At 59.1% G+C, this 115343-nt stretch carries 87 protein-coding genes and 7 pseudogenes (2 of these 94 only partly in view); 38 read left to right on the top strand and 56 right to left on the bottom strand.

All coding sequences use genetic code 11. The features are described from left to right. The 5 genes in view from sctN to J6524_RS09130 are tightly spaced (at most 20 nt apart) and all read right to left on the bottom strand, a layout consistent with a single transcriptional unit that may run on beyond the window. Positions 1-187: the 5' end (the start) of a type III secretion system ATPase SctN gene (gene sctN, locus J6524_RS09110; RefSeq protein ID WP_312002364.1), read on the bottom strand. 1163 nt of this gene lie to the left of the window's left edge; only the first 187 of its 1350 coding nucleotides appear in the window; its start codon is at positions 185-187; its stop codon lies beyond the left edge, outside the window. Between the two features lie 2 nt (positions 188-189). Continuing rightward, complete coding sequence (gene sctL, locus J6524_RS09115; protein WP_225670032.1) at positions 190-807, bottom strand: type III secretion system stator protein SctL; 618 nt, start codon at positions 805-807, stop codon at positions 190-192. Continuing rightward, positions 797-1435 carry a nodulation protein NolU gene (locus J6524_RS09120; protein ID WP_083754784.1) on the bottom strand — a complete coding sequence of 213 codons (639 nt, stop codon included), beginning with the start codon at positions 1433-1435 and terminating at the stop codon, positions 797-799. The genes sctL and J6524_RS09120 overlap by 11 nt, the downstream gene beginning before the upstream one ends. 10 nt (positions 1436-1445) lie before the next feature. Further along, positions 1446-2297: a type III secretion system inner membrane ring lipoprotein SctJ gene (sctJ, locus tag J6524_RS09125; protein ID WP_028350687.1), complete on the bottom strand. Its 852-nt coding sequence runs from the start codon at positions 2295-2297 to the stop codon at positions 1446-1448. Positions 2298-2317: 20 nt separating this feature from the next. Beyond that, entirely contained in the window at positions 2318-2842 is a 525-nt protein-coding gene (locus J6524_RS09130; protein WP_312002366.1) for a nodulation protein NolB, read from the bottom strand. A gap of 175 nt (positions 2843-3017) precedes the next feature. On the opposite strand from J6524_RS09130, the pseudogene J6524_RS09135 reads away from it, so the two are divergent. Beyond that, positions 3018-3559, top strand: a pseudogene (locus tag J6524_RS09135) (nodulation protein NolW); the annotation flags it as partial. Positions 3560-4053: 494 nt separating this feature from the next. On the opposite strand, the gene J6524_RS09140 reads toward J6524_RS09135, so the two are convergent. Continuing rightward, positions 4054-6690, bottom strand: a complete 2637-nt coding sequence (locus tag J6524_RS09140; protein ID WP_225670033.1) for a hypothetical protein — start codon at positions 6688-6690, stop codon at positions 4054-4056. A gap of 1 nt (position 6691) precedes the next feature. After that, on the bottom strand, positions 6692-6835 hold the full coding sequence (locus J6524_RS09145) for a hypothetical protein (protein ID WP_225670034.1): 144 nt from the start codon (positions 6833-6835) through the stop codon (positions 6692-6694). A 900-nt stretch (positions 6836-7735) separates the two neighbouring features. Between J6524_RS09145 and J6524_RS09150 the strand changes: the two genes are divergently transcribed. Then, positions 7736-8434: a secretin N-terminal domain-containing protein gene (locus J6524_RS09150; protein ID WP_028350684.1), complete on the top strand. Its 699-nt coding sequence runs from the start codon at positions 7736-7738 to the stop codon at positions 8432-8434. A gap of 2030 nt (positions 8435-10464) precedes the next feature. Here the strand turns inward: J6524_RS09150 and J6524_RS09155 are convergent. Beyond that, the gene (locus tag J6524_RS09155; RefSeq protein WP_225670035.1) at positions 10465-11889 is read right to left on the bottom strand and encodes a M16 family metallopeptidase; all 1425 of its coding nucleotides are present in this window, start codon (positions 11887-11889) and stop codon (positions 10465-10467) included. Beyond that, entirely contained in the window at positions 11886-13361 is a 1476-nt protein-coding gene (locus J6524_RS09160; protein WP_225670036.1) for a M16 family metallopeptidase, read from the bottom strand. Before J6524_RS09160 ends, J6524_RS09155 begins: the two co-directional genes overlap by 4 nt. A 684-nt stretch (positions 13362-14045) precedes the next feature. Here J6524_RS09160 and J6524_RS09165 point away from each other — a divergent pair. After that, complete coding sequence (locus J6524_RS09165) at positions 14046-14255, top strand: hypothetical protein (RefSeq protein ID WP_225670037.1); 210 nt, start codon at positions 14046-14048, stop codon at positions 14253-14255. Positions 14256-14938: 683 nt separating this feature from the next. Here the strand turns inward: J6524_RS09165 and J6524_RS09170 are convergent. After that, the gene (locus J6524_RS09170) at positions 14939-16375 is read right to left on the bottom strand and encodes a DUF1521 domain-containing protein (protein WP_225670038.1); all 1437 of its coding nucleotides are present in this window, start codon (positions 16373-16375) and stop codon (positions 14939-14941) included. Positions 16376-17378: 1003 nt separating this feature from the next. Here J6524_RS09170 and J6524_RS09175 point away from each other — a divergent pair. From J6524_RS09175 to J6524_RS09205, 7 genes are all read left to right on the top strand, one after another. Beyond that, the gene (locus J6524_RS09175) at positions 17379-17666 is read left to right on the top strand and encodes a hypothetical protein (protein WP_225670039.1); all 288 of its coding nucleotides are present in this window, start codon (positions 17379-17381) and stop codon (positions 17664-17666) included. Positions 17667-17719: 53 nt separating this feature from the next. Beyond that, on the top strand, positions 17720-17926 hold the full coding sequence (locus J6524_RS09180) for a hypothetical protein (protein ID WP_225670040.1): 207 nt from the start codon (positions 17720-17722) through the stop codon (positions 17924-17926). Positions 17927-18048: 122 nt separating this feature from the next. Then, complete coding sequence (locus tag J6524_RS09185) at positions 18049-18936, top strand: SctD/MshK family protein (protein ID WP_225670041.1); 888 nt, start codon at positions 18049-18051, stop codon at positions 18934-18936. Positions 18937-18965: 29 nt separating this feature from the next. Next, a complete protein-coding gene (locus J6524_RS09190; RefSeq protein ID WP_225670042.1) occupies positions 18966-19490 on the top strand; it encodes a hypothetical protein in 525 nt (174 codons plus the stop codon). 441 nt (positions 19491-19931) lie between these two features. Beyond that, on the top strand, positions 19932-22049 hold the full coding sequence (gene sctV, locus J6524_RS09195) for a type III secretion system export apparatus subunit SctV (protein ID WP_225670043.1): 2118 nt from the start codon (positions 19932-19934) through the stop codon (positions 22047-22049). Between the two features lie 33 nt (positions 22050-22082). Beyond that, on the top strand, positions 22083-22673 hold the full coding sequence (locus J6524_RS09200; RefSeq protein ID WP_225670044.1) for a tetratricopeptide repeat protein: 591 nt from the start codon (positions 22083-22085) through the stop codon (positions 22671-22673). Between the two features lie 143 nt (positions 22674-22816). Beyond that, positions 22817-23677, top strand: a complete 861-nt coding sequence (locus J6524_RS09205) for an Effector protein NopP (protein ID WP_225670045.1) — start codon at positions 22817-22819, stop codon at positions 23675-23677. 741 nt (positions 23678-24418) lie between these two features. On the opposite strand, the pseudogene J6524_RS09210 reads toward J6524_RS09205, so the two are convergent. After that, positions 24419-24546: pseudogene (locus J6524_RS09210) on the bottom strand (IS630 family transposase); the annotation flags it as partial. A gap of 630 nt (positions 24547-25176) precedes the next feature. On the opposite strand from J6524_RS09210, the gene J6524_RS09215 reads away from it, so the two are divergent. Further along, positions 25177-27450 (top strand): T3SS effector XopP-like protein, encoded by a 2274-nt coding sequence (locus J6524_RS09215; RefSeq protein WP_225670046.1) that lies wholly within the window; start codon positions 25177-25179, stop codon positions 27448-27450. A 517-nt stretch (positions 27451-27967) separates the two neighbouring features. Here J6524_RS09215 and J6524_RS09220 read toward each other — a convergent pair. Both J6524_RS09220 and J6524_RS09225 read right to left on the bottom strand, forming a co-directional pair. Next, entirely contained in the window at positions 27968-28552 is a 585-nt protein-coding gene (locus J6524_RS09220; RefSeq protein WP_225670047.1) for a GNAT family N-acetyltransferase, read from the bottom strand. A 1153-nt stretch (positions 28553-29705) separates the two neighbouring features. Continuing rightward, positions 29706-30890 (bottom strand): PLP-dependent cysteine synthase family protein, encoded by a 1185-nt coding sequence (locus J6524_RS09225; protein ID WP_376711993.1) that lies wholly within the window; start codon positions 30888-30890, stop codon positions 29706-29708. A gap of 1031 nt (positions 30891-31921) precedes the next feature. On the opposite strand from J6524_RS09225, the gene nodS reads away from it, so the two are divergent. Beyond that, positions 31922-32518 carry a nodulation methyltransferase NodS gene (gene nodS / locus J6524_RS09230; protein ID WP_028350667.1) on the top strand — a complete coding sequence of 199 codons (597 nt, stop codon included), beginning with the start codon at positions 31922-31924 and terminating at the stop codon, positions 32516-32518. A gap of 593 nt (positions 32519-33111) precedes the next feature. On the opposite strand, the gene J6524_RS38220 is transcribed toward nodS, so the two are convergent. After that, positions 33112-33585, bottom strand: coding sequence for a Mom family adenine methylcarbamoylation protein (locus tag J6524_RS38220; RefSeq protein ID WP_446479900.1), 474 nt, complete (start codon positions 33583-33585; stop codon positions 33112-33114). Positions 33586-33673: 88 nt separating this feature from the next. Beyond that, positions 33674-33844, bottom strand: coding sequence for a hypothetical protein (locus J6524_RS09240; RefSeq protein WP_225670048.1), 171 nt, complete (start codon positions 33842-33844; stop codon positions 33674-33676). A 372-nt stretch (positions 33845-34216) separates the two neighbouring features. On the opposite strand from J6524_RS09240, the gene J6524_RS09245 reads away from it, so the two are divergent. The 3 genes and pseudogenes from J6524_RS09245 (at position 34217) to nopM (ending at position 38130) form a co-directional block, all read left to right on the top strand. Next, the gene (locus J6524_RS09245; protein ID WP_225670049.1) at positions 34217-34954 is read left to right on the top strand and encodes a carbonic anhydrase; all 738 of its coding nucleotides are present in this window, start codon (positions 34217-34219) and stop codon (positions 34952-34954) included. Between the two features lie 346 nt (positions 34955-35300). Beyond that, a pseudogene (locus tag J6524_RS37880) lies at positions 35301-35873 on the top strand (transposase); the annotation flags it as partial. Between the two features lie 514 nt (positions 35874-36387). Then, positions 36388-38130 (top strand): T3SS effector NEL-type E3 ubiquitin ligase NopM, encoded by a 1743-nt coding sequence (gene nopM / locus J6524_RS09255; RefSeq protein ID WP_225670050.1) that lies wholly within the window; start codon positions 36388-36390, stop codon positions 38128-38130. 409 nt (positions 38131-38539) lie between these two features. On the opposite strand, the pseudogene J6524_RS09260 reads toward nopM, so the two are convergent. The 3 genes and pseudogenes from J6524_RS09260 to J6524_RS09265 form a co-directional block, all read right to left on the bottom strand. Beyond that, positions 38540-38674, bottom strand: a pseudogene (locus J6524_RS09260) (IS5/IS1182 family transposase); the annotation flags it as partial. A gap of 1312 nt (positions 38675-39986) precedes the next feature. Continuing rightward, positions 39987-40406, bottom strand: a complete 420-nt coding sequence (locus J6524_RS38225; RefSeq protein WP_156434996.1) for a DUF7694 domain-containing protein — start codon at positions 40404-40406, stop codon at positions 39987-39989. A 1389-nt stretch (positions 40407-41795) separates the two neighbouring features. Further along, positions 41796-42671: a host specificity protein gene (locus J6524_RS09265; protein WP_225670051.1), complete on the bottom strand. Its 876-nt coding sequence runs from the start codon at positions 42669-42671 to the stop codon at positions 41796-41798. Between the two features lie 783 nt (positions 42672-43454). On the opposite strand from J6524_RS09265, the gene J6524_RS09270 reads away from it, so the two are divergent. Together J6524_RS09270 and J6524_RS09275 are read left to right on the top strand one after the other, a co-directional pair. Further along, positions 43455-44318: an Effector protein NopP gene (locus tag J6524_RS09270; RefSeq protein WP_225670052.1), complete on the top strand. Its 864-nt coding sequence runs from the start codon at positions 43455-43457 to the stop codon at positions 44316-44318. Between the two features lie 576 nt (positions 44319-44894). Continuing rightward, positions 44895-45314 (top strand): hypothetical protein, encoded by a 420-nt coding sequence (locus J6524_RS09275; RefSeq protein WP_225670053.1) that lies wholly within the window; start codon positions 44895-44897, stop codon positions 45312-45314. 196 nt (positions 45315-45510) lie between these two features. Here the strand turns inward: J6524_RS09275 and J6524_RS09280 are convergent. From J6524_RS09280 to J6524_RS09340, 13 genes and pseudogenes are all read right to left on the bottom strand, one after another. Then, positions 45511-45706: pseudogene (locus J6524_RS09280) on the bottom strand (IS5/IS1182 family transposase); the annotation flags it as partial. A 248-nt stretch (positions 45707-45954) separates the two neighbouring features. Next, positions 45955-47151 carry an IS256 family transposase gene (locus J6524_RS09285; RefSeq protein WP_225670054.1) on the bottom strand — a complete coding sequence of 399 codons (1197 nt, stop codon included), beginning with the start codon at positions 47149-47151 and terminating at the stop codon, positions 45955-45957. 1484 nt (positions 47152-48635) lie between these two features. After that, positions 48636-48852: pseudogene (locus tag J6524_RS09290) on the bottom strand (type 2 isopentenyl-diphosphate Delta-isomerase); the annotation flags it as partial. A 28-nt stretch (positions 48853-48880) separates the two neighbouring features. After that, positions 48881-49783, bottom strand: coding sequence for a terpene synthase family protein (locus tag J6524_RS09295; protein ID WP_225670055.1), 903 nt, complete (start codon positions 49781-49783; stop codon positions 48881-48883). Then, on the bottom strand, positions 49780-51330 hold the full coding sequence (locus tag J6524_RS09300) for a hypothetical protein (RefSeq protein ID WP_225670056.1): 1551 nt from the start codon (positions 51328-51330) through the stop codon (positions 49780-49782). Before J6524_RS09300 ends, J6524_RS09295 begins: the two co-directional genes overlap by 4 nt. Then, positions 51327-51566, bottom strand: coding sequence for a hypothetical protein (locus tag J6524_RS09305; protein ID WP_225670057.1), 240 nt, complete (start codon positions 51564-51566; stop codon positions 51327-51329). The genes J6524_RS09300 and J6524_RS09305 overlap by 4 nt, the downstream gene beginning before the upstream one ends. 70 nt (positions 51567-51636) lie before the next feature. Beyond that, positions 51637-52644: a polyprenyl synthetase family protein gene (locus J6524_RS09310; RefSeq protein ID WP_225670058.1), complete on the bottom strand. Its 1008-nt coding sequence runs from the start codon at positions 52642-52644 to the stop codon at positions 51637-51639. 125 nt (positions 52645-52769) lie between these two features. Next, positions 52770-54113, bottom strand: a complete 1344-nt coding sequence (locus tag J6524_RS09315) for a cytochrome P450 (RefSeq protein ID WP_225670059.1) — start codon at positions 54111-54113, stop codon at positions 52770-52772. Beyond that, complete coding sequence (locus J6524_RS09320; protein WP_225670060.1) at positions 54113-54958, bottom strand: SDR family oxidoreductase; 846 nt, start codon at positions 54956-54958, stop codon at positions 54113-54115. Before J6524_RS09320 ends, J6524_RS09315 begins: the two co-directional genes overlap by 1 nt. Next, complete coding sequence (locus J6524_RS09325; RefSeq protein ID WP_225670061.1) at positions 54945-55253, bottom strand: ferredoxin; 309 nt, start codon at positions 55251-55253, stop codon at positions 54945-54947. Before J6524_RS09325 ends, J6524_RS09320 begins: the two co-directional genes overlap by 14 nt. A 1-nt stretch (position 55254) precedes the next feature. After that, positions 55255-56544 (bottom strand): cytochrome P450, encoded by a 1290-nt coding sequence (locus J6524_RS09330; RefSeq protein WP_225670223.1) that lies wholly within the window; start codon positions 56542-56544, stop codon positions 55255-55257. 92 nt (positions 56545-56636) lie between these two features. After that, positions 56637-57839, bottom strand: coding sequence for a cytochrome P450 (locus J6524_RS09335; RefSeq protein WP_225670062.1), 1203 nt, complete (start codon positions 57837-57839; stop codon positions 56637-56639). 333 nt (positions 57840-58172) lie between these two features. After that, on the bottom strand, positions 58173-58337 hold the full coding sequence (locus tag J6524_RS09340) for a hypothetical protein (RefSeq protein WP_225670063.1): 165 nt from the start codon (positions 58335-58337) through the stop codon (positions 58173-58175). A 1202-nt stretch (positions 58338-59539) separates the two neighbouring features. Here J6524_RS09340 and J6524_RS09345 point away from each other — a divergent pair. Beyond that, positions 59540-59932 carry a VirK family protein gene (locus J6524_RS09345; protein ID WP_225670064.1) on the top strand — a complete coding sequence of 131 codons (393 nt, stop codon included), beginning with the start codon at positions 59540-59542 and terminating at the stop codon, positions 59930-59932. A gap of 1480 nt (positions 59933-61412) precedes the next feature. Next, positions 61413-63197 (top strand): DUF885 domain-containing protein, encoded by a 1785-nt coding sequence (locus J6524_RS09355; RefSeq protein ID WP_225670065.1) that lies wholly within the window; start codon positions 61413-61415, stop codon positions 63195-63197. Between the two features lie 313 nt (positions 63198-63510). Here the strand turns inward: J6524_RS09355 and J6524_RS09360 are convergent, their stop codons facing one another. Further along, on the bottom strand, positions 63511-64398 hold the full coding sequence (locus tag J6524_RS09360; RefSeq protein WP_225670066.1) for a DMT family transporter: 888 nt from the start codon (positions 64396-64398) through the stop codon (positions 63511-63513). A gap of 2293 nt (positions 64399-66691) precedes the next feature. On the opposite strand from J6524_RS09360, the gene J6524_RS09370 reads away from it, so the two are divergent. The 16 genes and pseudogenes from J6524_RS09370 to J6524_RS09440 form a co-directional block, all read left to right on the top strand. Then, complete coding sequence (locus J6524_RS09370) at positions 66692-68167, top strand: acetyl-CoA carboxylase biotin carboxylase subunit (RefSeq protein ID WP_225670068.1); 1476 nt, start codon at positions 66692-66694, stop codon at positions 68165-68167. 1 nt (position 68168) lies between these two features. Next, positions 68169-68672, top strand: coding sequence for an acyl-CoA carboxylase biotin carboxyl carrier protein subunit (locus J6524_RS37640; protein WP_225670069.1), 504 nt, complete (start codon positions 68169-68171; stop codon positions 68670-68672). 1 nt (position 68673) lies between these two features. Continuing rightward, positions 68674-70281, top strand: coding sequence for an acyl-CoA carboxylase subunit beta (locus tag J6524_RS09380; RefSeq protein WP_225670070.1), 1608 nt, complete (start codon positions 68674-68676; stop codon positions 70279-70281). A 521-nt stretch (positions 70282-70802) separates the two neighbouring features. Continuing rightward, positions 70803-71345, top strand: a complete 543-nt coding sequence (locus J6524_RS09385) for a hypothetical protein (RefSeq protein WP_225670071.1) — start codon at positions 70803-70805, stop codon at positions 71343-71345. Between the two features lie 138 nt (positions 71346-71483). Next, positions 71484-71660 (top strand): hypothetical protein, encoded by a 177-nt coding sequence (locus J6524_RS09390; protein ID WP_225670072.1) that lies wholly within the window; start codon positions 71484-71486, stop codon positions 71658-71660. 1100 nt (positions 71661-72760) lie between these two features. Then, positions 72761-73774 (top strand): anthranilate phosphoribosyltransferase, encoded by a 1014-nt coding sequence (trpD, locus tag J6524_RS09395; protein ID WP_225670073.1) that lies wholly within the window; start codon positions 72761-72763, stop codon positions 73772-73774. A 16-nt stretch (positions 73775-73790) separates the two neighbouring features. After that, entirely contained in the window at positions 73791-74609 is an 819-nt protein-coding gene (trpC, locus tag J6524_RS09400) for an indole-3-glycerol phosphate synthase TrpC (RefSeq protein WP_225670074.1), read from the top strand. Positions 74610-74877: 268 nt separating this feature from the next. After that, the gene (locus tag J6524_RS09405) at positions 74878-75072 is read left to right on the top strand and encodes a hypothetical protein (RefSeq protein WP_225670075.1); all 195 of its coding nucleotides are present in this window, start codon (positions 74878-74880) and stop codon (positions 75070-75072) included. A 20-nt stretch (positions 75073-75092) separates the two neighbouring features. Continuing rightward, complete coding sequence (locus tag J6524_RS09410) at positions 75093-75332, top strand: hypothetical protein (RefSeq protein ID WP_225670076.1); 240 nt, start codon at positions 75093-75095, stop codon at positions 75330-75332. Continuing rightward, a complete protein-coding gene (locus J6524_RS37310; protein WP_283843282.1) occupies positions 75329-75463 on the top strand; it encodes a hypothetical protein in 135 nt (44 codons plus the stop codon). Before J6524_RS09410 ends, J6524_RS37310 begins: the two co-directional genes overlap by 4 nt. Positions 75464-75628: 165 nt before the next feature. Next, positions 75629-76153 carry a flavin reductase family protein gene (locus tag J6524_RS09415; RefSeq protein ID WP_225670077.1) on the top strand — a complete coding sequence of 175 codons (525 nt, stop codon included), beginning with the start codon at positions 75629-75631 and terminating at the stop codon, positions 76151-76153. 1397 nt (positions 76154-77550) lie between these two features. Next, positions 77551-79083 carry a class I adenylate-forming enzyme family protein gene (locus J6524_RS09420; protein WP_225670224.1) on the top strand — a complete coding sequence of 511 codons (1533 nt, stop codon included), beginning with the start codon at positions 77551-77553 and terminating at the stop codon, positions 79081-79083. Positions 79084-79271: 188 nt separating this feature from the next. Next, the gene (locus tag J6524_RS09425; protein WP_225670078.1) at positions 79272-80570 is read left to right on the top strand and encodes a preATP grasp domain-containing protein; all 1299 of its coding nucleotides are present in this window, start codon (positions 79272-79274) and stop codon (positions 80568-80570) included. 527 nt (positions 80571-81097) lie between these two features. Beyond that, positions 81098-81379 carry an IS66-like element accessory protein TnpA gene (gene tnpA / locus J6524_RS09430; RefSeq protein WP_225670225.1) on the top strand — a complete coding sequence of 94 codons (282 nt, stop codon included), beginning with the start codon at positions 81098-81100 and terminating at the stop codon, positions 81377-81379. 560 nt (positions 81380-81939) lie between these two features. Further along, entirely contained in the window at positions 81940-83112 is a 1173-nt protein-coding gene (locus J6524_RS09435; protein WP_225670079.1) for a TlpA disulfide reductase family protein, read from the top strand. A 246-nt stretch (positions 83113-83358) separates the two neighbouring features. Next, positions 83359-83579: pseudogene (locus tag J6524_RS09440) on the top strand (transposase domain-containing protein); the annotation flags it as partial. Positions 83580-83731: 152 nt separating this feature from the next. Here J6524_RS09440 and J6524_RS09445 read toward each other — a convergent pair. Together J6524_RS09445 and J6524_RS09450 are read right to left on the bottom strand one after the other, a co-directional pair. After that, positions 83732-84397 carry a 2OG-Fe(II) oxygenase gene (locus J6524_RS09445; protein ID WP_225670080.1) on the bottom strand — a complete coding sequence of 222 codons (666 nt, stop codon included), beginning with the start codon at positions 84395-84397 and terminating at the stop codon, positions 83732-83734. A gap of 37 nt (positions 84398-84434) precedes the next feature. Next, entirely contained in the window at positions 84435-85496 is a 1062-nt protein-coding gene (locus tag J6524_RS09450) for a GFA family protein (RefSeq protein ID WP_225670081.1), read from the bottom strand. 430 nt (positions 85497-85926) lie between these two features. Here J6524_RS09450 and J6524_RS09455 point away from each other — a divergent pair, with 430 nt between their 5' ends. The 3 genes from J6524_RS09455 to J6524_RS09465 all read left to right on the top strand — a co-directional run bounded on the left by J6524_RS09455 (position 85927) and on the right by J6524_RS09465 (position 89981). Further along, complete coding sequence (locus tag J6524_RS09455; RefSeq protein ID WP_225670082.1) at positions 85927-86250, top strand: hypothetical protein; 324 nt, start codon at positions 85927-85929, stop codon at positions 86248-86250. A gap of 1773 nt (positions 86251-88023) precedes the next feature. After that, on the top strand, positions 88024-88788 hold the full coding sequence (locus tag J6524_RS09460) for a class I SAM-dependent methyltransferase (RefSeq protein ID WP_225670083.1): 765 nt from the start codon (positions 88024-88026) through the stop codon (positions 88786-88788). A 14-nt stretch (positions 88789-88802) separates the two neighbouring features. Continuing rightward, on the top strand, positions 88803-89981 hold the full coding sequence (locus J6524_RS09465; protein WP_225670084.1) for a peptidogalycan biosysnthesis protein: 1179 nt from the start codon (positions 88803-88805) through the stop codon (positions 89979-89981). A 556-nt stretch (positions 89982-90537) separates the two neighbouring features. Here J6524_RS09465 and ald read toward each other — a convergent pair. From ald to npdG, 22 genes are all read right to left on the bottom strand, one after another. Further along, complete coding sequence (ald, locus tag J6524_RS09470) at positions 90538-91650, bottom strand: alanine dehydrogenase (RefSeq protein WP_225670226.1); 1113 nt, start codon at positions 91648-91650, stop codon at positions 90538-90540. A 580-nt stretch (positions 91651-92230) separates the two neighbouring features. After that, positions 92231-93811, bottom strand: a complete 1581-nt coding sequence (locus J6524_RS09475; RefSeq protein WP_376711994.1) for a PAS domain-containing sensor histidine kinase — start codon at positions 93809-93811, stop codon at positions 92231-92233. Between the two features lie 544 nt (positions 93812-94355). Beyond that, positions 94356-95615 carry a Glu/Leu/Phe/Val family dehydrogenase gene (locus J6524_RS09485; RefSeq protein ID WP_225670085.1) on the bottom strand — a complete coding sequence of 420 codons (1260 nt, stop codon included), beginning with the start codon at positions 95613-95615 and terminating at the stop codon, positions 94356-94358. A gap of 804 nt (positions 95616-96419) precedes the next feature. Next, on the bottom strand, positions 96420-97202 hold the full coding sequence (locus J6524_RS09490) for an SDR family NAD(P)-dependent oxidoreductase (RefSeq protein WP_225670086.1): 783 nt from the start codon (positions 97200-97202) through the stop codon (positions 96420-96422). After that, a complete protein-coding gene (locus J6524_RS09495; protein WP_225670087.1) occupies positions 97199-97519 on the bottom strand; it encodes a RedY/HapK family protein in 321 nt (106 codons plus the stop codon). The genes J6524_RS09490 and J6524_RS09495 overlap by 4 nt, the downstream gene beginning before the upstream one ends. A 346-nt stretch (positions 97520-97865) precedes the next feature. Continuing rightward, positions 97866-98903 (bottom strand): LLM class flavin-dependent oxidoreductase, encoded by a 1038-nt coding sequence (locus J6524_RS09500; protein WP_225670088.1) that lies wholly within the window; start codon positions 98901-98903, stop codon positions 97866-97868. Positions 98904-99381: 478 nt separating this feature from the next. Further along, positions 99382-101007 (bottom strand): ABC transporter substrate-binding protein, encoded by a 1626-nt coding sequence (locus J6524_RS09505; protein ID WP_225670089.1) that lies wholly within the window; start codon positions 101005-101007, stop codon positions 99382-99384. Positions 101008-101208: 201 nt separating this feature from the next. Continuing rightward, positions 101209-101892, bottom strand: coding sequence for a GntR family transcriptional regulator (locus J6524_RS09510; RefSeq protein ID WP_225670228.1), 684 nt, complete (start codon positions 101890-101892; stop codon positions 101209-101211). Positions 101893-102685: 793 nt separating this feature from the next. Next, a complete protein-coding gene (kce, locus tag J6524_RS09515) occupies positions 102686-103618 on the bottom strand; it encodes a 3,5-dioxohexanoate:acetyl-CoA acetone transferase (protein WP_225670090.1) in 933 nt (310 codons plus the stop codon). A gap of 168 nt (positions 103619-103786) precedes the next feature. Beyond that, on the bottom strand, positions 103787-104665 hold the full coding sequence (locus tag J6524_RS09520; RefSeq protein ID WP_225670091.1) for an SMP-30/gluconolactonase/LRE family protein: 879 nt from the start codon (positions 104663-104665) through the stop codon (positions 103787-103789). Between the two features lie 21 nt (positions 104666-104686). Further along, positions 104687-105475 (bottom strand): SDR family oxidoreductase, encoded by a 789-nt coding sequence (locus tag J6524_RS09525; protein WP_225670092.1) that lies wholly within the window; start codon positions 105473-105475, stop codon positions 104687-104689. Then, positions 105472-106206, bottom strand: coding sequence for a GntR family transcriptional regulator (locus tag J6524_RS09530; protein WP_225670093.1), 735 nt, complete (start codon positions 106204-106206; stop codon positions 105472-105474). Before J6524_RS09530 ends, J6524_RS09525 begins: the two co-directional genes overlap by 4 nt. A gap of 173 nt (positions 106207-106379) precedes the next feature. Then, on the bottom strand, positions 106380-107294 hold the full coding sequence (locus J6524_RS09535; protein ID WP_225670094.1) for a DUF1028 domain-containing protein: 915 nt from the start codon (positions 107292-107294) through the stop codon (positions 106380-106382). 2 nt (positions 107295-107296) lie between these two features. Further along, entirely contained in the window at positions 107297-107992 is a 696-nt protein-coding gene (locus J6524_RS09540; RefSeq protein WP_312002376.1) for an alpha/beta fold hydrolase, read from the bottom strand. Between the two features lie 315 nt (positions 107993-108307). Then, positions 108308-108817: a YybH family protein gene (locus tag J6524_RS09545; protein WP_225670095.1), complete on the bottom strand. Its 510-nt coding sequence runs from the start codon at positions 108815-108817 to the stop codon at positions 108308-108310. Beyond that, positions 108805-109197, bottom strand: a complete 393-nt coding sequence (locus J6524_RS09550; RefSeq protein WP_225670096.1) for a hypothetical protein — start codon at positions 109195-109197, stop codon at positions 108805-108807. The genes J6524_RS09545 and J6524_RS09550 overlap by 13 nt, the downstream gene beginning before the upstream one ends. A 199-nt stretch (positions 109198-109396) precedes the next feature. Then, positions 109397-111859: a 5-amino-6-(D-ribitylamino)uracil--L-tyrosine 4-hydroxyphenyl transferase CofH gene (gene cofH / locus J6524_RS09555; protein ID WP_225670097.1), complete on the bottom strand. Its 2463-nt coding sequence runs from the start codon at positions 111857-111859 to the stop codon at positions 109397-109399. Between the two features lie 43 nt (positions 111860-111902). Next, positions 111903-112637: a 2-phospho-L-lactate guanylyltransferase gene (cofC, locus tag J6524_RS09560; protein WP_225670098.1), complete on the bottom strand. Its 735-nt coding sequence runs from the start codon at positions 112635-112637 to the stop codon at positions 111903-111905. After that, positions 112634-113641 (bottom strand): 2-phospho-L-lactate transferase, encoded by a 1008-nt coding sequence (gene cofD / locus J6524_RS09565; RefSeq protein WP_225670099.1) that lies wholly within the window; start codon positions 113639-113641, stop codon positions 112634-112636. The genes cofC and cofD overlap by 4 nt, the downstream gene beginning before the upstream one ends. Continuing rightward, positions 113638-114402 (bottom strand): coenzyme F420-0:L-glutamate ligase, encoded by a 765-nt coding sequence (gene cofE / locus J6524_RS09570; RefSeq protein WP_225670100.1) that lies wholly within the window; start codon positions 114400-114402, stop codon positions 113638-113640. Before cofE ends, cofD begins: the two co-directional genes overlap by 4 nt. Before the next feature lie 248 nt (positions 114403-114650). Continuing rightward, positions 114651-115160: an Lrp/AsnC family transcriptional regulator gene (locus J6524_RS09575; protein WP_225670101.1), complete on the bottom strand. Its 510-nt coding sequence runs from the start codon at positions 115158-115160 to the stop codon at positions 114651-114653. A 29-nt stretch (positions 115161-115189) separates the two neighbouring features. Beyond that, positions 115190-115343, bottom strand: the 3' end of a protein-coding gene (gene npdG / locus J6524_RS09580; RefSeq protein ID WP_225670102.1) for an NADPH-dependent F420 reductase. The gene runs 509 nt beyond the window's last position; only the last 154 of its 663 coding nucleotides appear in the window; the start codon falls outside the window, past its right edge; it ends in the stop codon at positions 115190-115192.

Consider the following 115343-nt stretch of genomic DNA (forward strand, 5'->3'; position numbering starts at 1 on the left):
GATCCTGCAACAGGCAAAGCTCCCCTATACGGGCCTCTGGCAAGACAGCATGGAGCAAGGTGCCGACCGCCCGTGTGATCCGCCCTCGTACAGCACGCGTGTCGATATGCTTTGCTGTAGATTTCAGAGACGATAGCGCGGCGTGCAGATTCCTCTCTCCCGCCGCATGGGTTGCTGATGTGGTCACGGTCAGTCTTCCTTTGAAGGCAAACCCAGGCCAAGGCGTAGAGCTCGGAGCTGCGCGGCAACTCCAATGTCCACATTGCCAAATTCGCTCCACAACACGCACTGCTCTGTCGTTAGAGCCGGATCCGGATCAACCCGCACTTTCGGCCGGCCCTCCTGTCCATCGCACGTAGCGAACTCGCGCGCCAGCGCATCGGCTTTCAGAGGAGAGACATGAAGGCAAATTTCCGCGCTACCATATTTTTGCTCGATCGCGTGACGAACGGTCCTCACCAACATGTCGCCTGGATCAAACGTGCCCAGCAGATCGCTCACGATCTCCATGACGAGCTGCGGCAACTCCTGCTCCAGAATGGCTTTTCGCTGCGCAAGTGCGGAAGTAGCCTGCGCGATCAGCCGAGACATTTCCTCGGCGCCGCTCTTGAAGCCATCCGCACGGCCGCGCGCTCGCTCCCGCTTATAAGCTGTCAGTCCCCAGCCGCGAACGCGTTGCAGATGCCGCTCGGCAGCCGCGCGCGCTTCTACGGCATCGCACCAGATCCCGATCTCGGCAGCCGATATGAGAGGCCCGAGCGGCCGTATCTCGGGGGCCACCGGCAGCGCTGGGTCATCAGCTGTCATGCCGTGGCGTCTCCCTCAACAAATGGGCTATCACCAAGGAAAGCACTGAGCCCGCGGCATTGCGGTGTTCGGCCGCTGGATTCTCGGCAGCAGTGCCCATGGGCAAGCGTAACAGCACGCGCGTGCGATCAAGTGCCGAGGCTTCGTCGAGCCAAGCACCTAGGCAGGCATGGCCATCGTGTTCAATCTGTTGCGAAAGCTGCTCCGGATCAGCGGTAGCTGCGATTGCGACCGCGCTGGCCAAGTTCCGGATACCGAAAGCGTGCGCTTCTGCCCCGATACGGTCGAGCAGAATCGCAAGATGCTGCTTTGAGACGAGCTTTAGGAGCGAGCGAGCATGCCAGATACTGCCGGCAAGCAAAGCAGCCCTACTCGGATCATGGCCGAGCAGAAGATCATCTCCCCAGTTACGGCCGTTGGAGTCCATTTGATTAGCAAGCAGCATTTCAGCAAGTCTTATCTGCAGCCTTGAGCTTTTCTGTAGCCGCACTAAAGTCGAAGACGACAGCCGCCCATCAAGACGGGCAGCAAATCGGGTCAGATGGGTGGAGGCAGCAAGCTCGCGCAGGCCCTCAGAGAGCGATTCGGACCACGTATCAGAACCGGCGGATGGCAGCGGCATGGGCATTTGCTCACTCCTATGCCTTGTCGGAAGCGATCTTTTTACTGGGAGGCTGGATAGCGGGCACGTTCGAACGAATGCCAAATCTGGATCGCGCGCGCGACGGCTGGGCGCGCTGACGCATAAGAGAGCCCAGGAATATGTAGCACAGAAGGCCAACGGCAGCGCCGCCTCCCCCGATAGCGGCCGCAAGTACCGGATCTGAAATGGATTTTTTCGACCGAGCGGACGCAGCTGGCGGGACCGGCTGCTCAAGCGGAGCCCGCTCAACCGGCACAAAGACCACCGCCACCTTGTCATAGGATAGGCCCTCGATGCTGTTGGCGACCAGCATCTTGATCTGCGGTAGCAGGAGCGAGAGCTTTGCATTGGAGTTATGTCGAACGAACACCGACGCTGAGGACGGCATCGTGTCCTGGCGCAATAGATCATTTTTCGGCAAAACAACGTGGACACGCGCGGATATGACGCCGTCGATATCGCTGATCGTGCGCGACAATTCTTCGCTCAGGGCATAAACGTAGCGGGCGCGCTCCTCGATCGGCGAGGCAACCAGGCCCGATCCTTTGAACACCTCGCCGAGGTTCTTGAAAGGGTGGCGTGGCAACCCCTCGAGATTTAGTAGCTCAATCGAATAGGCTAGCTGCTTCTCCTCGACCTGGATCGTGCTGGTCCCGTCCTTGGCAGTAACACGGACCGCATCGACGCCCTTGCTAAGCAGGAGAGCAAGCATCTCATTGGCCTCGCGCTCCTGCACTTTGGTGTAGAGATCGGCCTTACAGCCAATCAAGGGGAGGAGAAGCGATAGCACGGCAAAAACACGCAACCGCCGACCGGATAGGCGGGCATGGCCGTTTTGTCCATAGATGAAACCAGACGTCAACGAACTCAGCCCGCCGATAGCAATTTGTTCAAAGATGAGCTGACCGCGCTGGTGCTCTTGGACACAAGCGAAACCTCGACGACACCCTTGTAAACGTCGCGCAGACCCGCGACCATCGCGTCGAAGTCGAGCACCCCTTCCGGTTTGCCCGCGGGGTTCGTCCCGACTAGCTGCGACCGAGACAGCGGCTGAGCGGCCGGCCCAGGTTGAACGGCCTTCGAAATGGCCACCACACCGCCGCTCGTTACAGAAGGAACGGGGTTGCCCCGATACATCGAAGAGAGAGCCTGGAGCACGCGCTCGCCAGGCGGGCTAGCCTGCACTGTTGCACGCTGGACCTCTGACACAGCAGGAACGGACGCTGCCCTATCTGTAACTGAGGAGGCAGCGTCTGATGTCGAAGCGACATGCAAAAGAGTCTGCTGAAACTGGCTCTGCTGGCCGATGACTGCCGGCTGGCAGAGCCCTGATAGACTGTCGGCAGGGTTCAGAGAGATCGGCGTAGCGCCTAGCATGATCGAAGGTGTCATTGGTTTGGCGGCGATGAGAGTCGCCGTTGTTAAGAATTGATGGTCAATACCGTAAAGAGGCGAGCTGACCGCAAGCTGACGAACACGCGAGCCATAAGGCCATTTTAAAGATCACGTTTGGCTTCCAATTTAGGTGAAGCCTTAATACTTGTTCTCAGGCCGAAGGGACTTTGGAATGCTAAGCCGACGCACGATCCTGAACATTTTGAACCGAGTTGCGGGCGCAGGAGTTTTCCTTTCCACCGGGATACTCACGGCGTTTGGGGCTCCGCTCTCGCTGCCTTCGGCAGCTAATAGCTACACGGTTCTGGATCAGGACCTGTCTGCCGCACTGCTGGAATTCGGTAACAACCTCAATGTCAGAGTAAACGTCTGCACCGAGGTGAAGGGCCGGATTCGCGGGCGCATGCCGGATTTGCCACCGCGCGAGTTCCTCGACCATTGACCACTCTCTAAGATCTTCAATGATACAATGATGGGCGCGCTTTCCGTATCTGCTGCAATCGAGGCGCAAAGTCGTCTGCTTGTGTTGAAGCCGATCAGCTTCGATGCGTTCAAAGCGGCCCTCGATGCACTCAACATCTCCGACGAGCGCTATGTTGAGAGACCGGCACCGGGAATAGCGGTCCGCCACGCTTCATGGGGCTAGTGGACCAGACGCTCAACGGCCTCGTGGCCGAACGACAGGCGCGGCCACGCTCTCTCAGCGCCGAGAAGCCGGTTGGGCGCCAGCGTCAGCGGAGAAAAATGCTACGGATTTCCAGCTTGTAGGCTCCCTGTTGTCTCTATCTGAGAGCAAATCAACGGCTTTGCCACTTCTGCGGCCTAACGTTCCTGAACAAAGAAAAGATCCGGTCCTCGTAGCATTTCGAGGCAATATCGATCAGCTGCTCAATGCCGTGAGACTGCCGAGAGTACCTCCTTCGAGAGCTAGGGGCGCTGGCGGAGTTCATGTCTAGTACCGTCCGGGCGTTCCTTATTCGCTGGCAGGTCAGGCCCCAATCCCGTGCGACTTGCTCGGAGCCAGAAGCATCCGCAGAAGACGCCTCCACGCCCGGCGAGATCATCCCGGAATGGTGGCGAAATCATCTCGCAGGCCGCAGCGCGTCGGTACACGCGCGGGAGATCGTCGGAATTCGCAGTTTCGCTGCCATGGGATGTTGGGCGCATCGAAACGAAGAACTCGGGGACTCCCAGCGCAAGCGCGTTCTTCAGTCACTTTGAGGGTGATAGATGAGATAAACGACGTGGCCGGATCCCAAGATCGCGTTACTTTGCCTGCTCCTCAACTCGGCCGTGTAGAGCTCACCGTTTATGGTGAACTCTATCCGCCGGTTCTGCGGGGTCGGAAGTAGGTTCCACGTGTTCAGTATGTACAACATGCCGCTGTGCGAGACCTCTCGGCCCCGCCCTTGATTGTCCCAGCGGCTGTGGTTCCAATCGTCGCCGAGAAAAGGTCCGATATCCGGTAACTCCGCTCGGCAGCGATAGGCCCCTGATGATCCGGGAGACGACGAGCCGGCGCCCCGCACCGGCTGAGCATGGTCACTCAACTCGGACCGTGTGATTGGATTGAGATCAACCAGTGATTCAACACTGCCATAAACGTCTGAGGGAGCGCTGGCTGACGACGATGACGCAGGCTCCTGGAGCGGCTGACGGGATCTTTGGACTTCACTCATCTGGCTAGCGCGCGGGTGATGGATGAGTTGAACGTCGCTGCGTCCTCCCGGTCCCAACGTGGCCGAGTAAAGCTGACGCTCGATGGTGAACTGTGTTGGGCCGAACTGATTCGGCAAGAGACCGACGTTACCGAGTATGTCGATCAGGGCGTCCGAGGCAGGTTGAGAACGGTGGCTCCAGTTGTCGACCATATGTCCGATTTCCGCTAGCTCTTGAGGGGGCAATGATGGCCCGATGAACGACGGTGGTCTGGCGATACCACGCGCCGGCGCAGAGTGCGCATCGTCACGCAACTCAGACACTGTGGGCGCATTCGGATCAGGCAATGGCTCAAGGCCGCCGTAGATATTTGACGGCGCAGCCTTGGCAGACGACGATGGCTCGGGTTGTTGCACCTGTTCCCTAAGCCAGTCCCAATAGCTGGGCTGCGAGCCACGGTACGGCGTGGACGATGTCGGAGTGGGTTCTTGCATCTGCTCTCTGAACCAATCCCAAGCTCCCGTGCTCGGGGTAGCCGGCGTTGCCGGAAGCTCCTGATACGAGCTGGGCTGCAGGCCACGGTGTGGTGTGGACGATGGAGTGGGTTCTTGCATCACTTCCGTAAACAAATCCCACGCTCCCGCGCTCGGGGTGGCTGGCGTTGCCGGAAGCTCCTGATACGAGCTGGGCTGCAAGCCACGGTGTGGTGCGGACGATGACGGAGCTGGTTCTTGCATCACTTCCCTGAACCAATCCCACGCTCCCTCGCTCGGGGTAGCGGGCGTTGCCGCAAGCTCCTGAAGCGAGCTCGGCTGCGGAGCGCCTTGCCCGGCGAGCGAGCCCGCTTGTTCCGGTGGACCCAACCCCAGCGCTCGGTTCGCCTCGACAGCTTGTTGATATTGCCGGAGCCTTGGCAACGCCGTCCTGAGAAGATTGCGCAAGCGAACGTCATCGCCCGCAAACTCGTCGGCCTCGGCACGTAAAGCCTCTAGATTCTCAACTCGACCGGTGATTGAGGCCTTCTGTGTCGCCTGAAGCCAGGCGCTGAACTGGCGAAGTGCCCACAGGTTCACGCCGATTTTCGGGGCCACCTCGTTGAATTCGAGAAAAAGCGCCTCGTCATCCGCGCTGGGGGAAACTTCCTGAGGCGGGAACGGCTGCGGCGCGTTGGCGCGTTGTCGGTAGTCCTGAAGAAGATTCCACGCGCGTGGAAACTCTCTAAGATACGAGCCCTTCCCAGAGTTAATATAGCGGTCTCGCTCCTCGGGGCCAGCCTGAGTAATGCTCACCCCGCGCTTGTTGAGCCACCTACCGAAGCTGTTAAGAGCCCTACGGTACTCCTGCATGGTTACCGCCGCAAAGCCGCGCTTAACGCCATCGTCACACGCAGCGTTGATGAGCGCCTCGTCCTCGGGGACAAGAGCCTCGACCCGCGGGCCGCCCCGCGGCAACGTCATCACCGACGCTCCGACTGCGGTGACGGGAGCCTCAACCGGCCGGCCGCCCCGCGTCAACGTTGTCACCGGCGCTCCGACTGTGAATTGCTCGAGCCTTGTCAACGCTGCCTCGATACGAGCGGCCAAGCGAACATCATTGGCCGCAAACTCGTTCCCCTCGGCACGCAATGCCTGAAGATTCTCTAGTTGGCTGCTGATTGGTGGCTTCTGCTTCGCCTGACGCCAGGCGCTGAAGTTGCGCAGTACCTCTAGATCCCTTCGGATCGTGCGATCGCTTGGTCCGCTTTTCTTGGCTTCCTCGCGGATTGTGCCATCGCTGGCTCGGCTTTTCTTTGATGCCTCGCGGAATCTAGAAAAAAGCTCCTCGTCCGGGCCATCGTTCTCGCGGCTTCGCTTGGACGGCACTTCAGTCGAACGGCCGAAGGGAGTATGGGATATGTCTACGCTTTGGCGCGTGCTGCTGAATGAGTGGCCCTGAATGGGCGCCACCTGCATCGAATCGCCGACATCAGTGCGCCGAATCGCTTCACCTCCGTCTGCGGTTTGCCCATCAGGCGAACCCGCTTCTGCGGAGCTCTCATAAAACGCACTGTGTTGCAGCTCGCTCAGCTGCTGCTCAAACCTCGCTTGCTGGCTCGTATTGCCCGGTTCTTGCTCCTGCTGCTGCAGCGTGGCGTTGTACGCCTGAAACTCACCAGGGCTGAATGGGTTGATGTTGTTGCGGTCCACTCTAATCGTCCTTGAGAATGTCGATTGTGCGCAAATCCGCCAGCTCAGCTCGGACGTGTGCACGGCTCAAGGCGAGGGAGGTTTCAACAGCAAAGCTCGTTGTCCAATCGAAAACAGCAACAACAAGAAATTGGCGCAGCTGCAAGCTGATCCTCCGATTACATCGAGCCCATCCGACTACACGGAGAACCGCGCGCTGCCACGTTCATTCCATTTGCGCTCGCTAGGCGGCCTCGCCCTCGAGAATCCGGTTCTCATTTTAGGATGGTTAGCTTTCTAAAAGCTGACGAGTTCTCAGGATGATTCAATTGTGTGGTTCTGCGTCGTCTGCACTGAAGAGCCATGACAGCGAAAGAACGGTTTACCCGCGACGAGCCAATCCTACTCGACGATGGGCCAATGCGCGATTATCTCGCGCGGCTGACGGCAGCTCGCTTCATCGATCATGCTCCGTCACCAATGGGCGCACCAACTAAGTGTCACGTCCTTGAAGGCACCATCGGCGCATCATTAGCGCGCCGATGCCGATGGCGGTTTGGGCAAAACTGGCTGGTATCACCCGGTCCGAACCATCCCAGGCGAGCACACTGCCGACAGATGGACCTGTATTGCTCCGATATATTGCAGAGAGAGTGTCTGGAGGACGCGCGCGCCCACTCGCCTGTGCTATTGCATGGTGAACTTCCGATACCGGCAGAATCGATGCCGATCTATCTACGACTGAGGAGGCAGCGTCTTGAATCGAAGCGAGGCCACCTGAACAAAAGTCTACTCAAACTGGCTCTGCTCGCCGATAATTGCCGGCTGACAGAGCCCGGAAACAGACCTTCGGTAGCATTCAGAGAGATCGGCGTAGCGCCTAACATGATCGATGGTGTCGTTGGTATGGCGCCGATGAGATAAGAATTGATGGTCAGCACCGTAAAGAGACCAGCTGACCGTAAGCTGACGAACACGCGAGCCATGAGGCCATTTAAAGATCACGTTTTGGCTTCCAATTTGGGCGAAGCCTTAATACTTGTTCTCAGGCCGAAGGGACTTGGGAATGCTAAGCCGACGCACGATCCTGAAGATTTTGAACCGAGTTGCGAGCGCAGGAGTTTTCCTTTCCACCGGGGCACTCGCGGCCTTTGGGGCTCAGCTTTCGCTGCCTTCGGCACCTTATAACTACACGGTTCTGGATCAGGACCTGTCTGCCGCACTGCTGGAATTCGGTAACAACCTCAGTATCAGAGTAAGCGTCAGCGCCGAAGTGAAGGGTCGGATTCGCGGGCGCATGCCAGATCTGCCACCGCGCGAGTTCCTCGACCGTTTGACCAATCTCTACAATCTTCAATGGTACTACGACGGGCTCGTGCTGTATGTAACTGCTGCAAGCGAGGCGCAAAGTCGTCTGCTTGTGTTGAAGCCGATCAGCTTCGATGCATTCAAAGCGGCCCTCGATGCACTCAACATCTCCGACGAGCGCTATCTTGTGAGACCGGCACCAGGGGATGGCCTCGTCCTGGTTTCTGGTCCACCACGTTTCGTCGCGCTCTTGGACCAGACGCTCAACGGCCTTGTAGCGGAGGCGCAGACGCGGCCGCACGCTGCCGTCGAAAAGCAGTCGCGGGAATCGGTCCTGAAGTTATTTCGTGGCTCCTCAACCACGGTCGTTCGCGACGGACGACCGGAAGCCCCCTATTCTTCTGACGCGCCGCGTCAGGACAGCATCGTGCGTGAGCCTGCGCCGGGCCAGAGATGAAATTTAGAATGCGCGGCAGCTTTCGGCGGAGGTCAATGCCGTCTCCATTGGCTCATTGCGAATCCTTTTGACGCTCGTCAGCTTCTCGAAAGCTAACTCTCTTAGCATGAGAGAGCGGATGTCTAGACGGCGATGCCGCCTATCCATCGTAATGGAGATGCACGTCGGGCACCCGATGCTCTGCCGGCAGCTCGGAGGCTGCACTCCACACGAGCCTTCGAAACGTTCTCTGGAGGTCGCAATGCAAATGGCCTTCGTCGAACTATGGCTCGAGCCAAACTTTCAAAGAGGCACAGGATGGATTTCAACTCAATCAGCCCAACGAACACAAGCCCGCAGCCCGATTCACCATCACCGCCCGCGGGCCCAGCGGGCTTTGAGCACCAGCTGCGCGAGTTCGAAGATAGTGCTCCGCCACCTGCTGCGGGGTCTCCCGTGCAGCAGGGCGAAGCCTACTCGCCATATCTGGACGCCGGGCATCCCTATTCGCAATATTTGGAGTCGGGGCATCCCTATTCATCACTGTTGGATTGGGACGATGATCTATATGCGCCGGCTGCGCCCTCCCCCGGGCCATTGGTGGCCGCCAGAGAAAGCTCTCCGCAGCCCGGCTCGCAGCAGCCGATTGCTCAAGCCATCGCGGAACTCCCAGAGTTTGATCCTGATCTGATTTGGCAGAATGTGGAAACCGGGCCATCGCAGGCTGGACCATCGCAAGCTGGACCGTCTCAGGCCGGACCTTCGCAAGCCGGGCCGTCCTCGTCCGCCGGGGCTGCGCTGTTGGAACTCACAAATTTCATTCCCGAAAACGAGCGTCTCATAGCCGACCACTGGGTCTTCTTTCCCCATACGGCCTCGGATGCCCAGATCAACATACTAAGGAGGGCCGGCCTATTGCCTAGCAATACCTCCCGGACCACAACTTTCACCATGCTGGGTATGCCGCACACAGCCGAATTTCGACTAGAGGGGGTTCGTTCGTATCAAACCGTCGATGGACGCAGGCCTTTGGCCTGGACAATCGCAGGGCGACGCGCCCACCGGGTAAGCATTCCATCGCCCAGCCCGCGGAGCGGACATACTCGCGCCGCCAGCAGACCTTCGCGACGTCGCCGACGGCGGGAGCACTTGGCGACGTCCTTTCTGGCCAGCGTCGACTATCTTGGCCATCTTGGCCTCCCGCCAAGATGAGTGTACTCAATCGATTAGTTATGCGTCCTTTCAGAGAATTGGTCAGGCATTGGCGGCTCAACGGAATACCAAGAGTCCACGACCGAGCCGCAGGATCCGTGCCCACGTCACTGTATCGTCTCGGCCGTGCGAAGCTTAGAGCGACGAGCGAGCATCTTCGGTCTAACTTGTATGGGCCTGCAGGAACGTGCCTCATCGTTCCATGCTGTGCTTTTCCCTCGAACCTCAGATGGCGGCTCGAATTTAACCGACCATGCCGGCGTGAGCACTTGCTCGATGCGCCGAGTGTGGCACCGACACGACCATAGTCGAAATGAGTGACCCCGTGTGGCGTACGGCAAGGATTCGCTGCTATTGACGACATCGCCGCGACCCAACCCAACCGTCCCTTGAAACAGGCCAGCGTGTGGCCGTACGGGCCAACGCAGGGTCCGATGACGAAGACGTCGGGAACTGCTTTGAGTTTTGCGCTCACGACAATGCCGGAAGCGGCAAGACAGGTGTGTACCGTCCGAGGCAGCGCCCCCGGTATCCAATGCGAGCCAAAAAACGCAGTGCTCTCTCTGCCAGTTTTGGCCGATCTGACCTCCAGCCAGGAACACAGGGGTGTCGACGACTCACCGTAAATCGACCGACATAAGGATCACTAAACGATCACCGGCCGTCGCCGGCTCCGACGTGCCCGCCGATATATCCTCTCGTCCGGCTCCGACAGTGCCGTTCGGACCTTTACTGCCGGCCCGAGATCCGTTGCATTGACGGCACCGCTTGCCACGACCGCAGCTATCGCGGCCCCCAAAAAAGAAGCTCAAATCGCATGTCACCTCACGAACACAAAGTTAATTTGGTGTTGCCGGCGTTGCGGCTGATGGCGCGTCGCCTGGCTGCCCTGCCGCTGGCGGCGGCGTCGTGGGCGATGGCGTGGTGGTCGACCGGGTTGCGGCCAGTGGGGAGCGGCCGACCATGACGGTGAGCAGACCCTGGCCCCACAGCCGCTGCGCCGCCTTCCTGGCATCCTCCAGCGTCACCGCATCGACGAGCGCGCTATGCTTCTCGATATAATCGATCGGCAGCTTGTCGAGCTGATACTGCAGCAGCGCCCGCGCAAGCTTTGACGAGGTATCGAGCGCCAGCATCTGCGAGCCCTTCAGGTACGACTTGGCATCATCGAGTTCCTGCTGGGTCGGGCCTTCCTCAGCCATGCGACGGACCTGCTTTTCGATCTCTTCCACGGTCTCGCTGGCGCGATCGGCCCGGGTGCCGGTATTGCCGACAAACACGGCGGAATGATCCATCCACAAGAGCGTCTCATGGACGGAATAGGCTAGCCCGCGCTTCTCGCGGACTTCGCGGAATAGCCGCGACGACAGCCCGCCGCCACCGAGAATTTGGTTGACGACATAGGCGGCCATGAAATCCGGCTCGCTGCGGCGGACGCCAGCACCGCCGAAGGTCACGACCGTTTGCGGCACGTCGAGCGGAATGAAGACGCACTGCGGCACCTTTGCCGCAACCACATCGGCTACCTGTGTCAACTCCGCCTTGGCCGGCAGGCTACCAAACGTCTTGTCGAGCAGTCTAGCAAGCGTCTCTGGATCGACGTCGCCCACCACCGCGATCTTGAGCGTGTCCTTTGCGATCACGCGGCGCACATAGTCCTTCAAATCGGCGACGTCGATCTTCGGCACGCTCTCGACGGTGCCTCTAGCGTGGCGGGCATAAGGATGATCGTCGAAGGCGACTTCGAGGAATTTGCGATTGGCGAGCGTTGAAGGATTGGTGGAGTCACGCCGAAGGTTCGCGAGCACCGCGGCGCGGATCCGTTCGATATCGGGCGCATCGAAACGCGGCGAGGTCAACGCCATTCGCAGAAGCTCGAATGCCTCGTCCCTGTTGTCCTTGAGCATGCGCAAGGAACCGCGGAACTGATCGCGCGTCGAGTCAAAATTCAGCTCAATGGCGCGGCGGTCGAGCCGCTCGTGAAAGGTCTTGAAGTCGAGATCGCCGGCCCCTTCATCGAGCAGGCCGGCGACCATGTGGCCGACACCGGGCTTGTCGTTGGGGTCCTGGGTCGCTCCGCCGCCGAAGGCGCATTCCATCGCGATCAGCGGGACAGTGGCGTCGTGCATGAACCAGGCTTCGATGCCGCCGGGGGAGACCAGGCGCTGAACTTTCGTAGCGGCAAGCGATGGTGCAGAGCCGAGCGTCGCGATCGCGAGCGAGGCTCCACCGAGAACGGCACGTCTTGTGAAGGAACAGGTCACGAGCGCTTCTCCTCGCGTTTGTGCGCAGAATCCTTGATCAGATAGCCGGTCACCGAGCGTTTCTTGTCGAGCCATGTTTGCGCGGCCTCGCGCACCTGCTCGGCGGTGACGGCCCGGATGCGGTCCGGCCAGCTTCGGATATCGTCAATGCTGAGCCCGGTGGTGAGCGCGCGGCCATACCAGCGCGCAAGCGTCGCCTGGTCATCTTGGGCGTAGATGGCTTCCGCAATCAGCTGGGTCTTGACGCGCTCGAGATCCTCGGCGCGTGCGGGATTCTGCGCGAGGTCCGCGATCAACTTGTCGATGGCGTCCTCGATCTGGACGAACTCGACACCAGGTTTCGGCGTCACAGAGACCATGAATGACGAGGGATCGAGTGAGGTGCGCTGGTAGTTCGCGCCCGTGCTGCTCGCGAGCTGCTTGTCGATCACCAGCGAGCGATAGAGATGGGAGTTGGCGCCGCCGCCCATCAATTGCGCGAGCACGTCAAGCGCAGTACTCTCGCCGGCAGCCGCGGTGTGAGCCGACGGCACGAGATAATAGCGGTGCAGGGTCGGCTGCTCGACTCGCGGATCGGACAACGTCACCGTGCGCGGGGCCGCCGCCGTCGGCTCCTGCGGCCGGAGGCGCTTTGCAGGAATCAAAGGATCTGCAGGGATGTGGCCAAAATGCTTCTCCACCATCGGGCGGATGTTATTGGGATCGACGTCGCCGGCGATGATCAGGATCGCGTTATTCGGCGTGTAGAAGCGCTTGTAGAAGGCGAGCGCGTCCTCGCGGTCGAGCTTTTCGATCTCCTGCCGCCAGCCGATAATGGGGCGGCCGTAGGGGTGGTTGAGGTAGAGCGCCGCCATCATCTGCTCGGTGAGCCGCGCATCGGGATTGTTGGCGACGCGCATGTTGAATTCTTCGAGCACAACTTCGCGTTCGGACAGCACGTTCTCATCTTGGAGAACGAGACCGGTCATGCGGTCGGCCTCAAATTCCATCATCTTCGTCAGCTGCTCGCGCGGCACGCGTTGGTAATAGCTGGTGTAGTCCATCGAGGTGAAGGCGTTCTGGTTGCCGCCGACGCGCAGCACGGTCTGGGAGAATTCGCCGGGCGGATGCTTCGCTGTGCCCTTGAACATCAAGTGTTCGAAGAAATGCGCAAGCCCCGATTTGCCCGGCGTCTCATCGGCGGAGCCGACCTTATACCAAATCATATGGGTCACGACCGGGGTGCGATGATCGGGGATCACCACCACCTGCAGGCCGTTCGCAAGCGTGAAGCTTGCTGGTCGTTCCGAGGTGACTGAGATCTGGGTAAGCACGTTCCTTTTTTCAGGAACGTCCCAGAAGGTAGGATTGCTGCTATTATCCTTTTTGTATTCGTCTTTGTATTCGACCGCCAGCGCGGTGGGCGTCGTCAAGGCCATTGCAACAGTGGCCGTGCCTAGCACCTTGGTTGTCACGGAACTCCAATTCTTCATGGCATCGCCTTTGGTCGCATAGAGATTGACATTCTGCAGCGGCCGATCCCGACAAAGCAGAGAGCCGCACGCCGTTGGCAAACAAGGGAGCAAAAGCCGGGCCAATCGCCTGATGCTTCCGCGCACGGACAGCTGCGCGGCCAGCTGGACGCAAAACGAAGCGCGTCGCCTGCTTTGTGTTCGAAAGCTAAAGCCGCATTTGTTTGGTATCTGCCAACATGTTGCGAACGCGACGTTGTACACGAAACGCACAACAACTCGCCGCCTCGCGTTTGCGTAAATCCTGCGACGCCACATACCGCAGGCCCGATCTTGCGCCAGAGGCCCTGCTCCACCGTTTCGCGGCCGCAGCTGACGCCCGCCAGGAAACATCTAAAGCCTGTCGCGGCGCCGCCAAGTCAGACGTCCCTTCCTGGCGAGAGCTGCTGCCCTGCAGGAGCTTTTCTAATGAACACGCCGTTCGGATTGCCGCCGTGCTAGCGTCCACCGAGACCGTCTTGCCAGACGCGACACTCTTCCTCGACCAGCACTAGCTTTTCTTCGGCAGACCACCAACGCCGCACCTGACGGAACATCGATGCGGTCTCCAGTGGCTTATCATGAACGCTCTGAGCCTCGTCAGCTTCTCGAAAGCTAACCTTGCTAGCATGAGAGGGTGGGTTATCTATAGGCGGTGTTACGAACATGAACACAGGTGCACCCGATATCGGAGCAGCGGGAGGCAATAACGGCGCGGATTTTGACGGAACCGAGGGGGCCGATGAGGCCAACTCGCAGGCCATGCAACAACGCAAAGCTTTCGAAATGGCTCTGGGCATGCTCGCAATGCGAATTGTCAGCGACGCACAAGCCGATCTAGATTCTGCCATGGACGACACAGAAGAGGATGTTTGATTCGGCCCTATCGAGTCAGAAGCAACGAGCGCAAATGCACATCCATGCAACGATGAGAAGAGAGGACGGAGAGGCGCTTCTCAGCAGCCGGAGGATTCGCACCCCAATGGGGCTGGTCGTTCAGACAGGTTGCGGTAAGCTTGGCGTGACAGTTCTTAGGGTGTTTTCGCCGGGTCACTCCGGTCATCCATATCTTGGTAGCCCAAGACGTCCGGCTCACATATTGAAGGACGCGCCTTGCTTCAGGCAATCGCCGTCACAAGGCGTCTTATCTGTCCTCGCGCGCTTTTAGCGGCTGGTGATGCGCCTAACGACTCGGCGCGTCGCTCTTGGCCGCAAATACGGTAGATCGCGCATTGCGGCCGCGTGGTATTCGCCGCACCCGGGGCGCCGAGGCGTGTCCCCTCTTGTCAACCGACCTTACAATCGAACTTTGGTAGAAGCCTGCGCAATGTCGACTGGAGCTTGGATCAGCTCTCGGTCTTCGAGACGCCCCCACCTATCCAGTCATGCTTGGTTGCAGACTGTTACCGGCAGAGAAATGCCAATCAGATCGTCGAAAGCGAAGAGCGCGGATAATGCATGGGCACCCCAAGCGAGGTGCTTCCCTGCGCGCGCTGGGGAGCATGGGAAAGCGGGCGACAGCGCCCGCTCCCATTCTTTGAACGGTGCTCAGATCGGCCTCACCCGGCGGCCTGCTCATTGGCGTCAATGCTCGCCTGGTTGACCTGCCATCCGGATCTATCGACCCACCCTTGACCTTGCTCATAGATCGTCTGTGCACCATCCGACGTCAGCTGATCGAGGGTTTGGCCAGCATTGGACTGCGTCACCTTCAGATTGTTGGCACCATCTTTGTCGTCCCCGAGCCCCTCGACAACCATGGCGTTGTCGCCATTCGTGATGGTGAGCTTGGACGAAATGGTCTTGCCTTTGCCGTAGTCGACCGTATCCACGGTGATCTTCGTGCCATCATCGAGTTGCAGGGTCATGCCTTTCTTGAAATCAAAGTCATCCTTACCGTCTCCATTAGCATCGACATGAGGATCGCCATGAATCTTCGAGACATGGCCGGTTTCGTTGTTGCGAACGGTCCAGGTGCCGTCCTTCTCGTCGGCGGTGATTGTATACTTATCGCCAAGGTGAATCGTTGCCTTGCCGTCATGGACCTCATGCGACCACACCGGATTAGTTTTCGGTGGCGGGCTCTGGTTAACCGCAACTGGGGTCATCGACACAGGCGGGGGAGGAGGAACGAAAACTGGAGTATAGTAGTAGTACGAAGGAGTAGCGAGCGGCTGAGGAGTGTACTGGGACTGAGAGCCGGCGCCCGGGGCGCGCCCCTCTTCACCAGCATCGATACTCGCCTGATCCACCTCGCGCCCGGCGCCGTCGACCCAACCCTGACCTTGCTCATGGATCGTTTGTGAACCATCTGATGTCAGCGCATCGAGAGTGAGGCCCGCGTTTGACTGCGTCACCTTAAGATTGTTGGCACCATCCTTGTCGTCACCGAGCCCCTCGACAACCATGGCGTTGCTGCCATTCGTGATGGTGAGCTTCGAGGAGATGCTCTTGCCGTTGCCGTAGTCGGCTGTATCGACGGTGATCTTCGTGCCATCGTCGAGCTGCAGGGTCATGCCTTTCTTGAAATCAAAGTCGTCCTTGCCGTCTCCATTAGCATCGACATGAGGATCGCCGTGGATCTTCGTGACGTGGCCGGTCTCGTTGTTGCGGACAGTCCAGGTGCCGTCCTTCTCGTCCGCCGTAATTGTATACTTATCGCCAAGGTGGATCGTGGCTTTGCCATCATGGACCTCATGCGTCCACACCGGATCAATTGCCGACGACGGGCTTTGGTTTTGGGCGACCGACGCGAACTGGGGAGGCGGCGGCGGGGCGAGAAGGGTTGGAGCAACGTAGGCTGGACTGAGTACGGCGGGAGCGACAACGACCGGACTATTTACCGGCAGGTACTGGTAGGCTCCCACCGGGACGCCGGCCGCGCCGGCGTACTGCCCCAATGCGACGTTGAACAACGGAACGGCGGGCACGCCTTCAGGCACGAGCCCTACCGCCGGATTGGAACCGCCCACCACGGGAAGATACGGCATTTTCATTCACTCCTATTGCATTGAAGGAAGCGACAGACTGCGAGGACCACCCGCACAATCAACTTGGCACGTTGCGCCGAGGCCCTTCAAAACCAATCCCAGATCACGGCCAGCAGCAGGCGCTCTCGCGTTTCTGGTTGCAGGTGACAACAGCCTTGATCGGCGGACCACTTTTCCCCCTTGCCCCTCGGGAATCGGGACTCTCACGTCGAGCGTATCCAAGTCGCAGGAAGTGTATCCGGAGTACCTGTCGAAAAGCTGACGATAGGATAATCGCCACCAGCACATCAGCTGTCGTATCACCTGAATGTTGAGAGCATGTGATCACGACGAACCGCTCCTTATGACGAGCGTCGTAACAACGACATCTTTGGACGCGCGGCTGGCGATCGACCACGCTCTCTAAAGGACGCCGGTCGAGCCTCTCGCGTGAATGCTCGAGACGGTCTTCAGGTGCCGTGGAGGGCCATAATCGGAACAGACACCTGTTCGAAATTAGTTTTGCTTATTGTTGCGAGGCCTCGCACTTGCACACGTCGCCTTTTGTCCGCCCGATTGCTCGCTGGAAAAATGGGCGTTACACCGTCCGCTTGTGTTCTTGTGACTAATAAATATCGGCGTACGCCGCGGCCGGCGATATCTCGAGGACTTGTCCACGGCGTTACGACGCACCAGGCGATCCAGCCTGCGTCATTTGCTCGGAGGCATGCTCCCTCAGGCCGACACCTGGCACAGCTCCACTGTCGCGGCGCGCTCCAGCACTACTCGGAGCACTTGACCTTCGAGATGCAAAACCTGCGCTGTCGCGTGCGCGCCAACGTCGGCCAAAATGAACCGAGAGTACCGACACATTGTTCGGGGAGAGAAAAATCGGGCCACCTCGACTCATTCCGCGGCCTTTGTGGGACTCGTCAGCTTCTCGAAAGGTAATCCTCCTAGGATCAGAGCGCTGACCTCTAGGCGATGAGTCGTCTATTGAGCGTAGTAGAGATGAACACAGGAGAATGCGATGATTGGAGAAATGATCGGAAGCGCGGCGGGTGGATACCTCGGTGGGCCGCAGGGAGCGGCGATTGGTTCCGCTGTTGGTGGGGTACTCGACCAAGCCTTCGAGAAGGTTATTCACAAATTGGATCCTGAGAAGGCTGATGCTGACAAGGTCGCCAAGGATAATGGCCCTGCCGCAGGAAAGACCCCGCAGTGTAACCACGGCAACGGCGAATTGACGCTCTTGAATGGCGCGCCGGGCGCGCATGTAATGATTTCATTTCCTGCCGTCGTTACCCCAGCTGGTTAGGCGTGAGGCAGGTCATCAGTACCACTAACTTCCAAACAGAAAGGTGAGTCGATATGGTTTCTCCCGTTGGCGGTTCCACCGCTCCATCCGAAGTCGCGACGAATCAGCAAACCGGTGCTACGGGTGCTGGCGATTTCGCCGCGCAGCTCGCCGAGCTCGAGCGTGTCAGCAAACAAGCTCAGGCCAACAGCATCGTGATGCGCAGAATTACGACCGAGCTCTCGTCCGAAAAGAAGGTTGCCGACGAGCGCGTTAGTTAGCGCGCTGCAAGAGGGGCGCACGGCCGCTCTTTTCGCGTGCTGGCTGCTCTCTACAGCCTGACGAATTCGGAACCAGCCGTACGGCAATGCCGTACGGCTTCTCGTTGCTCAGGAGACTCTCCGTGAATGAACCGGCCTCCGTTCATTTCGAAGTGCTATCAGGGCTCTATTCTGGGGTGACCGGTGAAGCGCCCGTCGGAACGAGCCTTATCGGAAGTGGCCTCGATGCCGATATAGTCTTCGTCGAACAGGGGCTCGAGCCCAATCACTTCCGGCTCACGCCCATGCTCGATTCGATGGAGATCGAAGCCCTAGCAGCCGGAGTCAGCATAGAAGGAAGCGGAGATATTGGCGTAGGCGAGCGGGTTGTTGTTTCTCTTCCTGCCGTCGTTCATGCGGGCACGATGTCCATTCGCTGCACGCAGGATTCGGCGCAAGCATCAACCGGCCTGTCGCGTGTCTCGATAATAGCAGCCGCCTTGGTCTTGCTGAGCTCCGTCGGGATCGCCACTCTTGCAATCAGCTTCCTCTTTGACGGCAGTGCCGGTGCACTGAGCCCCGATGCGCCCCTTGTTGCCGCACTTCCACCCAAGCTGACGCTCAATGGTCCTGATGATCGCCCTCTCCATGCGGCCGCCGAACAACTGCAAGAGGAGGTTAACAAAGCGGGACTTCTCAACATCAAAATCGGTCCTGGGCCAGGCGTGGTCAGCGCCGAGGGCACAGTGACACCTGCGACAGTCAGTAAATGGCAGGAGGTTCAGCAATGGTTCGATCAGCACACAAACGGGTCGCTGACACTCGTAAATGGGGTGACCGTGAAGGAGGATAAGCCGCCCTCCTCAATTGCTGTCCAGGCGGTGTGGCGCGGAGCCCACCCTTATCTTCTTATTGGTGGGCAAAAGTACTTCGTGGGCGCGCTGTTGAACGATGGATGGACGGTTGATCGAATCGAAGCGGGACGCGTACTGCTCAGCCGGAATGGACGGCTTGCTGCTCTCCCCTATTAGAGCTCCACCGCCGAGGAAAGGAGATCGTCATGACCAAGTTGCCCCAGCATCCTGTCGGACTTGGCACCTCTTCGCAAAGGCTCAATACCCACGACCATGAGCCAGCGAACAAACCGGCCGTCCTTCAAGTCCATAATTTAGAGATCCATGGCGCCGATGGCGATGGCGAGAAGAGGCACGGGTCGGTTTGGCCGGATACCGAGGCGCCGGATCTGCCAATCGAGGCCGCGCTTGACGTCAACGATATCGATGCCGTCTCGCGTGTCAGTCTCAACGACAGGCGCGTACGGATAGCTGAGCTCGATCCCCGTGCAGCACTCGCTTCACTTTATGGCCGCAATCTCGCAACTGGCCTGCTCTCCTTCGTGACACCACGCCTGCGTGATCCGGACGTGCTGCGAGCAGAGAAGCATAGTGTTCTTCTGGAGCGCTTGGCCGATAGGCTACGGGCCGGACCGGAGGATTCGGTGCGTGAAGGGACGGACGCCCTGCAGCAGGAGCTCCGCCGGCTCATCCTGCTCCGGCAGAACCAGAACAGCTTGATTGGGAGCTAGCATGATCGACTCGGGCGGAGCGCAGTTCGCCAGTCCACCGCCGCCGGCCGATGCTTCCAAAACCGGCGATGTCTTGCCAATCTCGGGGCAGGAGCGCGATTTGGTCTGCGCAATATCCTTCGTCCACCTTGCGTGTGGACAGAGCGCACGAGCTCTCGCTCTGTTGCGGCTCATTGCCCATGACTACTCGCAGGACGTCGACCTGCTTCGCATTCTTACCTATGCTCTCATCTCAGAGGGTTTTGGCGATGAAGCACTTGCGGTGCTTGATAGACTAGACACGCTTGACGACGAGCCCTCCTCGCGTCTGCCTTTGACGCTTCTTCGCAGTCACGCGCTACGACGGGCCGGCCGTATGGACGAGGCGCGGGCAGTCTTCCAAGACTATGTGTCCTTGCGTGGCAGGACAGCCCCAACGCAACAACAATAAGAAGGCTCTCCATGCCACACCTTCTTCGTAAGCTTATCGTGCGCGCGCCATTCCACCCGGATTTCATGGTCGCGTTCATGCTGCTTCTGGCAATCGGAATGATGATCATGCCGATGCCGATCGTCGTGGTCGACATGCTGATCGGCTTCAATCTGGGCTTTGCCGTATTGCTGCTGATGGTTGCTCTGTATCTCAGTACGCCACTTGATTTCTCGTCCTTGCCCGGCGTCATCCTGATCTCTACCGTCTTTCGTCTGGCGCTGACCATCGCGACAACGCGGCTGATTCTTGCTGAGGGAGACGCCGGCAGCATCATTCACACGTTCGGTGAGTTCGTAATATCAGGAAACATCGCGGTCGGCATTGTTATATTTCTGATCGTGACCATGGTGCAGTTCATGGTTCTCGCGAAGGGAGCCGAGCGCGTTGCTGAAGTCTCAGCACGATTCACGCTCGACGCTCTGCCAGGCAAGCAGATGGCTATCGACGCGGAGCTACGCAACGGTCATATCGATCAGCACGAGGCACGCAGCCGGCGAGCTTCATTGGAGCGAGAAAGCCAACTTCACGGTGCAATGGATGGCGCCATGAAGTTCGTGAAAGGGGATGCCATTGCCGGCCTCATAGTCATCTGCATCAACATGCTGGGAGGAATCAGCATCGGACTGCTCTCCAAGGGCATGTCCATCGATGAGGCGTTACATCAATATACGCTGCTCACCATCGGCGATGCGTTGATTTCTCAGATTCCGGCGCTCCTGCTGTCGGTTACGGCCGCAACCATCGTCACACGTGTAAATGGTCCTTCCAAGCTCAAGCTTGGTGCCGATATCATCAACCAACTCACGGCCAGTACCCAGGCATTGCGGCTAGCGGCCGGCGTTTTACTGCTCATGGGGCTGATACCTGGTTTCCCCTTGCCCCCGTTTCTCATGCTGGCCGCACTTTTTGCCGGGGCAAGCTATGTCAAAGGCGGTGTTAAGAGCGCGAACACGGGCTCCAAGACGGGCGCCAACGTTAGTGCTCCGACCTCAACACCAGCGCAGGCTCAACGGCAAACCATACCTGCGGAGGCGCTTCCGGTCGCGGTTTTCTTTGCACCTAACCTAGTAAACGCGATTGATAGAGAGGAAGTTGAGCAGCACATCGCTCGCATTTCGGCGCTGGTATCAGCCGATCTTGGCATCACGATTCCGCGCATTCCAGTCCAGGTCGATCAACGTTTGGCCCAATCCGAGTTCAGGCTGGATGTGGAAGGGGTACCGGTTGAACGGGATCGGGTCGATCCGACGCAGCTCGCGCTCACCGATGACCGGGCGAACATTGAATTGAGTGGCATCCCGTATCGGCAAGATCCAGACACCGACCGGATCTGGATCGAACAGAGCCATGCACCAGCTCTCAAAGCGGCCGGGATCGGACATCACTGTCCGAGCGAAATCATCGCCCTGCGCGTCAGTTCCGTACTGACGCGATATGCGCAGCGATTGGTAGGCATTCAAGAGACGCGACAATTGCTTGCCCGGATGGAGCAGGAATATGCCGACCTGGTGAAGGAAGTGCTACGCACGACTCCAGTTCCCCGGATCGCCGATGTCCTGCGTCGCCTGCTCGACGAAGGCATCCCGATTCGTAACACCCGGCTGGTCTTGGAAGCGTTCGCCGAATGGAGCGAACGCGAGCAGAACGCAGTCCTGCTCACCGAATATGTTCGCTCCGGCCTAAGGCGGCAAATCTGCTTTCGCCATGCCAACGCTCACCGTGTCCTGCCCGCCTTTATCGTAGAACGTGAAACTGAGGATGTAATTCGCAGTGCGGTTCGAGAGACTACCGTCGGGCCGTACCTCGCGCTGGAGGACCGGCATAGCGAGATGTTGCTGTCGCAACTGCGCCAGATTCATTCAGGCGTGCCAGCAGGTCAGAGCCAGCCCGTCATCCTGAGTTCGCTGGATATCCGACGCTTCGTCCGCGGCTTTCTCACCCGCAACGGGATCGATCTTCCTGTTCTGTCTTATCAGGATCTCGCCTCCGATTTCACGGTCCAGCCGGTGGGGTCGCTCAAGCTTACAGGTCCCAAGGAAAAAGCTCCGACAGGAGAACAACGCAACCTGCTTGCCACAAATGGCTAACAGAGCACAGCAGTCGGTCGTGAGATAAATGGCATGAATTCACCTACAACAACATTCGCTGCACGATTGTATGCATTCCATCCGCCCTCGGGCTTAACTCTCCTCGCTTTATTCGCCACTCTTGTGCTTGGTGGCTGCGCCAGCTTGGACCCCCACGCTACCTCCGTTCAAGAGACGCCGCGGCCAGAGTTGCTGGGCGCCAAGGACATCGATCCTGCTATGCGCGAGCGCATTGCACATGCCCTCCTCCGAGTTTCCAACGAGGAAAGTTTGCGCGAGGCTCTGAAGCAAAAGCCAGACAATGTCGATGCGGCAATCTCGCTTACGCAGGCCCTTCTGGCACAGAAACGCGCAAGCGAAGCACTTGAGGTAGCCGACAAGATCTTGCTTACAGTTCCTGGTGATTTGCGTGCCATGAACGCAAAAGGGGTGGTCCTCGACGCCGAGGGGCGTCATGATGAGGCGCAAGCGCTATATCGCAAGGCTCTCGCAGCGGCCCCAGGCAATCAGATGTTGCGCAACAATCTCGGCCTATCGCTCGCACTCGCTGGAAATGCCGATACCGAACATGCCAGCCTACAACCGCTTTCGCACGAGCCGCGTGCGCTAGCGCGTTCGCCATAGCGTGGCCTCGGCGTAGAACGCGGGATCTTACACTAGCGCCTGCGCGTCAGCTCGTCGTCAGCTAGGCTGACTATCACCTTCGCGATGCCCAACGAGCCTGAACTCAGTACGAGAACACTTCACCGATAGGAAACCCAATCACCATGTATGGCCGAATCAATAGCTACCCCGGCGCTTCCGACGCTGATGAAATTAGACAATCCGCCACCAACCACGCGCAATCTGATGCAGACAGCCAACGCTTTGCGGACATGTTTGCTGGGATGCACATAGCGGCGCCTAGGGCTAGCTCGTCGGAAGCAACACCCTCGTACTCGCTCGTTCGCCGACCTCCTGTGGTGGAGCTCAAAAGTTCTGAATTCGAACAAAATGTGAAGGACTTTTATGGCGATGAAATCGAGGATATCGCCGCGAAATCATGGATATACTCGCTTCCCGTATCCTCGAAGGCCGCACGCACAGCACAAGTTGCCCATGACCACGGCACGAAACCTGGCTCGGAAAACGCACGCTATTTCAGCTATCAGTTAGGCAACAAGAGTGTTGGACTTCTCCGAACGGAAGGCGGAGCTAGCATGAGTGATGTGTTCAAAGACGAAAAGGCACGCGCGCGCTGGCGGGAACAGTTTCCCGGACGGACCGAACTCACATCCACTGTAGATTTTCGGGTTACTCATCCCCTCGTGGAGAACGCAGGCGACATTCTGTTGGAACATCAGCTTCGGCTCGACGGCGAACGGCCTTTGCTCCTCTCTCATGCTGTCAATGACGAAGCGAAGGCTCGCGCACGGGCGTTGGGTTTTGTTGAGGTGAGTGACTCGATGATGGTGCTTGACCCTACCAAGCATCCTAACAAGTGGACGAAGAATGATGACGGTGAATGGCAGCGGAAAAACAAGCCTCCATTGTATCTTAAAGCTACTGACATTAGCGGCAGTGATACCAGAGGGGCCCAGCGCGCTCGAAATATCACGCCGGATTGGGACGACGATGACTTCATGTAGACTGGTCCGAAGAAGATAGATCACGCGAAACGAGACCGGATTGCCAGTGGGTCACAATACCCGTTTTATGGTAATGTCTCGCCATGCATACTTCCGGTTACTCGAGAGGACCCATCGCCTACACGGCCCTCACCCGCGCTAGGCGTTGGTTTTGCTGGTTGGACAAAAGAGCGCGCCGGCTATTCTCATCGAGAGCCGGCAAATCGAGCGGCTATGGTCCAGCTTGCGAAATCCTCTCGGGGCAGCTCACCATAGGTTCGGTGAGTGCCCGCTCGCCGATGCGCCCAGAGGGTGTCAGAAAGGACATCCGAGCAGGTTCTGTGAGTCTGCCTTATCGAGGAGACTCACATGACGACCGAGACGACGATTACAGCCTGAACTATTGGACAACTGCTTGCTAGGTGGCAGTGGACCTTGAGGACCATGGCGTATCTCACGTCCGGCTCGTCCGAGCCGAGTCGAACAGGCGTTTCCACACGTCCGCCTTCACCCAATCGCGGAAACGTGTACACGCTACTCCAGTGGCCGAAAGCGCGCGGCAGCGCGCGCGAAGGACGCCCGGGCGCGCGATCCATGACACCGCCTCGACAAACATCCGTTATCCTTGCCGCTCCGTCCGAGATCGCTCGGTTTGCCGAGACGCAGCGGTTCCATCTTCGTCAATTGGACGTCGATCTCGTTCCATCCGAAGCTTGGATCACAACCGAGCCCCGATGAGAATCCTAAAATCCCAACAGGCCCTAGCGCCTGGATTTGGGACTTTTCATCCACACGGCGCCGAGACGTAAAGGTTCACGAGCGTCGCTCACTTTGGCCACGAAGTTCGGATCGGTCGAGAGCTTGAACGTCTCCAGCCGGTGCGGCTGGAGTCCGAAGGCTCGCCAGATGCCTTGCGCCGTCGACACCGAAGGGTCGTTGGCGTTCGCCATGTCGCGCGAACTCCAATGGGAGGCGTCCTTCGGGGGCATTTCTCCAGCGTCCGCACGACCACCGCTTCGATCTGAGAATCGTCAATCGTGCGCGGCGCCCCAGAAAGCGGCTCGTCGTGCGGCCCGGCCACGCGCCGCTTCACAAAACGACGCTGCCATTTGCCTACGGTCTGCGTGTGCAGGTGGCCGCCACTTCCTAGTTCTGACCGCCCTCCGCGCAGGTCAGCACGATCCGGGCTCTCAGAGCCAGCGCTAGCACGTTCTATCGCTGCATTGTCAGCGACTTCATTTCGGCACGCTCGTCATCGCTTTGTATCAAGGGCGCAAGTGGCTGGACCGCGATCAGACGTCCGTCGCTGTTGCCAGCGCTCTTTCGCACAGCGACACGAAGCTACGATTGCGAACTTATGGTTCGGGAGACTAGCAACCCGCATCTTCCATGGACTTGGACGCCTGGGTGATTCGGACTTTTTTTGTACACCCGGGAGAATGCCCTCCGTCAGCTAATTGTCAGCCAGGCCCTCTACCTAGATAGCCTGCGCATTCTCGCCTGTATCGGAGGTTGGAAATATGACGGGCATTGGCCGACCTGGCAAATCGCACGTTGGGGCTGATGGATCTGACAGCACGTGGGGATTGAGCAGTTCGCGCTCGGAGTCAAGTCTTGCCCCTGAGGAAGGCAGCCAACGGTTCGATTCCGTCGTGGAGGGGATGCGCTCTGAGCCCCAAGATAGAACGGCGTCGGTCACCAGCCAGCCGCGCACTTCGGGTATCGCAGCCCCCATTTCCTCGACAGGCGATGAGATCAAGGCAACAAAGCGACAAATGGACCGCCTGCTTGAGGAACTTGATGCTTGCCGTAAGGCGGCCATGCAAGCGCAGGACTCGTCGGAGGCGCAAGAGCTGATCGATCAACTCGTCGAGGCAAGCTCAAAAGTTCTGGAGTACCGCGCGAGCCTGCCCCCGCATGTAGCGCGTAGCATTCTGTCCGACGATCAGGCTCGCCGACTCCGGGACGAGGCGCTCGATGCGGCGGACGAATGCAACATACTGGCCGAACGGACTATCTCCGCCTTGGAGGAGCGCCGGAAGAAAGCAGCCGGCGCGCTCGACTTGATCCTCAAATCCAATGCTTCCCCCGACCAGCTGCGCCGAGCGGTTTCCAGTGTGGCGAACCGCCATGAGGCGTGCATGGAGTGGTGGGGAAAGAAGGCATTGCGCTCGGAACGGATGCAGTCGGTCTGCGCCGCCACCACCAACTTACCAAGTACTACGGCCGAGATGCAGCAGGCCCAAGAGGACGCACTGCGGCTGCACACCGGCTGGGCACTGTATATGAAGTGCATGCATCTGCAATCGCGGGTCGCTCTCGCGCAGGTCATGATTGAGCCGCTGGCGAGCACGTTCGAACCAGCCGTGAGGAACATCCTCATGGCTGAGAACGGGGGGGCGCGTCTGCTGGGAACCTTCATCGAGGATTTTTTTCCGGCATTCCTCTCGACGAACGGCGCTGTTCTAAAAAGCGGAGGACGCGCGCTCGACGCAGAGCCCTGCGCCGTTCTGGAAGGCGTCATGGAGCGCCTTTCGGAATTTGCGTTGGCGTTGCACGACGTCGTTGGAAAGCTAAGCGCTCTCGGAACAGGCGCCGACCTCCCATTGGAACTGTTGGGCCAGATCGTGGAAGGCGCGTGGGTCACGGCGCATGAGGTGATGCGCCTCTTGTCACTGCAGCCGAAGACCCCAGCCATTATTACACCGCCGGCCGATGCTGGGGCTGCGATACCGGCTAACACTACCGGCAGGGCTGTAGTGGCCGAGGGTACAACAACGCGCAGGAAGCGCAAAGGCAAGCGCACGCCGGCTGAGGGCGCCGGGAGTTCGGCGGCCGGGAGGATGCAGCCACGGGTCGCTACGGCCGACAAGACCGCAGCGCCAGCGGCCAAAGTTCTCGTGCTCTCGGATTTAGGTACGAAGAAGCTGGTGAGCGCGGAGGAGGCGCAAAGGGCGTCATCGTCGGCGGCGGCACACTTAGCTACCTGGCAGGCCCCGCCGTCGATTGAGGCACTGACGCCACTACTCAAGCACTTGGACGAACTTTTGCAATTCGATCTGGCTGGACAGCAAAGGGCCGTCTCGCAAGCGCGCCAGATGAAACCCGAGGACGCCGACCACGTCGTAGACACCGTGGTTGAGCGCCTGCAGATGAAGGCCGCCGAGATGCAGGCCTGTGTGGCCGCGTTGGACGAGCCTCGTCGAAGCGGCCTACTCACGGCTGCGCAAGTGCCCGAAGTGCACGACAAAATAGTCCGGCTCAACATGATGTTGTCCCAGGCGAACGGGGTGGCCAAGGCTGCGAACGAGCGAAAGGCCACGACTATCATTGATTGCATGAAGACCTACGCCTTTCCGTCGCAGAAGTACCTTGAATACTTGCGCGCGGCCGAGGAGTTGGCGCCTGCGGATCTACCGCGCCCGTTAAAGGGCGAGCCAGGGACGCTGTTTGAGTTCAAGCTGCAACCCAAGGCGCTGAGCAATGGTGCAATGCCGAGTCCGATGTGGGTGCACATCCATACGAACCGGCCGGTACTTGCGCGGCAATTGGCGACGCTAGATGACGCCGAGTTCGCCGCTTGCCACGTCAAGTCCAATGAACAGCGCGGCTACAATCGGCAGTGGCAGAACGCCCGGGCTGCGACGGGTCACGAGAACGTCGTGGTCCACCGCGGCAAGCTTACGCCTGCGTTCTGTAAGTCCTTGTTGAGCACAGTGCTTAGCGGCCACCCACGCTATCCGCTTGCCGAGGCGGAGCACCTGTCGACGCAGGCCGCTCGACACGGGATGTAGTTACGGGCCTCTCGCGCTAGAGTGCCTATTGACGTCCGAAATCCGAAGCCAGCGGGCCGTGATCAGGTCATGGGCCTTTAGCACCCGGTAGACTGAAAGCGTCCGCTTCGGTTTATAGCGCTCGTACCATGTGGCAATCAGCGCACTCGTATCGATGCAATAAATGTTCTTTGGCCATTCCGGTTTATCCTGCCATGCCAAAGGCCGCCTTTCCCATTACAGCAACGGTCGTAACATTCATACTGAACAGACCCGCGCCATCGCGCAGTGTGAAGTATCGATCGTGATAGCCTTGAAAATAAGCTGGGTAAACATGGGACCGAGCTGACTCAGCGCCAGGTAATGATGCTTGGGCCGCCTTCCAACGGTTTTTCTGTGCGTCAAGCTGGGCGTAGATCTTCTGGAAATCAGCGCGCTTGCTGTCACAGAATCCTGGGTCGTGGGACCGAGCGTCAGCAGCGGCCGCAGCACGGCTTCCTGGCTGCTCCCAAAGCGCTGGACCAACGCTTCGAGTTAGCTAAGCCGTTCTCAACATTGGCGTGAGCGGCGGCGAAGAGCCATGTTGTATCTCACCAATGACCTTGAAGCCGTGGCGTTGATAAAAGGGAATGTGCTCGGGATTTGAACTTTCGAGGTACGCGGTAATGCCCTCCTCATCACATCGTTGAAGAGCGTATTTCATCAGCAATGTGCCAAGCCCTTGTCCGGCCCAGTTGGGATCGGTGGCAATGAGAGGCAGATACCAATGTGGCTCGGGCGGATGATGCTCGGCCATTCCCTGCCGCAGGTGTGCCATATCCTCGGTAATCCCCGGGCTCAGGGATTGCGCCATGATTTCGTCCAGCGCAGCCTCATCTTGTTGCACGCCGGGAGGGAGCCACAGCGCCGCGGCGCGAATCCCTCCCGTGACGTACGCTGTGCCATGCTCGAATGCTCGTCCGCCACAGGCGTTGATGAACTGAGGCATGCTCTGAATATATCGCCTTGCGTCAGGCCAACTCCACCGCATCAACGGATCGGCGGCAAAGCCGAGCACAATTGTCCAGACGGTGCTTGCGCGATTGTTTGAGTTCGCACATTTGATGTTCGACTCCGCTCGCATATGTGATTCCAGGTCTCAATCTAGGCGTCAGAGTTACAAGTGTGCAGGACAAATGGCTCTGAACGAAAGCAAAGGATACACGACACAGGCTTTCGTCGGATGCATCGGCGTCCAGGTTAGCAAATGTCGCACGTTGAGATCGCAGATGACCAACGATCTTTCACACGATCTTATAACCTATCACCCCGTCTCCCATTGAGCTGTTCTGGTAGGGTCCGACATTCAAAACACGTGCCAACAGCGAAAGCCGCATATCTATTGCTCTCGGTCGGAAGGTGCCGTTGTTCGAAGCGGACGGCGCGCCTTATCTTCTCGCGCCAAGCAACCTCGGCAAGCTCTCTCGCGATGCCGACCCCATGATCTCCGTCGTAATTCGGTTCATTCACCCAATGGATGAAGTCGACGCATAACTTGCCGGATTTCCTTTTCGTCTCTGAACTTTCGGACTGCGTCGAGAAAGAAACACAACCTAAGGAATCGATAAAGTTGTGTCATTCTAGGTGCGGCCAATGCTTGCTTGGCCCGGATATTGTCTCCAGTCGGCCGCTGGCGTGGGTGTGATAGATCTACTGAAGTTGAGATGTGCGTCGACAGTGCCGAAAGGAAACTCGTCTCGATAGTTGTCGTTAAATGGACGGGTGTCCTTGAAGCATCAACACTGATACACTTTCCTCCATCATGCTCCTGACTGGCCTTGACGCACATTTCGTAGAGCTCGGGTATCAACGCTCGATCGCCTCCAGCTACGGGTCAAGCGCAGCTGTGAAGCCCAGGATGCATCGGGGGTCTTCTACGAGATCCCCCCTGCCCGAATTCTAACGGGTCATGGAATGCGAGTTCCGCGATGAGAGCCCAGACGCTTACCCCGCGAATGCGCGTGTCAAACCAGTTGGTGCAAAGAAGAGTGAGAGCTCGTAATTCAACGACTTGCGAGAGCGTTATTCGTCGCTTCACATTTGCAACAAATGCGCGCAAGAACTACGAGATGCACACTTAGCCCAGCTATAGAGCGTCACTCACCAAGGTGGAGGCCCCCGTTAGAATTGCGTCGGATGCGCCACACTTTGATTGGTCCCGAAACAACGGGCACTCGCCTACCAAACCGATGCGATTTGAAAAATCTGACGCCGTGCAGACGAGGCGTAATTTTCGATCAGCGTGGTCCTGCTGCACCTCGGGCATTCAACGGATTCGTCACGTCTGCGATCGGGAAGCCGGGCAGATGCCCGGCTTCCAGGAAAAGTATCAACTCGGCCTCATAGGGCGTAGGATCGATGTCCCGCGCCTTTAGCCACTCCGGCTTGTAATAGGTCTGCCGATAGCGCTCGCCGGAGTCGCAGATCAGCGTCACCAGCGATCCCGCTCGGCCGGCGCTGCACATCTCCGAAGCCAGCCGGCACAGTGCCAAGAAGTTGGTGCCGGTAGAGCCGCCGACCGGCCGGCGCAGGCGACGCGACAGCACGTTCATAGCCGCGATCGTCGCAACATCCGGGATCTTCATCATGCGGTCGACCACGTTCGGAACGAAGGATGGCTCACAGCGCGGCCGGCCGACGCCTTCGATCAGCGAGGGACGCTCGCAAGTTCGCGAGCGGTCCTGATAGCGGAAGCAGTCGAAGAAGGCGGAATGCTCGACATCGGCAATGCAGAGCTGCGTTGGAAGCTGACGATACCGCAAATAACGCCCGATGGTCGCCGAGGTGCCGCCAGTGCCGGCGCCCATCACGATCCAGTCCGGCACAGGGCGCGGCTCGCCCTTCAACTGGGTGAAGATCGACTCGACGATGTTGTTGTTGCCGCGCCAATCCGTCGCCCGCTCCGCGAAAGTGAACTGGTCCATGTAATGTCCGTTGAGACGGGTGGCGAGCGCCGCTGCCTCGGAATAGAGCGCGCGGCCGTCGTCGATCAGATGGCACTTGCCGCCATAATGCTCGATCGCAGCGATCTTCTCGGCCGACGTCGTCCGCGGCATAACGGCATAGAAAGGTACGCCGATCATCTGCGCGAAGTAGGCCTCTGACACCGCCGTGGACCCCGACGAGGCCTCGACAACTGGCGTGCCCTCGTGAATCTGTCCGTTGCAGAGCGCGTAGAGGAACAGCGAGCGAGCCAATCGGTGCTTCAGGCTGCCGGTCGGATGAGTCGACTCGTCCTTCAAATAGATGTCAATGCCGGCGAGAGCCGGCACGATCAGCCGAATTAGGTGCGTATCGGCAGTGCGGCACTGGTCGGCCTCGATCGCAGCCACGGCCTCGTCCACCCAGCCACGCCGATAGCTCGCCAAGCTCGCGTTATTGTGACGGAAAGACGTGCGCCCGATCGACATAGCGTCTAGCATGAAATAATTCGCTTTGCACATCAAGTCGTATTGCCGCGGTCGCTCTGATGCCCGAGGCCGAGCTTCCGAGCGGCATGGAAGGCTCCAGACTGCCACGAAGCGCTGCATCGACAGTTCGCATAGATTTCCGGGTCCATCGAGGCACGATACGTGACGACATCGCATTTTCGGTCGTTTGTCTGATCCTCTCACTTCTAGTCATGCGGCACCCGGCTCGTGTCGCCTGTCGAACGTCAGAACTCTGACGAATTGACTTATCACCTCGCCTCCTTCTACTTAGTTATGCCACACCTAATTCTATCCGGGCACCAGCCGAAACGCTGCACGACTCGGATTCCTCTCGAGCATTCCGAACCTAGCTCTAGTGATGTTTGATGGGCGCCTGCGTTTCAGGCTACCCAATATCGGATGGTGTCGAGCAGTTAACTGACGCGATCATCGGAGGAGCCGCCGCTGGCCTTCATCAAGCAGTGGCATCGGCTCGATCCCGTTCGCCGCGAACAGTGTTCGATGCGCGTCCAGCTCTGCGTCTGACGTGAGCTTTCGAGGTATTCGATGTCCGGCGAGGAACTTCGCGGGACCAACGTCGTGGGGGCTGCTCAGGATGTGCTGCTACGTCACGGCTCATCATGCGCTTAACGCGAACGCGTTCTTCGCGGACCATTATCGGAATGGATACGTTCTATCAAAACAATAGATTTTACCAATTTTGCCGCAATCCCCATAGTCAGACGCCGGCTAACTCAAGCATCAATCAGGAAAATGCGCGTGAAACGACTTGTTGGTTTCAACACAGTTGCTGGACGATACGCAAGCGCGAAGGGATGATGGCCAGCTGCGTCCTGGTATGCGCCGTACTGGATTGGGACTGAAGAGGTGTGCTCATGAGGTCTACGAAAAGCTGGACTGGAGGCTTTTCATGGTCGGTAGACCCACGGTGGCGGAGCTTTCGCGCAGTTCTTCGAGGCTGGTCTCGTTTGACAGCATCGGCACGGGCACCCGATCGTGCATTATCAGTAGGTAGGCTAATCATGAGTTCGGACAGCAAGCATCAATCGCTAGAGCAGGAACTAGCCGGCGACGATCCGTGGAGGCTCGACGGCAATCCATTCGAACGCGAGCGTCACTCGCAAATTCTTCGGCTATCGCTCTCGCAAGGCGCGATTTCACACGCCCTCGAGGTCGGGTGCGCGGCCGGCGCATTTACGGAAATACTAGCACCTCATTGCAAACGGCTCACAGTCATCGACGTTATGCCGCAAGCCATTGCTCGAGCTCGCCTGCGGACGAAACGGTGGTCGCACATAACCTGGATGGCTTCGGACGTTCAGCAGTTTTCGACCGCCGAGCGGTTTGATTTGATCGTACTGGCCGAAGTCCTCTACTACCTTGATGGCGTGGCTGACATGCGTGCGACTGTCCGCAAGTTGGTGCAGATGCTGGCGCCAGATGGACAGCTGGTTTTTGGGTCAGCCCGAGATACCAATTGCCGGCGTTGGGGCCATGCCGCTGGGGCTGAGACCTGCATTCTCATGTTGAAGGAATCGTTGGTCGAAGTCGAGCGAGTGAGTTGCCAAGGTCAGTCGGCTAACGAAGACTGCTTGATCTCCTGCTTTCGGCCGAATTAATGCCGGCTCAAGAGGGTATCAGAAGAACGTGTAAGCAGGTTTCTGTGAGTTTACCTTACCGAGAAGACTCACATGACGACCGACACGACGTTTACACCCTGAACTACTGGACTACTGCTTGCTAACTATGAAAAGCCTAAAGACCTCACAGGTACGGACGGGCTTTTAAGGCAGCTGAAGAAAGACGCTGATTGAGGCGCTTGGTGCGGAGCTGAGCGATCACCTTGGCTATGAGAAGGGGGACCCGGACCGGCAGCGGCAACGGGAAATCGGCCAAGAGCAAGAAGACGATGTCGTCATGCTTAGCGCTCCACGTTCCACACTTCTTCCGGCTTATAAGTCGCCCGGGCATCAGTGATACAGGTCCTTCCGGACCGACTGAGAAGTGAGGCGCCGTGCAAGCAGCAGTACTTCAACTACCTCTTCTTATAGGCTTACTCCGGTTGGTCTTAAGGCCCTTGAGCCGATTCATTCGCGAGGAACGACGCCAAAATTCCAGTTTTCCACCCAATGGTGGCGGCGACGTCCAGGTTGAAGGCGTCTTCTCATAATTCATCGCCAAGAACTTCAGCGCGGGCATTGCCCAGATCAACTCACTGGGCGTGGCGGTCGCCGCTGCCGCGCAGCTGTGCCGAGGGACCTCGCCATCGCCTGCTTGCCCACGCGCAATACCGCGATACATGCCCGTGCCACGCTGCTCGATCTCCGCATACGGGATTTCTCTGCCGGTTAGCTGCGCACGCGCCTCGGGTTTGTGAAAGTAGATATATCGCATCTGTTGGCCGTCGAGCGGCACGCCCCGGCCTGACCATGAGCCCGCCAGTGTTGGTGAAATGAGCCGCGCGCTTCTTGCCTGTCACTTGCGTCATTTTGTGCGTGATCGATCCGTTGGGCAATAGCAGCAAGCTCTTGTTCAACTTAATCCCGGTCAGCACGAAGGCAGCCGCGCGACAGATCGTCCGGTCGCCGCACTGGCACCCATCGGCGAACGAGATCACCCACTCGATATGCGGATAATGCCTTTTGATCATCCGCAGTGCGATCGAGAGCGCGCGGCTTCCTGCTATTGCGCGGAAATGCTTCCAAGAACACCAGCCGGTTCAACTCGAGAATCCATTCCATGGCGTATCGCGCACCAGCCCTTGGATGTGGCTTTTATCCATCGACGGGCCAAATGCCATCACGCCTTCCAGCCGGCCCGCGGATAAAGACGCCGAGCGCGAGGAATGAACTGTTGACCGTCTTACTGTAATGCAACCGCATGATCAGCGACGCGTCGGCATCCTTCTTCGCGATCGCGACGCGGATTTCTTTATCGTGTCCCATGGTCAGTTACTGAGTTCGTCGCGCATGGTTCGAGACTCCGGTTCGGGAGTCACGGCAGTGCGATCAACCCACAACGGCCCGTCGCGGTGGCGCAAATGCTCCGAATTTACTTCCGCTTTGTGGCATAACGGATATTGCCGGCCTTTGTGCTGGCTCGACCCGGTCGAGAATGACCCGAAGCAATCTGCTGGCGGCGCGTTTCTCGCGCAAACACGGGGGCCGATGCCATTGAGCGTTCATCTGTCCAGTGCGGGCATTAAGCCCACCTACCCGCTCGCCACGCGGGACGTTTTCTCGTAATCCATACACCTTACAAGCACATTTCAAGCGCACTTGACGCAGACGTTGTAAACCGCACAGGCTAGGAAAAATATGTGTGAAAACTGCTCCCCGAATCTACCTCACCTGCTCGCGCCGTCTCGGCGTTCCCTAATGTTGTTCGCTGCTTCGGCGGTTGGCGTGCTGCTTGGCGACAGGATTGCTGACGCGAAGGAGGCGAAAGCACCACCCAAGCCCGACAACGTGCTCTCGCCGGACGCTTCACTGAAGCGACTCATGGAAGGCAATGCACGCTATGTCCAGGGCGCGTCGCGGTGCCACGGTTTTAAGCACGAACGCGAAGTCTTGGTCGGTGGGCAAAATCCACATGCGGCGATCCTGAGCTGTGCCGATTCGCGTATTGCACCCGAATTTGCATTCGACAGCGGACTTGGCGATCTGTTCGTCTGCCGCGTTGCAGGCAATTTCGCCAACGATGACACGGTCGCGAGCATGGAATATGCCGCTGCGGTACTAAATACGCCGCTGATCCTGGTGCTCGGCCACGACCGCTGCGGCGCCGTCGATGCTACCATCCAGTCGCTGAAAGACGACAAGCCGCCGCCGGGGCACATCCCGTCCCTCATCGCCGCACTTGCGCCCGCGGTCAAGGCGTCATCGCAGCAAAGCGGGGATGCACTCGCCAACGCGACTCGGCAAAATGTGGTGGACAACGTCAACAAACTGAAATCGGCAACCCCGATTCTGAACGCGGCAGTTGAGCAGAACAAGCTGAAGGTCGTCGGCGGTCTTTATCGGCTCGACACCGGCAGCGTCGAGCTGCTGAGCTGACACTCCCAGCAACGGGCCGTTTCGTGCGGCCGCGGGCGACCACAACCCTGCGGTGCCGCGCGCGGAGATGGCCACGAGCAGAAGGTCGTTGGCTCTCCGTAGTCCTGAACACGTTTCGGAGCCGCAAAGCCTCAGTTGCGGCTTTTCGTACTCAGCCAACCTGCTGTGTCGCCTGTTGGCCCATCGCGTCATTTCGCTACGCTGCGGTATTTGGTCGTATCGGGAAAAGCGGACATCGAGTAAGCCGCACCAAGCAGGATTAATGCACGAGGCGCCCTAGGGGTCTGCACCTAATTAGCGAACTCTGATTCCCTCGCGCCGAGCTGATTCGGTGCGGAGGACTTCGATGCGCAAAGGACTGTTCCGGCTCGACGACCAGCAGTGGGCTCAGCTACAGCCGCATCTGCCGACGAACCAGACCGGCCCGGCGCGCGATGACGATCGACGCATCATCAGCGGTGCCATTCACATTCTTCAGTGAGGCTCGCGCTGACGCGACTGCCCGTCCGACTATGGTCCTTACGCGACGATCTATAATCGTTTCGGTCGGCAGAAAAGGGAGAGCATGAACAGGCGATCGGCCGCTCGCGCGGTGGCCGGACCACGAAAATCCACGCGCTGAGCGACCCTGATTGCAAACCTTGGGCATTTCATCTCACTCCAGGCCAAGACGCCGATATTGCCGCAGGGCCGTCCTTTTGGACGATGGCGACGGCTTTCGCGCCGAAATCGTCAGCCGCGGCGCGAAGCCTGTCATTCCAAACAAATCCAACAGGGTGCCCCTCCACAGCTTCAGTAGACGCACTACAAAGGCCGCAATGTTATCGAGCGCTGTTTCTGCCGGCTCAAGGACTTCAGGCGTGTTGCAACTCGCTATTGCAAACTTGCCAGAAACTTCTTGGCTGCCGTTGACTTTGCCCCCAGGTTTTACCCAGTCCTGAGTTCGCTCCGGCTGGTGGATTTGCCCGGATGGGCGGTGGTAGCGGCCGAGTACGTGGAAACCGAGAGCGGCAGGCGCTCCGACCCCCCAAGCTCGCGGCGGCCCTCTCACATGCCAAGGCAATCGGTGCCAAGCTGGTCTTTGCGAAGCTTGACCGGCTCACCCGCAAGGTGGACCTGCTTCGGTCGCTGGTGGCAACAGTGGAGCGAACTGCGTGTTCTGCAGCGACACTCGTCAGCTAATCGACAGGTAGGCCTGCTAAGGGCAGAACGCTTCCATGTTGACGGCTTATCTGGTCAGCGAAATGGCAGAAGCTCGCAGCAGTATCGATCCATTTGCCGCGGTTGGGCTCGTGTGAGCCTGTACCGGCTCGAGTCGGGCGGGAGCCGCAGCGCACGTGCACCGGCTGTCGAATGATCATTGCGCTGCGCAACCACCTGCTTCGCGAGCTTGAGAAGCGGGGGGTATTCTTGTTCTGACAATGGAGAAATTGATGAACACGGGACAGGCACAGTGGAGTGCAGGTTCTTCCTCGGCCCCTTCCGAAGAGGGGGAGCAGGAAAGTTATTTCAGCGGCTTCAGCCGAGCCATGGCGGATTGGGTCGAAACCCTGACAGGGTATCGGACCCCAGCCTCCGCGCGCGCGCAGATCCTGGACAACTGGGTTGCCGAAGAGGGGCAGGGCGAAGCCGAGAATCGGCGACAGGGGCGCACACGAATCAGGGATTCGGACAACGCAGGCTCGCACTCGCTGGATTTGTCGTCCCTCTCGCTGACCGCTTTGCCCGCCGCACTGCCGCCAAGATTGCTGGAACTGCGCGCTAGGCACAACGAGCTAAGCAGCCTGCCAGCTACGTTCCCACAGGGTCTCCAGCATCTTCTCATTAGCCATAACCGCTTGACCAGTTTGCCGGACGCTCTTCCGGCGACCCTTTCTCGGCTGGAGCTCGCCGACAACAGCTTGACCAGTCTGCCGGCCAACCTTCCGGCTGGGCTTGAGATCCTAAACGCAAACGACAACCGACTAACTAGCCTGCCGGACCCTCTCCCGAGCGGGCTCACCTCGCTCGCGGTTAGTGGCAATCAGCTGACCGACCTCCCCGAGTCACTCCCATCGTGGCTCATTGAACTCGATGTCAGCAGCAATCAGTTGGCCAACCTCCCCGACCCTCTTCCGAGCACGCTGCAATCGCTCAATCTTAGCGGTAACCGGCTGACCAGCCTGCCTGAGGGTCTTGTTGAGGCTCTTGTACCGCAGCTCAGTCTCTACTACCCGCATCTGGAGAGCCTCGAGTTCGGGGATAACCCGCTGCCGGACGACGTCCTCGCTCGTCTGGCAGCGGCTGAAGCGCCACCGCAGCTTGCGCAGCAATCCCTGCATGAGGCTGCCGCACACTGGCTCGCAGATGATCCGGCGACGCTGGCCGAGTGGCAGCACTTTGCGGATGAGCCCGGCGCCCAGGATTACGCACAGTTCCTGGAGAGGCTACGAGGCACCGTGAACTACGGCAATGACGCGTTTCGGCAGGCAGTGGCTGATGATCTGCGGCAGGCGGCGGCCAATCCGAGATTGCGCGAGCAGTTTTTCACACAGGCTTCCGAGGCCAACGCGAGCTGCGAGGATCGTGTTACTTTGCACTGGAACGGTATGCAGAGCGCGCGCCTTAACGCTGACGTCGAGAACGGGCTATATGACGATCGGCTTGGCGAACTGATCCAGCGCGGCCGTGTCGCGTTCCGCTTGGAGGCGCTGGACGAGATCGCGCGCGACAGGGTCAACTCGCTCCTCAGCGGCAACCCGAACGTAGACGACATCGAAGTCTACCTGGCCTATCAACATCGGCTGCGCGAGCCTCTGGAGCTCAGTCACGTCGCCCCTGACATGCGCTTCCTGGCGGTCTCTCACGTAAGCGAGGATGATGCGACGGAGGCGCTGCACCTGGTCCGGGAGCGGGAAGCAAGCCAGTTCACCGACTACATGGCAAGCTGGCAACCCTGGGAGACGGTGCTGAGGCGCATCGCTCCGGACGAATATGCAGCGATGCAAGACCGGCTCGTCGAAGCTATGGGCGAGGAGTTTCAAAGCCGCCTCGATCAGCAGCTGGCCGAGCATGGTCTGCTAGGCGATGCGGATGCCGAGCGGGTACTCGGAGCCCAAGTCCGAAACCAAATCGCTGGCGAGATCAAACGCGAGGTCATGCACCGGCTGCTCGCAGATCGTGGCCTCGAACAATGAGACTTCCCAAGACTCCCGCAGGGATATTTTTCATTGCTCTGTGGCGCTACCTAAAGATCGAACGTGCAATTGATATCATCTTCGAACTGCCGCTGACGATTGCCGCTTGGCGCTCGACTTTCGTCAGCGGATCAAACAACGCTGGCCGGGCCATAGAGAGCCTTCGGCCCGCTCAAGAGCATGGGCAGGAGTCGAGTGGGCAGAAATGGTGATCGAAGGGCACGCGGCGGGAGCAATAAACGCGGCTCAAGACTCGCAGCATTAGGCTCGCAGGCTTGGGACGGTCCAGTTGTGGACTGCCGAGTTTTGCTCGTGACGCGATGTGGCCAGGCCTGAGCAAGGGAGTTGCTGTTCGACGTGGGCTCGCAGCAAGCGAGCCCGCTTCCCGCCGAACGACCGGCTAGTCGCGCTTACTCGAGGCCCAGGCCTCGATCACCGTGCCATCGCCCGAGAAGTGATCGCTCGACAGAAGCTTCTTAACCTTGGGCTGCGCCAGCACCACCGGCAGAACTTTGCCGCAATGTCGCCCCTCCAGCAGCCGGTCGGTCATTGAACGGCCCCACTCTCGAAGATTGTCATCCCCTTATTCGGTTGGGCGCAGAAAAACATCACTCTCATAGCTTGCCGGCCCAATGGTGGCGGTGTTCACGCCATGAAGGATGAGATTTGTCCCCGGTTGAGACGCGCCTGGCAGCACGTTTTGCAAGCGCAGTCCCTCCTTAAGGTCTTCCGGCACGCACTGTGCGCCGTGCTGCCACTCCAGGGGAAGATATAAAGATATACTCGGCAGCGGACCCAGCTCGTAAGACGACTGATCTGCCCGGCCGGAGGTATATGCCTCGAAGTTCTTATCCCAGAATGGCGGGTCGACTGACTGACACTTTGGGCTGGCAAATAGGCCGGCTGCGGCGCCCACGGGGAACGGCTCGTTGTACTCCATCGTCGATTGGCGACTGCGTCAGCGCCCGCGAGGCAGCCACACGCTAGATCATTGCCGTATGCCGGATTGATCTTGATGGTACTCAGTGTTGAGGCACACTGCGATGAGTATACTCTCTGCTTTGAGAGGCGCTGTCCTCCTTAGGCGCGCCTTATTGATGCAGTGCAACGACATCGGCCGGTCCAGAGGACCGAACCCGTTTCCCCGTTCTTGCAAGTTGAAACTATAACAGGAGCGCATCTCATGTGGCGCGGTCGCTGTTTTCAGGCGGTCGACTACTGCGGGTCCTACTCGATCGTATCTCCTGAGGCCGCGGGTCGCGTTTGTGTGCGCCACCCAACCACTTCTTGGTGCGGTCCGACATGCTTCTCATTTTTCGCTCGAAAGCGATCTGGTCCAGCTTCCACAATAGACGTTGCGATTTGCACCGACCGAGCCCGCCGCCTCAGATGAAGCAAAAGCAGTACGCCACCAAAAAGGCTCGTCATTATAACGGTCGTCATCAAAAGGCACGCCACACAGCACAATGCGGCTACATCCAAGACCGATCGCAACCAGAACGGCACCCAATCCACACGTGCCGTGTCCTCCGTAGAGCCAGACATGCTCGCTATAACTCGCTGCTCTTCTCGATGCGTGATAAGGTTATCATTCAGCGCCGATTGACGGATCGGCACCCTAAGGATGCGAGCTGACGTCAAGCTGACGAGTTTCCCGACGGCAACGATATCGTTTCGCGTGAGTTCCGGGCATTGTTGATCAGCCGAAGAGATCTGGAAAATTTCCCCAACAAACCCCAACAAACCTCGTAGATGTCTTGAAGAGAGTTTTCCCTGCATTGCAGTCGTCGTTCGTACCGGATACGTGCGGCGCCGCCCCATGTTGGAGGCGACGATTCGTTGTAGTAAAACGGCTTTCACGATAGCCCGCCAATCTGTGCAAGCAATATCGCCGTTTCAGAGGGTCCAAGCCCGACGACGCCTACGAAGCTAGCCGGTGGCACGGGAATGTCCTGGCGAGTCGGCTTCCAGAGATGCAGACAGTACCGGCTGTTATTTACGTATTGCGAATGAGGCGGATGCAATTGCATCACGCACTCCTCTTCATCCCAAAACAGGTCTTTGACGAAGCACATCTCCTCCCAGTTCGGACAACGTCGCGGCGTGGAGACGGAGACATGCTCCCACCCTGGGCGAACAAGTCCGACTATCCTGAGTCTGCACCCACAAGGGCCCTGAACAAAGAAAAGGCCGCAAGGACCTGATCCCGGCGCGCTGGCGAATTGGCCATGTCGTACGCGGCCGGCCTCGAGTTTTTCTAGAACTTGTGCTCTCACGTCCCCTGCTTTGCCTCGCTGATGAATTTGGTTTCGAACAAACTGCTGAACAAACCGCAGATGCAGATCATCTCTCTTCTTCCGCTTCCAATGTCGGCAAACACATGCAAGCGGACGCTCGGCTTTCGTCGAGCCGGTAACGCATCTCCCCGTGAGGCCAGGATAAACTTTCGGCCATCTCCGTCACCTTTATTGAGAAAAACGCGTACGTTTCCGTACGGATGAGGTCACAAGGGTATTTTCCAGCTTGCGAGTTTGATTTCAGCACCAGCTCTTTCCTTTTTTAGCTCACTACATCCCCGGTTCCTTTCGAAGCTTGCCGCAAACCCACGGCTGCGGCTCGCCTCGCGAGGCTAGGAACCCTTGACGACGGCAAACGCGCCGTCGGAAGCAGTTGCTCTTCCAGTACAGTCACGGCCGGCAGATGGAATGAGCCCCGTTGAACGCCTGGATCACAAGGCGACCGTTTCGGAGCTTGATCCCGCCGTCGAATTCAGGAACTCTTTCGATGCTGGCCTTCTCGTTTGGAATGGGCAGGCATCCCCGCGCAGCAGAATGCGACCATCGGATGATCAGAAGGCCGAATTTTTCTAGACGGCCCTCTCTCTTTGCACAGCGCAGCCCCGCGAACCTGGTGAACGGTTCGGCAAGTGGCCGGACGAGCCACAGGCTCCCCAAGCCTCGGTCGGAAATCGCTCGTGATCAAGCGCTAAACAGCTGGTGAAGGGGTTAACGAGCAGCGCGCCAATGCACAGGCGGTAGGCTGTGACATGTCGGCAATCGACCCCCCGCTTGCGTCGGATGGCCTGGCAAGCACTAAGATCAGCAACGACGGCAAGACATTTCGCTATCCATGAAGATGAGGTCCGGATGAGGCGCGGTAAGCGGAGCTCCGAGCAGCGCCCCCTCTTCGGCTCGACGACGAAAGTCTCCAGACAATTGGCGGTATCGATCAATGAACAGCGCGATCTGGTTTGCATCACGCGCGGGTGTTTTTCATCGATATAGACCAGGCTGATTCATCCCTTGCTCCTTCCGTAGCGCGCCGGCTTAATGTCGTTGAAACCGCAGATCGTACAGGCGGCAGCGACATTCGGCTTGGCCCATTGCTCGGTCATGAGGAGGCACACCTCAATTGATCGTCCAGCGAAGCGCCCTTCCAGAATCGCGCAACACGTCCATGCTTGTGGAGCGTTCAAATCCCAGAGAGTTGCCAGATGACGCAAGAAGCAGCTCAGAGCAGCTGACTAGGGATTCTATCCGCTCGCGCGCCGCATCGGGAGCACACCCGCGCGTGGCGGGCGCTCCCGTTGGAGCGCCCCTTCCCGGTGCATGCCGCTACGAGAAGTCGGCCACTTTGAGGCCAAGCCGCACCCGTCGGGACGTCTGCTAGCCAGTCCCCGGGCCTAAATTGAGCTGTTCGAAGTACCAAGAAGGATCGTCCCCCGACGAATCCGTTTCGATGTATTCTTCACCCGAATATTCCTCGACACTTCCTTCGTTTTCGTCATCACTACTCTCAGCTTTGGAGAGATATAGCTGAGGTTTGTCCACCCGCTGCCATTTTCCCTGCTCGTTCAGCGTCCACTTGTCGGGATGCTGCCTAGGGTCAAGCACATATTCATTGTCATCTTCATTGTCACCCACGTAAACAAAACCCATCTGCTCTAGACGGGGCTTCACCTCATCGGTGGCAGGACGCGACATGACCAATGCCCGCTTGCCGTCAAGCCGAAGTTGATGTTCCAGCAGAACATCGCCTGCGTTCTCAACGAGCGGATGAGTAACCCGGAGACCGACAACGGACGAGACGTGTTTTCGCCCAGGAAAGTTCCGCTCCCACGCCTCCCCTCCCATGCGACTTCGACCTTCGGTTTTTAGAAGCCCGACACTCTTGTCACCCAATTGGTAGCTGAAATATCGCGCATCGTCCGAATCCTGTACGGTGGATCCGGCTCTGGCGAGCATCGCTGTTTGCCTAGCCTTGTTGGAAACGAAATCCGAGTATTCTAGCGGATTATCGGCTATGTGCTTGATGTCGTCACCGTAAAACTTTCTCAGCTCTTTCTTGAATGACTTCCTGTCGATCTCATCGATGGGAGGTACGGAAACGAGGGAGTACGGCCGTGTCGTCCCCGAGGACGAACCAGGCGCCGTGTCTGCAAGCGCTTCCGTAAACCTCCGGCCATCTGCTAATGGCTCCGATTCATCGGCCTGGCTCGCGCTTGGAAATTGACTGGAAGAACCAGTGATTCTGCTATCCATGCGGTTCGCTCTCCCTATGGCAAAAATTGCACCGTACTGGCCCACTCGAAGACCTGTAGACATGATAGGCGCGCGAGCTGACAATAAGCTGACGCACAGACGGGGTGCATCATCCTAGCCCGGTGCTGCACGGCGAGGGGCGGCTGGCTTTTCCAGCAATGCTTATTGCGATTCGCGGGAGATTCTAGCCGCCTACGTGGCGATTTCTGCATGGCCCAGGAGTTGTAGGCGCGGCGTCCAGATGCCTTCGTGATCGGCAACTATCCGACTGCTCTTGCGGCGAAGTTGCTGGGCGCTTGGACCAATGCGGCGCTCGGTCTTGCTGATCGCGTCGAGACCCGGCTGATCCAAGCCTCGCCCGGCGCGCAATATCACCGGTATTGGATATTGCGACGAACGCGACCAAACAGCGATGCGGCAAATGACAATGTCCGTTTTGAGCTGAAGGCAGGAGCTCTATGTCGCCGCCATTGCCGGATAATCGGCAGTATGTTGAGGCAACCGACGTCGGGTCACTCGAGGGGACACGGCCGTCTCTCCTGCGAACAGAGATCAGGACTGATCAATTCTTCATCGTATGCACTGTGTCAATAATCGGCTTTCTCTTGTACGCCATCATGCGCGCGAGCGCTTCTTCTGCCGGGCAGATCCTTCCGTAAGAGCGCACGCAGACGAGTGACGCCTGCGTCAGCCTGTCGTCAGCTTGGCTGACTATCAAGCCCGCAGGTTCTGGCCAGCCTGAACTCAGTGCGAAACACTAATCCGATAAGAGCGCGGAACGCCATGTATAGCCGAATCAGCGGCTCATCCAATATTCAATACGCTCTCCTTGGCGAGGGTGACGAAACGAGACCGTCAGCAAGTAGCGCCGAGAAAACTGATGCGGACAGGCAAAGGCTCGCGGACATGTTCGCAGAGATGCACTTAGCCGCGCCGGATTTTAACGATGGCTCATCTTCGGCAGAAACGCCGTTCTATTCCCTCGTTCCCAGACCTCCAGTGGTGAAGATCGACAAGCCTTTATTTAGGAGAGAAGCGAAGCGCTTTTATGATGATGAAATCAAGCACATAGCCGATAATCCACAAGAGTACTCGGATTTCGTATCCGAAAAAGCCAAGCGCATCGCTCAGGTCGCCGAGAAATACGGCACAACTAAAGATAGCGAGCGCGCGCGATATTTCAGCTATCAATTAGGAAAGCAGAGTGTCGGACTTCTAAGAACGGAAGGCGGATTTAGCATGACTGAGTTCGAAGGCGACAAGTGGCGCGAACAGTTTCCTGGGCGAACTGAAATCACATCCGTTGTAGATCTTCAGGTTACTCACCCGCTTGTCGAGAACGCAGGTGATATTCTGTTGGAGTATCAACTTCGGCTCGACGGCGAACGACCGCTGCTCAATTGGCGTGCTGCCAATCAAGAGTCAAAAGCCCGTGCAGCGAAGATGGGATTCGTTGCGGTTGACGAGAACAATATGGTTCTTGACCCTGCCCAGTCCCCCGACATTTGGATAAAGAACACTGCCGGTGAATGGCAGCGTAAAAACAAACTTCCATTATATCTCTCCAAAGCTGCGGGCGGTGACAGCAGTAATATCGAGAGTGCAGCAAGTCCCGCCACGTACTCCTACGAGGATGACTTTATGTAGATTGGACGGGATCTTGTAGAGTCGCGACGGAGAAGACCGGATCTGACCGTGTCTTGGTTCCTATGCAGCGATCCTCCTTAGGCTGGATCGCATATGTGACGGCTCCCGTGGCACAAGGGCCTTCAGTGGCGACTATCAACCGTCTCGGCTGGTTCTTGGACGCTTAGCGCAATTCGGCGCCCCCAAGCTCGTCTCGACGCCTTAAGCTTGGCGCGATGCTCAGGCCGCCCAACCGATGCGGTGACAATCGCCATGGCGGTATCAAATCGATTTTGCCGCTGGATTGCTTGGGAGGCCGAGTTACGCCCAAAGCCTTGCTAGCGCAGAAAGCTTTCGGTCTGCTTCTGGCGAGCACATCGTACTCACGCCGATGTCGTTGGTCCCGAACTTTGCTGACCAGGAGGAAACGGCTTTGTTACGGCACCGACTTTGCGGATGTACCACAGTGATCATCGGTGAGATGCGGCGAGATTTTCTGTGAGCATTAGCATTAGCCTATTGCGCGGGGCGGTGGGCCTCACTTTTCGCATTCGTGCTGATTTGGGTGTGAAGACTCGGCGGCCACTTCGATTAGGCATGGAGAAGAAGATGTTTCAACGATTGCTAAAGGCGCGCAGCGTTGTCTATTTCAAGGCCCGATCGACTAGTCGTGATGCCGAAACTGATCGTGCCCGTGCTACGTCCATCTATCGTTCGATAGAGGACGCGCTGCAAGGCGCAATGGCCGAGCAAGCTAACCTAAAATCGAGTGTCGATGAGGCGTTGGCGCGGTCGGCAGTAACGTTGGGCAATGATTCCGATGAATATCTTACGCGCGATCCGCAAGATAACCACTATCAGAATTTGCTCGGTAGTGAAATTGCGGAGGGGGAAAGGCGGTTGAACGAGCTAGAAGTCACTATCAGGCATATCCAGTTTTTGAAAACCGCGCTCGTCACGCGCTTTCCGGACTTCGGCTTCGGAGACAACACTCCTCATGCGAAAGATATCGGATGAGAGTGGCTCAACAGGAACGTGGCCAATTTCTAGATTGGCGCGTTCCCTCTGATCACTTGAGGTTGCATTGGGACCGGCGCAGGCTCGCTGATAAAGGGTGGGCCCGCCGCAGGGGAACCGGTGCGCCGAGGCTAGTTGGCGCCGCAATGCGCAAGAGGGCCCGATAAGCGACAACTAGCGGCCGTCGGTCTTCTTTACCGATCACGGGTTCGATAGGGGATCGGCGGCGAAGCTCGCGTTCGATGACTCCCAAGACCCTGTGCTCCTGGCCGAGATGAAGACGCGTCGTGGGTTGGCGGTTGTGTGGCCGCGATAGCCCTTAACCACATAGGCGCGCTCGACTGTGCCGCCGGTGAGTTTCTTGTTGCATCAACGGCATCGCCGAGCGTGTGGAATACGGGTCGTAGGTCCAGCGATCGCACCCCCCTTCGGACAGGCCGTAGATGGTTTGAGCAGCAGCAGTCCTATTCTGGAGCGGCTTGGGATGCAGTTCTGTGCGTCAAGTTCAGCAAAATTGATCATGGGTCCGGCCGAGCCATCCCCTCGGAGCCGCCGTCGCTCGCTTGCCCAAAGCGTAGCGCTGGCGAGCGACGGCGGTGGAGAGGGGTGGCGTGCATCCGCTTGGTGGGCCTGAGCATCGTCAGGCCGCTTGGCGTAACGCCTCCTTCTTGTGCTCCTTCAGCAGATCCATGTTGAGATAGCGATGGTCCTCGAGCCAGGCCTCATGGCGCTCGACGGTCAGCGCCCGCACAAGCCTCAAACAGCTCTCGGCGTTGGGGAAGATTCGCACCACGTAGGTGCGCCGCCTGATCTCCTCGTTGAGACGTTCGAGCATGTTGGTCGACTTCATGTGCTTGCGGTGCACCAGCGGCAGACGGAAGTAGGTGAGCGTCTCCTCGATGTTCTCCTCGACCCAGCCGGTGAGCTTGGGGTATTTGCCGCCCCATTTGCTGAGCCACGCCGCCAGATCGCGCCGCACCTCGCCAAGGTCACGCCGGTCGTACATCCATCGCAGTTCGAGCAGACAATCGTCGTCGACCCTGCGTGGCACGTAGTCGAGCGCATTGCGCAGGAAGTGTACATAACAGCGCTGCCAGAACACCCCTGCGAGGACTTCAGCGATCGCTTTCTTCAGCCCTGGATGATCGTCCGAGACGACGAACTCGACACCGTGAAGGCCGCGGGCCTTCAACGCTTCCAAAAACTCCTTCCAGCTCGATCGGCTCTCCCGGTTGGCGAGCTCAGCCGCAAGCACCTGACGCCGCCCCTCCCAGTCAACGCCGATCGCGATCAGCACCGCCTGGCTCGCGATAATCCCGTCTTCGCGCACCCGCTCATAGCGGGCGTCCAGGATCAGATAAGGGAACGGCTCCCTCAGCTTGCGTTCGCAGAAGGCTTTCAGGGATGCATCGAGCCGCTTGTTGATGGCGCTGATCGTCGAGGCCGAGAACGCATGCCCCACCAGCTCCTCGGTGACCTGTTTCACCTTCCGCGTCGACACCCCTTGCACGTACATTTCGGCCAGCGCCGCAACCAGCGCCTTCTCCGACCGCTGATAGCGCTCGAACAGCTCGGTCGAGAACCGCCCTTGGCGGTCCTGCGGCACCTTCAGCTCGATCTTGCCGACCCGGGTGATCAGCGAGCGCGTGTAGTAGCCGGAGCGATAGCCGAGCCGCGCTTCGGTGCGTTCCCCTTTCTCCGCGCCCAGCGTCTCCGCCATCTCGGCTTCCAGCGTCTCCTGCACCGCAGCCTGGATCAATGGCTTGAGGAACTCCTTGTCCGACGCCAAAAGCTGTTTGACGGCAGATACATCCGTCCTAATCTTCGTCACGGTCATGGTGGTCCTTGCTCCTCTACGAGCGGTGATCTTCGCAACCACCGGACTTACCATGACCGCTTCAGCCGCTCAGCTTTTGCAGAACCTCCCGCACACTACCTTGGGATGCCCTCCGGGTTAGCGGCACGTAATTAACTATTGTTGAGAGCATGCTCTACCAACGTTGACTGGCTGCGATGCCAACGTAACCCCATATCTTGAGTTTGCACTTGCCCGTTGAGGCGATCAGCCGTGCTGCAGATGCACCCCAACTGCTCACCTTGTTGAGGGAAATACTTTCAGCGCCCGTGACGGACGATCTGACGTTAGCCGGTTCTAGAGGGCTGATTGAACCCCAATGCGAAAGCATTGTTGCTGCCTTGACCGGCGTCATTTGCCCTCCATCTTGTCGTCCCAATCGCGTTCGGTTGCGGACGTTGATGTGGAGAATCCGACTACTGCAGCTAAATCATTCCACAGATTCTGCTTCGCGCGCGTGGTTTTTCCTTCTCAAGCGACGCGCAGAACCACTCCGGCGTTTGGCCCGCCGATTGCTGAGATGAGGATTGCCGCAGTTAAAGGGCGGCGCGCTGGTCACCGACCTAGGAATTCACAATGAGACTTGTTCGATTGATCTTGATCAATGCGGCGTTGACGTTAGTCGTAACTGTACGACCGGCAGACATTGATGTGGCCGTCGCCCGCCAACTTGACGCACCGATCAAGGAAATAGCCTTGAGCATCAAGCGGACGGCTGCTCACTAAGGCAGCTGTGAGCTCGGGCGCGAATGGACAACCTACAACGACATCACGCAACGTGCGCAGCGTTGAAGAGCAGCGCCGACCGCGAAGCAGCGCTGGGGTTCATCGATCTCCAAAAGGCCTGAGGCTCACGTGAACATGGAACACTATGATTAGGTGCTCGAAGGGCCAGACCTGGACCGCCTGTCGGCTGGAATCTGGCGGTATGACAAGGCTGACGATCAGCCTCACCAGCTCACGACCGTGATCCTGTCGGCATCGGGATCGCGACGTTCGCTTGACGTGGTGATCTTCGATTTGCTGGTGCCTAGTCGACTAACGCAGCGCAAGCATGGGATACGGATGACGCACTGGAGCAAACCAAAACCGCGCGTGATTGAAGGCGGCAAGGCCGATCGCGCATTGCATGCTGATACTTCACAGCCGCGGATAGTTTGGAACCCCTGGCGGCTTGCTGCGCTCCTCCTCAACGCGCTCCTGTGGGTCGGTATCTGCTGGCTCATCTACGCGTTCTCATGAGCGAGACGGCGCGCCAACGCGCCAAATTAGCGCCGCAAGGATGGACGCGTTGCAAGCGCAATCTGGCATACACACCTGTGGTCATCGACTGACCTTTCTCAGCGGGTCGAGGCCTCAAGAATATTGAAGGCTCATACGTACGCACGCCGGGTGGATTAGCCAACTTATCGGTCACCAACGCAAGACGCTGCAATACGCTTTGCCATTGCGCCCCACGGACCCCAGGCGCGCAAGTCGATGTGCGTCAGGTCCAACTCGGGCAATGCGCAGTGTTCGAACCGGATGTACTCCCAGTCGGCGGCGACCGTGGCCGGCGCCGTTCGCCGATCCAGCAACGAGGTCCAGATGGTCGTCCTTGCGCCGGCTCAGGGCGGTGTCGCTCCTGCTCTCTCCATCCGTTGCATCGGGCGACGGAGTTGCGTCGGATCGGAGCGACGGCAGCGCGCGCACCCCGCCGCCTCCCGCGCGTTCAGGCCTGCGTACGCTGGCCTCCCCCCGCAGCGTCGCTGCGGTAGCGGCTGGTCGAGGTCTGGTAGTACTGCGCGCGGAGGGCCGCCATGGCCTCGATCAACGGTCCCCACGGCGCGGGAAAGCGTTCTTCCGCCATCACCCGGTGCAGCATGCGCGTATGGCCGGCCAGCTCGTCGTTGAGGAACTCCACCACAGGCATAGCCGGATAGCGCTGCAGCAGCAGGATCGCCGCGTTGCCGGCCTCGCCGGCCGATCTGTCCTTGTCGCGTCCATGCAGATCGTTCTGCAGGCGCCCTATCGCGGAGATGAGGCGCAGGACCTGGCGAAACGTCGGACGCGCGCGCAAGGTCGCCATGTCCAGCCCCCACAGCAACGACAGGCAACAGAACACGTTCGCGTAGGCGATCGAATCGATGCCGTTGTGCAGGTACTCGGCGTAGGACCAGCGTTCCGCCCCTGCCGCCTGCGCGTGTCCGGCGCGCAGCGCCGCGCAGTAGCAGCGGGTATCTTCGAGCAGCTGAGCATAGTCGCGACGATCGTAGGCGAGCGCGGCCAGCGAAGCGCGCAGCACAGCGCAGCCCTCGAATCCGGGGAGCGCGCACGGTACGCCCTGCCCCAGCGCCTGCTCCACCGCGGCGAGCTGCTCCGGCGCGATCAGGCCAAGGTCGTTGCAATCGTCGAGCCAGAACAGCAGCGCCAGTTCCCGATAGAACGCCACCATCAGCGTTTCGTCCTGCGGATCGCGGCCGGTGCGGGCGCTGGTGTCGCGCAGGCTCGGCTGGATGCGCTGCAGGATGTACTGGCCGCCCCTGGCCGCTTCCACAGCATGCTCGTCGGCGAACCCGGTCAGGGAACGCCCCCACTCCAGCACCTGCTTCAGCGCGCGTTCGGTCTGGATCATGGCGCCGCTCCTGCTCCCTCGGCCAGGACGCGCCGCCCCCAACGAAGCGCCAGCCACAACCCCGCGAGTTCAGCCACGCGCACGACCCGGGTGGGGCAATACAGTTCCTTGCCGATCCACAGCGGCGTCTGCGGCAATGCATGCGCCGCATGGCGGGCGAGCATCCACTCCAGCGCACGCGCCACCGCCTGCGCGATGCGCCGGCGCCCAGTCGGCTCTTCCCTGCCGTCCATCACGTGCAACGCGAACAGCGCATAGGCGGTTTCCTCGAATGTGGACGCGCGACCGGCGCCCCAGCCTCCGTCGTCGCGCTGCGCCTGCAGCAGCGCCGCGAGCGCGCGCTCGTCGCGCCACTGGGGCTTGCCTTGCGCCAGCGCAGCGACCGCATGCGCGGTGGGATACAGCCACGAAACGTGCCATTTTTCGTTGTCCCATAGACCGTGCGGGTTGCGATTTGCCTCGACGTAGGCGCTGGTGCCGGCGGCGGGCTTTCCCAACAGTCGCAACGCATGCAGGGCATGAATGTTGGTCGACACCGAGGCGTTGCGCTCGCCGGGGAAGGTGACGAACTTCTCGCCGATTTCGAAATGGCGCAACGCATCGACCGCCCCGTCGCGGCCTGCAAGGCGCAGGACGCACAACGCAACGGCGGTGTCGTCCGCATCGGCCGCGAAGTGCAAGGCCGGGCCCAGACCGCGCACGCTCAGGCGGGCGTCGAGCTGCGCGACGATCACGCGCACCGCCTCGGCGAGCGCGGGATGCGCGAACAGCCCGGCCAGATGCAGGGTGTACAGCGACCAGCATGGCTCGAACACATTGATCGGCCAGACGTTGGGAACGACACCTTCGATACCGCTACGCGTCGCCCGCGATGCCGCCTGCAGATACGCGTCGGCGCGCCCGACCTGCGGCGTGCTCCCCTGTATCACGGCGTGCGCACGCCACGCGGCGGTGGCCGCCGGACTGATGCCGATACTGCCGTCGTCATCCAGGCATGCGGTGGTCGGCGACGTCCCCCAGGCTTCCCAGGAGTGCAGCAACGGATGGCCGCTCGGCAACGTCGCCACCACCCCCAGCTTGACCAGGCACGCTTGCCGCAACGGCAACAGCGCCGGGTGGCGCGGAAACGCCACGCCGCCCAGCAAGGATGCGGCCTCGCCGCAAAACTGCGGCAGGATCAGCTCCGCGCCGATCGGCGCGTCTTCCGGCACCGCATGCACGTAGGGATCGGGCTGGCGCTGGAGGAACCGGGTTGCAGCCTGGACTGCATCGGCAGCGCCGGGAAGAGAATCGGCACGCTGCAATGCCAGCAACGCCGCCCACGTGGGCGCATGGCGGAACAGCGGGAAGTCCGCGCTTCCCCATCCGCCATCGGCCTGTTGCTGCGCGATGAGCCACGCGTATGCGTCCTGCCGACCGGTGACGTTGCCGTGAAACTGCAGAGCTCGCGCCGTGTCGTAGACGGACGGACCGATGCTACCGCCATCGCTCATCTCGCTCAGCAGGTGGCGCAATTCGGAAAGGATCTGTTCGGATAGCGCGTTCACGCGGGATGTTCCTTCTGCAGATGGTTGACGAGAACCAGGATCGGGCAGACGCCGCGCACGTCGCCGCAGGCCCGTCGCGGCCCCGCGCATGGGCAGCACCGGACGGCCGCCTGCTCCGGCGCGGCGACGCGGGCCCGATGCTGCGCCGGTCCGCCGCATAGGCTTGCGCGCAGCGCGCCGCGTGCGCCGCGGCCGTGCTGGGCAACCGCTGCGATCGGCGGTGCGGACTCGGACACAGTGCAGCATGCACCGCTGCCGCCTGCCGATCGCAGTGGCACAGGGGCGACCCCATGCGGACGGGCTCGCTCATGCGCATGGCGCATGCTTGAACAGATACGCGTTGGCCCGCTGCAGCATCTGCGCCAACCTTTCCACACGGGGCCCCAGCGGGGCGATGGCCTCCCAGGCGTCGCGCAACAGATCCAGCGCGAACTGGCGTGCTGCCTGCAGTCCCATGATCGACGCGCAGGTCGGCTTCTGCGCCGCCGCGTCCTTGCCGGAGGTCTTTCCCAGCGTCGCGGTATCCGCTGTCACGTCGAGAATGTCGTCGATCACCTGCAACGCCAGGCCGAAACAGGCGCTGTAGCGATCGAGCGCACAGTACAGCGCAGCGTGCGCGGCATCCTCCGCGATGACGCATAGCGCGCCCATGCGAACGGACGCGCGCACTAGCGCTCCGCTCTTCATCCGGTACATCGCCACGATCCTGTCCAGCTCCACGTGTTTTCCAACCAGCGACAGATCCATGGCCTGCCCGCCTGCGGCACCCTCGGCGGACACCGCCTGCGCCAGTTCGCGCACGAGCGCGATCCGGTTGTCGCCCGGCGCATCCAGGGTCGCCAGGGTCAGGAAGGCGTGCGCCTGCAGCGCATCTCCGACCAGGATCGCAGTAGCTTCGCCGAACTTGACGTGCACGGTCGGAAGGCCGCGGCGAAGCACGTCGTCGTCCATCGCGGGCAGATCGTCGTGGACCAGGGTACAAGCGTGCATCATCTCGATGGCGGCGCCGACATCGTCGAGCATGTGCGCCGGCGTGTCGGCCAGTGCCCCGGCAGCCAGACAGAGCAAGGCGCGGGTGCGCTTCCCGCCATGCAAGGTGGCGTAGCGCATGGCCGCCATCAGCTCGGTCTCACCGTCATGTTCGGCGCAGAGAAGACGCGCCAGCACCTGTTCGACCCGCTTTGCGCCGTCCTGCATCCAGATCTCCGGCAGCAGCCTGCCGGATGCGCCGCGCGCCTGCGCGCCCAATCCGCCGAGCGCGGAATCACTAGTTCTGTCGCCCTGTGGCGTAAAATCGGTCTGGATGTTGTTCATGTCCTTGTCCCTCACAAGCGAGCCGCCGAGGTGTTGTCAGCGTCGCACCGTGCGCGCGCGCCGAGTGCAGAAGTGCCGCGCGTCACCGGCGCTGCTGCCTCGCCACAGGGACACGCAATGCCAGCTCATGAGAATCCGATGCGGATAGTCATGGACGGATGTGCGGTCGGGTAATAGCGCCGGCCTTTTTCGACGCCGCTCAGCAACCGAGGCCGCACCCCGGCCTCGTGCATGGTCAGCGCCAAGGCGATGCAGAACTGCACCAGTTCCAGCCATGCCAGGTGGTAGCCCATGCAGACGTGTGGGCCGGTACCGAACTGCAGCATGTCCAGCGGCCGGATCGGCTCGGTGCGTTGCAGCCACCGCGCCAGCCGAAACTGATCAGGCGCCTCGTGCAGCAGCGCCGAGGTCGAGAAATGCAGCAGTGGGATGCACAGATCGGTGCCCGCGGGAATGCGCCGTTGGCCGAGTCGCAATTCACGCAGTGCGCGACGCACCAGGAGCGGCGTCGGCGGATGCACGCGCAGCGTCTCGCGGAACAGCGCCTCGGCGACCGGACACTGCGCCAGGTCCGCGTGCCGGGTCGGCACCGCGCCCACGCGTTGCGCCTCCTCGACCAGGGCGTCCCACAGCCCAGGCTGCCGCGCCAGCTCGATCACCATCCAGGCCATCGTCGAGGCGGTGGTGTCGTGACCACCAAGCAGCAGCAAGCGGATATTGGCGACCAGGACGTCATCGGAAAGCGCATCGTCGCTGCTATCGAAGGCGCTCACCATGTCGTTGATCAACCCGGTGCGCGAGGCATGTTCGCGCGCGGCGCGGACGAACCCGCGCAACCGCGCATCGATCCAGTCGCGGGCGGCGCGGCCGCGCCGCAACGGCAGTCCGGGCAAGTCGACCGGGGGCGCGACGATCAACTGCAGCAGTTGCCGGTACTTGCGATGCCATCCCGGCAGGTCCTGCGCGGGGATTCCCACGAGGCTGAAGATGAGCTTGAGCATCAGGTCGCCGGTTTCGCGCAGGATGGTTACGTCGCCGCGGTCGCGCCACCTCTGCACGCGCGCCCGGATGACAGGCGCGAACAGCTCGCCGATGCCGGCCTGGGTCAGCCCCTTGGGCAGGAGCGCCGCCTGGATCGCATCGCGCGCCTGCCGGTGCGCGATGCCGTCCTGGGCGACCAACGTTCCGCCAAACAATTCGGGCGCGATCTCTTCGATCAGCGCCGAGGACACGTCCTTGTGCCGGAGCAGTGCGAGAGCATCCGGATCCAGACTGGTCATCAAGTGTCCGGCAGGGCCGAAATCCAGCCAGAAGTGGCTGCCCAGCGTCCGTTCCGCGCGCCGCAGCAGGCGCGGCAGGTCGCAGACGACGGCGGGAAGATGCCCGACCAAGGGGAAAGCGCCGGGCACGACCGGGATGTCGTGCCGCAGCCGATGCCGACGGTTCAGCGGGTTGAGCAGCATGTCCATCAGCAGCGCGGCGACGCGTCCGCTTCGGCGGTCTCGCCGGAAGGCCGCGCGGCGCGGCTGTTGCCACCGTCGGCGTACGTCGGCACATGCGCCAGCATGCCGCCGTCGATGCACACGACCTGGCCGGTGATGAACGCAGCATCGTCGGAGAGCAGGAACGCCACCAGCGCGGCGACGTCGTCGGGGCGGCCGACGCGCGGCAGGAGCTGGTGCCGGCGCAGATGCCGTTGCGTGCATTCGTCCAGCTTGGCGAGGAGACGATCGGTCATGATGAGACCCGGCGCAACCGCGTTGCAGCGGATCTGCGCATGACCGTACTGGGTGGCGAGCGAGGCGGACAGCATGTTCATCGCCGCCTTCGACGCTGCGTAGGACGTCTGCGCGGTGTCACCGCTGAGCCCCTGGCACGACGACATGTTGACGATCGCGCCACCACCGCGGGCGATCATCCGTGGGATGGCCTGCCGGCAGCAGAGCAACGTGCCGCGCAGATTGGTCGCCATTGTCTGATCCCAAACCGCTAGGTCCAGGTCGAGGATCGCGCGGTCGCGCGGAGTCAGATGCATGGCGCTCGCGTTGTTCACCAGCAGGTCGACCCCACCGAAGTGCCGCTCCGCCGTTTCGAACAGCGCTGCCACCGCCTGCGCATCGGCGATGTCTGTGGCCGAGGCCAGCGCGCGGTCCGCTTCGGATGCAATTTGCGCGGTGCAGGCGATGGCCGCCGAGCCATCAATGTCGGCGACCACCACTCTGCCTCCCTCGCGCGCGATAGCGAGGGCGCATGCCTTGCCGATGCCGGCGCCGGCGCCGGTCACCACGGCCACCTTGCCTTCAAACCGTCCCATCGTGTCCTCCTGGATTGCGTTGGTCTCTCGCGGCATGCCGCTCGACCTCCTCTGGAGAAGGCGCAGGGTCGGCGCTGGCGCGCTCGTCATCGCCAGCGTCGCTTTCGATGACCCGAATGGCGGCGACCGGGCACTGGCTCGCCGCGAGCCTCACGGCGGCGTGCAGCGCCTGCGGGACCGTCGCCACGCACACTTCGGCCACGCCGTCCGGTTCGCGCTGGCAAAAGGTGCCCGGCAGCGTGAGCACGCACTGCCCGCTGGTTCCGCACAGATCCTGGTCGACCACGACGCGCATCTCAGCTCCCCTGCGCATGCAGCCGCACCGGCAGCGCGCGGAACGTCCGAAGGAACGCGGAGGGCTCCCGGATCGGCTGCTCGGCCAATGCCAGCGTGGGGAAGCGGGCCTGGATCCGCGGCAGGCTCTCGGCCAACTGCACCCGGGCCAGTTGCGCACCGAGACAGAAGTGAATGCCGTGGCCGAAGCTCAGCATGATCTTCCCGTCGGTCGACATGCCTGGACTGGTGCCGTAGAACCGCGCGGGCTCGAAGCGATCGGGATCGGCGAAGGCGTCCGGGTCGCGATTGCCGGACGCGATCAGCACGCGCACGTCCGCCTTCTTCGGGATCACCACGCCGCCCAGTTCGATGTCGCGCTGGGCGATACGCGGAATGGAGCTGAACATCGCGGGCGCGTCGCAGCGCAGGACTTCTTCGACGAATGCCTTCACCCCCACGGCGTCTCCCTGCAGCCAGTGCCGCTGTTCGGGATACGCCAGCATCGCCAGGACCGCATGGTCGATGGTCGCAGCAGTGGTGGCGAAGCCGCCCAGCAGCATGCCCCACAACATGCTGATCAACTCCGCATCCGACAGCGTGTCGGCATCATCGTCATGTGCGCCGACCAGCATCGACACGATGTCGTGCCGGGGATCGGTGCGCTTGCGCTGTATGAGGCCGCCGAAGTAGGCCTTCACTCTGGCACTGGCCGCGTCCGCCGCGGCGAGCTGGGGATCGCTGGCGTGCGGGCTCAGGCCTTCCAGAATGGCGCCGATGCCGGCGGCGAGCCCGAACATGTCGTCCTGGGGCATGCCAAACAGTTCGGCGAAGACCAGCATGGGCAAGGCCAGCGCGAATTCCCGATGCAGGTCCACGGCCTCCCCGCGCTCCAGCGCGGGCGCCATGCCGTCCAGGCGCGCGGCGACGATGCGCGCGATGCCCGGCCGCAGGTCGTCGATCTGGCGCATGGTGAAATCGCGCGAGATCAGCCGGCGCAGACGCGTATGCGTCGGTGGGTCCTTCATCGCTAGCGTGGAGGCCAGCAGATTGAGCGACAGGCTGGTCGCCGCACGCGGGAAATAGCGCGCCAGTTCGCCCGGCGCCGGTCCTCGAAACGCATCTCCCGTGGCCTTGAGCGCCCAGTAGATGTCGGCGTGGCGGCTCAACAGAAAGAGGCCCGACGCCGCGCGATGCACCGGATCGTGCTCGCGCAACCACCGCATGAACGGATACGGGTCGTGGATGCACGCTGGCGATGCCAGTTCGGCGAAGGCGTCCCGGCATGCTGCCGTCGTTTCTTGCACGTCCATCTTGGTTACCTGTTGGCTGGCTGATCTGACGGCGAGCGCCAGGCGCGCCTGCAAAGTGCGGAGAAGATCGCGATCCCGGGCGGCGTCGCACATCACCAGAGCACCGGGAGCTCCTCGAACCCGCCGGTGATGATCTCCTTGCGCAACTTCAGTTCTTCGGGCGCCACGGCCAGGCGCAGCGCGGGAAAGCGCTGGAAGATCGAACCGAACACCACCTTGAGCTCCAGCCTGGCCAGCGCCGCGCCGATGCAGTGGTGCGCCCCGTAGGAGAACGCCAGGTGCGGCTCCTCGTCGCGTCCGATATCGAAGATTTCCGGGTCGTCGAAATGGCGCGGATCGAACGACGTCGCGGGCAGGCCGACCAGCACCTTGCTCTCCGCGGGAATGTGCACGCCCGCGATGGTCACGTCGGTCCTCGGATAGCGCATGATGCCGTCCCAGCCCGCGCCCGGTGGGTACATGCGCAGGATTTCCTCCACCGCCTTGTCCACCAGGGATGGATCGCCGACCAGGCGTTCGCGCTGTTGCGGATGGCGGAACATCGCCAGCAGGCCGAATTCGATCTGCGCGACGGTGCTCTCGTGCCCCGCCACCAGCATGCCCGCCGCCAGGCCGATCGCCTCTTCCTCGGTCGCCTTGCCCTGGTCGACCGCCGCGAGCAGATCCGTCAGCAGGTTGTCGCCCGGATCCTTGCGCTTGTCCCGCATCTTGCCGCGAATGTAGGCGCGCAGTTCTTTCCAGGCCAGGCGCGACGCGCTGCGCGGGCCGCTTTCATGCTGGTGCGTCATCACCTCGTCGGACAGCCCGGCGAAAAAAGCATGATCCTCGTAAAGCACGCCCATCAGCGCGCTGATGACCATGGCCGGAAACGGAAAGGAGAGATGGCGCCGCAGGTCGGCGGGCTGGGGCTGGGCCGCCAGCGTCTCGAACAACTGCGCGGCGATCGCCTCGACCTGCTGCGCGAGCAGCTTCACCCTGCGGTTGCTGAAGGCCGGCGCCACGATCGTGCGTAACCGGGCATGCTCGCCCCCCTCGTGCGAGACCAGCCACCCCGGCGAACCGAGAATCACTGAATCCGGGGTGAATGCCGCCGGCGGCATTCCCGCGGGCCGGAACGCCGCGTCGGACAGCACCGCCCTGGCCTCGTCGTAGCCTGTCACCCACCAGCCTTCGTGCCCGGACGGGAAGCGCACGCGGTGGATCGGACCGTTGGCGCTTAACGCCAACATCTCCGGAGAGGGCTCGATGTGATCGACGCGCCACATCGGCAGCGTCGGCAAGGGTTGTTCGGACATGGTGGCACTTCACTCTCTACGCGATGGAAGAGCGGAAGGTGACCGGCAGGCGCTGCGGGCAGCGGCTTCACGTGCGCTTGCGTTCACTTCTGTTCGTCGATGATGATCGGCGGGCAAAGCGGCCAGAGCCTAGGGCCTCAATTTGGCTTTAGCCATCTACCGAATCTTGTAGTAGCCCCCCTAAGCTCACAGCGAAAGAATGCATGCTTGGCCTTGAAATAGCATCGCGATGACGGCCAAGAGCGAACGCAAAACTCACGCGCCTGTACGTTGGAGGCGCAAGCTCCGGCATCTCTCTATCATCGTACATTGGGCGCGTTAACCGCCCCTTCTTCACACAGTCGAAATCCTCCCCTCGAACGCGTTGGTCTTGGCGCCGAGGCGCACGTTGCGCGGCAGCTTGTCGGGCTTGCCGGCATTGCCGCCGCCCAGCATGATATAATCCGTCTCCAGTGCAGCGAGCAGGCGCTTGATCATGTCATGACCGCGCGTTGCCATTCCTTCCGGCCGCGCTTGAGCGCAGCCTTGTCGGCCGTTGTATCGGTATGCACAAGCGGCTGCATCCGACTTAACACCGGTGAATGCGGTCAAGCGTCGATCTCCTATGCTGCAACAGCACCGGCCCGACGCACACTGCCGGGTATAAGGTGCGTGGGGCCGGTTGGGGCATGGCGCGGCACCTGGCCGTGTCCAACCCAGACAAACCCGTGCAAATGATATGCCACACGAAATGGTGCCGATGATCGGCGTCGATTCGCCGGTGTCGGGCGCACGGATTTTCAATTGCGGCAGGACGCGCGTACGTATGGGCCATTTCCTCCGGCGTCGTTTGCGGTACGCCATCAAGGTTTGATCTAAATTAGTGGCCGGACGATCGCCGGATTTCGATGTCGGCGAGACTTCGTTGCGCAGTGTGGCCAGAGGGGCGCGGGTAAACGCGTGACCTTCCATTTCGATTGCGCAGCAGGGACATCTACGTAACCTCTAAGCAAATGAGCTCGCGCCGCACCGCCGCATGCTAGCGAACAAGTTCGTATGTCACGCCCCGTTTTGAGCGGGAGCGCTGCGGGTCAGCTAGTCATTCATTGTATGAGCGGGGCGGCCCCGGAGCCGCGCCAAGCGCGAGGTCAAGAAATCAACGCTGCCGTCGCGCCATTGACATTCCGCCAAGCTTGTTTCGGTAGACCGAGGTCAACTTCCTTGAACTATCAAGTATTTTGCTCGTCCTCCCACTGGATCAGTTTCGCCGCCCGTCCAATCCGGACCATTTCTTCGGGCGGCAGCGATCCCCTGACGGGCGACCACACAAAGTGCGCGGCAAGAACGCCCGTCGCTCCTGCACTCTCTCGCTCATATCGGCCTCCTTTGCATTTACGCACTATTGCCATTGCTCCTTTCGACGCTGCCACCCCTGGACCAAACAGTGCACAGGATGTCGCAAATGGTGACGCCACTTCGCAAACCTTACGTACGAGCTTGTGAGGTTGGATTAGCGTTCGCAACGACTTGCAAGCGGTTGCGACACGTGTAGTTGTTGCGAAGCGCACATGCCCGATGTCCGGAATCCGCCAAGCTGTTTGCGGACTCGACATCGGAGTTGCCGCATGCGTCGCGTGCGGTGTTGTTGTGAAGGAGAAGAGCGTATGAAGTTTAGTCGCAGATGCCTGTCGATCCTGTTTTCCTTGCTTTCGGCTGTGAGCGTGAGCACGATCGCCAAGGCCGATGAGCCCTCGCCGAAATACGTCGAGGTGCTCAGTGCCCTGCAGGCCGGCAAGAATGTGAAGCTCATATTGGACCTAAGCCGCTGTACCACGCTCGATGGCGGCAAGCCTGGACCAGCGACGCAGGCCGGGCTGCTTATTAGTGCCTTCAGGGTGACCGCCCAGAACGGCATCAGCTTTGCCAATGCGCATCAAACCGTGGATAGCTCGGGACAGCCAGTGACGGAATACATTCGCCACAGCCTCAGCCGCGAAGGCAAGCTTACGGTGCGGGCCTCCAAGCTGATCGTCGGGGCGACCGAAGTGGTGAATCAGGGCGAATTCGTGTGCGAACTGCCGGACGGCGCAAAGTTCGTTTCTTCTCTCCCCTGACCTTCGAGTGCAGTTTTATAGAGCCATAACACCGTAACCGAAATCGTGACGGCGGCCAGGTCATTTCTGGCCGTCTTTTCGTAGCCGGTGGCCACGCGGCGAAGTTGCTTACCGTTTACTGAAGCAGCATTTGATGAGGTGGTGCTGACCTACCAAACTGTTGAAGAACTCGGCCGCGTTCGCAAGGGACGTCTGAATCGTCGCTATTGTGTATGAAGAACTCGCCTGCCCGTGATGCCGATCATAACCGATCCGCGACCGCGAGCGGGATCATTCTCGTCGTCTCCTTACCATGAGAATCGAGCAGGCAACCCTGCTCGCGAGCCGTAGCGGAAGTCGAGAAGGCGCTCCAGCGCGCCAAAGGCTAAGGCGATTTCAGGATCGGACTTACCCTTGAAGGTGAGATGCGCCTCTTAGAACAAGATGGAGGAAGCGCTGCACAGCTGTCCGTTTCGATGATGCGCCAACGCTCAGTTTTCTCCGTGATCGCATCGCAAGGGCTTCTACCTTCGCTGCCGCCGTTTACAATCTGGTGCGACTGCGGGGGCGGCGGTGGCCAAGACCCGGCTTCGCCCCGACCCTGACCGTTTCTTGCCCTGCGACCGTATCGACTTAGCCGAATGCGTCCTCGCCGCCGTTGTGGATGCGCTGCTGACGGCATATCCGCCGTGCCGGCTCGTCCGCCATCGATTGCGGAACTGCGGCCGCTAGTGTTCTCTCCAATACGCGGGGACATTTCATCGACCGCAGGTCGCTAATGAAATCTTCTGCATCTTGGCTTTGACCGCGCCGAGCGTGATCGCTCGGCGGCTAGGATCGGCATCGTCCCGCCCATTGCCGGATAGATGCGGCGATCTGGGCGATTTGCTCGGCCGAATGCCGGCGCGAATTCCGTATCGTGCGGCCGTAATCGCTTAAAAGGGCCATGTTTCCACACCCGGCTTGCTCGCCGGTGCGTCCATGTAGCCTTCTGTAAGTTCGTTTATGGGCGGGGAAAGCCCTGTTTTCTAGGAGCAAAGTGCAACCCGCCTTCAAATCTGGGCGAATCGGGGGGCCCGCGTACCCTCCCGGGCGCCTCCCCGTCGTTAGGCCCCAACGGCGACACAGCGCGAATTAGCGTCGGCGTGATTTCAAGACCAACCTTCCGCGCGCGTCCTCAAAGAGTGATGCACGCAATCCATGTCTTACGTCGGTGCTCGTCGCCGGACTCCTGCGAAGGCGCACATTGAGTGCGCCATGGGAAAGCTCTTCGAAAAAGCGGCTTGCCGCTGCGCAACTTTCTGTCGGACAACTAGCAGCGGCGATTGTCAGCCTTAGAACCAATGTCAGCAACTTGACGCTACACACTTACGAAGTGCCGTCAAAAACCTGCAATTCAATTCGGCACGCCGCTTGCTTCGTTCGCGGCATCTCACAAACGCAGTGCGGTGATCTTCAGGGACGGACTCGGCACAATTTTCAATCGCGGACCTTGAACACCATGAACAAGCCTACCATGCCTCAGTCTGTTACGGCCGCACCGCAAACCGAGGCGCTCGGTGTTTTCTTCGAACAGGCCTTCGAACGGCAAATCCGACTGAGCCCGATGAGAGAGGCCGCCTTGCTCGGGCGCAAAGATCGCCAGCATCTGTGGGACGAGATCGACGAACCAGCACGGGACCAATCGGTTCGCGAGATAAGGCGGGACCTTGATCGACTGCGCGCGGACTTCGATCCGCAGACGTTGCCGGACGCGGCCAAGCTGAGCTATCAGCTGTTCGAGCGTAACTGCGTGACAGCGCTAGAAGCGGACAAGTTCCGGCATTACAACTACCCGCTAAACCAAATGGGTGGCTGGCAATCGTCCATTCCGGCCTTCCTGCTCAACCATCATCCCATCGACGCTGTCGAGGATGCGGAGGCCTACATCTCTCGCCTCGAGGGCGTCCGCAGATTGGTCGCACAACTCATCGACGGTGTCGAGCTGCGTTCTCGCAAGGGGATTTTCGCTCCCAGATTTGTTTATGACAAGGTCATCCGGGATTGTCGCAATCTTCTGAGCGGCGTGCCCTTTCATGCTTCAGGAAAGGACTCGACTTGGCTTGCGGACTTCCGCACCAAGCTCGAGGCGCTGCCAATATCGTACGCGAAAAAGCCCAAGCTTATTGAAGCAGCCATCCAAGCGATGATCAGGTTCGTCCAGCCGGCTTACGTCGATTTGATTGCGGCGGCGGGCCGGCTCGAAGCCTCGTCCAGCACGGACGACGGCGCCTGGAAGCATCCTGACGGACTTGAGTTCTACGCGCAGGCGCTCAGACACATAACCACGACGGAGCTGTCGGCCGCACAAATGCACGCGTACGGACTGGAGGAGGTCGCCCGGATCCACGGAGAGATGGAAAAGATAAAGAACTCGCTTGGCTTTGGCGGCGAACTCGCCGCTTTTTTCGAGCACATCAAGACAAATCCCAAGCTTGTCTATCCCGATACCGAGGAGGGACGGAGCACCTACCTCCGCGAAGCGTCCCGCATTATGGATGCGATGTACCGCAAGCTCGGCAATTATTTTGGCAGGCTTCCCAAAGCTCCTTTGGTTGTCAGGCGCGTCGAGGCCTTCCGTGAGAACTCTACGGCCCTCGCCTTCTATCAGCGGCCGACCGCTGACGGCAGCCGGCCCGGCGTCTACTACGTCAACCTGTCCCGAATGGAGATCCTGAAGACGTTCCAGCTCGAAGCTCTCGCCTACCACGAGGGCGTGCCGGGTCATCATATGCAGATTGCGATTGCGAGGGAATTGACCGGAGTTCCTGCGTTCCAGAAGTTCGCCTCGTACACCGCCTATGCGGAAGGATGGGCGTTATATGCTGAATCGCTTGCCAAGGACATGGGTGCGTATCGCGATCCGATGTCCGATTTCGGACGGCTTGCGGCGGAGCTGTGGCGCGCAACGCGGCTTGTGGTGGATACCGGCATCCACACTAGTCGCTGGACGCGCCAACAAGCGATCGACTACCTAAGCAAGGTAACGCCGAACCCTCTGTCCGAAATCATAAGTGAGGTGGAACGCTATATCGTCTTACCGGGCCAGGCTACTGCGTACAAGGTGGGCATGCAGCAACTGCTCGCGCTGAGGAGCAAGGCAAGCTCTCAGCTGGGCCGGGCATTCGACGCGCGCGAGTTCCACGACATCGTCCTCGGCAGCGGTGCACTTCCCTTCGGATTCCTCAGCGAGCTCGTCGATCGCTGGATCGCAAGCAAAGGCCCCGGCGCAACTCCTCGCCGCTAACGTGCGATGCGCGCAGATACAAGGCCAGACGATCTGATGCTGCTTCTGTCGCGTCATCTGGGCCGGACGAGAAACGGGGAGCCATGTTCCGGGTGGGATTATGTGCCGACGGTCCAAATGAATCTGCTCGCCGACATCGAGCGAGCCGCCCCGCAAAGAGGGTGAAATGGTTAGAAAGGTCGATCTCCTGCCCCAAACATCTGAAAGAGGAGGAACTGTCCACTCGTAACTTGGCCGCGGCCGAGGAAGCCGCGGCATTTTCGACTGCTTGGGCGGTGGGCGAGACGACGTGGCCTGCGCAAGTTGATCCAAGTCAATCGTGCGGTTTGGAACGCAGGGCCAAGGGCATTCCAAGCGCCGACACGAGAACAGTGGCAGCCCCTAACCACTGTCTTGCAGTCAGGGTTTCCTGAAGAAAAACAGATGCGAAGATGGACGTAAACATAGGAACGAGCGGCAGCAACAGCGCGGCCGCGGTCGCGCTCATGCGCTCCAGCGCAACGCCGTAGAGAAGAAATGGAATTGACATAAGCAGCAATCCGGATGCGACCACCAAAGTAACATTAGTCATAGTTGGCGTGAGCGTCGGCAATGGACGAACACCAATCCATACACATCCCACTGCTGCGAACGCGACGATTTGGCTTACAGTCGTAAGCCGCAGCGCATCGATCCGATGCGACATCAAACGGACGGTGATGCTGTAGAGCGAGGCAAATAGAACACCGCCGAGGACGAGGCCGACTCCCAGTCCGCGCGTTGCGTAGGGATCGGGTTCAGAGGTCCAGCTCAGCAAAACAACTCCGGCAAAGGCCAACAAGCAGAGCAAGCCGACGCCCCGGTTGGGGGTCTCGCCAAGAATCAACCACGCGAGGAGTATGATCATTGGCGTTTCAACTGCGAACAGGATCGCTTCCACAGACGCCGGCAGCATCGTCAGGCCGTAGGTCGATAAACTAGACGCAAGCGCCGGCTGCAGGAGGCCCGGAAGGCCAGCACGCCAATCGCTCAAGCGAGGCGGCGCGCCTGACCAGATGGATAGTACGGTCAGGCTTGCGGCACTCACAGCCAACTGCCCTGTTAGCAGCGAGAGCGGCTCGATACAGCAGAGGGCGGCCTTGGACAGGACGTTTCCGATACTCCAGCTGACCATCGCAAGGGTTCCGCAAAGAAGCGGTACGAAAAGGCTAGGCTGGTTCATCGGATGGCTTTTCGCTTGCATCAGACCGTATGACACGCAGGTTCGTGCAATAGATCAGCAGCCGCGGATGGCTCCATGGTTGGAGGAAACGTCGCAATCAGCCTCCTCCAGAGATGGCGACCAAGATTCTGGATGGTACCGGATCTGCGAGATAAAGAACCAGGGTGCTAACTTTAGGCACCGCTTGTTCAATCGTGAGGTTGATCACGCGCCCGATGAGCGAACGGCTAACGGCCGAGTAATCCAAATCGGCCCGCATGCGTCTGACGCATCGAGCAAAAGGACCCAACCTAGCCTCTCCGAGAGAGCTACTCAGGATTTTATCGAAAAGCCGGCCAAGCATCAGGAACTGCGATCGGGCTCTGCGTCGCCATCCTTTTTGAGCGTCGGCCACTCCTCTGCGCGTCGGGCTAGCTTCTCATATTCCTCGGCGATCTTAAGGAGCCTATCTCTGGACTTGCCTTCAGCGAACGACACCGCTTTGGTCCGCGTCGCTTCCGCACGGCTTCGCCAGAATTTTGGATCGTAGAACGGATCTTTGGGTTTCATGTACATGAGATGCACTTCGCACATGAAGAGATTGCGACACCAGCCCTCCGTATCATTACGTAGGCGCCGTCCCCGCAAAATTCGCAAATTCGAATCCAATCTATATCTCGGAGTGAGTGAAGCCGGGGGCGCGATTGGCTTGAGAAAGCCGGAACGGGTGCACACGTATTGAGCGGTTGATAAAGTTGCTTTGCTTATGCCTCGCACGCAATCGGCGGCAGCCGGATCCAGCAGGAAACGACCCGTAGGCTCCACGATCTCCTTCGAAGGCGCTAGGTCAAGTTTCTTCCAAGACGAACGAGTAAAGGCGGCACATCTAAAGCGCCTGCGTCTCGGGAATAAGAGCTCTTCCTTTTCGAACTGCTACCGCGGCGCGCAGTTCACGCTGACAAGGATCGAAAACCTATTCAATGCTTCGATCGCTCCACTTGCCGGCTTAAAGGGATCAGCCGTGCTGGGGCTGTCGCTTACGTGCACGGCTGCGCTCGGCTAGATGGGAATGGAACTGAGAGTTGCCAGTGAAACGCCTCTCCCTCTATTCGCGCCAGATGGCTCCTGGGCCAGCGAGTTTTAGATATATCCACACGAGCAGTCCTGGCGAGGGCTTGAATCGCACGTAGCGTCAGATTGTACGATCTTAAAAAACAGGTGGCGCCCCCTCTCTGGCCATCTCAAAACCCGCCAAGTGATGAGAATTGCTAATGTCCCACACTCGTGAGCTCACGTCGCAAAATCACGATGCTCGAGCACTCACCCGAAAGCGAAGTGGTCTATCGGCCGCATCGCAAACTGGCCACGTTGCACCCGAAATAGGATGAGAGTCTGGCGCGATCTGCGCAGCATGTGGGTGACAGCCCCGGCTGTTACAGACCGCTCCTGGTTCTCTCTCCCCAACCAGATGCAGCTTCGGGGGCATGTTGGAGGTAGCTCAATCCACAATGGCTTCCGAGGTATATCTTACCGCTATCGTAACTTCTTTCGTCTAGCCGGGTCGCAATCGTTGTTTCGGCCGGCGTTGGCAGCTCTGGCTCATCGGCCGACCGCCGGGTTGTTAGCCGCCTCCATGCGCTCGGAAGGTACGGTATCTACGATAGGCGACCGAAGCACCGCTGCGATGGGTGTGCAGATACGCGAGTGCACCTCCGCGGCTGTCAATGCTTTGAATGGTTCCGACCTGTTTCGCGGTAGACAGGTCATGCTGCGCTTCGCGCAGAAAGAACAATACCGCAGGATGTATCGCTTGAAGAGGATATCGTGAATCAAAAGCAGCGAACGTATCGGTCTTGGTTTTTGAAAGTACACCACTGTGCAGCATCACTTGCTGTTGCTGCTGTGACCACAACGGTTCTATGCGCCGAACAGGCGGGTGCGCGAGATCGGCTGGCGACACCGGAGGAACGAGAGGCTTGCACACCGGACGTGCTTCGCCTTTGTAGCAGCCACATACCTGATGCAGGAGCCATCACTGCCTGTCTCAGAGCCAAGTTCGCAAACCTGAGTGACCAATGTCGTTACGTGATTTCGTTTCGAGACTCTGCCAAGGGAAAGGAAAGCTCGAAATGAGCCAGCGCCGATAGCCCGGCGGCTTCGATTGCCCACGTTCGAGACTAGCCCCTGGGGCTGAATTCCAGGACGGCAAGGCCGAATGGGGACAGATGAAAGGGCGCGGGTAATTGAGGCTGCACCAACCCCTTGCGAATGACGGAATTCTCGGCGCTGGGCACTTGCTTGGACGAACAGGCGAATGCGTGAATTACCTTTCCAAACCATTCTGATCGCCAACAGAGGCGAAATTGCCGTACGAATCATCAAGACCTTGCGAGGGCTGGGGCTTCGCTCTGCAATTGTCTACCACGATGCGGATGCGGGGACGCCGGCTGTCGCCATGGCTGACACGGCGATTGCGATCAGCGGTCGCACGCCGATTGCCGCCTATCTCGATATCCCGCAAATCATCGCTGCTGCCCACAAGGCGAGCGCCGACGCCCTTCATCCGGGCTACGGATTTCTCTCCGAGAATGCTGAGTTCGCCAGGGCCGTGACAAAGGCGGGCATTGCTTTTATCGGGCCAGCTCCGGAAAGCATCGAACTGATGGGCGACAAAATCAGGGCCCGCAACTTCGTTCAGCGGAACGGTTTTCCGGTTGCACCTTCGGCGATCGAAGAAGATGACCCAGCGACATTCACATTCAGGGCGCGAACTGTTGGCGTTCCTTTGCTGGTGAAACCATCAGCTGGAGGTGGCGGCAAGGGCATGCGGATCGTGCGCGACCTCGCTAACTTGGAGGACGCGATTGCGCAGGCGCGCAGTGAGGCGCAGAGATACTTCGGTGATGGCCGGCTTTACATCGAACGATACGTCGAAAACCCGCGACACATCGAAGTCCAGGTGCTCGGCGACTCCTTCGGAAACCTGGTCCATCTCTTCGAGCGAGAGTGCTCGGTGCAGCGCCGGTTCCAGAAAGTCATCGAGGAGGCGCCGTCCCCCGCACTATCGGGGACGTTGCAGAGGCGGATCTGCGAAGCCGCCGCGGGCATCGCGCGTGCCGCCAAGTACCAGAACGCAGGCACTGTCGAATTCATCTACGGCGGCGGAGAGTTCTATTTTCTTGAGATGAATACGCGTCTGCAAGTTGAGCATAGTGTGACCGAGGTGATCACCGGCATCGATCTTGTTGCGCAACAGATCTATGTCGCCGCGGGCCGCGAACTTGGATTTTCGCAGTCCGATATTATCTCGAAAGGACACGCGATCGAGGCTAGACTGTATGCGGAAGCCCCGGAACGCGGATATGTTCCGACGACTGGCAAGGTACTTGTTCTTGAGTATCCGGATGGCGACGGCATACGTATCGACAGTGGCATCGTGCAAGGCCAGCAGATCACGACAGCGTTCGATCCCATGCTCGCAAAGATCATCGTGCATTCGCCGACGCGCATTGAGGCTGCGCTGAAGGCCCATCGGGCGATGCGGGAGCTGGTGCTTCTCGGCTGCGAGACAAACGCACACTTTCTCACACGTATCCTCCGCGACGAGGCTTTTCTGAGCGGACACGTCCATACGGGATATCTTGAGGAAAATCCGCATATTGCATCGGGCGAACCCGAGTCCGACGTATCTGACTTCCTCGCCACAGCCGCCCTCCTGACGAGACCTGTCCGCGACTCTGCAGATGCCGTGCCCGAGCTTCACGCAGCGCTGGGCAGCTGGAGAAACTGACGTGAACCACTCTTTTGAAGTTGATGGCGTAGCTTATCAGCTATCGCTTTCACGTTGCCAACAGGGCTATCGGCTTCGCTTGAGCAATGAAGTGATTGCTCCAATCGCGTTCTCCCAGCAAAGCCAAGGCCGCGGCGTTCTTACCATCGCTGGCGAAAGCGAACCGGTTAGGTTTGCCATCGACGGCGACGTTATTCACGTGCATATTCGCGGCAGGACGCGCATTTTGCACTACCGCGACCCGTTGAGAACGCTCGCTTGCGCGAACAATAAGTTACATCATTTGATAGCTCGCGCGCCGATGCCTGGCCTCGTCGTTACGACCAGCGTTTCGCCTGGCCAAGCCGTTTCCGCAGGCACGCCGCTGATGAAAATCGAGAGCATGAAGTTGGAAACCATCATACGCTCTCCACGAGACGGGGTGATCGACCGGATTCACTTCAACGAAGGCGAAAGCTTCGAGCAGGACGCAGTGCTGGTTACGCTCTCCGAGGAAGGGCGTTGAGATGCAGCGGATCGCTTCTACAGTGGATGTCAAATCCCACGAATTTCGCCTCAACCAACTCCATAACAGACGACTCGCGGCCGAATTGAAGGAACGACAACGTACCGTCCGCTTCAACCGCGCTGAACGGGAACTTGAGCGCCTGCGCCGGCAGAACAAACTGTTTGTACGGGATCGGATTGAGGCTTTGCTCGATCCAGAAACGCCGTTCCTCGAGCTTTCGACTCTAGCTGCTAACAAGGCTTACGACGGCGAGGTGCCTGGCGCAGCGCAGGTCGTCGGCATCGGCATCGTAGCGGGTCACGAAGTCATTGTTCACGCCGATGACGCTAGCGTGAAGAGCGGCGCATGGTATCCCCTGTCTGTCAAGAAGATCGTGCGGGCCTTGGACATCGCGATCGAGAACCGTTTACCTGTTGTTCATCTGTGCGACTGTGCTGGTGGATTTCTGCCTTTGCAGGCGGAGTTCTTCGCCGATCGATACTACGCCGGGCGAATCTTCCGCAATCAGTCTATTCTCTCAAAGATGGGAGTGCCGCAAGTCGCCATCGCAATGGGTCATTGCACCGCAGGAGGGGCATACGTACCCGCGCTTAGCGACTACAACATCATCGTGGAGGGAACGGGCGCGATTTTTCTAGGTGGACCCCCGGTCGTGAAAGCGGCCACGGGCGAAACGGTATCCGTCGAAGAGCTTGGCGGCGCTCATATGCATACCAGCGTGTCTGGAACGAGTGACTATTTCGCACACTCCGAGATGCACGCGATTGCCATCGCGCGGGACATTGTCGCTGGCTTCAATCCTGCTACGAAAGCCTCGATCAATAGAGTCGCTCCGGAGCCGCCCGCTTACGATGCGTCTGAGTTGTACGGCATTCTTCCCAGGGATCCTCGAGTGCAGTTCGACATGCGGGAGATTATCGCCCGTCTGGTCGACGGCAGCCGATTCCACGAATACCAGCCTCGCTATGGCGAGTCTTTGGTGTGCGGCTTCGCCCGCCTTTATGGATATCAGATGGGGCTTATTGCAAACAACGGCGCACTGTTCAGCGATAGCGCGCTGAAGGGCGCTCACTTCATCCAATTGTGCGACAAGAATCGAACGCCCCTGCTGTTTCTGCAGAATATCACGGGTTTCATGGTCGGCCGCGAATACGAACGGCGGGGCATCACCAAGGATGGCGCCAAGCTGATCATGGCCGTCTCTGGAGCGTCGGTGCCTAAATTCACGGTTATCTGCAACCGCTCCCACGGAGCGGGGACATTCGCTATGGCGGGACGAGCTTTCGATTCACGCTTTATGTTCTCCTGGCCACAGTCTCAGATTTCAGCGATGGGTGCAGAGCAAGCGGCAGGCGTGCTTACCCATGTCAAGGCAAGACAATTGGCCCGGGCGGGTGGACGCTTATCGGAACAAGATTTGGCGGCCATTCGAGAGCCTATTGTCGAAGAGTATCGGGAACGATCGAGCGCCTACTATGCAACTTCCGAAATCTGGGACGACGGCATTCTTGATCCCGTCGACACCAGAAACGCGCTCGCAATCGTCCTGAGCGCTTCGCTCAATACTCCCATCGAGGCGCCACGTTACGGCGTCTTCAGAATGTAGCGATCGGATCAGGCGCAAAGCGAGAAGTCGCTGATCATGCCGATCCTTCGATTTGACTGGCTTCCAAATCGGCGGCTGGGTCTACCTCCACACTCACGGAAAGGAAGATTAAGTGAAACGCATCACCTTCGCCGCGGCTTTCAACCGATGAGAGCCGGATCTGAACTCAATGTGCTCCCGTATCGACACTTTCGAAGCAGCTAGAGGAGACCGAATTCGAACCCGCTCCGGTGGCGACCACTGAGGCGCTGATGCATCAGCGAAGTTTGACGCAAGCACGGGCGACCGGTTTCAGAAACGGTTCTGTGCTAGCACGACGTCATCACACGAATGGGATTCACGAGCTTCCGACGAGGCCCGATCTGTCCTTGAGCGAACGCGATTTGCTGTCTCAAGCACGCAGCTTGCGCCTATTGCCTTTGAGGCCCGACTAGCTTTCGCCTCTCAAAGGATCAAATCCCGCGACCCAAGCGCCCGAAGCGACGTTCTCGTCGCCCCGAACGGACCGAGGAGCACACCTAGTGGACAAGTCCAACAAACAATCAACATTTGAAGAACACTCCGATCAAGGGCAGGCGGTAAAAGACGGGAAATGGCATCACGGCCTGAACCGCGAAGATACTCAGCGCGCCCCTCGCAAGGTCCAAGTTCGCAGATTTGTCAGAGAGGCTGCCCTCGATTCAGTCCCGATTGCGCTTCGCGCTCTGATATTGATCAACTGTGGAGCTGGGCTTGCAGTCTTGTCATCTCTCGAAGGCGTAGCAACCAGGGCCACAATCGATCTGAGCCTTATCGGCGCCCTCTCTTCAGCAGCGATGTACTTCGCGTTGGGGGCTGCGCTCGCTTTCCTTGCAATGTTCGCAGGCGCCGCTGCTGAAATGGCGGTTTCGAGGCTCAGGACTTGTGAGCCACAACGGATCCAAGAGGCGCGCCGCTTGCGCGCTGCGAACGCCGCGCGCATTTGCCACGTCTGTTCATTTACTTCCGCGCTGGCCTCGCTAGCTTTATTCGCTTCTGGAATGGCCGAGGCGAGCTCCACACTCCCAATGCTTCTGCAGAGATAAGCTGCCCAACCGCCTTTGGACTTGACTAGAACCGAGCTCGCTGAGAACTGCCAGGAGCCCTCGCCCATGCAGTGCCCGAAATGCAACTCCGATGACTGGTGCGAAATCGCGTCACATGATCCCTGGAGCGGCCGACCGATGATCGCCTGCAATGTCTGCGGCGAATATACTGTGCACAAGCCGGCCGAGCGCGAGGAGGCGTACGCGGTCATTGCCGGCGCCCTGACTAGCGAGCACCAACACGACGCGCCGGCTGATGCGGGCAAGATCCTGGATGCCCTGGAGAATGCTGGTCTAACGATCACGCGCAGCTGAAAACGAATAAAAGACTGACCCGCCCATGAACCACACCGTTCTAAGCCCGCAGACCAGACATCCCGCGCGCCGAAAAACGGGGACTATCGAGGCGGTGCGTGATCGTAATGCGAAGCTGCACGCCGCTATCACCGATCTGAAGCGGCAGGTCGAGCGAGTGGCATCGAGATCCAGAAGCTAAAGGACTTCCAGACACTGCCTGGCGACTGCTACGAGTTCTCGACTTCGCGCCGGCCTGTGCCAAATCTTTGTCGTGAACAGCCGGTAAGCGATCGCGATCGTCTGTGGACGCTCCTGATGACAATTGCGCCCTCGTCTCGAGCCCATCTGGCACGACAACGCTAGGTACCGTGACGATCTCGATGAGAAACATCTTAGGATAACTATGTAACGTACGGGCCGTACGGCTGTTGTCGGCGATAGTCGTCCAGCCATGTTCGTCAGCCCAAGGCAGGATGAGTTCTGAGTCTGTCCTGAAGGCTTGATTTGGCGTCGATCCCGATCGGTTCGATAACAAGCATGAATGTCGGAAAATATCATGATTTGCGCGGGGACGGCTGCACTCGTGGCCGCCGCGCGCGGGCCCGCTCCTCGGCCGCCAATATTTCTCAGTCGTCCTGAACGTGTTCCAATGTCAGCTAACTACCTTGGGACGTGGCTTCTCAGACGGCGGCGGGCTGCACTTGGTCGCTTGCGTCCCCGTCACTCTGGAAGGCGCTAGATTGCATATTGGGACGGCGTAATTATTTCAGCCAAGCCACTAAAAAGGATTTGAACCTGACGCTGCGTCAGGTTGTAGGAATCAATTATGACCAAACCTACGCCACGCAAGCCATGGGTACCGGCTGACCCGCCAGCCGGGTCGCCGTGCGCATGAATGCCAATTGAATCGACCTTCCGCTGATGAAGCCGGACGGCTGGCAGATCTTATCGCCTGTCGATTTCGCATCCGACGAGAGCAAAGAGCTGAAAGAAGAGCCTCAACCCATGTTGTGCGACAAACAGCGCGCGGCCTTTGTCACTAAGCTGGAACATGGGAGGCTACCTTCGCCCTGGCGAAACGCTCGCAATAGCTACAACTAAGCACGTTCGAAAGCACGATGGACGCCTTCAAATCGATTATTGGCAAGGTCGCCAGTGGCGCCACGTTGACCTGCGAGGAGACGGCATCAGCTTTTGACAGCATGATGTCGGGCGAAGCCACGCCCTCGCAGATGGGCGGACTTCTGATGGCTCTGCGGGTGCGCGGCGAGACGGTGGACGAAATTACCGGCGCCGCTTCCGCGATGCGGAGTAAGATGCTGCGAGTCAATGCGCCGCACGATTGCGTCGACATTGTCGGTACTGGCGGCGACGCTTCGGGCTCGGTCAACGTGTCGACCTGCGCCGCTTTCATCGTCGCTGGTGCTGGTGTGCGGGTGGCCAAACATGGCAACCGCGCACTGTCCTCGCGCTCGGGCGCTGCTGACGTCTTGGCATCGCTCGGTGTGAGGATCGACATCGCCCCTGAAGACATCGCTCGCTGCGTGCGTGAAGCCGGCATCGGCTTCATGTTTGCGCCGGTCCATCATCCCGCTATGAAGCACGTTCGGCCGACCCGGCTTGAGCTTGCGACCCGCACCATCTTCAATCTGCTCGGACCGCTGTGCAATCCCGCGGGCGTCAAGCGACAGATAGTTGGGGTGTTTTCGCGGCAGTGGGTGCTGCCTTTGGCGCAAGTGTTGAAGACTCTTGGCGCTGAGTCGGTGTGGGTGGTGCACGGCTTGGACGGACTTGATGAGCTCACCTTGACCGGCCCGACCTTTGTTGCCTCGCTTGAGACCGGCGAGATCCGCACCTTCGAAGTGACCCCGGAACAGGCCGGTCTCCCCCGCTGCGCCAGCGAGGCACTGAAGGGCGGCGATGCCGATGCCAATGCAGTGGCGCTGCAAAGCGTGCTCGACGGCACCCCAAGCCCGTATCGCGATATCGCGCTTCTCAATGCGGCCGCGACATTGATCGTGGCCGGCCGTGCCAAAACCTTGAAGGAAGGCGTCGCTCTTGGCCAGAAATCGCTTGGTAGCGGTGCCGCGGCGGCGCGATTGAAACACCTGATCGCAGTATCCAACGCCTAACAGCCGAGCCTAACCGATGTCCGATATCTTGACGACGATCAAAGCCTACAAGCGCGAAGAGATCGCAGCCGCCAAGCGCACCTTGCCACTTTCAGAGGTCGAAGCGCTCGCGCGGCAGGCATCGCCCCCGCGGGGTTTTCTCGCCGCCATCTGCAACAAGCACGCAGCAGATGAATATGCGCTGATCGCCGAGATCAAAAAGGCCTCTCCCTCCAAAGGCATTATCCGGAGCGACTTCGATCCGCCCTCGCTAGCCAGGGCCTATGAAGGGGGCGGCGCGGCCTGTCTGTCGGTGCTGACGGACACGCACCTCTTTCAGGGGCACCCTGATTTCATGGTCGCGGCGCGCGCGGCAACATATCTTCCGGTGCTGCGCAAGGACTTCTTGTTCGACACCTATCAGGTGGCAGAAGCGCGCGCTCAGGGGGCCGACTGCATCCTGATCATCATGGCGGCGCTCGAAGACGAAGCCGCTCGTGAGATAGAGGCTGCGGCCATGGCTCATGGTATGGATGTGCTGATCGAGATCAACGACGTCGACGAGATCGATCGGGCGCTAAAACTTCGCTCGCCGATGATCGGCATCAACAACCGCAACCTGCGCACCTTCGAGACCTCTCTTACGATCAGCGAGGCGCTGGCGCCGCTCGTACCGAAGAATCGCGTGATCGTCGGCGAAAGCGGTATCTGCGACCCGGGCGATGTTCTGCGTCTTTCGCGGCTTGGCATTTCGACCTTCCTGGTCGGAGAAAGTCTGATGCGGCAGGCTAACGTGAGGGCGGCGACCCGCGCGCTGCTCTCGCGCGAGGCGGCGGTTTCAACCGGAGCGCAGTAATGCGCGCAAAACCTCCCAGCCAAGCTCCCTTCGCTCCGAATACTGCTCGGCGTCGCCGCTGTTCGACGACGGCTATTCAGCATTCAGAAGGTCCGCGGAACTCAATCACGTCAGCCCGGAGCCGTGGTCTCCCCTGCTTTGAGAGGACCGATAAGTGCAGCCGGTGATGGAGAGGCGAAATGCACCGTTTGAACGAAATAGCGGTGCCCTAGCCCGGGGATTTTAACGGCAGAATCATGGAAAAAAAATCGCGTCGGAGATTGGTCAGATGAGTGCGGTCTATGCTCGGAGCAGCGCGCTTTTCGGGCTGCAGCATGCGTACCGCATCAATCCTGCCGAGCTGATCGAGGCCAAGGCGGCGCCTGACAGATCGACCGCCGCTCAGGTCGCCAGGGCCGGTGCGAAGCGCCCAACCGAGATCATCGAAAAGATAGGCGGCTCGGCGAATCGCGCTTCGCGCTAGAGCGCCAAAGGAGGCAAACAATGATGTCTTGGCAGACAGACACGGTACTCGGATCGATCGCGCTGATCGAACTCATGTTTCGTAAGCTTCGTGAAGTGATCGATACAGACAACTCGATCCCGCCTGAGCTGCGGCTTTCGTTGCACGCGACGCTGGATGAGCGTCTTATCTCCGGGAAAAAGCGCCTTCTCGACAGTATCGGCAGGCAAAATGACGCGGGGGCGATGCCCATGTCACCACCGAGGAATAATTTGCAGTGAATGATGCCCCGCGCGGACAGATCACGGACGGCCAGCCCTTCGTACCGGCACCCTGCCCGTCGCTGTTCCCGCCCTACGACACGACGAAGTGGAACGTACTCGATCTGACGCGGAGGCGCGACGAACGCTAATATCCAAGCGGAGCCAGCTGTTGTGTTCAGCTGGATCGCCAAATCAGTCAGATTACAGGTGCCACCAAACGCGAACAGCGCGGAGGCAACTTCAACAGTCGCGAACCAACGCAATCTCCGCATGCCTCAAAGGTTCGAAGTCAAACGCCACTCTGGAGCTAGCCTATGAGCTGCCAATCGCCTCCCCGTAGAAGCGATATTCGGTCCATCGACGCGATCGAGTTTCGCCAAGCCATGCGAAATCTGGCGAGCGGCGTGTCCATTGTAGCGACCGGAACGGCCGACGGACGGCGCGGCTTAACTGTCAGCTCTATTACCTCGATCTGCATGGAGCCTCCCTGCCTGCTGGTCGGCATTAATGCTAGTTCCGAAACTCACGACGCGATACTCGCGAACGGCACTTTTGGCGTGAGTCTTCTTGGCGGCAATCAGCAGGACCTCGCACTGCGTTTTGCCGGCCGGCACGGCGCAAACGGCGCCGACCGTTTCGATACAGCGGTATGGGATCAGGGCGTCCTTGACGTACCGGTTCTGCAAAGCACAGTTTGTGTGCTCGAATGCGTCTTGCATCATTACCAAGTCGTCGGCACGCATGGGATCTTTGTCGGCCGGATTGTCGCAACGCGATCAGCTCAAGGCAATCCACTCATCAACTTCCGTGGGGAGCTTCGAACGTTACTGTACGGCTGAGTGCAGGTTTTCACCGCAAGGTCGCTATTCGTAGCGGAACTCTACGGCTAGGCTTATGTTGAAAGCCACAATGAAGGATCCGATTTATGATCATAGAATGCTCGCCGGAGGGGGACTTGCAACTGGCGGAGCCCTTCGATGTTCGCGGGTTTAAGCTCGTCTTGAAGGGCACGCATGCCGCTAAGCCTTCAGACTTGAATGGGATCACGCTCGTCGACCAGGACAATGCGCTGGTTCCTGTTGATCTAGTGCCTATCCTGTCTGGCTGCCCAAGGACAACGAAACCTGGGAAGCAGCCTACGGCAAGATGGTCGCAAGCGCGCGCGAGCGCGGCTGGATTGACGCTAAAACAAATGCGATTCGCGCACATATCGAAAGAAGGTTCTGATCAGAAAACTCCGAGGCAGCTCGCATCCTGAGTTCGTCCCCTGCATGCACCCTCGTCCCTATCTGTCTCGATAGCGGCTCTTTTTGGCAGCTCGGCTTCTTACCCAGAGGCGAACCGCATGATGGCGGCGAGAAGATCAGCCCTGAATGGCAACTCGATACCAATCAGCTGCGCCGCTCGCCAAGACGGCGCCTTTAAGGCCTTGGCGAGAGTAAAGCGCCCGGCCCGGGCCAGATCCTATGAGGAACTGGCGGTGCATTTTTCAATTTTCGTATAATCGCTGCTTGCGGAGGCTTAGGGGGTTTGAACATATTCACCGCCGGCGCCCAAAAATGACTTGAATCGCACGTGGCGTCAAATTGTACGATCTCAAAGGCGCCGGTTTCCGGCCGGGCCGTGCTCAATCAGAGAAACGTGGTTTTGTTCTGTCCGCACAGATCCCTGGGAGCTGGTATGGGACAAAATCGCGCAAACGAATAAAGGTCGATCTGGCTGCAGAAGCTAAGGAGCAGGAACGGCACATTTCGCTCGCCACAATCGGCGCGGCATCGCAAAGATTGCCCGGTATCTCGGGGCGGCAATGTGAAAGGACCTCTCCAGGAAGGTCTTGCTAGTCAATCACACTGAAGGCCAATGCCGGGCCATTGTCGGCTTCGAAGGTGGAGATGCTGGAGCCGCCTATATATGTGTGTGGCGAGCCTGTATTGAGAAGATCGCAGAAAGCTCTCCTCATGGTGCGCTTATCGCCATTGTCGGATGTATGCAGAGCCCCTGTCGAGCTAACTGAAGTACGTGAGCAAGAGCCTACACTTTGAGCCCTCGAATTGCATCCAACCTACCTGAGCCTCATGACATCGTCACAAGCTGCACTCTTTTGCGGATACCCGACGCGAGGCGCCTCATCTAACACCACAAAGCGGTAATCGATACCTTCCGGACGTTGATGAGCTCTCATTGGCCGCTGCGGGAGGGACATACGGTGCAAGCCAGGGAAAGCGGAAGACTGATGATTGATCTCTGCATGCTGATTGAGCGCAACGCGGCGTTCTCTCCCGACAAGCCCGCGATCCATTTCGAGGGCGAGACCTTAAGCTACGCGAGTTTCAATCAACGGATCGAGCAGGTCGCGCGCGCCCTAAAAAGCCAGCTCGGTGTCGAAAGAGGCGATCGCGTCGCGATCCTTAGTCTTAACCGGCCTGACCATCTGGTGCTGCTCTATGCCTGCGCGCGGCTCGGCGCAATACTCGTGCCATTGAACTGGAGGCTTGCGGTCGCCGAGCAGCTCTTCATCCTATCCGACGCTGCCGCCAAGGTGCTGGTGGTCGAACACGCCTTCGAGGCGCTCCTGCCGCACTTGGCGGATCAACTACCGGATATCTTTGTCGTTGGCTTGGATTTTGCGCCCCTTGGCGGAAGCAGATGGGATGGCCTGCTAGACCGAGGGCGCGGCGATGGTCGCAATCCGCACACGGACCTGTCCTGCCCGCTTCTGATCGTCTATACCTCGGGCACCACCGGGCGGCCGAAAGGGGCTGTGCTGCGCCAGGAGGCCTTGCTGTGGAATGGGGTGATGAGTCAGCACATGCATGGCATCACCTCGGCAGACCATGTCTTGACAGTGTTGCCGCTGTTCCACGTGGGTGGCCTCAATATCCAGACGACGCCAGCTTTGCATCACGGCGCGACGGTTACGATCCACACGCGGTTTACGCCAGAGGCGACGCTCGCTGCTTTCGAGCGCGAACGGCCAACTCTGGCCGTGTTGGTGCCTACCACGATTCAGGCCCTAACCGAGCATCCCCAGTGGTCGACCACCGACCTAAGCTCACTCAGAGCAATTTCCACCGGCTCAACCATGGTGCCGCAGCACCTGATCGAACGCTTTGTCGCACGCAGCGTGCCAGTGCTGCAGGTGTATGGCTCCACGGAGACGTGCCCAATTGCTGTCCATACGAGACTCGGCGGTGATCTCTCGCGTGAGGGTACGACTGGCTTGCCCGGCCTTTTCTGCGAAGCGGCAATCATCGATGATGGGGGCAACAAGCTGCCGCCAGGCGCCCTGGGCGAGATCGCAGTGCGCGGGCCTAATGTCTTTTGCGAATATTGGGGCAATCAAGAAGCAACGCGCGAGGCGCTGCATAACGGCTGGTATCACACTGGCGATATCGGCCGCCGCGATGCTGACGGGTATTTTTGGGTCCATGATCGCAAGAAGAATTTGATCATTTCCGGCGGGGAAAACGTTTATCCGGCGGAAGTCGAGCGTGTGCTTATGGAGCATCCCGAGGTTGCAGAATGCGCTGTCGTCGGTCGGCCCGATTCGCGCTGGGATGAAGTACCAGTCGCCTATGTGATCAGGCGGTCGGGCGCGCGGATTGAAGCGGAAGCACTGACCGCGCATATGCAGTCGCAGCTCGCCCGTTTCAAAGTGCCGCGCGAAATCGTTTTCACGGAAGAATTGCCGCGAACGGGGTTGGGCAAGATCCAGCACTTTATGCTGAAAGAGCTCGATGCGCGAAGCCAGCAGGGAGGCACCAAATGAATATCGCGGATTGGGTCTGGCAATATTTCCTTTGCTACCCGCAGGCGATCTTCCGTCTCAAGCTCACTGAGCCGTTTCGATCAACCGTTCTACATGAATACGCTGCCGCACGTTCATCGTAGTGCGGGTTGCGCTTCCGTCGCAATATGCAAGTACCACGGAGCTCGTTGATGCCGCGGATCCTAATTATGAACGCCGGTACCGCCCAAATGTCGGGTGCCGATCTGACGGCAATCCAACTTTCGCTTGCAGCCAAGTCGGCCTGGCGCTCCGTATGGTTTGCACAAGCGGGCGACCTAATCGTCTCTCCGGTAGCGATCCCAAATGACCTGCTTCACTACGTTGGCGCGACGCTAAGGTTCGACCCATCGACTGTCCTGGTGCTCGTACCAGAAAACGCGCACGAGACCCGAGTCCTTTGTGATTTCACTCTACAGTCCAATACAATTGTTGAACAAATCCGCTGCCACGTTCGTGAGAAAACACATTGGGAACTATGTGCTTGCTATTCTACTGAAGGCGTTGCGCGCTTGGCGGCAATGCTCGGCATACAGCAGAACGGGGACGACTTCGCTCTGCAGCGAGGCCCTGATCTATTGAATCGTAAAAGCCACTTCCGTCAATTGGCAACAAGCGTCACGCTTCCGTTGCCCAGTGGATGCATAGCAACAAGCTCAGAAGAATTGTTCAGAGCGGTCAACTCCCTAAGGCTTGAAACCGGCAGCGTCATTGTAAAGTTAGATAATGGAGCCGGCGGGGTTGGAAATATCATATTAACTGGCAAGGAGAGCGCTCCACTACCTGGGGCAAGGGAGACCCGGCGTGTCCTTTGGCCGTCGTTTGATCCTGATGCACTTTGGTCTGAGATGATAACCCCCTCCTGTAAAACAGTCGTCGTAGAATCATACCACTTGGCCCGTTCTCTGTTCTACCTCGAGTTTGAAATCGAGGAAAATGGTTCAATCGCATACGTTAACAGTGGAAACATACGTCTGCATCGAAGTGAAGATCGGGCCGAAAGGGCTCTCGTCTGGACTGGTCTAGAGCTTCCGAGCGACCTGAGCAATGAGCAGTACTCGACCGCTTACGCGCACGCCTATCGATTTGTGGAGCTTGCGCGGACCTTGGGTTACCGCGGAATGATCAACATAGATGCCATTTTCTCGATCGACGGGCGGCTGCTGTTTAATGAAGCGAACGGTCGGTGGGGCGGAGGCTCGGTACTGCACAGCATTGCTGACCGGTTGCTAGGAGCGGATTATTCCCATTCCTATGTGATTTCATCTGTGCGGAATGTCAGACTAAACTCCCTCCGAACGGCGCTTGATTGCTTTGTCGATGAAGGATTGCTATTTGATAGCATACACAAGGAAGGCGTTATTCCGCTTGCCGCCGACCAAGAGGCAGGCACGGTGGAGTGTCTCGTGATCGCGCGCGACAGGCTGGTGGGCCGGAATTTCGAGCGTCGATTATTGACGATGCTCTGATTTGGATCACTGCCCCATGTACGCTCTTGAGGATGCTTTCTGTTCCAACTTGAAGAACATCCCTATTTCCAACCATATGCTGAAGCCAAAAGGTGCCCTGAGGAGATGGCAAAGCACTCTCTTCCAGGTTTGGCGCGGCAATGTCGATTGTTCCATTCCAAACCCAAGTTGTTCGGCGCACCAAACTTGTCACGGTTCCTATACCACAACCGTGCAAACGGTTAGTTTCTGGTGCCTCGACGCGCGGAGCACCAGAATGCCGGAGCGATGCAGATCGGCATCCAAATCTGCGGTCATTGGCGCCGTTCTTCAGTTGATCAAAGTAGTTAGGCAGATCGGCTGGACGTAGAACACCTTCTCCCGGTGGGCGCTAAGTTTGACCATCATTGCGCCAATGGTTCGCGTTCCCCTCTCCTCTTCAAGCAGCAGAACTAGCTTTTTGTGTAAGCGTCGTTCCGCACCCACCTTCCCGCGGCACATGGGATAGGCGAATTTCACGATCTCTTTGAAGGGATCGGCTTGTGTCTATGCTTGACCATACGCTTAAGTCGGACGTGACGGCGCGCCGGCTGGAAGTGATCACTGAGACGGGACGCCGTCGTTGGTTCTCCAAGGACGACAAGGCCCGGATCGTCGAGGAGACGCTGGTCCCAGGCGCGGTCGTTTCCGAGATTGCCCGGCGACACGGGCTGACCCCACAACAAGTGTTCACTTGGCGTCGGCAAGCGCGCCGGCAGCCGGCGCCGATGGCTGACGATCCGCAGTTTGTACCGGCGGTGGTAGACGCCATGGCACCAGTCGCGGTTTGACAGCAAAACTGATCGGAGTGCCAGTTAGTGTGCAGGAACCGCTTGGCGCGATGGCGAGCACTGGCAGTTTTAAGGCGCACCGATAAGCAGCACCCCGCTGCAGTGGCCCGCAAATGATTCCGTCCTCATAGACACGAACACGCGTCGCCGGTCCACGGCCTTGGCTTTTCGACTCCGATCTACAGCATCGCTCGCCTCTAATCCTGTCGGGCAGGTAGAGGGGTTAGCAAGTTCCGTTCGGTGACTCACAAACCAGCTTCCCCGCGAAGGGCGCAATTCGTGTCCAACACCTGACAGCGGCACAACGCCCGTCAGGTTCAGAACACCGGTCGGCTTGGGCTCCGTGGAGTTTTTTCGAAGCGTAGTCAGACGCTTAATGCGCGCTGACGGAGATGGCACGGCTGTTGCTGTTGAGATCCAGCAACACTGAGTCAGGGCTGCATGCATCCAGAGCGCAAGACGAGCGATGCTCCTTCCCTTAAACCCGTGTGCCCCGTTCTGAGAGAGATAAGCTGGCGCAGAAAGTCGCGCAACGTTTGGCAATCGTTATGGAGAACAACATGGTGCTGCGCATGGAGTCCCCAGCTCCTCCGATCAAGGTGGAGAACTGGCTGCGTGGCCAGCCCCTCACGAGCTTCCAGCCGGGAAAAGTGTACGTCGTCGAATTTTGGGCAACTTGGTGCGGCCCCTGTGTGGCGGCGATGCCCCATCTGGTGCAGCTGCAAGATAAATACAAAGACAGCGGAGTTGAGGTCCTCGGAGTCGCAGCTTGTGAACGAGCCCGAACGGCGGACGAGGCCCGAACCAACTTGGACGCATGGTTGACCGAAAAGTTCTCGAATCTTAACTACCGGATCGGATTCGACTACACAGGGAATATGAACAAGCTTTGGATGGATCCCAGCTTTTCTGTCGGGATTCCCACCTCGTTCGTCGTCGACCGTGACGGCCGCATCGCCTTTATCGGTTTTCCAACGCAACTCGATGACGTTCTGCCGAAAATTCTTAACGGCGGCTGGCGCACCAGCGATGAAGCTAGAGCCGCCGATACAGAGCGTATCGCCGAAGGCGAACGCGCAATGCACGAAATGACGCGGACTAAGCCGATCTACGCCAAACTTCGGCCAGCGATGGAGGCCGAGGATTGGGCGACGGCGCTGTCGGCGGTCGAGGAGGCCGTCGCGGTGATGCCGGACGACATCGACTTCCGCGAGCTTCATGCGGGTCTGTTGCTTCACAAAATGCGCGACATGCGGAATGGCTTGCCGGTCATGCGCCAATTGGTCCGCGACGCGATCGACAAAAAATCCGAGCCGTGGATGGCCGGGGCGATGCGCCAACTCTTTGATCCGGCGATGGACAACTCCCATCTCCCGCGTGCCGAGCGCTTTGCCATGGGCAGGGAATTGTCCGAACGCATTCTGGAGCTAGTTCCGCCGCAAGGCGACGCCCGTAAGTTCCTCTCCTATGGGGCGGTCGCTCAGTATTATTACGAAAGCGGCAACAAGGAACGCGCGATCGAGTTGGTCGAGCTGGCGCTGAAATCGCTGGACCATCCGGAGCCTATGCAGGATGAACTGAAACAGTACTTCGGGCCGCCTTTGCTCCAAGCCCTAGCCAACTACAAGGGTGAGAAGGCTTGCTACGGGGCTCTTTGTGCGGCTCCGCAAGACGGGTTTCCGAGAGAGTCAAAAAGCGCAGGCGCCGGAAGAGAAAACGTGAAAAAAGGGTAATAGTCGGAACTGCTCACGGGTGAAATTCGTCCATTTCTCCGACCGGCCAGTGGCAACTAAAGACCATCGAGTACAGCGCTGGATCGTTTGTGGCAGGTTGGAGGTCCAAATTGCGATGACCTCCGGCCGGATCGAGGCGGACGTGATCTTCAGGTGAAGTCGCGCCGTCATCCCATGATGCAAACACGCTGGTGGTCTTAACGCTCTACAAGAAATGCTGAACGACTCCTTCCTCAAAATGCACCCTTTGCGCACGGACATGGCGGCGGTGCGGACTTGGGCGACCATCGCCATGCTTCTGCAGACGGGCAAAGATGAATGGTGTCGATCCGCATGCATGGCTCACACAAACTATCGAACGGACCGCGCAAGGCTGGCCGATTTCTCAGATCGATGCTCTCATGCTTCTGGGACCCTCAAAGCTTGAACCGCTTCGGCTACGCTTACGCTTTAGTCTGATAACTTAACGTCCAGCATCACTGAACAGAGGACAGCGACGGGCGACGAAGACCACAAGTATCTTCGTGTCAATACTGCTTCGTCCATCTAGAGAATGCCGGCCTGCATCCATAGACCTCATTCGCACGCCATATAGTCCTGGCCATCTAGCTAGCCGACCTCATGCGCGAGCGGCATGGTTTTCGATTGTCCGGCGGTTCGCGCCGCCGTATTTTGAACAAAAGTAGACGAGTGACCGACGCTCCCCGGCGTGCACTTGCCTTACCTCATGCCAGAACCTACATGTGGTGATAAGTACGTTTCCCAAGGCTGGGCGAAACACTTGGAGTTTACGGTCGGTTGGATACACGACGAACTCACCGCCCTCGAACTCTGTCGCGAGCTGTACAATTACAGAATACTCGAAGTCGGGGTCGCTCTCAGCATCCAAATGGATACCAACGAAGGACCCAGGCGGCATGCGATGCATTTGGCATCGGCGAATGATGTACTCCGATGATGCTCCGAAGATCTTTCTGAGGGCGGAGACCCGCTCTGTCCTTTCAAGCAGTTCGATGATCTGCTCCGAAGCTGTACCATTCACGTTGCTAGGATTACGGCCGGCGTGATCCAGCCGCACTCGTTTTACAAAAACATTGTGAGAATCGCCGGCATCTCCCTTCCGAACCTCTTCTTCGGGAATATCGGACTGCAGCTGATCGATCCTCGTCAACTCGTCTTTGGTAAACAGCGTATCGGGGGCAATCAGGACCGTACCTCTATCTGCCAGCTCTGCACGGTATTTCGCGATGGCATCTTCTGAAAGCAGACCACGTTTATCACTCATTGTGCGCGCCTTTCGGATTCACTCAAATTCGACTCTTCTAATCCGCCTGCAACGAGCGGATCGCCAGATCCCAATTCTCGCCGTCGAAATCATCTATTCTTATGCTTTCGATCGTCGCTCCATCTAGGCATCGAACATTTACGCTGAATCCTGAAGGATTCGATCGCGGCCGATAAAATGGCTTGATGCCGCAAACCCGACAAAACGTATGCCGAGCGATGTTCTTATTGAACTGGTATGTAGTGAGGAGTTCTTCGCCGCATTCAATCCTGAGCTTGTCGTCGGCAACGAGCATGTGCAAAAATCCAGACATTTCGCAGATTGAGCAATTGCACTTCACTGCAGAAATCTCTGCTGGCGCTCGTACGTAGAACTTGACAGACCCACAGTGACAGCGGCCACTGTGTTCAACCTCCGGCCGACCATCTCCGTCAAGCGAATCAATTCCGACTAGATTGCGGCACCACTCTAAGCTGAGACCATACGCGCGGTCGAATTCGTCCAAGAAACGGCTATTGCAGTCGGCAGGGACCAGTTCGCTAATGAGCCTGCTTGTCATCTCTCCGTGATGTTTCTCCGCAGGATCCTCGCCGCCAACATGGACCTGAAAATACTCAAGATCGTTAGATCGAGCATCAAAGGTTTTGACTAAAGTGGTCCAAAGTGCCTGGATCATTGCCGCAGCATGTAGCTCAAAGGCAACCATGTAGGCGCAGCGCATTATGGGGTCTCTCGACGACAAGCCATGATATAGCGCACGCAAGTACCGGCTCGTTGTGGCGCTGTAGTTAGGCTGTATTGCTCGGCCAAGTAGGCGCCACGCATCTCTTTTAAAGAGCTTTGAGTGGAAGTTTTCTGTGTTCAGAATACTGGGTAGCGCAGCGTTGCCGCCTTGTAGAACCTGACTATGACCTCCCGTTTCATCCCAGCAGATAAAATTTGCGACCACACTGGTCAGCTCAACGTCCCTCGGGAGGTCTCGATTGCGACGGATTGCGTCGAATATGAGATCCTTTTGCGATCCCGCCTGCAGGTGCGGGAACGCTTGTGACATCGCTAAGTATTCAGGTAGTAGACTGGCAACCTGATCCTTGGACATCTCCGCAGCGAACGGATGGGGGTCAAGCAGAGCCCGGGCCCGGCGAGCCAAGTGCTCGCCAACTGGTATCTCTGAAGGTTGATGCAGTTTAGAAGGAGAAGCTTGGGACAACGTCATTCGAACCCTGGTATGCAGAGAGAGAGAGAGAGATTTTCTTGCCCTTGACCTAGGCGCGCCAACCGATACCAATTCCTCCGGATCGAAAGACGAGTTCATCTTCCTGCAAGCAGGCATCACTTCGTCTTGAAGGCTCTCGACCTTGTCGATCCATCTAGTATCCTCCGGCCTTGGGTAGACCTTGGTGCGATAGTGCTTTGCTCAAATTTATTCACAGATGTGTGGATTGCTTCCGCCAAATCATTCCGTCGTCTCGCAGGCGCGCTCCTTGGTTCCTCATTGTGAACTGCAGTTCTTACCGGGGTCGGTTCGCTTGCGCGAGATCAAGGCAACTCCACGAGGATTGCATAGTGTGGGTTGGAGCGAGTGCCTGGGCCCGCACCTGCGCTATCGTGATTGCGAGATCAGGCACACGGACTTTCGCTTTTTGCGCGTGACCAGCACTCCATACCAAAGGGAAGATATGCGCGCCTTCACTTTCGCCTGCCCGATCACCAATATGATGGTCCAGAAGTGGCTCGATGCTGATGCCGAGGCGACCGAACGAGAATTCCAAGGCGTTGTCTGCCCCGCTTGTTCGCAGTTGCACTTCATAAGTCGCAAGACTGGAAAGCTGCTGGGGCAGAAAGAAAAATGACAGCGCCTCACAATTCTGGAGCGTTGACTTGTGTCCTTTTCCGGCTCTGGCGGTCGCTTCCGTCTCCGCCCAGGAGCCTCGACGGGGCGCTAATGTAGGAGAGAGCGTCATCCAGCTGTTAAAAGCCCGCAGCTCATGCGCGTAGCGCAGCCCCTGCAAGCGCTGAGCGGCCCACCCGATAGCCTTGTATATCTGAGCCAGTTTCAGGTGCACTCGTCGGGCATTACTGTCAGTCGACATCTGAGGGAGTGATCGGCATTTGTCCAATGCGGCGGTGGTACGACACGCCGGGGCTTGCTTGCACGCCGGCCCTTCCCGTCCAAAAAGCCGCGCTTGCCTGCGAACACCCCGAAGCAAGGCCGGGATTTCCATTCAGCGTCCTGCCAGTGCCAACAGCCGTGCGAGGTAGGTCTGTGGGGTCACCTTCATTTCTCTCTCCATGTTGTCGTGCGGTCCGTGTCCGGTTGGAGACGCCAAAGTGGGAAACCTGACAAAGTCGCACTCTCATTCCAGCGCCCCGTCGTCCGGACGCAGGTCCTTTTGCTCACGTCAAGCAAGGCTCGCACCAATTCTCGCGACCGGCACCCCGATTGCTGTGATGACATGGAAGGAAGCTGCAGCTGTTGCGCGGATCGGGCATAGTCTGCGCAGACTGCGCCATGGCAGTCAAATTGGACTAATACTCTCGCTGCTATCGTCGGTTGTTTTCGATAGGAAGTTGGCCTGGCGAATTCGCAGGCCCCACGACCCGCGATCCTATTGACTCGTTGCAACTCCGCTTTCCCTGATTTGGCGTAGGAACGACATGTCTCGCCATGAGCTGCAGTGAGCAGCAGACGCGTTCGTACCGGATCGGCATCTATTCGCACATGGCCTCGAGACGGCCGCTGGAGCACGGCAGCGTCGTCGGCCAACGACAGCATCATTGGATCGCGTGCCGCAAGCCGCATCACGCCAGGTGATGCTCCGATACTGTGCGCTTAGGTAGGTCGCCATAGGGGCACATTATCCTCAGGGAACGATTTGAATTCGGCGCGTGAGCGGACCGTAGTCATTTGAGGCTGGCCTTGTCGTATTCAGCCGCGTCCGGTTGGAGACGATGATGAGCGGAACCCGACAGTAGAATGCGACTCTTCCTCCAGAGCGGCGCGAAGCACGTGGTTATTCCCTCTTTCAAGCAAGGCTCGCACAATGTCTTTTGCGGCACGCCGATTGCTGGGAGAGGGGCAGGATCTATTACGTCCATCGCAGTCTCGGAGGCACCGAGCCCGGAGTTCAGATGAAACTTGCTCGATTGACTCGAATCGATGCCATAGACGCCGCACGCTCGAGTGATGGTCCGCCAATTGCTTCGGCCGTCCGTCGCTGGGTGCCCGCGTGGCGTTTGTCCAGGAGCGGCTTTGGTTCTTGTCGGAGGGCGGCAGCGACGCCGCGACATCAAGATGGGGTTTGTGCTGAAGGAGCTCGACGAGATTGCGCTGCAGCCGATCTGAGATGGCTTGTGGCGCGTGTTGAGCTGCTGCACACCACTCTCGTCGAGTTGATCTGCTCAATGCTCTTGGCACGTACAGGAGGAGCTGAAATGCGAGCGCTACATGTTGATCATCGCGCGGAAATTTCTCGCGCGTTGCAACGAGCGCTCCTGGATTGCGCTTTTGGCGTTCGCGCCCTGCAAGCCCCACCTCCTTGTGAACTCCCGAATCCCGAGACTACGCTCATGCGCAAGTGTTCGCGCCAATATACCGCATAAGTAAGGAAAAGAGAGGTGTCCTCGTGTCCAAAAACAATGCGGGCCAGTTCAACGAACTTGCCACTCTATATGAAGACACGGCTCACTGGCCCTTTCGAAAAGAGATCGAAATTCCAAGCGTATTGCAGGCTATTGGTGATGTTGAGGGTCTCTCAGTCCTCGACTTCGGGTGCGGCACGGGGCTGTATTCCCGCTGGCTAAAGCAACGCGGCGCGGGCCGGGTTGTAGGATACGATCCGACGAAAGGCATGCTCAACTACGCGCGGCGTCGGGCGGAGAAGGAGTCTCCGGGCATCTCCTTCGTCACTCGTCTCAGCCCCGATTTGATAGGTCAATTCGATCTGGTTCTTGCCGTGCATGTGCTGCAATACGCTAGCAGCGGACCTGAGCTGCAAGATATGTGCGCCGACATGGTCGGTCTGTTACGTCCTGGTGGGCGCTTGCTGACACTGCCGATTCACCCATCTTACGATCCACGTCGGAGCTATTACGAACGCTATGGCCTCAGGCTCAGCGCCGATAATCTTCAGAAACCATATGTCGATGGTGGAGGTGTAAGGATACGACTTTGCAAAAACGGAAAGCAGGGCAGCGTCTTCGCATCGTATTGGTCCGCTGCTTCTTTGGAGCGGGCGTTAGGGCAAGCCGGCCTTCTATCCTTGAAGTGGCGGGAACTACATGCCCCAGAATGCGCCGCTTTGGATCAGGCTCCTAAAGAGCTGCATGCATATCTTCAAAAGCCACACTCGATCATCATCGAGGGTGTGCGCGCTTGTGACCCACAGTAAATCGGACCACAGCCATGAACTTTTTCCGCTTCAGGAGCGACGCGTCCCACGCGTTTTGCTCAGGCGTTTCGCAAAAGCTGTCCGACATGGACGAGCATGAGTGGGATGCCCTCGTCAGTGATGACAATTTCTACAACAGCTACCGGTGGCTGCGAGGCCTCGAACATTCACTCGGTGCAACGGACGTGCTTTCCGTCCACGGGTCGGCCGGGCTCGTCGCCGCATGTACGCTTTGGGAAGGAGACCAATCGCCTGGGATGTTCTTCCTACCAGATTGCATGGCGGGCGTTCCGGGCCCCTGGCAAGAGGGCTTTCTTTGGCTCGGCGGTCGGCGCAACACACACAACGAGATTCCCTGCATTCAGGGCAGGCGAAGGCATCAGGCTCTAGCAGAGTTGGGACGCTGCGCGCTAGAGTATGCGCAGCAGCGGGGATATGCCGGCTTTGTGATGCCGTACATGCCCTACCAGGCTGCGGTGGAATTTGCAGATGCCATAGGCGGGGCCGTCGTTCTGCATTCTGCCCAAGCCTCGTTGGAGGTGCCTGATACAGGGCTTGCCGGAATGATGGCAAGCTGGCGCGCGCATGATCGTAATCAGACCAAGTCTGAAATCGCGGCGTTCCGGCGAATGGGAAGCCGGGTCGAATGGGGCGCGCCCGACGAACTCGATGACTCGGTAACCGCTGATCTCATCACCCAAAACAGGTCACGGTATGGCGGCACGCAGAATCGCGAGTGGATGCAAGGGATCCTCGCGGGGCAGAGAAAGTCAGGTGTATCGTATTTCGGAGCCGCAGCAGTTTCCAAACGTGATGAAGATATGACAGCGCTGGCGATCTTCTATCGCTTTGGAGCGACACTTCACTTGCGCTACTTCGGGGCAAACTACAGGCTCGATCTCAATGACTACAGATACTTCGTCCTTTGCTACTATGAGCCCCTCAACTACGCTGCGGCGAACGGCCTCACGAAACTGCGGCTTTCAACCTCCGCTCTGCGCGCCAAGGTGAACCGTGGGGCAAAGATCGAGCCACAAGCCTTGGTCGTCAAATGCGCCGATGAACAGAAGATCTGCCACTCCGAGGCCAAGCGGCACAACCGCCGAATGCTCAAGGAATATCAGGACGAGTTCCCTGGCCATCTGAGCCGGGATTGGGAATTGGTCGGGTCCCATCAAAATCCAACAAACTGAACAAGCGCCACATGCTGCACCCTGTGTATCTCTTCCGTCCTATCGCCCCGGGCGCTCTTGACGGCGTTCTGGCCTCGTCAGCGAACGGGAGGATTTGGTCTATCATGGTCTTGATAATAGCAACCGGTCCTCGATGGCATGTCCGCACTGTCGGCCGCCATCTCCACTGAACCGAGCACTCCATCTCGTTCCAGACGAGTCTTCCTGCGGAGCGTGCGAGCACGCCGCGCGCCTGACCACCTTCACATCGAGAAGCTGGAGGGGAATGGCGCGACCGGGGTTCGAAAGCCGAAGGCTAGGACAGGACAGGCGCCGACAGTATCGCACCGCGATGGGCACGTGCCGCGCCTACACCCCACTATTGCAAAAGCACGTCTTTCGTATCGCCATATCGCCAGGCGGCTTGAAAACGTCGAGTGTGTCAGGGATCGTTGCCCGACTTGATCCCCGGTCCCAGGGCAACTTTCGTTGAGCGGCCTATAGAACCCAAAAAAGAAGGCCACTCCGATGGAGTGGCCCAAGTCAGGGAGGAAACGCCCTTGAGGGGCCTCTGGGATCAGGCCGCAGCCTGTTCGATCGGTGAGAATGGCAGGCCGAGACTCTCGGCTACGGCCCGATAAGTCAGGCGGCCGCGATAGACATTGAGGCCTGCGCGCAGATGCGGGTTTTCGAGCACGGCTGCAAATCCCTTGTTGGCGAGAGCCAAACCAAATGGCAGCGTGGCGTTATTTAGTGCTTGGCTCGAGGTGAGCGGGACAGCTCCGGGCATATTAGCGACGCAGTAATGAATGACGCCGTCGATCTCGTAAGTTGGATCAGCGTGGGTCGTCGGACGCGATGTCTCAAAGCAGCCACCTTGATCAATGGCGACGTCAACGATCACCGAGCCTTTGCGCATCGAGCTCAGCATGCCGCGGCTGACCAATTTCGGCGCGCTCGCGCCGGGAACGAGCACCGCACCGACAACAACATCGGCCGCAAATACTTCCTCCTCAACGGCGTCAATTGTCGAAAACCTGGTACGAACGCGACCTTCGAACAGCTCATCTAGCTCACGAAGCCGAGGTATCGACCGCTCGAGGATAGTGACCTCGGCGCCCAAGCCCGCCGCCATCCGTGCCGCATGCGTACCGACGACGCCGCCTCCAATCACCACGATGCGGGCCGGCTGAACACCGGGCACACCACCGATCAATAACCCCCGCCCGCCTGCATACCGTTTCAGGGCGCTACCTGCCGCCTCGATCGCAAGCCGGCCCGCGACCTCACTCATCGGCGCAAGCAGCGGAAGACCGCCATGCGCATCGGTGACAGTTTCGTAGGCGATTGCGGTGCACCCAGACTTTAGCAGGCCCTTAGCCTGCTCCGGATCCGGCGCCAGATGCAGATAAGTGAAGAGAATCTGGTTTTCTCTCAATTGCGCCCATTCGGAAGATTGGGGCTCTTTAACCTTTATGATCATCTCGCTTGATGCGAATATCTCATGAGCGGAGTCCAGAATCGTTGCGCCGGCCTTGCGATATTGATCATCCGTTGTGCCAATGCCGGTGCCGGCATTCGTCTCGACCAGCACGCTGTGGCCGGCGGCCACATATTCGCGGACGGCTCCAGGCGTCAGACCTACGCGATATTCGTGCGTCTTGATTTCCTTGGGAACACCGATCTTCACCTGCCATCTCCGTACTTGGATGACCTTATCTAGTCGGAAGATCGGTTTGTTTTCCTGCAAACTTGCGAAGCAAGTGCTGTGTGAAGCAGAAATCCAGCAATATTTGGCACTGTTTTGCAGGATTCCAAACAAGAACCGGGCAACATCAATACGACGATCCACGCCGAGCTTGGCATCAGTGCGACCCAGCGCTCGGATCAGTCACACCGAAGTCTCGAAGCGAATGTGACTCTACTGCGATGGCGCCGGCAGCCCGCGCTGTAAGACAAGGAACATCACAGGGCATCTACCGATAATTGAGTTCAACCGGTTGCCTCAACAAACGCGACCCGACCTGCGGAGCGCCTAGTCGACCACGTCTCGTGTCTGACCAAGATGGAACCGACCTAGAATCTTTGGATCTATTTACCCGAAATGCGAAGCCGATAGATCGATCGGAAGTGCAAGTGTTCTAAACCTGCATCAGTGCCGCCCTCCTCGGTTGAACCAGGGCAGCGCTAGCGGCACTCGCAAGTATTTTCGTGCCTGAGAAGGCCTGTGATACCTTCCGCCAGATCCAGCAGGCTACTTGCATCGAGACTCATGCTGCCAAGGCTTGGCGCGGTCCATCACCAGAAACGCCGTTTTGTTTTGCAGGCAGACTAAACTGGAACACAGCGCCCCGAGGTTTATTCGCGGTGACCCATAACCGTCCCCCATGCGCCTCGATGATCGAACGAGAGATGACCAAGCCCATTCCCATCCCCTCGGGCTTGGTGGTGTAAAAGGCCTCGAAGAGGCGGTCCACGATATTCGGATCCACGCCCGGTCCGGTATCCCGCACAGACACGAGTACGCGGTCAGAGGCATCGCTTGAAGTGCTAATCCTGAGCTCCTCCGCGTCCGCGATACAAATCATCGCGTCCACGGCGTTCATGACAAGATTAAGAATCACCTGTTGCAGCTGGACGCGATCGCCTTGCACGAGCGGTAAACCGGTCGCGAGGTCTGTCTGCAGCGAAAGGCCGTGCTTTAGCACTTCGCTTCGGGTCAGAGCGACGACATCAAGGACAGCGTTGTTGATGTCGATGCTGTCCTTCCGAGGCGGTGCCTTCTTCAGAAGTCCGCGAATCCGGCTCACGACCTCCCCGGCCCGTACCCCATCTTTAACGATCAGGTCTAGGGACTGACGGACCTGCTCAAGATTTGGCGGATCAACGCCGAGCCAGCGCAAAGCTGCCTGTGCGTTCATTACCACCGCACTGATTGGCTGGTTTACCTCGTGAGCAATTGAGGCCGTGAGTTGCCCCATAGTTGCGACGCGATTGGCGTGCGCGAGCTCAGCCTGCGCCGATCGCAAGGCGTCGGACGCCAATGAATAGTCTGTGAGGTCGTGAAAGATCGAAAGGATGGCTTCAACCCGCTCCGACTTGGAGTGCAAGGGCGAATGGCTTATCGAGATATAGCGTCGAGTGTCAGGGTAAGTAAACCAGTCCGCATACCTGACTTCTTCTCCCTCCAAACATCGGTCGTGCTTCGGTTTGACCGTCTGCTCAAAAACTTTAGTTCCTAAGACATCAGCCACGTGCATTCCGACGAGATCCTTCGCTGATCTTCCCGAAATGAGTTCGAAGACCGGATTAACGCGTTGGTACCGATAGTCCCGCCCAATGATGCAGATTGCATCCGGTGAACGCTCAAAAACCAGCTGCGTCAGATGCTCCGCCCGTTTGAGATCGGTGACATCTTGGACCGCTCCGAACAGGCTGAGAGGTCGGCCAGACGCGTCCCTCGTCAGATCACCCTGACTGTGGACAAACCGCACCTCGCCGTCTGGCCTCACTATCCGATAATTAAGGTCGTAGCGAGAGCCGCCGCGTAGCGTGTGCGCTAGTACTGAGCTCCAGATTGCACGATCCTCCGGATGCAACCGCTCGGTCACTTCCTCAATCGTAATGGTGCCCTCACGCGGCGCGAGCCCGAAGATGCGACATGCTTCGTCCGAAAAGGTGATCCGTTCTGTTCTGAGATCGCGTTCCCAGTAGCCGACGTGGGCGATGCGTTGCGCTTGCTCGAGCAGCTCCTCTCTCCGGCGCACTTCGTACGGCACCTCGCGCGGAGCAGCGGGACGGATTAATCGTTGCCACAACATGATTGTCCCCTCCACACCATCGCCGATCAAGAAGAGGATTTCTTATGGGTAGCCGACCATACGGCTCATCCCGTTACAGGGTTTGTGATGCCCGGCTCAATCGCAGTCGAGTCGATCGCCAACCCTCAGGTACAATCACGCCTCCAAAGGCCGGCTAAATGCCGCCAACCTTGCACGTACTCCTGAACAGAACGGGGCCACAACATAGCTCACTAATTCAAAGGGATCAACCGCGTGCCCATACCCGATGAACACGCTAGGATCTCGAGGGAAGCGGTCACTACAAGGCAGTTCTTCCTGAATAGGATCACAGGATCTTCGCAAATTTCGTCTACGCCCAACGCCCTGCTTTCGATGGCCTGCTCAAATTCATCGTTGCCGTCGGCTGCCAAGGCGAGAGAAAATTGGGAGGCAGTCCGCTTTGCCAGCGGATCCTAAGTAGCTTCGAGCACGCCAGGAAGACCTTCAAGGCGCCGAACACAGAGTGCTCAGACTTAGCAATTCGGCGTGTGCCGGCTCGTCCTAGCTGCGACACAGGACGTCAAACCAGACGCAAATATGGAAAGCGAACATGTTATGGGAACAGGCCACGTGTTTCCTTTGCACTTCGAACACGATCCACACCTATGGCCATTGCCGCCGTGCGATTGAATATGCTCTCCCCCCTACTTCGTGCCAGTACGCGATCGAAGGCACGATCCAGAAGTTGATACTCCTGACGCGTTACCTCCTCCTCCTCCCAGAATAACCGCTGGAGATCCTGCACCCATTCGAAGTAGCTGACCACCACACCTCCCGAATTGCACAGAATGTCGGGGATGAGGAAGACTTCGTCCTGACGGCCTTCCAAGATCTGATCGGCTTCCGGTGTTGTCGGGCCGTTGGCGCCCTCAGCAAGAATACGGCAGCGCAGCTTACCCGCTATGTCGGCGTCGATGACCCGTTCCACTGCAGCTGGAACAAGCACGTCACAGGGCATCGTCAGCATCTCTGCTGGGTCTAGAGCGAGTTCGTTTGAATAGCCATCCAGGCTACCTTGCGAGGCCGCATGTCTGACCAGTTGTGGTATGTCGAGCCCCTGAGGCCGATAGAGCGCGCCCGTGTGATCGCTGACCGCGATCACCTTCACCCCCATATTTTGCAGCTCGAGCGCGGCGACCGAACCGACATTTCCAAAGCCTTGAACGACGGCTGTTGCGCCATCGAGACGGAGCTTGAGCTCGTCCGCGGCGCGGCGAACCAAATGAGCCACACCCCGGCCTGTCGCTTCACGGCGACCGAGCGTTCCGCCGGCGCTGACAGGTTTACCTGTCACGATCTCGGTGACGGTTTGGCCCTGATACATCGAGTATGTATCCATGAACCACGCCATGATCTGCTCGTTTGTCCCAAGGTCGGGAGCCATGACATCTGTGTGCGGCCCAACAAAGGGGATCATTTCCTGCATATACCGGCGCGACAGGGCCTCAAGCTCACGCTTTGACAAGCTGGAAGGGTCGACGTTAATTCCGCCCTTGGCGCCACCATATGGCAGTCCAACCAGCGCACACTTCCAGCTCATCCAGATAGCAAGCGCTGCGACTTCGCCGAGGTCAACTGTTGGCGCGAACCTGGTACCCCCTTTTGTCGGGCCAAGCGTCAGGTGGTGCTGCACCCGGTAGCCCTCGAACACCGCCGTTGTGCCGTCATCACGGTGAATTGGACACGACACTGTGACAGATCGCTTCGGCAGCAATAGGCGGGGTCTTGCGTCATCCGGTATCCCCAGATAATTCGCGATCACCTCGAATTGCTTTACGGCCATCTCAAACACTGGCCCACGGTATGCAGTCACGCTAGCTCCTGAGGCTGGATTTGAAACATCGGATGCTCAGCACACCAAGCTCTCTAGTGCGGGTGCGCGTTTTCCGATGGGGAGGAGACAATTTATTCAATGGGCAAGATCGCGCCTCGCGGTCACGCCAAAAATACAACCAATGCGACGAAAGCGAGATTTACCAGGGCCGCCACGAATGCCCAACAGCGAATCGCCGCGGGCGAAAATTCAAGACTGTCCTGCGAAGTGTCGACCCAAAGTGGCGGCATTCAAGTTAGTTCCAAGAAGCGGGTTAAGAGACAAACCTGCATAAGAGCAGAAACCGCCCACGCCGCGAAAACCGACCGCTTCGAGCGCGCTTAGAGCCCTTGCCGTTACACCGAGCGAACTCGCAACTGAGGAGCCGTCACTCCCGGCTCCTTCGCAGCTGACAACAGGTGCGTAGGCCGCATCAACATCACTCCTCGATCCGGCAAGTGGATCCGGCGGGTCGGCCGCTGTTCTACCCCTCACGTTCGATCTCGTATCCAGTGATGACAGAATAACATTCCTAACGCACGATACTCGGCGTTACGCGCGGCATTCCTCCACTCTTTCGGTGAAATTCACCGCAGAAGTACTGGCTTGCGAGGCATTTCTTCAGGTCCCGCCGAAAGGCCGATCGAATCAATTTATTGGCCGATAAGTCGAGCAATTTTGGTTGAACGGCCGAGGGCTCGTCCCCGCGCCGGCAATGGGTAACGTCCCTTTTTGACGTATGCTGCAAGATGTAGAGGCGAGGCCTCTTGCAAGAGAAAGCAACGGTCTTTCTCCTGCGTGCAATTAGCCGGTCGTTGTGAGATCGAGTTTCAGCGTGCGCGGCAACGATCGGCCACCGTCCATGATGATTGATTGTCCCGTCACAGCAGAAAAATCTGGAGTACAGAGAAGGGCAGACATTCGGGCAACCTCCTGTTCCGTCACGAGTCTTGCCAAGGGCGTTTCCGCGATCACGGAACTCTTGTAGCCGACCGTCGTGTCGGTGCGCTCGCTGGCGATCTGGCCGGGCACAATTGCATTTACGGTGACGAGTGGCGCAAACTCGAGCGCGAGGCATTCCGTCAAATGGATGAGAGCCTGTTTGGCAAGGCCATATACCGAATGCGACCGCGCGTAGGCCGACGTTGCGCTCACATTGATGATCCGTCCCCAACCGGTACGCTCCATGCCTGCGATCGCGCTTTGAGCGAGCTGGTACGGCGCCCTTACGTTGATCGCCATCACCGTCTCCCACTGCGAGAGGGGCAACGACCGAAACGGCGCATCCGCATAGGGACCTGCATTGTTGACCAGGATGTTGACGTCTCCGAGACGCTCCGCGATGCGCGAAACGAGTGCATACGGCGCCTCGGGATCGCTGAGATGACCCGGAAAGACCGCTGCCTTCCCACCGATTGCAGCGATGCGAGCGCAAACGCTTTCGCCGTCACTTAATGCACGCCGGCAGTGCACTGCTACACGCGCCCCTCGCCTAGCGAGTTCGATGGCGATTGCAGCTCCCGCGCCGGACGAGGAACCGGTGACAAGGGCGACCTTGCCCTCAAGATCCTTTTCGCCCGCACTCATGGATCAATCCTCGTAGACCAGATGAACTTCAGTTTCGATTCGTCTAGATAGTTATTGTGTATTAGTTCGATCAGATCCTTAGCGGATGTAGCCAGCTCCGCCTCGTAGGCGGCGCGATCGGTTACTTCGATCCGTTCTATATAGTCCCAAGGGCCGCCCTCGAACGGCACCGGTTCGGTGAGACGATGAATCCGATAGCTGCTAATCGTCTTCAGCTTTGCTGTGAACGGATAGTCGATCTCCCGTTCGAATCGTTCGTACTCGTCGCGGTCGACGCCGGGCTTCAATGCGGTCAGTATATAAACGACCGTCGTCATAGTCTGCTCCTTGTAAACAACTGCGACTTAGCGAAAGCAGAGAACTCTCACTTTGCAAATCCTTCTTGGCCCTTAGTTCAGGCTTTTGAGACGCGCTAATTGTTGCCGATCGAGCATCGAGGCCAGTCGCGACTTGCCCTGGGTCACGATTCGGATTGACAGAACGCCAACGATTCCATCGTTCATTGCTGTGGATCGCCGAGTGTGGGGAGGAGTTGATCTGTCGCGGCTGTCTTTTTTATTGAACAAGCTCATCATCTTGGATCTCCCGCCCGTGGCTGCGCTACACGCTCAATGAAATGCGCGTGCCACTGTCGATCGGATTCCACCAAACGAGTCGTGAGACCTAAGCCGTCCCATTGTCGGACTCTTTGGCAAAAGCCGTCTCGACAGCGGGCCAGACTTCCGTTCCGAAGCGCACAATAACGTCTGCATAGGTTGTGCCAGGAGCCGGAACCGGAAAGATGTTGAAGCCCGTGATGCCGGCGCGGCGAAGGTCAACCATGTGTTGGGTTATTTCCTGCACAGTCCCGCAGAGAGTGAGAGCGTCGACGTGCATGTCGGTGACGAGAGGAAAAAGAGGCGCGAACGGGGCCACTCCGGCAGCATAGGGAACGGGACCAATGGTTTCGACGACATTCTTCGGCAGAGTCAATCCTTGTGCTTCCAGCGTGTAGAACCTCGAATTGGCTTGCGCGATGATCCGTGCCACCGAAGGCCGCAATATATCCCGCGCTTGCTTACCGTCGTTAGTAATACAACAATCGAGTCGCGCGATGAGCTTGACCTCGTTCGGAGAACGCCCGGCCTTCCGCGCACCTTCGGCGACCGTCGATGCGAAGGCCTTTGCTTCCTCGACGGAGCCACAGCCCTCCATCATCACGCCGTCGCCGATTGCACCGCCCATTTTCTGGCCCAGCGGTCCGTTGCTAGCGACACGAACAGGAACACGCGATCGCAGCGGCGCGAAATTCAACCGGCCGCGGTGAAACTGAATGATCTCGCCCCGGTAGTCGACCTCCTGCCCTGCCATGAGCTGACGGATCAGATCAACAGCTTCGCGAATAGCGAGCGGGGGCTTGCGCGATTGGATCCCGAGCTCCTCAAAGCCGGAGACGCCGGCGCCGATGCCGAGAATGGCGCGCCCTCCCGAAACTTCATCGAGGGTGCCCAAAGCCATCGCGGTTAGAGCTGGATGGCGCGCGAATGGATCGGTGACGCAGGGACCGAGATTGACGCGCGCGGTTTGCGCCGCCAGAAACGAGAGACACGAGTAGGTTTCCCGGAAAAAGCGCTCATCAGCGAGCCAGACGGTCTCGAATCCGCTCTCTTCGGCCAGCCTGGTGCGAGCCGCAAGGCCAGCCACGGGCTGGTCGCCAAGCATCAACAGTTCTATGGACATCAACTTCTCCGATCATTGTCTTCGGCCGCGCCGGGCAGCTGATCCGGCCGATAGGTGATGGTGGTCTTCAACATTCGGCAAAGGGCGTCACGGCGTTAGAACATCTCGTCTGAAGGTCACGCCGACTTTAAGAAGACCTTTCGACTTAAGGACCAAGAACGGGGCTGCGCCGCTTGACATGGTGAGCAGGCGGCAGTGCGCGCAGTGGACGGTGGCTCGTTCTCGATCGGCGAGGGTGAGACGCTGGGCCTTGTTGGCGAAACTGGCTGCGGCAACTCCATGCCGCGCGATGACTGATACGCGTCATGGAGCCGACGGGAGGTTGGAATTGCCGGGCAAGACCTCGATCAGGGAAAAACCGATCACCCTGACGTCGAACAAGGTCGGCGCCAGCAGAGTTACTCTACGAGGCACGGAAGCTAAGCGACACATGACTTATTCAGCGCATTCGGGCTACACTTCAAGCCAGCTTCATCTTGTTGAAGCGCTCAAAGGAATCCCAATACTTCGCAACGCCCGCGAGCTCGGAACGCGTCACTCTGGCCCAATTGTCGTACCAAAGAAGACCCCAGGCCGCATCATCCAGAAGGATCTTCTGCGCCTCCTTGACCCCGGCCATACGCTTGGCAGGATCAACCTCGCGCATATTGTCGTCGATGATCTTATCGAGGACCGGATTGGCGTAGGCTCCCTTGTTGGTCGCCGTCGCCTTACTATGGAAGTTCCAATAGAGGTGATAAACTGGATCATTGATCCAGGATTGCCAGGATTCGATCGACAGCTCGTGCCCGCCGCTCGATGACAGCTGGCGGAAGGTTGCATCGGTCTCCTTCTCGATGCTGACTTGAAAGCCGATTTTCTCCAGCTCGCGCTGGATCCAAATCGCTGCCTGCTCGTGGGGCGCATAGCCCACACGAACCGCAAGCTTTACTGGGATTGGTCCTGAGCCGTGACCGGCTTCGGCCATCAATGACTTGGCCTTGCTGACATCATATTTGTACGGCGAGAGCGAACCGTCATAGCCGGGGGTCTGAGCTGCGATCGGGCTTTTCATCTGCTCGCCATAGCCGTAAAGGACGTTTGGGATGATCGCGTGGATCGGCATCGCGTAGTTGATCGCTTGACGAACCTTCACGTTGTCGAACGGCTTCTTTTTCAGATTCATGCAGAGGAAATTGCAGTTGGTGTCGGGCAGAGACACCACGGTGAGGCCCGGCGCGCCCTCGAGATTCTTGAGATTCTTCGGCGACATCGAGTTAGGCCCGACCACCATATCGATGGCCTTGCGCTTGAGCAGCAGAATCCGGTCCGCCTCATTGGACGCATATTTAATGACGATGCGCCTGAAATACGGTGCCGGCCCCCAGTAACCGGGGGTTGCTTCCAGGATCACCTCGACGCCTGGATTGTTGCTCACGGGTTTGTAGGGCCCAAGCCCGGCCGTGTTGCGCTTGAGCCATTGAGCGGCCCAGGGGTCGTCGGCAGTCGCGTGTAGCTTGATCTGGTCGGGATCAAGAAGTGCGTTGTTGGACAGGGCGAGCACATCGAGCAACATAGCGCTTGGTGCCGGCATGTTGATGGCAAAGGTGCTGTCGTCGCGAACCTCGAACTGATCTGCCTGCGTCACCCCGATCATGGTCGGAAAGATGAGCCGCATATAGCCGGGTGATTGCAGTCCGCGGTCAAAGAGATATTTCACCGCCTCGGCATTGACCGGCCTGCCGCTCGGAAACTTCAGACCTTGTCGGATCTTTACGACAAGGGTCTTGTCATCATTCTCAAATTTCCAGCTTTCGCCGATGCCACCGATGAAAACACCGGGTTTGGAAATCGACAGGTTAGGCGATCCGGCGACTGGCTCCGCTCCCCAGCCCAGCACTGTGTCGTAGATGTTTGCCTGAACGATGTAGGCGCCATCGGACTTGAACTGCGAAGGATCGAAGGAATCGATATCCGCGCCCCAGGCGACGGTGAGGGTCGGAACATCCTGCGCATGTGCAGGTCCGGTAAAAAGGTCGGGCGTGAACATCGCACTTCCGCTCGCCGCCAGCTTGAGGAAGTTGCGGCGCGACTGATTTCCAAACATTCAAGTCCCCCCTGCCTAGATTGTCGATTTGAGTGAACAAGCTCGAAGTAGATGGTTTGGCCTGGGTAAACCTCAGGCAGGCTCCTGCAAAGGAGCAGCGACGAAGTTCGCCTGCTCAGTACAGACCTCCCGAAGGTGACGCCGACAATACCCAGCGATCAGGTCGCAGCTCGGGATAAAGTACCAGGCGCTGCACGACGCTTATGCCGACACATCTCGGCGCCTGCGCTTTGGAGCAGCGACCGATCGTGCCTTCTCCGGCTTGTCGATAACGCGCGACAGGCAGTTGGCCGCCTGCATGATGTCATCGGTCACAGCCGCGCGGGCGGCGGGACCGTCTCGATGCATCAGCGCATCGACGATGCGGCGATGCGCGTCCATGGAGCGCCGCAGGTGCGTGGCGTCGGGTGCAACGAGCACGAAGCAAGGACCGATCAGGACCCAGAAATTCTCGACCGCACCAAGGATGATGGGCGCTTGAGCGATCTCATAAATCCGACGGTGAAAGACGAAATTCGCCGATAGATAACCGGGCACATCGAGCGCGTCGGCGGCTACCTGGAGGCGATCATAGAGCTGGGTGATTTCGGCATCATCAACGCCCGTCATGCGGGAGGCTGCGCGCTCGGCCAGCAGCCCCTCAAGCGCCACCCGTGCATCGCGCACGTCGCGCAATTGCGGCCCCGACAGCTGAACCACGCTCAGCCGCGCCGTGTCGCTGAACTCGAATGCACCTTCAGCCTGTAGGCGGCGCAACGCCTCGCGCACCGGCATCGGGCTCGAGCCCAGTGCTTCGGCAAGGCCACGAATTGTCAGCCTCTGGCCCGGCGCGAAGCGGCCGGCCATCACGCCGTCGCGCAAATGGCGGTAAACCTGATCTGCCATCGAATCCCGGGCAACGGACGGCAGTGGCGGCAGCGGTTTAGTATCCTTCACCTTCGCATTTCCCCATCTTGATTCCAGATATGTGATCACAAATTGCTGCCATGGTCAAGCTATCTCCCTACCCCGCTCCTTTACGCCGGCGCTTGCGACCATCAAGCGCAGAATGGAGAGAGTGGCTCTTCAATCCGACTGGATGCAAGCAAGCCTAACTGTGTGAGTAACTGAGTTACTGGAGCTGAACGTCGTATCGCGCTTTAGCGGGATGGCCTCAATTCGGTGCTATTGTCCTTGACTGCTATTTGCGGCGAGCTCTTCGCGTAGCTCTTCTCCGTGGAATGATATGCGCCTGGACTTTTCAATCAAGGCGCAGCTTGTCTTTCAGCTAGTCGAAAATACATTGCCGCCCAATGCTCGGGTTGTCGAGCTGCCGGTGTGATGAACCTATCTCCTCGCCCTTGAAATCCTCAGCTCCATCGGCACGCCGACGGCGCGGAAGTTCTCATGTAAGGCAGTGACATTCTCCCAGCTCAACATGATCGTGTTCTCCACTCTGACCAAGCAAGGACACTTGATTTGACGCGCAAGCTTATAGGACGAGGATAATTATCTGAACCGAAGAAGCTGGCGGTGACATACCTCTTTCCGAGATCATCCCAAAATCCACCGTCGCAAACGGCGGCCGGCCATGTCGTTTCCGTTGCTGCGACGCGCGTGGCAAGAGCGCCTCCAAGACCGTCGCAGCTCAATTATCGCCGGCCTCATTCGTCTGCCGATCGCGGAGCAGGCCGCACCATCAGAAGCCGACATCACTGGTCCCTTTCAGCTTCAGCATGGCGCGCGCCTCGTCCGGCGTTGCCAGCTCCAATCCGAGTCCTGCGAGGATCGAGCGGGCTAGTCTCACCTGCTCCGCGCTGGAGCTGGCGAGCTTCCCGGGGCCTGCCCAAAGGCTGTCCTCGAGGCCCACACGGATATTGCCGCCCATCGCAGCCGCCATGGCGCCTACGCGCATCTGCGCCGCGCCAGCGCCGAGCACCGACCAGACATAGTCGTTACCGAACAGCCGCTCGGCAGTGCGGCGCATCGTGGCGACGTCCTCGTAATGCGCGCCGATCCCGCCGAGCAGGCCGAAGACGGATTGGATGAAGAATGGCGGCCGGACCAGACCGCGGTCAACAAAGTGCTTGAGGTTATAGAGATGGCCAACATCGTAGCACTCGAATTCAAATCGCGTGTCGCCGGGCGCACACAGTGAGAGAACCTCCTCGATCTCGGCGAAGGTGTTGCGGAAAACGAGGTTGCGTGAAGACTCCAGGTGCTGGCGCTCCCATTGATGGGTGAAATCGCGATAGCGCTCGAGCATCGGGAACAGGCCGAAGTTGAAGGAGCCCATGTTGAGCGAGGCGAGTTCTGGCCGAAAATGACGGGCAGGCTCCACGCGTTCGGCAACCGTCATGAATGGACTGCCGCCGGTAGTGATGTTGATCACGGCTCGGGAACGGCGGCTCAGCTCCGGCAAAATCCTCTGAAATCCTTCGACCGATTGGTCCGGCTGACCCGTCTTAGGGTTACGCGCGTGCACATGTAGGATCGCAGCACCAGCTTCCGCGGCACGTACCCCCTCTTCGATAATCTGGTCCGGCGTCACGGGAAGATGCGCTGACATTGAGGGCGTGTGGATCGCTCCAGTCAGCGCGCAGGTGAGAATGACCTTGCCGGTCTTGGCCATCGAAAATCTCCAGAGTGAATCGGTGATAGTAAGGGGCGGCCTAGGTGTTTCGGCTTTGCAAGTCTCTCGCCCGGAACTGGCAGGAAGCCGCCGGGATTAGGAGCGCCACCCCCGGTGGCGGGGACAGCATGGAGCTCCCTTGCCTGTGATGAACCTGTCTTGGCCGGCTCAGCTCCCGAAGCGCGGCTCCGGGATGCCCGTGATGCCGAGCCCTGTGATTGCAAATAGCGCGCCGCGCTGCTGTCCGTCATCGGGAAAGCGCGGCAAGGGCGGCTTCGCCATGGACGTCACGTACAGAATGTCCAGATTGGGACCACCGAACATCACGCTCGTGACCTTGCGCACCGGCATCTTGATAATGCGGTCAAGGCTGCCGTCCGGCGCGTAGCGCACGAGCTTTCCATCGTAGACTAGCGCCTGCCATAGAAAGCCTTCTGCATCGACGGTGGCGCCGTCCGCGGCACCGCCGTTGGAACGATCCACTGGCGCGAAACATCGCCGATTCGTCGCAGCACCGGTCTCAATGTCATAGTCGTAGGCCCAGATCTCTCCCGTCCAGGTGTCGGCGAAATAGAAGGTCCGGTCGTCCGGGCTCCAGCACGGGCCATTGGAGACGATGATCTTCTCGTCCAAGACGTGCAGCGAGAGATCGGGATCGAGCCGATAGAGACGGCCGGAAGCCTCCTCCTCCAGCGTGTCCATGGAGCCAAACAGGAAACGCCCTCGGCGATCGACTTTACCGTCATTCAGCCGATTGCGCGGCAAATGTGTCTCGGGTTTTGCGATCAGCGTCACCACGCCGCTCTTCAGATCGAGATCATGCACTCCCGATTGGAGCGCAACGAGCGCATGCGTACCGTCGCGCCGCAGCGCCATCGAGCCGATCTTCGCCCCGACGTCCCAGGCGCGAAGCTCGCGTCCATCTGCGGTCGCGCGAAAGACGCGACCATCAATGCTGTCTATCCAGTACAGACGCTGCTGCTCGACGTCCCAAAGCGGGCCTTCACCAAGCGTCGTCTTCAGATCCGCCACGATCTCGATCTGCAATTCATCCCCCGTTCTTACGGTTCATAGATATTCCACGTTCCCGTCGATGCTGATCGCCTGGCCGGTCACGTTGCGTCCACCTGGCGAGCAGAGGAAGAGGGCCATCGCCGCTACGTCCTCGGCCGTCACCATGCGACGCAGTGAGATCTTCTTGAGGTATTCCTGGCGCATCGTGTCGTAGCTGGTATGGAGCTGCTCGGCGCGCGCGCGGATCACACCTTCCATTCGCGGGCCCTCGACGATGCCGGGCAAGAGCGCGTTGACGCGGATGTCCTCGGGACCGAGTTCAGCGGCAAGCGATTTGACGAGCCCGACAATGGCCCATTTCGTTGCGGCGTACGGGGTACGCCATGCATAGCCGAGCCGGCCGGCAACGGAGGCCATGCAGATGATCTGCCCATAGCGCGATTGGCGAAGCATCGGCACTGCGAGACAGGCGAAGCGGTACTGAGCGTTGAGGTTAATATCGATTGTTTGCTGCCAGTCGAACTCTGCAATAGCGTCGATTCCGCCGGTCGGTCCGGCAATGCCCGCATTGTTGATGAGTACGTCTAAACCGTTCCAACGCGCAGCTTGCGCACGAAAGACGGTGGCGACCGCCTCGCGATCCGACACGTCGGCCTTTGTCGCAAGCACCTTTGGATGCCGATCGCGGAAGGCTGCAAGCGCATCCTCGTTGATGTCGCAGATATGCACATGCGCACCTGCCTCAACGAAGGCTCCGGCAAGTGTGGCGCCAATACCGGACGCGCCTGCCGAGATCAGGACACGCAGCTCCGGGTAAGGCACAAGACGCTGCAACACACTCATGCCGGCATATCTTTCGCCTGCGTCTTGGCAACGGAGCACTCCTTGGCCGCTTTGTCGAGAACGCGAGACAGGCAATTGGCCGCCTGCATGATGTCGTCAGTCACGGCCGCACGGGCGGCGGGGGCGTCGCGATCCAGCAGCGCATCGAGGATCTGGCGGTGCGCCTCCATGGACCTCTGCAGGTGGTCAGCGTCGGCCGCAACGAGCACAAAACAGGGGCCAATAAGCAGCCAGAAATTCTCGACGGCGCTGAGAATCATCGGCGCCCGCGCGATCTGATAGATCCGCCGGTGAAAAGAAAAATTCGTCCAGAGATAAGTGGTCACTTCGACTGCGTCAGCGGCTGCCTGAAGCCGACCGTAGAGCTGCCTGACCTCGGCATCATCGACGCACGTCATGCGCGCGGCTGCGCGCTCCGCCAGCAGCCCCTCAAGCGCCACGCGCGCATCGCGCACATCCCGCAGCTGCCCCTCGGACAGCTGACCAACGCTCAGCCGCGCCGTACCGCTGAATTCGAAGGCACCTTCGGCTTGCAGGCGACGGAGCGCCTCGCGCACCGGCGTTGGGCTCGAGCCCAGCGCCTCGGCAAGATCTCGGATTGTCAGCCTCTGGCCCGGCGCAAAGCGGCCGGCCATCAGGCCATCCCTCAGATGCCGGTAAACCTGATCCGTTACCGAGCCCCGGGCAACGGATGGCAATGGCGGAAAGGCAATGATGTTGCTCTTTTCCAAAGTCAGCTCCTTAGTGAGATATGTGATCACATTATGGGGATTCCGTCAACGGGCGCCTGATGGGCTCTATATGGAGATGTTCCGAACTGCGCGGTTGGCAGCAGACGAAGCGTTGTCGATCAGGGCCTGCAGCAGCAAACTGCCACGGATCGGGGGCAAGAAGGTTGGAATTTTCACGCATCGAGCAGTTCGTTCGATGACAGCTGAAGGATTCCGACCGCGTGCAGGCCCTCTACGAAGGCCCGGTACTGCGGTCGCGCCGCGACCGTGGCGGCAACGAGTTTCTTTCCCGAGCAAATCTCGCCGGCGCGGATCAGCAGCACACCTTTCCAGAAGGTTGGCTCGAGGTCAGCGCCGATCAGTGCCTGAGCGTCCGTGAGCGTACGCAGTGCTTCCGCAAGCTGTGGACCTGTCGCTGCCGCTTCGCGCGAGAGCAGCCCAGGTGTGAAGACAGAGGCGCCGAAGATCGTGTGTGCCTGACACAGCTTGACGAGCCTGCGCAATTCGACGAGCGGGGCCGGATGCTCGTCAACTCGTACATCGATGATCCGGTTGCTCCAAGGCGCTGGACCGGTGTCGGCAGAAACCACAAGGAGCGCGGCCGACATTCGGCCACGGGCGTCACCTCCGGCGGCCTCACCTGCATCCATGGCCGCGAGCATACGCTCGACGAGTGGGCCGGCAGTGCTCTCATATACTGCCAGCATGGCAGGAACGACGTCGTCGCTGGCGAGCATGTTGCCCAGCACCACAACGTTATTGGCCTTTAGCTGAGCCCGGTACGGAACGCAGCGATCGCCAGTGAACATGGCTGTCCCGCCGGCGGCATCGAGGAACGCGACTTGGCGAAGTTCTCGCTCCGCGTCATTTGCGAGCAGACTCGTGAGCGCCGACTCCGCCGACGCGCCTGAGGCCATGAGATCTAGCCCATTCGGCCCGTAAGCTGGATCGACGAAAGACTGGGTCGCAACTGCACCAACGCCGGCTCGCGCAAACGTTACAACGCGACCAAGAGCAAAATAATGCGACTGGCTGGCCACACCCAACTCGCCGCTGATCGCGTCTTTGGCGACAATCGAATACGTCATCTTTAGGACTCCACACGTTTGAGATGCGCCTTGATCGCGGCGATCAAACCCGGCGGATCTTCCAGCATCGGCAAATGACCGATGCCGGGCAGGAGGACGTGTGGCGCGTGCAGCATGGCTGCCATTTCCGCGCCGGCCGCGGGAGGGCAGGTAAGGTCGAACTCGCCGGTCACAACCGTCACAGGACAGCTGACACTAGCCACCAGGGCCCGAATATCGGCCGCGCAGGCGGCACGCCACACGCGACGGATGTCATCCTTGCCGTTGGGATTGCGCAATGCCATGGCCTTGGCCACCACTTCGGCCGATGCGTTCGGAGCGAGGGCGTATTTCGGCAAGACTAACTCAAACATCTCGGTGACGGTGTGATGTTCGAGGGTGGATAGCACCGCCGCATTGTCGGGATCTCGCGAGTAGAGCTGGCTGCCCACCGCAACAACCGACATGACCCGTTTGGGCTCGGCGGCTGCGAGATAGACTGAGATTGCTCCACCAAGCGAGCCGCCGATAGCGTGGAAGCGATCAACGCCCGCCCGGTCGACGGCGTCGATGCAGTCTTTCGCCCACCTCGCAATGTCGTAGTGCTCGGCCGGCGGCGAGTCACCGAATCCACGCATGTCAGGGACGATCGCGAACCGCTCGGCGAACGCCGGTACGATCTCCGCCCACGCAGAGCCCCTCAGATTGATCGGATGCACGAACAAAATTGGCAGCCTACTCGGATCCATCCCGTCATAGTAAGAGACGGCAATCGTACCGACTGGTCGCTTGATAGTGAGCCGTCTCATGAATGCTCCACTGGCACCCGCACCTGAACGGCCAAAAGGCCGCTCAGGTGCGGGTCGCTCTTCGACCCCAACGAATGATCGGCCATCGCAGTCCATCCGCTTTTCTGCGGGCAGTGGGACGGCAACTTCCGCAATCTGTTCTGAGTTTCCTTGCAGCACCGGCGGGACCACCCCGTCCCGCCGGATTGTGATGTGCTGCCGGCCCCGACAGGCTGGTCGCTTGGGCTATGTCTTTTGGTCGTCCGTGACCGAGAAGCTCTTGCCAAAACTGGGCGGTAGATAGCCCACACCGCGGGTGGCATAGCTATCGCCGAACGGCTGGCGGATCTTATCTTTTGGCGCCATTTCTGAGCAGTGGAAGTGCCAGATCTTCCACTCCGGCTTTCCCTCTCCGTCGTTGCGCACGTAGATTTCGGTGCTGCGCAGGTACTGTTCCGGCTTCTCGAGGGTCTCGAAGTTGCCTTCGCAAAGCAGGTAAGCCATGTCGCCGCGGACATCCAGACGCCAGATGTGCATGACCGCAGGCTTCGAGCGCGGCGTGTCCTTGAACCACTCCCAGAAAGCGGTAAGTTCTTCGCGACCGAAGTACGGATCGCCGCTCAGGTTGAAATTCAAGAATGCGGTGCCACTCGGGAAGCAGGTTCGCATCAAGGGGATGTCCCACTTGTAATTGGCGGCCCACCAGTCGCGGTGTACTTTCAAGATGGCTGATCGGTCCTCATCTACAGTCGGCATGGATGCTCCTGGGTGGTGTGATCGTGAAATAGGCCGCCGAGGATCCCCCTCAGATTGGCGACCTCATCGGCCTCTGGTCCAAGGACCAGGGCAGATTCTCGCACTTGCTTGGATGGACTTGCGAAGCCTTGGCCGTCTTTAGACATTCTGGACAGCAGTTCTGAGCGGACCAGCTGAGCGCGCGCGGCGCAAAACGCGAAATGGTGAGATCTTAAGCGGGACGATAATGCTGTTGCCGGTGATCGCAGGATGTCGATCAGGCCAACGATGCACCGGGACGGCTCGTAAAGCACCGCCACCAACTCAACGACGATGGATGCATTGATCCCGTTGCGAACCAGCGCATCGAGTGCCCACATCAAACTTGAACTGAGTGCCACGGCGAGCATCAGCGCAATGGGGTGGCCGATCGAAACGCGGGCGACCGATAGCAGCAGAAAGCGTGCGCTGGCGTGATAATGCGGCTCACTCCGGGCTCCTCCTAAATCTTGGATATGTGATCACAAATCAAAAAATGCGTCAAGCGGCGGGAGTGGCATTCCGGTGTCTCCCAAGGGGAACGCGGACATCCCCGCTCCGCTAGGTCATTTCAAAATTAGTTGCACGGGGCTCTGGCACCACTCCCCTGTCGCGGCGGACTTCTAGTCCAGTAACAATCGGCTTTAGCGCTGACGGGTTCTGCGACGCGAGATAGCGATCATGCGCAACATCGCCATAGACCGTCGTACGTTGGCGCGGCAGGCGTGCCATTTCGCGGATGAGATCTTCCATTTGCTTCGGAGCCATCTCGTGGCCGTGCTGGGCGCCGGCTGAGCGCGAGATCGTTTCATCCATCAGCGTGCCGCCGAGATCGTTCACGCCAACTTCGAGGCAGGCACGAATGCCTTTTTGTCCGAGCTTCACCCATGACGTCTGAATGTTGGAGATCCTCGAGTGGAGCACGAGCCGTCCGATCGCATGCATGAGAACAACCTCGCGAAACGTCGGCCCCTTGCGCGAGCGCCCCTTCAAATAGATCGGGGCTTCCATGTGGACGAACGGCAAAGGGACGAATTCGGTGAAGCCGCCGGTCTCGGCTTGAAGATCGCGGATGCGCAAGAGATGCCTTGCCCAATGCTCGTAACGATCAACATGGCCGAACATGATGGTTGCGGTGCTGCGCAATCCCGCTCTATGGGCCGCTCCCATGATCTGCAGCCACTGCGCCGTGTTGATCTTGTCGGGACACAGAATGGCGCGGACTTCGTCGTCGAGGATTTCCGCGGCCGTCCCGGGCAATGTGCCAAGTCCGGCTTTCTTCAACTCCCGCAGAAACTCATCGACCGAAATCCCGAGCGTTCTGGCGCCCTGGAACACCTCGAGCGGGGAGAACGCATGTATATGCATCTCGGGCGTGAACTGCTTTACGGTCCGGCAGATCTCAAGATACTTCGCGCCGGTGTAGGAGGGATGGATGCCGCCCTGCATGCAAACCTCGGTCGCGCCGCGCTCCCAGGCTTCGCGGGCGCGCCGGCCGATCTCATCCATCGCGATATCGTAAGGCCGCCCGCGCAAATTCTCGGCGAGCTTTCCTTTCGAAAACGCACAGAACTGGCACCTGAAGTAACAGATGTTGGTGTAGTTGATGTTCCGGTTGACAACATAGCTGACGGTATCGCCATTGACGGAGCGGCGCAGCTCATCTGCGGCGCGGCAGACGGCTGTGAAATCGCCCTCCTCGGCCTGGAACAGCGACACGATCTCTGCTTCTTCGAGCCGTGTCCCAGATTGAGCCTTTGCGACAATCCTACCTACGCTGCCGCTCAAAAGCGCGGGCGAGTTGGCCTCTTCACGCAGCATCGCAAGGTCATCGGCAGGCGGATCGCCCCTCGTTCCAGGGCACCATTCGTCCAAACGCGGCCACCCTCTTCCGTCGATAAGACCTAACAGGCTTTTCTGCAGCGATGTGTCGGTCCAGCGTGCATACTGACGCGCATAGGCTGGATAAACCGCGAGACGTTCGACGAGCTTCTTGCCGCATTCGGCAGTGGCCTTGGCAAGACGCGCGAGATGCGGCCAAGGCGCCTCGGGATTGACATGGTCCGGCGTGACTGGGGACACGCCGCCCCAGTCATTGATGCCAGCGGCCAAGATCATGTCCAGCACGCCTGGGCTAAGATTGGGCGGCGCCTGGATGTTCATATCGGGCCGGAACAGCAAGCGCGCCAATGCAATGGTCCACAGATGTTCTTCCAGTGTCGGCGCCGACGCATGTTTCATCCGCGTATTCGGCTTCGGCTTGAAGTTCTGGATAATGATTTCCTGGATGTGCCCGTAGCGTTCGTCCAGGTTGCGCAATGCTAGCAGCGACGAGATGCGCTCAAGCGGCGTCTCGCCGATACCGACCAGCAGTCCGGTCGTGAAGGGGACAGAGAGCTGGCCGGCGAGTTCAATCGTCTGCAGCCGCCTTGCTGGATCCTTGTCAGGTGAACCGAAATGGGGTCCCCCGGGCTCGCACAGCCGTGCAGAGGCGCTCTCGAGCATAATACCTTGCGAGATGGAGACCTTGCGCAAGGTTGCGATATCGTCGGCCTCCATCAAGCCTGGATTGAGATGCGGCAATAGGCCTGTCTCGCAGAAAACCGCGCGCGCGGCTTCTTGGAGATAAGCGAGGGTCGATGCAAACCCCATTTCGTGCAGCTCACGCTCGGCTTTGCCGTAGCGTAGCTCAGGCTTATCACCCAACGTAAATAGCGCCTCTTTGCATCCGGCCTCACGACCGGCACGCGCGATCGCGAGCACCTCACCGATAGTGAGGTAGGCGCGCTGCCCTCTTTGGGGGGCATGGGCAAATGTGCAGTAGTGGCAGACATCCCGGCACAGCTGCGTAAGCGGAATGAAGACCTTTCGCGAGTAGGAGATCTTTCTGCCGTGGGCCTCATCCCGCCTCGATGCCGCCAACCGCATCAGATCGGAAAGAGAGACGTCGCCGACCAGAGATAGGACCTCGGAAGCGGAAATTTCGCTTCGCCTTAGAGTGTCCAGAAGCATCCGATCCACCATTCTCAGAACTCCTCACGCTCCGCTAATTACAACGGAGCTTCCCTCATTTTGCGCAACTAACGTCGACCTCATTTCCGGCGTCCGAATCAACGATCGCGCGGCTGTGTCCAGCACCTCCGCCACGTCGCCGTTCCCCCAGATTGATGGAACGCAAATAGCGATCGGTCGAGGTAGACGTGCTTAGGTCAAGAAAATCAAAGAGATCGGCGGGACTGTCGAGATCAAGCCCAACTCTTGCATTGCGGCACACGATGGGCTCGATGCCGAGGCGATCGGCGGCGGCGACGTGGCGGGCAAAGCTGTCGGGGCCGAAACACGGCTGCAATGGCCGCGCCAAGGTGAACGCAACGGCGTTCGTGCCGCCATCGCGTGGCGCCGGCACAATCACTACGAGGTTGCGCTCTGCGGCCTGAAGAAGCGTTGAAATATCTTCGCTCAAGATCGCGGGCACATCGCTCGGCAGAGCGACGACAAGCCGGCCTCCCCTCTTTTCGACCCCTGCGAGACCTGCCGCTATTGCCTCGTTCGTTCCGTTCGCGCCGCCGTCATCAATGACAACAGCACCCAAGCGAGCTGCTTCTCGCGCGACATCGTCTGCACCGGTGACAACAGCGACTTTCTTCGACGTCGGCGCGCTGCATGCTGCCTCAAGAACATCGGTCAGCATGATACGCGCCAATGTGGCGCGCTCGGATCCGGTCAAAATTGATGAGAGCCGCTGCTTTGCGCCCAAGAACATCTTAGCCGGGACAATCACCCATGCATCAGGGCTGGTCACGAAACACCTCCGCTCAAGGGTCCTTTTTCCTGTCCCTTGCGCTTTGTTCGAAGGCTATCGCCGAACGTAAGCGCGTGCTCCGCGAGGGCGATTTTTGATTGCAATCCACTCATCAATGTTGGTGCCAGATGCACATCGATGCTCAGGTCGGCAGCCCCTTCGGCATCTGTTGTGTCTATAATCAAGCCATCGATCAGCCCGGCGTAATGTCTCGCAATCTCTCCGTTTGTGACCTCAAGGCCGAGCTCGTCCATGATCTTTCGTGTCGGCCCTTTGACGGCTTGGCCCCCTATGATCGGAGAAATGGCGATGATAGGAACACCGGCCGCTCGCAGTTTTTCCGTCGTTCCTGGAACAGCCAGGATCGGATCGATGCTCAGATAAGGGTTGGACGGACATAGGACGATGAGGCGGAGATCATCAGCGTCAAGAGCCTGAAGCACCTCCTCTGTGAGGCGGGCGCTTTCCGCCCCTCTGAATCGGATCTGCTTGACCGCCGGCTCGCAGCGCCGCCCAACAAAATAGCGTTGGAATTCGAGTTCACCTTCCGTACTTACAACGATGGTGGAAAGCTTGTCGTTGGTAATGGGCAGCACGTTTGAACGAATACCCAAGCGACCTGCGATATCGATCGCAATAGCTGTGAGATTTTCACCGCTTAGTCGCCGGCGGGTTCGCTCCACATGCATTGCCATGTCGCGATCGCCAAGGGAGAACCAGGTCTGCCCGCCGATTTCCTTCAAAGCCTCCATGAAGTTCCAGGTCTCATCGGATCGACCCCAACCACGTTGCTGGTCGCTCAAACCGCTGAGCGTATAAAGCACTGTATCTAGGTCTGGGGAGATATGTAGCCCGAGATGCTCGAAATCGTCCGCGACATTTACGACAACAGTCAGACGTTCTCCGAGGAGGTGCTGCAAGCCGAGAGCAAGCTTTGCTCCTCCGACTCCCCCGCAGAGGGCCACCACACGGCCTTCATCAGACAGACGAGAAGGTCCCTTCATCTGAAAAGATCCTGCTCCTTCGGACGGACAAGAACCGAGGCAGGCGTTGTCGGCGCCTGAAATGACAGTCCGCGGACGTGGACGATCGGTTGTCCCTCGGCAGCCTGTCCCATTACCAACGACGCGGCCGCTGCCAGTTCATCAGCCACGGCGATCTCCGTCACCTGCATAGGCCGCCCGAACAAATCGGGCTTCCCCACCATACTCTGAAGCGCAGGCAGCCCTGCACATCCGATTGCCACCCCAACAACACCGTTGCGCCACGGGCGACCGAAGCTGTCGTTCATGACCACTGCGACATTCACGCCGAAACATCGATCGAGCCCGGCCTTTAAGCGCTCGCAGCTGTCATCCGGATCTTTTGGCAGCAGCAGCACGCGATGACTATGACCTTGATCGATATTGGATTGATCGATCCCGGCATTCGCCATCACGAACCCAAGGCGGTGAGCAACGATGATCACGTTCTGCCTGGAGCGGATGACCTCGCTTGACTCCGAGAGCACCACCTCGATGTGCCGCGGGTCCTTTCCAACCGTTTTTGCGAGTTCCAATGCCCGTGCGGAAGGGCTCACGTCATCGAGATAAACGTACCTATTTTCCGCCTTCGAGACGATTTTTTGTGCAATTACGAAAATGTCACCCGAGGCGACCTCGATGCCAGCACTAGTGACGCCATCCGCAATGATAGACACAAGATCGTCGTCCGGCCTCACCATAGGGATCCCAGGAAGGGCGGTATAAGTGATGCTCCTAGTCATCGCGAGGTCTTTCTCCCTTCGCGGCTGCCAACTTCTCGATTATTAATTCTCGCACATGTGCATCTCGCTTGAAAATGGTGTCCGCCGACATGCCCCCAGTCGGTGCTAATCCGCTATATTCCATCTTCTTCTCCGTGGGCAGTTTGTAAGTGCTCAACTGTCAGATGCGCTCTCTCGATGCGATCGTCGTGCAGGAGTGCCGATTAACCTCTTCGCGCTTACATCATACGGCCGCTAACCCAAGTTGGTCACTTGCCTCTACGCTGCGTCCCAGCCGGTCTAATCATTATGAGAGCAGCAGGAGAGATGGATCGCTTCACTACGGTACGCATTGCAAAGCTGGATTGCAGTCTCGCGACGCCTGGCAACCGCGATAGGTGCTGCTTATGGATACGTTCGTAGTCCTCCATGCCACATGCCAGCACTTGAACCTGATAGTCGTCCGCACCCGACATAAGATGGCACGAGATTACGTCGGGGCACTTGTGGATTTCAGTCTCAAAGCGTGCGAGTGCATCCTCGTTTTGGCGATCAAGTGTGATGTGAACGATCACTGTCAGCGGGAAGCCGAGCGCATTCACATCGATGTTTGCCGCGTAACCCTTGATGATGCCGGTTTTCTCCATTTGCAGTACGCGCCTCGCACAGGCGGTCGCTGACAGTCCGACCCGTTCGGAGAGAGCCAAGTGGCTTATTCGGGCATCTTGAATGAGTTCGCGCAGAATTTTACGGTCGAGAGAATCGAGGGCTGAGAGCATCGCGTGGAGAGCCCCTATCTTTGTTCCATTCACGTCAAGCCGGAGATCGAGATGCCGGCGCCTTTCACTTTGTATTTGCGGTTGATCGCGATCAGGACAGAGGTTAGAGCCTCGGCCGCGGTCGAATTCGCGAGGACACCGCCATCGACGCCACGATTACTCACAGCGTCCGCGAGCGTTATC

The organism is Bradyrhizobium hereditatis (assembly GCF_020329435.1).
Taxonomy (GTDB): domain Bacteria; phylum Pseudomonadota; class Alphaproteobacteria; order Rhizobiales; family Xanthobacteraceae; genus Bradyrhizobium; species Bradyrhizobium hereditatis.

What these genes read in the sequence shown, in the direction of transcription:
- J6524_RS09130 (WP_312002366.1), bottom strand. Translation starts at nt 2,842, where the DNA reads ATGACACCTTCGATCATGCTAGGCGCTACGCCGATCTCTCTGAACCCT.
- tnpA (WP_225670225.1), top strand. Translation starts at nt 81,098, where the DNA reads ATGCTTGACCATACGCTTAAGTCGGACGTGACGGCGCGCCGGCTGGAA.
- J6524_RS09295 (WP_225670055.1), bottom strand. Translation starts at nt 49,783, where the DNA reads ATGATCCAGACCGAACGCGCGCTGAAGCAGGTGCTGGAGTGGGGGCGT.
- J6524_RS09330 (WP_225670223.1), bottom strand. Translation starts at nt 56,544, where the DNA reads ATGGACGTGCAAGAAACGACGGCAGCATGCCGGGACGCCTTCGCCGAA.
- J6524_RS09200 (WP_225670044.1), top strand. Translation starts at nt 22,083, where the DNA reads ATGAATTCACCTACAACAACATTCGCTGCACGATTGTATGCATTCCAT.
- nodS (WP_028350667.1), top strand. Translation starts at nt 31,922, where the DNA reads ATGAGTTCGGACAGCAAGCATCAATCGCTAGAGCAGGAACTAGCCGGC.
- J6524_RS09435 (WP_225670079.1), top strand. Translation starts at nt 81,940, where the DNA reads ATGGTGCTGCGCATGGAGTCCCCAGCTCCTCCGATCAAGGTGGAGAAC.
- J6524_RS09315 (WP_225670059.1), bottom strand. Translation starts at nt 54,113, where the DNA reads ATGGACATGCTGCTCAACCCGCTGAACCGTCGGCATCGGCTGCGGCAC.
- sctV (WP_225670043.1), top strand. Translation starts at nt 19,932, where the DNA reads ATGCCACACCTTCTTCGTAAGCTTATCGTGCGCGCGCCATTCCACCCG.
- J6524_RS09405 (WP_225670075.1), top strand. Translation starts at nt 74,878, where the DNA reads ATGAGTGCGGTCTATGCTCGGAGCAGCGCGCTTTTCGGGCTGCAGCAT.
- J6524_RS09270 (WP_225670052.1), top strand. Translation starts at nt 43,455, where the DNA reads ATGTATAGCCGAATCAGCGGCTCATCCAATATTCAATACGCTCTCCTT.
- J6524_RS09190 (WP_225670042.1), top strand. Translation starts at nt 18,966, where the DNA reads ATGACCAAGTTGCCCCAGCATCCTGTCGGACTTGGCACCTCTTCGCAA.
- J6524_RS09390 (WP_225670072.1), top strand. Translation starts at nt 71,484, where the DNA reads ATGATCGCCTGCAATGTCTGCGGCGAATATACTGTGCACAAGCCGGCC.
- J6524_RS09120 (WP_083754784.1), bottom strand. Translation starts at nt 1,435, where the DNA reads ATGCCCATGCCGCTGCCATCCGCCGGTTCTGATACGTGGTCCGAATCG.
- J6524_RS09490 (WP_225670086.1), bottom strand. Translation starts at nt 97,202, where the DNA reads ATGAGTGCGGGCGAAAAGGATCTTGAGGGCAAGGTCGCCCTTGTCACC.
- J6524_RS09335 (WP_225670062.1), bottom strand. Translation starts at nt 57,839, where the DNA reads ATGTCCGAACAACCCTTGCCGACGCTGCCGATGTGGCGCGTCGATCAC.
- J6524_RS09360 (WP_225670066.1), bottom strand. Translation starts at nt 64,398, where the DNA reads ATGAACCAGCCTAGCCTTTTCGTACCGCTTCTTTGCGGAACCCTTGCG.
- J6524_RS09325 (WP_225670061.1), bottom strand. Translation starts at nt 55,253, where the DNA reads ATGCGCGTCGTGGTCGACCAGGATCTGTGCGGAACCAGCGGGCAGTGC.
- J6524_RS09180 (WP_225670040.1), top strand. Translation starts at nt 17,720, where the DNA reads ATGGTTTCTCCCGTTGGCGGTTCCACCGCTCCATCCGAAGTCGCGACG.
- J6524_RS09320 (WP_225670060.1), bottom strand. Translation starts at nt 54,958, where the DNA reads ATGGGACGGTTTGAAGGCAAGGTGGCCGTGGTGACCGGCGCCGGCGCC.
- sctL (WP_225670032.1), bottom strand. Translation starts at nt 807, where the DNA reads ATGACAGCTGATGACCCAGCGCTGCCGGTGGCCCCCGAGATACGGCCG.
- J6524_RS09525 (WP_225670092.1), bottom strand. Translation starts at nt 105,475, where the DNA reads ATGAGTGTGTTGCAGCGTCTTGTGCCTTACCCGGAGCTGCGTGTCCTG.
- cofE (WP_225670100.1), bottom strand. Translation starts at nt 114,402, where the DNA reads ATGACTAGGAGCATCACTTATACCGCCCTTCCTGGGATCCCTATGGTG.
- trpD (WP_225670073.1), top strand. Translation starts at nt 72,761, where the DNA reads ATGGACGCCTTCAAATCGATTATTGGCAAGGTCGCCAGTGGCGCCACG.
- J6524_RS09220 (WP_225670047.1), bottom strand. Translation starts at nt 28,552, where the DNA reads ATGCGAGCGGAGTCGAACATCAAATGTGCGAACTCAAACAATCGCGCA.
- J6524_RS09510 (WP_225670228.1), bottom strand. Translation starts at nt 101,892, where the DNA reads ATGGCAGATCAGGTTTACCGCCATTTGCGCGACGGCGTGATGGCCGGC.
- J6524_RS09545 (WP_225670095.1), bottom strand. Translation starts at nt 108,817, where the DNA reads ATGCCGACTGTAGATGAGGACCGATCAGCCATCTTGAAAGTACACCGC.
- J6524_RS09275 (WP_225670053.1), top strand. Translation starts at nt 44,895, where the DNA reads ATGGAGAAGAAGATGTTTCAACGATTGCTAAAGGCGCGCAGCGTTGTC.
- J6524_RS09150 (WP_028350684.1), top strand. Translation starts at nt 7,736, where the DNA reads ATGCTAAGCCGACGCACGATCCTGAAGATTTTGAACCGAGTTGCGAGC.
- J6524_RS09445 (WP_225670080.1), bottom strand. Translation starts at nt 84,397, where the DNA reads ATGAGTGATAAACGTGGTCTGCTTTCAGAAGATGCCATCGCGAAATAC.
- J6524_RS09310 (WP_225670058.1), bottom strand. Translation starts at nt 52,644, where the DNA reads ATGAACAACATCCAGACCGATTTTACGCCACAGGGCGACAGAACTAGT.
- J6524_RS09575 (WP_225670101.1), bottom strand. Translation starts at nt 115,160, where the DNA reads ATGCTCTCAGCCCTCGATTCTCTCGACCGTAAAATTCTGCGCGAACTC.
- J6524_RS09160 (WP_225670036.1), bottom strand. Translation starts at nt 13,361, where the DNA reads ATGAAGAATTGGAGTTCCGTGACAACCAAGGTGCTAGGCACGGCCACT.
- J6524_RS09500 (WP_225670088.1), bottom strand. Translation starts at nt 98,903, where the DNA reads ATGCTTGGCGACCAGCCCGTGGCTGGCCTTGCGGCTCGCACCAGGCTG.
- J6524_RS09380 (WP_225670070.1), top strand. Translation starts at nt 68,674, where the DNA reads ATGCAGCGGATCGCTTCTACAGTGGATGTCAAATCCCACGAATTTCGC.
- cofD (WP_225670099.1), bottom strand. Translation starts at nt 113,641, where the DNA reads ATGAAGGGACCTTCTCGTCTGTCTGATGAAGGCCGTGTGGTGGCCCTC.
- J6524_RS09425 (WP_225670078.1), top strand. Translation starts at nt 79,272, where the DNA reads ATGAACGCCGGTACCGCCCAAATGTCGGGTGCCGATCTGACGGCAATC.
- trpC (WP_225670074.1), top strand. Translation starts at nt 73,791, where the DNA reads ATGTCCGATATCTTGACGACGATCAAAGCCTACAAGCGCGAAGAGATC.
- J6524_RS09175 (WP_225670039.1), top strand. Translation starts at nt 17,379, where the DNA reads ATGATTGGAGAAATGATCGGAAGCGCGGCGGGTGGATACCTCGGTGGG.
- kce (WP_225670090.1), bottom strand. Translation starts at nt 103,618, where the DNA reads ATGGCCAAGACCGGCAAGGTCATTCTCACCTGCGCGCTGACTGGAGCG.
- J6524_RS09265 (WP_225670051.1), bottom strand. Translation starts at nt 42,671, where the DNA reads ATGGATAGCAGAATCACTGGTTCTTCCAGTCAATTTCCAAGCGCGAGC.
- J6524_RS09340 (WP_225670063.1), bottom strand. Translation starts at nt 58,337, where the DNA reads ATGGCAACGCGCGGTCATGACATGATCAAGCGCCTGCTCGCTGCACTG.
- J6524_RS09205 (WP_225670045.1), top strand. Translation starts at nt 22,817, where the DNA reads ATGTATGGCCGAATCAATAGCTACCCCGGCGCTTCCGACGCTGATGAA.
- J6524_RS09505 (WP_225670089.1), bottom strand. Translation starts at nt 101,007, where the DNA reads ATGTTTGGAAATCAGTCGCGCCGCAACTTCCTCAAGCTGGCGGCGAGC.
- J6524_RS09355 (WP_225670065.1), top strand. Translation starts at nt 61,413, where the DNA reads ATGAACAAGCCTACCATGCCTCAGTCTGTTACGGCCGCACCGCAAACC.
- J6524_RS09370 (WP_225670068.1), top strand. Translation starts at nt 66,692, where the DNA reads ATGCGTGAATTACCTTTCCAAACCATTCTGATCGCCAACAGAGGCGAA.
- J6524_RS09495 (WP_225670087.1), bottom strand. Translation starts at nt 97,519, where the DNA reads ATGACGACGGTCGTTTATATACTGACCGCATTGAAGCCCGGCGTCGAC.
- J6524_RS09535 (WP_225670094.1), bottom strand. Translation starts at nt 107,294, where the DNA reads ATGACGTATTCGATTGTCGCCAAAGACGCGATCAGCGGCGAGTTGGGT.
- J6524_RS09240 (WP_225670048.1), bottom strand. Translation starts at nt 33,844, where the DNA reads ATGGGACACGATAAAGAAATCCGCGTCGCGATCGCGAAGAAGGATGCC.
- J6524_RS09415 (WP_225670077.1), top strand. Translation starts at nt 75,629, where the DNA reads ATGAGCTGCCAATCGCCTCCCCGTAGAAGCGATATTCGGTCCATCGAC.
- J6524_RS09285 (WP_225670054.1), bottom strand. Translation starts at nt 47,151, where the DNA reads ATGACCGTGACGAAGATTAGGACGGATGTATCTGCCGTCAAACAGCTT.
- J6524_RS09215 (WP_225670046.1), top strand. Translation starts at nt 25,177, where the DNA reads ATGACGGGCATTGGCCGACCTGGCAAATCGCACGTTGGGGCTGATGGA.
- J6524_RS09450 (WP_225670081.1), bottom strand. Translation starts at nt 85,496, where the DNA reads ATGTCCAAGGATCAGGTTGCCAGTCTACTACCTGAATACTTAGCGATG.
- cofH (WP_225670097.1), bottom strand. Translation starts at nt 111,859, where the DNA reads ATGGTGGATCGGATGCTTCTGGACACTCTAAGGCGAAGCGAAATTTCC.
- J6524_RS09165 (WP_225670037.1), top strand. Translation starts at nt 14,046, where the DNA reads ATGAACACAGGTGCACCCGATATCGGAGCAGCGGGAGGCAATAACGGC.
- J6524_RS09465 (WP_225670084.1), top strand. Translation starts at nt 88,803, where the DNA reads ATGAACTTTTTCCGCTTCAGGAGCGACGCGTCCCACGCGTTTTGCTCA.
- J6524_RS09410 (WP_225670076.1), top strand. Translation starts at nt 75,093, where the DNA reads ATGATGTCTTGGCAGACAGACACGGTACTCGGATCGATCGCGCTGATC.
- J6524_RS09245 (WP_225670049.1), top strand. Translation starts at nt 34,217, where the DNA reads ATGTGTGAAAACTGCTCCCCGAATCTACCTCACCTGCTCGCGCCGTCT.
- J6524_RS09170 (WP_225670038.1), bottom strand. Translation starts at nt 16,375, where the DNA reads ATGAAAATGCCGTATCTTCCCGTGGTGGGCGGTTCCAATCCGGCGGTA.
- nopM (WP_225670050.1), top strand. Translation starts at nt 36,388, where the DNA reads ATGAACACGGGACAGGCACAGTGGAGTGCAGGTTCTTCCTCGGCCCCT.
- J6524_RS09225 (WP_376711993.1), bottom strand. Translation starts at nt 30,890, where the DNA reads ATGCTAGACGCTATGTCGATCGGGCGCACGTCTTTCCGTCACAATAAC.